The following is a 90979-nucleotide window of genomic DNA, read 5'->3' as shown; positions in this document are numbered from 1 at the left end:
CCACTTCACAACCGGAGGCCTTCACCTGTCACACAGGCTCACCGATACCAAACCGGACAACGTCCCTGGACATCACAGCTAGAACGTGTCCGCGCGGGCGGCCCTGCGCAACACCGACGGCAGCACCCGGGAAAGCCCGTACACCGCATAGGATTCCGGGGTGACGGGGCGAACAGCCTTGTCGGCCTTGACCGCTGCCAGGATCGCCGATGCCACCTTCTCGGGTCCGTACCGGCGCTGGCGGAAGACCCGCTGGGCCTGAGCCCGGGCGCGGTCGGCGGTTTCGGGGGCCACTCCGGATGCCAGGTGGAATCGCGTGGTGCGGACGATGTCGGTGTCGACAACGCCGGGACAGATCGTGGTGACGCCGATGCCCGCTGCGCTCAGTTCGGCACGCAGGCAGTCGGAGAACATGTACACCGCCGCCTTGGAGGTGCAGTAGGCGTTCATCGACTGCAGGGGCGCGTAGGCGGCCATCGACGCGACGTTGACGATGTGCCCGCTGGTGCCGCGTTGCGCCATTCTGGCCGCGAACGCACGGCACCCGTTGACCACGCCGCCGAGGTTGATGTCGAGCACGCGGTCCCACTCGTGGCCCGGGGTGTCCGGGAAGGCTCCCGTCTGACCGACGCCTGCGTTGTTGACGACGACGTCGGGCACCCCGTGGGCCGCGCAGACGTCATCGGCGAATCGGGCGACCGCGTCGACATCGGCCACATCGAGGGCGTAGGCATGAGCGGTGCCACCGCGGCTCACGATGGTCTTGGCGGTCTGCTTTGCAGCACTCTCGTCGATGTCGCTGACCACGACCTCGGCCCCCTCCGCGGCGAACGCGAGCGCGGTGGCCCGACCGATGCCGCTGCCCGCACCGGTGACCGACACCAGGGTGTGCGCGAAGCCGCTGCGCGCCGGGCCGACCTCGGCGCGCAGCAGTGCCCGTGCGGCGGGCCCGCCCTCGAGGTGGTCGACCAGTTCATGCACCATCTGCGCCAGCGCGTGCGGGTGCGAGAAGGGCGACCAGTGCCCGGCCTTGAGGGTGCGCAGCCACAGCCGTGGTGCCCACGTGGCCTGCTCGCTGAAACCATATGCGCGCACCACGGGATCGCGGTCACCGCAGACAACCTGCACCGGGACGGTGACGTAGTGGTCGCGGCGCCCCCTCGCGGGATTGCGGAAGGCGATGGCGCGGTAGATCTTCAGTGAGTTCGCCGCATCGGCGTCGAAGGTCTCACCGCGAAACTTGGTGCCGCCGGGGGTGTCCCGGTTCTGCAGTCGGCGGGCCAGGCCGCGCCGCATGGCGAGCGGGGTGAGCCCGGGAATCGAGAACGGGTACCAGTACGTCATCCGGCCCAGGAGGCCGACGGCCCGCGCGAACCGGATCGGCCGGTGCGGCCGGGCAAGTTCGGAGCGGATGAACGCGCCGTAGTGGTCGGTGCTCGGGCCGGCGACGGAGGTGAACGACGCGATGCGGTCGGAGGCGCCGGGCCGGCTCAGGTACTCCCAGACGGCGACCGAGCCCCAGTCGTGCGCCAGCACGTGCACGGGTTCGTCGGGGCTCAGTTCGGCGACGACGGCCGCGAAGTCGTCGGCGAAGCGCTCCATGGTGTAGGCCCGCACCGGCTTGGGCACGCTGGACGCGCCCGCGCCGCGGTTGTCGTAGCGGATGATGCGGAACCGGTCGGCCAGCAGCGGCACGGCGCCGTCCCAGAGGACATGCGAATCGGGCCAACCGTGCGCGAGCACCAGGGGCGGCCCGTCCAGGTTGCCCTCCTCATACGTCGCGATCCGAACGCCGTCACCGGTCTCGACCCAGCGCACATCACCCATGCAGGTACCTCATACCGGCGGTACCGGGTTGTCAAGACCCGGGCCGGCTCATCCTTCGAGTTCTTCCCGCAGCGCCCTCTTGCGCTCAATGCGCCTGCGGGCGTCGAAGTCGCGCATGCGCTGCGGATACCCGACTTTCTGCACGTCGTACACCGGGATCTGCAACTGGGCGGACAGTCGGCGCGCACCCGCCTCCCCGCCGACCCGTCGCCGGGTCCACTCACCGTCGTGCGCCACCAGGACGACGGTGACGTCGGTGACGGTGGTCTTGGGCTCCACGAAGGCCTCGACGCCGACGTGCTGCGCGACCCAGTCCCGCATGTACAACAGGTCACCCGCTGACCCCCGGCCACCGCCGCGGAATCTGTCGAACCAGCCCATGGCTCGATAGTGCCAGAGCTCACTGATCACCCGGGTTCGTGGCGAAGGCCTCGCAGTGACAGGATGATCGGGGAACAATCCATCTGGCTTGCCGACTCCGCTCACGAGGCTGTGGTAAGCCAGAGTTCGACCCGTACGAATGATCTTCGAGGAGTCAACAGACATGGCCGTGTCCGTACAGATGCCTGCACTCGGTGAGAGCGTGACCGAGGGGACAGTGACCCGCTGGCTCAAGCAGGAGGGCGACACGGTCGAAGTCGACGAGCCCCTGCTTGAGGTGTCGACCGACAAGGTCGACACCGAGATTCCGTCTCCCGCCGCGGGTGTCCTGACCAAGATCGTCGCGCAGGAGGACGACACGGTCGAGATCGGTGGCGAACTCGCGGTGATCGGTGACGCGGGCGAGTCCGACACGTCCGACGCCCAGCCCGAGCCGGCGGCCGAACCGGAGCCCGAGGCCGAACCGGAGCCCGAGCCCGAGGCCGCCGCCGAGCAGGAGACGGAGACTGAGCCCGAGGCGGCGCCTGCGCAGTCCCCGGGCGGCGGTGAGGGCACCTCGGTCGTGATGCCCGAACTGGGCGAATCCGTCACCGAGGGCACCGTGACGCGCTGGCTCAAGAAGGTCGGCGAGTCCGTCGAGGTCGACGAACCGCTCGTCGAGGTCTCCACCGACAAGGTCGACACCGAGATCCCGTCCCCGGTTGCGGGAACGCTGTTGTCCATCACCGCCGAGGAGGACGACACCGTCGCCGTCGGTGGCGAACTGGGCAAGATCGGCGACGCAGGCGCGGCGGCCGAGGCCAAGCCGGAACCCAAGCCCGAGCCCAAACCCGAACCGAAGCCGGAGCCCAAGCCGGAACCCAAACCCGAACCCACACCGGCCGCCGAGTCCAAGCCGGAGCCCAAGCCCGAGCCCAAGCCGGAACCGAAACCCGAACCCAAGCCGGAACCGGCGTCTGCTCCCGCGGCCGAGTCCTCCTCGGACGCAAGCCCGTACGTCACCCCGCTGGTGCGCAAGCTCGCGACCGAGAACAACGTCGACCTGGCGTCGGTGAAGGGCACGGGCGTCGGCGGCCGCATCCGCAAGCAGGACGTGCTGGCCGCGGCCGAGGCCAAGAAGGCACCGGCACCCGCGGCGGCGCCCGCCGCGGCGGCGAGCACCCCCGCGCCAGCCGCGAGCCAGGCCGAGAGCCCGCTGGCACACCTGCGCGGAACCACGCAGAAGGCCAACCGGATTCGGCAGATCACGGCCAAGAAGACGCGAGAGTCGTTGCAGGCCACCGCACAGTTGACGCAGACGCACGAGGTCGACATGACCCGCATCGTGGCGCTGCGGGCCAGAGCCAAGGCCAGTTTCGCCGAGCGCGAGGGCGTCAATCTGACCTACCTGCCCTTCATCGCCCGCGCGGTGATCGATGCGCTGAAGGCGCATCCGAACATCAACGCGAGCTACAACGAGGAGAGCAAGGAGATCACCTACTACGACGCCGAGCACCTCGGCTTCGCCGTTGACACCGAGCAGGGCCTGCTGTCCCCCGTCGTGCACAACGCCGGGGACCTGTCGCTGGCCGGTCTGGCGCGCGCGATCCATGACATCGCCGACCGCGCCCGCTCGGGCAACCTCAAGCCCGACGAACTGTCCGGCGGCACCTTCACGATCACCAACATCGGCAGCCAGGGCGCGCTGTTCGACACCCCGATCCTGGTTCCGCCGCAGGCGGCCATGCTGGGCACCGGCGCGATCGTCAAGCGCCCCCGAGTGGTCGTCGACGACACCGGAAACGAGTCGATCGGCGTCCGGTCGATCTGCTATCTGCCGCTGACCTACGACCACCGCCTCATCGACGGCGCCGACGCCGGCCGCTTCCTGACCACCGTCAAGAAGCGGCTCGAGGAGGGCGCGTTCGAGGCCGACCTGGGGTTGTGACCCGGTGGCTGACGGCGGCGTGACCACCGTTGCGATCGCCGGGTCGTCGGGCCTGATCGGCTCGGCGCTGACGGCGGCGCTGACGGCGGCCGGACACCAGGTGCGGCGGTTGGTTCGGCGCACGCCGTCGAGCCCCGACGAGCGGTACTGGAACCCCGGCACCGGCGACCTGGATCCCGCCGACCTGGCGGGCGTCGACGCGGTGGTCAACCTGTGCGGGGTGAACGTCGGCGGAGGACGCTGGTCCGGGTCGTTCAAGCAGAGCCTGCGCGACAGCCGCATCGAGCCCACGGAGGTGTTGGCCACCGCCGTCGCCACCACGGGCGTTCCGACGCTCGTCAATGCCAGCGCGGTCGGGTTCTACGGTGACACCCGCGGCCGGCAGGTGGACGAAACCGCTTCTCCCGGAGCAGGTTTCCTGGCTCGACTGTGCGTGGACTGGGAAGCGGCCACCACGCCCGCAGCCGACGCCGGCGCCCGGGTGGTGCTCGCGCGCACCGGCCTGGTGCTCGCGCCGAAGGGCGGTCTGTTGGCCAAGCTGCGGCCGCTGTTCTCGCTTGGACTGGGGGCGCGCCTGGGCAACGGGAAGCAGTACATGCCGTGGATCACCCTCGAGGACGAGGTGCGCGCACTGCTGTTCGCGCTCACCGGTGACGTGTCGGGCCCGGTCAACCTGACCGGGCCGGCGCCCGTCACCAACGCGGAGTTCACCACGGCGCTGGGACGTGCGCTGCACCGTCCCACTCCCCTGCTGGTGCCGGGGTTCGCGGCCCGGATCGCGCTCGGCGACTTCGCCGACGAGGGCCTGCTGGCGGGGCAACGGGCCATCCCGGCAGTGCTCGAGGGCGCCGGGTTCGAGTTCCGCCACCGCACGATCGGCGAGGCGCTGACGTATGCGCTCAACCGGCCCGGCAGCGAGTAGCGTCGCAGCCATGACGCCGTCGATCAGGTCAGCCGACACCCCGGTCGAAGTCCGGGATCTGGGCAGCATCGACTACCAGGCCGCCTGGCAGATGCAGCGTGACCTCGTCGACGCGCGCGTGGCGGGCGGCCCGGACACGCTGCTGCTGCTCGAACACCCCGCCGTCTACACCGCGGGCAAGCGCACCGAACCGCACGAACGTCCCGTCGACGGCACACCGGTGATCGACACCGACCGCGGCGGCAAGATCACCTGGCACGGCCCCGGCCAGCTGGTCGGCTACCCCATCGTCGGCCTGACCGAACCGCTCGATGTGGTGAATTTCGTTCGCCGCCTCGAGGAGTCGTTGATCAGCGTGTGCTCGTCGCTGGGCCTCGACGCGGGGCGCGTGGACGGACGCTCCGGTGTCTGGCTGCCCGCCGACCGTCGACGCCCAGCCCGCAAGATCGCGGCCATCGGCATCCGGGTGTCCCGCGCGGTCACGCTGCACGGGTTCGCACTCAACTGCGACTGCGACCTCAACGCGTTCGGTGCGATCGTGCCGTGCGGCATCTCCGATGCGGGGGTGACGTCGCTGACCGCCGAACTCGGCCGTCGCGTCACAGTCGCCGAGGTGCGAGACCGCGTGACCGACGCGGTGTGCGACGCGCTCGATGGACGCCTGCCCGTCTCGGCTCACGTAGCATCATCGGTGTGACCGTCGACCCCGGCAACCGTAAGCTGCTGCGCCTGGAGGTCCGCAACGCGCAGACCCCCATCGAGCGCAAGCCGCCGTGGATCAAGACGCGGGCCAAGATGGGTCCGGAGTACACCGAGCTCAAGTCGCTGGTGAAGCGCGAAGGCCTGCACACGGTGTGCGAGGAGGCCGGCTGCCCCAACATCTACGAATGCTGGGAGGACCGCGAGGCCACGTTCCTCATCGGCGGCGAGCAGTGCACCCGGCGCTGCGACTTCTGCCAGATCGACACCGGCAAGCCCGCCGAGCTCGACCGTGACGAGCCCCGCCGCGTGGCCGAGAGCGTGCAGGCGATGGGCCTGCGCTATTCCACGGTCACGGGTGTGGCGCGCGACGATCTGCCCGACGGCGGCGCATGGCTCTACGCCGAGACCGTGCGCTACATCAAGCGACTCAACCCCGGCACGGGTGTCGAGCTGCTCGCCCCGGATTTCAACGGCGACCCCGATCTTCTCGAGCAGGTCTTCGAATCACGCCCAGAGGTGTTCGCGCACAACGTCGAAACCGTGCCGCGGATCTTCAAGCGGATCCGTCCCGCGTTCCGCTACCAGCGCAGCCTCGATGTGCTGACCGCCGCACGCGACTACGGGCTGGTGACCAAGTCCAACCTGATCCTCGGTCTCGGTGAGACCAGCGAGGAGGTCCGCACGGCGCTGCACGACCTCCACGACGCGGGCTGCGACCTGATCACCATCACGCAGTACCTGAGGCCCTCGGCCCGGCACCATCCGGTGGAGCGCTGGGTCAAGCCCGAGGAGTTCGTCGAGCACGCGGCCTTCGCCGAGGGGATCGGATTCGCAGGGGTGCTGGCCGGCCCATTGGTGCGGTCCTCCTACCGGGCCGGGCGGTTGTACAACCAGGCGATCCAGGCGCGCACGGGCGCAGGCTCCTAGAAAGGGTCGTGGTCGCGGCGCTGCTCCCTGCGCCTATCCTTACTGCATGGCGAAATCCCGGACCCCCGCCGAAACCAAGGCTCTCAAGGCTGAGGCGAAGGCCGCCCGCAAGGCTGCGTCCAAGCAGCGCCGCACGCAGTTGTGGCAGGCCTTTCAGATGCAGCGCAAAGAGGACAAGCGGCTTCTGCCCTACATGATCTTGGCGTTCGTGCTGATCGTGGGCGTGTCCGTGGCCGTCGGCATCTGGGCCGGCGGTTTCACCATGTTCCTGCTGATCCCGCTCGGTGTGGTGCTGGGCGCGCTCGTCGCCTTCATCATCTTCGGCAGGCGCGCGCAGAAGTCGGTGTACAAGAAGGCCGAGGGGCAGACCGGTGCGGCCGCGTGGGCGCTGGACAATCTGCGCGGCAAGTGGCGGGTCACCCCAGGTGTGGCCGCCACCGGAAACTTCGACGCGGTGCACCGCGTGATCGGCCGCCCCGGTGTGATCTTCGTCGGCGAAGGAGCACCGAACCGGATCAAACCGCTGCTGGCGCAGGAGAAGAAGCGCACGGCGCGCCTTGTCGGCGATGTTCCGATCTATGACATCGTGATCGGCAACGGTGAGGGTGAGGTTCCGCTGTCGAAGCTGGAGCGGCACCTGACCAGGCTCCCCGCCAACATCTCGGTCAAGCAGATGGACTCCCTGGAGTCCAAGCTGGTCGCGTTGGGCACCAAGGTCGGTCCGGGCGCACTGCCCAAGGGCCCGCTGCCCCCGCAGGCCAAGATGCGCGGCGTCGGTCGCACCGTCCGGAGGCGATGACGACAGCCGGTGCACTCACTGGCTTGAGGAGGCCAGATGTGCACCGCGTGCGAATGGGCACCACATTTCGCGGCGTTCGGGCAGCGCATGTCGCGCCGCACGGTTCTGCGCACCGCGGTGACGACCGCCGCGGTGACGACGGCGGCGGTGCTGGCCAGTGCATGCTCGCCCCAGGACGGTCCGGATCCGGCACCGACCGGCGGCGGCAGCGGCGGCGACGCTGACTTCGTCTTCCGCAACGGCCCGGTGTACACGGTCTCCCCCGACACACCCTGGGCCGAGGCGGTGGCCGTCACGGGCAACACCATCACCTACGTCGGCGATGAGGCCGGTGCGATGGCACTGGCCGGGCCGGCGACGAAAGTCGTCGACCTCCAGGGCCGTCTGCTGATGCCCGGTTTCGTCGAGGGCCACACCCACCCCTTCCTGGGCGCTTTCCTGACCTCCGGCGTCGACCTGCAGGTGCCGACCCTGGCCGACGCGCTGAAGGTCATCGAGACCTACGCGAAGGACCACCCCGACGGCCCGATCCGGGGTTTCGGCTGGCGCGTCGACATGTTCGGGCCCGAGGGACCCAACCGGGCCGAACTGGATCGCATCGTCCCCGATCGCCCGGCGTTCTTCTTCGCGATCGACGGACACAGCCTGTGGGCCAACTCCCGTGCGCTGGAGATGGCCGGCGTCGACCGGAACACCCCGGACCCGATCCCCGAGTTCAGCTACTACGCCCGCGACCAGTCCGGTGACCCGACCGGATATGTCCTCGAGGTCAACGCCGTCCTGGGCGTCGTCAACGCCGTCGAACCGATCTCCACCGCGGCCATGGGCGCGCTCATGGAGGGCTGGTTGCCCAAGGCCAGCGCCGCCGGCATCACCACCGTGTTCGACGCGGGCGTGCCACCGATCGGCGAGGATCAGGGTGCGCTGCTCGCGCTGTACGCCGACGTGGAACGGCGGGGCGAGCTGCCGTTCCGCGTCGTGGCCTCCTACAGCGTGAAGTCACCACCGATCGATGACGCGGTGGCCAAGCTCGAGGACATCCGCGGACGCGTCTCGGGCGAGCTCGTGCAGGTCAACGTCGTCAAGGTGATCGGCGACGGGACGCAGGAGGGCTACACCGCCTGGCTGTTGGAGCCCTATGCCGACAAGCCGGACTCCACGGGCGGCTCGCCGTTCACCGACGATCAGTGGCATCAGCTCGTGGCGGCCGTGGACGCCGCCGGTGTCGACGTGCACGTGCACGCCTGCGGCGAGCGGACGGTGCGCACGGCGCTGGACTCGATCGAGCGGGCCATCGCGGCGAATCCGCCGCGGGACCGCAGGCACACCATCGCGCACCTGGTCTACGTCGAGGATCCCGACAACGAGCGGTTCGCCGAACTGGGTGTCACCGCCCAGTTCTCGGCGAACTGGATGTCGGCTGACCCCGACACCATGCAGAACCTCGCGGCACGGTACGGCGCACCCCGCAACCGCCTGATGTACCGCCCTCAGCGCATCCTGAAGGCGGGCGGGCGCATCTCGCTGGGCACCGACTGGCCGGCCGCCGGCTACTTCTCGACGTACAAGCCGCTGGACTCCATCCAGATCGGCGTCACCCGTCAGCTGATCGGTGAGCCGGACGCCGCGGTGCTCGAGCCGGCCGACGAGCGCCTGTCCGTCGCGGAGGCGATCCACGCCAACACGATGGGCGCGGCCCACCAGCTGCGCCTCGAGGACAGAGTCGGGTCGATCGAGGCCGGGAAACTCGCCGACCTGATCGTGCTGGACCGCAACATCCTCGAGGTCGACCCGCTCGAGATCCACGCCGCGACGGTCACCATGACGATGATGAACGGCCAGATCCGGCATCAGGTCTAACGTCGCACGACTGCGGTCTTGGTCGCCAGGTCCTGCAGGCCGCGGATGTCGGAGTCGGTGAACAGCGCCGGGATGACCAGGGCGACCAGCACGCCGCGGGCCAGCGCGCGGCCGACGCCGACGCCCACCCGGCCGTCGACCGAGATGACCTTGAGGCCCAGCACCAGCTGACCCGGGGTGAACCCGAACAGCCGGACCGACACCACACCGAGAATCAGCCAGATGACCAGCACCGCGGTCGACAGCGTCGACAGCGGGATGAGGCCGAACGACATGGCCAGAGCGGCCAGGCCGTAGCTGATCAGCCAGTCCACGAGCAGCGCGCCGAGCCGCCGCCCGAACCGCGCGATGGACCCCGGTCCCTCCTCGGGAAGCCCGAGGCGCTGGCCCGGATACTCGTCGCCGGAGTCGGATGCCGGACTGGACAACCAGGAGGAGATCTCGCGCGCCATGACATTCAGCATAGGGTTCGCGCCATTGCGTAACGTCGGCGCAACATTTGGTTGACTGCCACGCAACATCGGCTCCCTAGCGTCAGGCGCGGGTTAACACGGGACGGGAACACCGTGCCCAGACACGCGCCTGAAGGAGTACTAGTGGCAGAAACGAACCAAGACGACATCTTCAAACTGATCAAGGACGAGAACGTCGAGTACGTCGACATTCGGTTCTGCGATCTCCCGGGTGTGGTCCAGCACTTCTCGATTCCGGCCTCCGCTTTCGACGAAAGCGTCTTCGAGGACGGTCTGGCGTTCGACGGATCGTCGGTGCGCGGGTTCCAGTCGATTCACGAATCCGACATGATGCTTCTGCCGGATCCCGCGACCGCCCGGATCGACCCGTTCCGCGCGGCCAAGACGCTGAACATGAACTTCTTCGTGCATGACCCGTTCACCCGTGAGGCCTACTCGCGTGACCCGCGCAACGTGGCCCGCAAGGCCGAGAACTACCTGGCCAGCACCGGCATCGCGGACACCTGCTACTTCGGTGCCGAGGCCGAGTTCTACATCTTCGACTCGGTGACCTTCGACTCGAAGATCAACGGCACCTTCTACGAGATCGACTCCGAGTCGGGCTGGTGGAACACCGGTGAGCCCTTCGAGGCCGACGGCAGCGCCAACCGCGGCTACAAGGTGCGCCCCAAGGGCGGCTACTTCCCCGTCGCACCGTATGACCACTACGTCGACCTGCGCGACGAGATGTCGACCAACCTGATCAACGCCGGCTTCACCCTCGAGCGCGGGCACCACGAGGTGGGCACCGCCGGGCAGGCTGAGATCAACTACAAGTTCAACACGCTGCTGCACGCGGCCGACGACGTGCTGCTGTTCAAATACATCATCAAGAACACCGCCTGGGCCAACGGCAAGACCGTCACCTTCATGCCCAAGCCGCTGTTCGGCGACAACGGTTCGGGTATGCACGCCCACCAGTCGCTGTGGAAGGACGGCAAGCCGCTGTTCCACGACGAGTCGGGCTACGCCGGCCTGTCGGACCTCGCGCGCCACTACATCGGCGGCATCCTGCACCACGCGCCGTCGCTGCTGGCGTTCACCAACCCGACGGTGAACTCCTACAAGCGTCTGGTGCCGGGCTATGAGGCGCCGATCAACCTGGTCTACAGCCAGCGCAACCGTTCGGCCTGTGTCCGCATCCCGATCACGGGCAACAACCCGAAGGCCAAGCGCCTCGAGTTCCGCTGCCCCGACAGCTCGGGCAACCCGTACCTGGCGTTCGCGGCCATGTTGATGGCGGGCATCGACGGCATCAAGAACAAGATCGAGCCGTTGGCCCCGGTCGACAAGGACCTCTACGAGCTGCCGCCGGACGAGGCCGCCGACATCCCGCAGGCGCCCACCTCGCTGGCCGCGGTGATCGACCGTCTCGAAGAGGACCACGAGTACCTCACCGAGGGCGGCGTGTTCACCGAGGACCTGATCGAGACGTGGATCTCCTACAAGCGGGAGAACGAGATCATGCCGGTGCAGATCCGTCCTCACCCGTACGAGTTCGCGCTGTACTACGACGTGTAAGTCGGCTGTTCACGACGAGGCCGGGTGGCGCACTGCGCCGCCCGGCCTTTCTCATACCGCGAGATCGACACCAGGGCTGCGCTGGCGCACGGATCACGACCCCCATGTCGATCTGGACGCCGGATATCGTGGCTTCCATGCGGGTACTGGTGCAGCGGGTGACGGCGGCGAGTGTGACGGTCGACGGCGCCGTCGTGGGTGAAATCCGGCCCGCCACACAGGGTCTGCTGGCCCTGGTCGGCGTCACGCATGACGACGACGCCGCGAAGGCCGCCAGGATGGCCGAAAAACTCTGGCAGTTGCGCATTCTCGACGACGAACGCAGCGCGGCGGACGTCGGCGCGCCGGTCCTGGTGATCAGCCAGTTCACGTTGTACGCCAACACCGTCAAGGGTCGCCGCCCGTCGTGGAACGCCGCGGCGCCCGGGCCGGTGGCCGAACCGTTGGTGGATGCCTTCGCGGATGCGCTGCGGCGGTTGGGCGCCAAGGTGGCCACCGGCAGCTTCGGAGCCCACATGGAGGTGGCGTCGGTCAACGACGGACCGGTCACCCTGCTGCTCGAATTGTGACCAGACCGTGCCTGCGATCGACACCACGGCTGCCTACGGTCGTGGCATGGCCACAAGACTGGACGAACGCGTCACCTCCCATTCCGCGACCATGCTGAGCATCTTCCGAATCGTGATCGGTCTGCTTTTCGCCTGCCACGGCACCGCCAAGCTGTTCGGCTGGCCGGGCGGGACGGCGGCGGAGACCTTCGTCTGGCCGTACTGGTGGGCCGGAGTCGTCGAACTCGTCGTCGGCGTGCTCGTCGCGATCGGCCTGTTCACCCGCGAGGCCGCGTTCGTCGGCTCGGGGCAGATGGCCGTGGCCTACTTCTGGCAGCACTTCCCGGAGAACTTCTGGCCCATCAACAACGGCGGTGAGCCGGCGGTCCTGTTCTGTTTCGCGCTGCTGCTTCTGGTGTTCACCGGTCCCGGCGCATGGGCGGTCTCCCGCAGGTAATACCCTCGGCTGCATGGTCGCCAAGCATGTTCCGTCCTGGTACGACGACGAGGTCTCCGCGCTCTTCGATCTGGCCAAGGGCTTCTTCGAACGTGAGGTCGTCGCCCACGTCGAGAAATGGGACAGCCAACGCCGGATCGACCGTTCGGTGTGGCTCGAGGCCGGCAAGCTGGGCCTACTGCTGTGTTCGATCCCCACTGAATACGGCGGCGGAGGGGGAACATTCGCCCATGACCTGGCGGTGTTCGACGCCCAGGGTTACGCCGGCGACCTGTCGCTGGGCATCGGCGTGCACAGCGGCATCGTGCCGCACTACATCCTGGCCTACGGCACCGAACAGCAGAAGAAGACCTGGCTGCCGCCGATGGCCACCGGTGAGGTGCTGTCCGCGATCGCCATGACCGAGCCGGGCGCGGGATCCGACCTCAAAGCCATCCGCGCCACCGCGGTCCGCGACGGTGACGAGTACGTGCTCAACGGCTCCAAGACGTTCATCACCAACGGCAGTTCCGCGGACCTGGTGCTGCTGGCGGCCAAGACCGACCCCAAGGCCGGCGCGCGCGGCATCTCGATGATCCTGGTCGACGTCCGGGACGCCCCCGGCTACCAGGTCACCCGGGTGCTCGACAAGGTCGGCATCCACGGCGCCGACACCGCCGAGATCTCGTTCACCAACGTGAGGGTTCCGGTGACAAACCTGCTGGGCGCCGACGAGGGTGCGGGTTTCGGCCAGATGATCGCCCAACTGCCGCAGGAGCGTCTGATCGTCAGCGCCCAGGCCGTCGGTGGCATGGAGCGCGCGGTCGACGAGACCGTCGCCTACACCAAGGACCGGGAGGCCTTCGGCCACAACCTGTTCAAGTTCCAGAACACGGCCTTCGAACTCGCCGAGTGCATGACCATCGCGCGGACCTCCCGAGTCTTCCTGGACCACTGCGTCCAGTCGCATCTCGACGGCAGACTCGACGGCACCGAGGCCGCGATGGCCAAGTACTGGCTCACCGACAAGCAGTGTGAGGTGGTGGACCGCTGCGTGCAGTTGCACGGCGGCTACGGCTACATGCGGGAGTACCTGATCGCCAGGATGTATGAGGACGCCCGCGTGCAGCGCATCTACGCCGGCGCGAACGAGGTCATGAAGGAGATCATCGCGCGTTCGCTCTGAATCGGCGCATGCCGTCGATCTTCTCTGCGGTGCTCGCCTGCGGCCCCACGAAGAACATCCAGGGCTGGGTGACGATGCCGGTGATGCCACCGGCCTCCGCTCGGGCGTAGTGCTCGGGGGTGAAGGCGTCGGTCAGGGGTGTCAGCACGGCGAAGTCGTCCATGGTCAAGCCCTGCTCGGCCCGCAGATCGCGCAGCCTGGCCACGCGCTCCAGAGCCTGATCGGTGCTGATCAGATCACCGATCCAGCCGTCGTGGCGAGCCGCGCGGCGCAGAGCGATGTCCGACAGTCCGCCGACATAGATCGGGATGGGCGGCGGGCTGGGCTCCATCTCCAGCTTGGGCGTGGTGTAGAACTCGCCCGAGAACTCGGTCCAGCCCGGCGCCCAGAGCTCCTTCATGAGTTCCAGCATCTCGTCGGTCCGCCTGCCGCGGCGGTCGAACCGCTGACCCAGCAGTTCGAACTCCTCACGGCACCAGCCCACCCCGACGCCGAGCTGCAGCCGACCCTCGGCCAGACAGGCCGCGGTGCCGATCGCCTTCGCGGCCGAGTACGGATCGCGCATGGCGGGCAGATAGACCGTGGTGACGAACTGCAGCCGCGACGTGGCCAGCGCGATCGCGCCGATCATCACCCACGGGTCGGGCCAGTCGGTGAACGACTCCCACCTGCGTCGGCCGTCCTTGGTGTAGGGGTATGGCGTCGTCAGCGTCTCGAGGTTGACGACGTGGTCGGGTATCGCGATCCCGTCGTAGCCGAGATCGTCCGCGGCCCTGGCGATCTCGACGGCCTCCCGCATGTCCAGGAACGCGGTGCTGACATAGAACTTCACTGCGGGTCCCGGGCCCACGCCGGGGTGATGAACACGCCATCGGCCTCCACCGTCGGGCCGTCGGCGTCCGAGATGAAGCCGCGCGCATAGGTTTTGACACCTTCCACCCGTTCGACCCAGGCCTCGGACCGCAGCGCTCCCAACGGGGTGCCGCGCAGATACTTGAGCGTGATCGTCCCGGTGAACAGCGGGCGGTTTCCGCCGTCACTGGCCGCCTCCCCGAGAATGTGATCGAGGATCAGCGCCGAGATGCCGCCGTGCACATGGTTGGGCGGCCCCTCATAGGCCGCGCCCAACTCGAAGTCCGTCCAGCAGCGTCCCTCGCCGCGTTTGATCTCCAGCGGCGGCGCCATGGGGTTGCGCACGCCGATCACGGGATTTCCCCATGACATGCCCTCGCCCTCGGTGGTGAACCGAATCCCGAACGGCCCGTCGATCTGTGAGGTCCGCAGGCCCGCCGTGACCGACTGGATCAGGCGGGTCGCCTCGGCGATGTCGTCGGGGCCCGCCTGTGTGCGGATCGTGGCGTCGAGCAGCTCCCGAACGGCTTGGGTGAACGGCTCGTAGATCGCCCGCTGTCGATTGGCCTCGTCGGCGTCGACCGGGTCGTAGTTGAACTGCACTCAAGCTTCATAGCAGAGTCAGCCGCCGAATCCCACGGTCAGCCTCCGAACACCTTGCGCACGACGGCCTTCGCGCGCCGCGTCACCCTCAGGTAGTTGTCCAGGAACGCCCCGCCGTCGTCTTCGGGCCACCCGGCGGCGACGGCCACGGCGTTGAGCAGCCGTCCTGGGCCGGGCAGCTGATCGGTGGGTTTGCCCTTGACCAGCACCAGCGCGTTGCGGGCCCGCGTGGCGGTCAGCCAGGCCTGGCGCAGCAGGTCGACGTCGCCCTCGGCGATGAGTTCGGCCGCACCGATCGCGTCGAGGGCCTCGAGCGTCGAGGTGTTGTGCAGTGCGGGAATCTTGTGCGCGAAGCGCAACTGCAGCAGCTGCACCGTCCACTCGACGTCGGCCAGGCCACCGCGGCCGAGTTTGGTGTGCGTGTTGGGATCGGCGCCGCGCGGCAGACGTTCGGCGTCGACACGGGCCTTGATCCGGCGGATCTCCTGCACCGCCTCAGCCGACACCCCGCCCGACGGGTACCGGGTCTCGTCGACCATCAGCAGGAACCGGTGGCCCAGTTCCAGGTCGCCGGCCACCCGGTGGGCGCGCAGCAGCGCCTGGATCTCCCACGGCTGTGCCCACTGCCGGTAGTACGCCTCATAGGAGGCCAGGGTCCGCACCAGGGGTCCGTTGCGTCCCTCGGGCCGAAGATTCGCATCGACCTCCAGTGGCGGGTCCGCGCTGGGCGTCCCGAGCAGGGCGCGGACCTGCTCGGCCACCAGCATCGCCCACTTGACGGCTTTGGCGTCCTCGACGCCGGATGCCGGGTCGCACACGAACATCACGTCGGCGTCGGATCCGTAGCCGAGTTCGCCGCCGCCGAGGCGTCCCATCCCGATCACGGCGATCGAGGCGGGCGCGGTACCGCCCTCAGGGGTGTTCGCCCGGATCACCGCGTCCAGCGCGGCCTGCAGCACCGCGACCCACACCGAGGTCAGCGCGTGGCAGACATCGCGCACCTCAAGCATGCCGAGCAGGTCGGCCGAGGCGATGCGGGCCAGCTCCCGGCGGCGCAGCGTGCGCGCCGATGCGATCGCCTTGACGGGATCGGACTGCCGGCCGGCGGCGGCCACCAGTGCGCGGGCCACCCCGTCGGGGTCGACGTCGAGCAGCTTGGGTCCGGTGGGACCATCGGCATACGCCTGGATCACCTCGGGCGCACGCATCAACAGATCCGGCACGTAGGCCGAGGTGCCCAGCACGTGCATCAGACGTTTGGCCACCGCGCTCTCGTCGCGCAGAGTGCCCAGATACCAGCGCTGTTCGGCCATGGCCTCCGACAGCCTGCGGTACTGCAGCAGGCCCGCGTCGGGGTCGGGTGTGTCCGAGAGCCAGTCCAACAGGGTCGGCAGCAGCACCGACTGGACGCGTCCGCGGCGGCTGCCCGTATTGGCCAGTGCGGCAAGGTGAGTCAGCGCGCTGGCAGGCGCCTGGTAGCCCAGCGCGGCGAGCTGGCGTTCGGCGGCCTCGGCGCTCATGCCGTCGCTGAAGTCGACCGCCACCCCGGTGGACTCCAGCAGCGGCTGGTAGAACAGCTTCGCGTGCAGGCGGGAGACCCGCACGCTCTGACGCTTGAGCTCCTCGCGCAGCACGCCGAGTGCGTCGTGCTGACCGTCGGGCCGGATGTGGGCGGCGCGGGCCAGCCAGCGCAGCGCCTCATCATCGTCGGGCGGCGGCAGCATATGGGTGCGTTTGAGCCGCTGTAACTGCAGGCGGTGCTCGAGCAGGCGCAGGAACTCATAGGACGCCGTCATGTTCGCCGCGTCGTCGCGTCCGATGTAGCCGGCCGTCCCGAGCGCCGCCAGTGCGTCGACGGTCGAGGCGACGTGCAGGGCTTCGTCGTTGCGTCCGTGCACCAACTGCAGCAGCTGCACGGCGAATTCGACGTCACGCAGGCCGCCGGTGCCGAGCTTGATCTCCCTGCCGCGCACGTCGGCGGGGACGAGTTCCTCGACCCGTCGGCGCATGGCCTGCACGTCGACCACGAAATCCTCGCGCTCGCTGGCCGTCCACACCATCGGCATCAGCGCCTCGACATACTGCTTGCCGAGTTCGGCGTCACCGGCGGCGGGCCGCGCCTTCAGCAGCGCCTGGAACTCCCACGTCTTGGCCCACCGCTGGTAGTACGCGACGTGCGAATCCAGGGTCCGCACCAACTGACCGCGTTTGCCCTCGGGGCGCAGCGCGGCGTCGACTTCGAAGAACGTCTCCGAGGCCATCCGCATCATCTCGCCGGCCACCCGGGTCTCGGTGGAGTCGGCGTTGGCACCGACGAAGATGACGTCGACGTCGCTGACATAGTTCAGCTCCCGCGCGCCGCACTTGCCCATCGCGATGACCGCCAGCGTGGGCGGTTCGTCGCCCGCGTGACACACCGTGCGCACGGCGTACTGCAGCGCCGAGGCCAGCGCCGCATCGGCGAGATCGGACAGGTGCGCGCCGACCGTCGTGAAGGCCAGCACGGGCTCGTTCTCCACGGTGGGCGCGAGGTCCAGCGCCGCGAGCACGAGCAGCCGATCACGGTAGTGCACGCGCAATGCGGGAATGGCTGTGGCGCCGGAGTTTTCGGTGACGAGTTGGCTGAAGGCCGCCTTCAGTTCATCGACGGGGGGTAGGGTGAGCGCCCCCTGAAGCAGGCGCCATGAACGCGGGTTGGCGACGAGGTGGTCACCGAGCGCCAGCGAGGCACCCAGGACACCGAACAGCCGACCACGCAGGGCCTTGTCCTTGGTCAACGCGACGGACAGTTCACTCCAGCCGGACTCCAGCGCGTCGGCGAGGCGCACCATGGCCCGCAGCGCGGCGTCGGCATCGGCGGCCCGGGACAGCGACCACAGCAGTTCGATGTGGTCCTCGTTGTCCCAGCCCAGCCGCGCGAGGTCGGCTGGGGCGGTGCGCTCAACGAGCCCGAGCCTGCCCACACCGGGGATCTTGGGACGCTGCGTCACGGGTTTGGACACGGACGCAACGGTAACGCACCCCCGCCGTCGAGCGGGAATTCCGGCTAAAGAGAGAGGTACTGCTTGAGTTCGTAGGGCGTGACGCTGCTGCGGTAGGTCTCCCATTCGGCGCGCTTGTTGCGCAGGAAGAAGTCGAAGACGTGCTCCCCCAACGCTTCCGCGACCAGTTCGGAGTTCTCCATGGCGGCCAGGGCGTTGCCGAGGCTGCTGGGCAGCTCGCGGTAGCCCATCGCGCGCCGCTCCTCGCTGGTCAGGCTCCAGACGTCGTCCTCGGCCTGGGGACCCAGCACGTACCCCTTCTCGACGCCGCGAAGGCCGGCGGCCAGCAGCACCGCGAAGGTCAGATACGGGTTGCATGCCGAATCCGGGCTGCGCACCTCGACGCGACGCGACGACGACTTGTTCGGCGTGTACATCGGGACCCGCACGAGGGCCGACCGGTTGGCCGCGCCCCAGGACGCGGCGGTGGGGGCCTCGCCGCCGTGCACCAGACGCTTGTAGGAGTTCACCCACTGGTTGGTGACGGCGCTGATCTCGCTGGCGTGTTCGAGGATGCCGGCGATGAAGGACTTGCCGACGTCGGAGAGCTGAAGCGGATCATCGGGGCTGTGGAAGGCGTTGGTCTCGCCCTCGAACAGGCTCATGTGGGTGTGCATGGCCGAACCCGGATACTCACCGAACGGCTTGGGCATGAACGACGCCCGCACGCCCTCTCCGAGCGCGACCTCCTTGACCACATACCGGAAGGTCATGACGTTGTCGGCCATCGACAGCGCGTCGGCGTAGCGCAGGTCGATCTCCTGCTGGCCCGGCGCGCCCTCGTGATGGCTGAACTCGACCGAGATGCCCATCGACTCGAGCGCGTCGATGGCGTGCCGACGGAAGTTGGGCGCCGAGTCGTGCACGGCCTGGTCGAAGTAGCCGCCGTTGTCGGCCGGCACGGGCACACTGCCGTCGTACGGTCCGGGCTCGAGCAGGAAGAACTCGATCTCGGGGTGCACATAGCAGGAGAAACCGAGGTCGCCCGCCTTGGCGAGCTGGCGGCGCAGGACGTGCCGGGAGTCGGCCCACGACGGGGACCCGTCGGGCATGGTGATGTCGCAGAACATCCGGGCCGAGTGATGGTCTCCGCCACTGGTGGTCCAGGGCAGGATCTGGAAGGTGGACGGATCGGGTCGGGCGACGGTGTCGGACTCCGACACGCGCGCGAAGCCCTCGATCGACGAGCCGTCGAAGCCGATGCCCTCTTCGAAGGCCCCCTCGAGTTCGGCGGGTGCGATCGCGACACTCTTGAGGAAACCGAGCACATCGGTGAACCACAGCCGGACGAAGCGGATGTCCCGTTCTTCCAGCGTACGGAGCACGAACTCCTTCTGACGATCCATGTCCGCGAGCGTATGCAGTACCTGTTAAATCTGTGTTACAGGCGTGTCGCTGTTGGCGGCGAAAGCCTGTGAGAATGAAGTGTGTCCGTGATCCCGCAGCCCGAGCCACCGGCCCCGCCTCCGCACACCGCCCCGACCGACGCGACCACCGATGCGCCGGCGGCGTTGGCCGCAGTGCAGGAGCTGCGCACCCTCGCCGATGTGGTGCGAAACGTCGACGCCGCCGCGGCGGCCGCCGAATGGGATGACCACGGGCAGCTTTCCGCTCTGGCCGCCCAGGCTGACGCCGACCTGCTGACGCTGTACCAGACCGAGGACATCGCGACGTCCGGGGCGTCGCCGCTGTGGCAGGCACGGCTGGAGGATCAGGCCCGGGCGTCGGCCGCGGCGCGCACCCTGACCGCCACGCCGCGGGAGGCCGCCGCCAACGCCGTCGCCGCGGTCGCGCTGGCCCGTGCGGCGGTTGCCGAGGCCGTCCGGACCACGGCCCAGGCGCGCGGTGTCGCGCTCGGCGACGCCGGACCCGCGACCGTCGCACGCCGCGACGCCGCGCGGGCCTTCCCCGCGCTGCTGGACCGTCTCGGCCGGATGGTGGCCGACGAGCTGCGCCACATCGTCGCCGACCGGCCCCGCGCGATCGCGCTGCGCATCGCGATCACCCTCGGCCTCGCCCTGTCCCTGGTCGCCTTCTACCACCTCACCGGCTTCTCCCGGTACGACGCGGGACGGTTGACGCTGTATCTGTTCTCGGCGGTGGTCGGCAGCGTGGTGTGCACCAACGCGCTGTGCTTCGAGGCGCAGCGGGTGCGCGATGCGCTGGTCTCGGGGGAATCGCTGTGGCGGATCCTGGTGGCGAAGAACCTCGCGATGGCCGCGCTGGTGGTGCTGGCGGGCCTGCCGGTGATCGCGCTGCTCACCATCATCGGCGACGGCAACGCGATCGCGATGGTCGACCAGCTGCTGACCATGGTCTTCATCTGGCTGGGCGTGGGCAACGTGCTGTCGGTGCTGTATCCGCTGCGCCACGAACCGATTTCGGCGCGCCTGCGGGACGGCACCTGGAAGCCCTACCTGTTGTCCTTCGCGGTGTCCTACGGCGTCGGGCTCACCGTCAACCTGATGATCTACTGGCGCCTGTGGTCCAAGCAGACCGCATCCCAGCACCTCGCCGGCGGGGCGTGGGCGGCCTTCGTCCTGGTGCTTGCCAGCGCGCTGGTCAGTTGGCTGCTGTTGACGGTCCTGGCTGTGGCGTGCAGTCGCGAACACCGCCAGCGCAGGCTGCTCTCCCGGGAGATGGTCGCCTATCGGCGGTGATCACGCCGCGCACTGCAGGTTGCCCGGCACCACTCCGTCGACGAGGTAGTCCACGATCGCGCTGTCGATGCACTCAAAACCGTTGAACACCACGGTGTGCTGCGTGCCCTCGAAGGAGATCAGCGGCGCCTGCAGTTGGCGCGCCAGGCTCACACCTGCTTCGTACGGGGTGGCGGGGTCGTGCGTCGTCGACACCACGACGACCGACCCCGGCGGGGCGGGCGGCGCCTCGTGCGGGGCCGACGTGGCGGGGACCGGCCAGAACGCGCAGATGTCGCGTGGGGCGTAGCCGGTGAACTCGCCGTAGGCCGCGAACGGGGCGACCTCGCGGATGCGCTGGTCGGCCGCGGCCCACACGGCCGGGTCCGTCGGCGAGGGTGCGTCCACGCAGCGCACCGCATGGAAGGTGTCCTGGACGTTGCGGTAGTGCCCGCTGCTGTCGCGGCCCTGGTACTCGTCGGCCAGCAGCAGCAGATCCCCCGCGTCGGTGCCGCGCGCCAGGCCGAGCAGTCCGCTGGTCAGGTACTTCCACAGGTGCTGGGTGTAGAGGGCGTTGAACGTCCCGGTGATGGCGTCGGCGTAGCTCAGACCGCGCGGGTCCGATGTGTAGGCGGGCTTGGCCACCAGCGGGTTGATCAGCTGGTGGTAGCGGTCGATCCACTGGGACGGGTCCTGCCCCAGTGGACATCCCGCGGTCTGAGCACAGTCGGCGGCGTAGTCGGTGAACGCCCGCTGGAACGCCCCCATCTGGTTGATGCTCTTGGTGACGGGATCGATGCTGGGGTCGACCGCGCCGTCGAGGACCATGGCGCGCACATGCTGGCCGTACCGCGACACGTAGGCCGTGCCGATCTCTGTGCCGTAGGAGAAACCCAGGTAGTTGATCTTCTCGTCGCCGAGCACCCGACGGATGGTCTCCATGTCGTGCGCGGCTTCCCGGGTGCCCATCGCGGAGAGGAAGTCCGTGCCCATCCGGGTCGCGCACTGCTGCGCGAACTGCTGGTAGAGCGACTCGATGTGGGCCACGCCCGCCGGACTGAAGTCGACCATCGGTTCGCGACGCCAGGCGTCGAATTCGGCATCGGTGCGGCAGCGCAGTTCCGGGGTCGAGTGGCCGACACCGCGCGGATCGAAGCCGACGAAGTCGAAGTGCTCGTTGATGGGCGAGCCCACCAGCGCCGCGGCCATGCCGGCGACGGTGTCCACCGCGGAGGCTCCGGGACCACCCGGGTTGACGAACAGCGCACCGATCCGCTCGCCCGCGGCAGGGACGCGGATCACCGCGAGATCCACCGTCGCGCCGTCGGGATCGTCGTAGCTTCGCGGGACCGCGAGCATGGTGCACTGCGCCGTCAGCAAGCCGACGTCACCGCCGAAGAACTGATCGCACGAGCCCCAATTTGCCTGCGGCACAGGAGGTTCCGGCTCCGCCATGGCCACTGACGCTGGCGCCGCAAACCACAGCACGGCGGTGAGCAGCGCACAGCCCCATCGTTTTGAACGCTGCATGCCGCCCATCGTTGCATGCCGGTCTCGGCCGTGCGGACCGCGGGTGGTCACGCTCCGGTATCGGTACGGTCAAGCTCCCGGAACCGCCGCGTCAGCACTTGGCGTCCTGGGGCGGCAGGGTCCCGTCGATCAGGTAGGCGGCGGCCATGTCGTCGACACAGGACTCGCCCTGGAACACCACGGTGTGCTGCGTGCCCTCGAACGTGATCAGGCCCCCGCCAAGCTGCCTGGCCAGATCGACGCCGGCCTGATACGGCGTGGCGGGGTCACCCGTGGTGGACACGACGAGGGTGGGCGCCAGGTCCGGCACCGACACCTCATGCGGCTCACTGGTCGGCGGCACAGGCCAGAACGAGCAGGTCGACATCGGCGCGTCACCCGTGAACTCGCCGTAGTTCATGAACGGTGCGACCTCACGCATCCTGCGGTCCTGCTCGATGACGACGGCGCGGTCCATGATCGCGGGCTGATCGACGCAGTTGATGGCGATCCGGGCATCGGTGGCGTTGGTGTAATGGCCCTCGCGGTCGCGGCGCATGTACATGTCGGCCAACACCAGCAGTGTGTCTCCCCTGCCGTTGCGCAGTTCGGTCAGACCCTGGGTCAGGTGCCGCCACAACGCCGGCGAGTAGAGCGACATGATGGTGCCCACCACGGCGTCGCTGTAGGACAGCCCCCGCGGATCCTTGGTGGGCGCCGATTTGGTGCCCAGGGCCCCGACCATGTCGCGGTAGACGTCGACGGCCTTGGCCGGGTCGGTGCCCAAGGGGCAGGTCGGATCCTTGGCGCAGTCGGCCGCGTAGTCGTTGAACGCCTCCTGGAACGCCGCGGCCTGGTCGATGTCGGCCTGCACAGGATCGGCGTTGGGATCGACGGCGCCGTCGAGGATCATCGCGCGCACGTTCTGCGGGAACTGCTCGGCGTAGGCCGACCCGATGCGCGTGCCGTAGGAGTAGCCCAGGTAGGTCAGCTTGTCGTCACCGAGCGCCTCGCGGATCTGGTCGAGGTCCTTGGCGACGTTGTCGGTGCCGACGTTGGCCAGGAACTCCTTGCCCATCTTGTCGACGCAGCGCTGGATGAACTGTTTGGTCTCGTTCTCGAGCCACGCCACCCCCTCCGGGGTGTACTCCACCTGGGGCTCGGCGCGCAGTCGGTCGTTGTCCTCGTCGGAGTTGCACCACAGCGCCGGAGTCGACGACGCGACGCCACGCGGGTCGAAGCCCACGAAGTCGAACTTCTCCCGCACCGCCGGCGGCAGCAGTTCGACCATGCCGATCGCGGCCTCGATGCCGGACTCACCGGGCCCGCCCGGGTTGACCACGAGGGAACCGATCTTCTGCCCCGTGGCGGGGAACCGGATCATCGCCAGCTGCGCGACCGGCGCATCAGGGTCGTCCTTCTTGGAGTAGTCCACCGGCACCGCGATGCGACCGCATTCGGCACCGGGCGGCAGCTTCACGTCGCCGCCACCGGTGAACTTGCACTCCTCCCACCGCACGGGCTCGCCGATGCGGGGTTCGGCCATGGCGGCCTGCCCGTCCACCACTCTGGCGCAGCCGACACCGCCGAGCGCGACCGATGTCACCGCCGTAACGATCGCTGTGGCGCGCAGCATACGGCCACGCGGGATCGAAACAGGGCGAATCAGGCTCATGGCAGTCCATGCTGCCATGAAGCCCGCGCAACTCCTGTCAGCGCGCCGCCGCGAGCAGCTCCTCCATGCTCACAGCGAAATCGTCGGCCATGTTCCACAGGTCGGGCAGCAGTTCGGGACAGGAGATCAGCCCGATGTTGAGCTTGCCGCTCAAGGACATCACGGTGATGTTCAACCCCGACCCGTGGAAGATCGGACCGAGCGGGTACATCGCCTTGACTTCGGCACCGAGGAAGTAGAGCGGTTCCTGTGGTCCCGGAACGTTGGACAGCACCACGTTGTGCACGGGCCTGGCCTCGGTCAGCCGGGTGCCGGCGTAGACGCGCATCGCGACGCCGAACACTGCGGGCGCGGCGAACTGGGACCAGTCCTGCAGCAGCGTGGCCGCGATCGCCGAGCTGTGTTCCTTGGCAACCGATGTCGCCTCCGCGATGGCCTTGATGCGATGTGCCGGGTCCTCGATCTCGGTGTGCAGGCTCGCGAACATCCCGGACACCTTGTTGCGGCCCGGCCTGTCCGACCGGCCGTGCACCGACACCGGCACCATGGCCACCAGCGAACTCTCGGGCAGCTCGCCGCGGTCGATCAGGAACTGGCGCAGCACCCCCGACACCAGCGCCATCACGACGTCGTTGACCTTGACGTTGAAGTGGTTCTTGACGCGCTTGACGTCCTCGAGGTCGAGTTGGGCGTAGGCGATGTTGCGGTGCCCGGTGATGCTGGCGTTGAACGCCGTCTGCGGGGCCCGGAACGGGCTGGCCATCGCCGATCCGTTCACCGCACGACGAACGGTGTCGACGACCGTGCTGACGGTGTTCGGAATCACCCGGGTGGCCAGGTTCACCGGCCGCGTCGCGAACCGCGCCAGTCCGCGCACCGCGATCTCCAACTGCCCCGCACCTCCGGGGGCTTCGACGAGTTCAGGCGCCGGCGCGTCGGGTTCAGTGCTGCACAACTGCGACATCAGGTTCGCGCCGGTCACACCGTCGACCGCGGCGTGGTGGACCTTCGTCATCACCGCGATTCGCCCACCCTTGTGCGCATCTGTGCCCGCGATGTTCTCGATGACCCACATCTCCCACAGGGGTCTGGTGCGGTCCAGCTGCAGTGACGCGATGTGCCCGCAGATCTCCGCCAACTCGGTCCGCCCGCCCGGCGACGGCAGGCCTATCCGATGCAGATGACGGTCGACGTCGAAGTCTTTGTCCTCCACCCAGACTGGATGGTCGAGGTTGAGAAACGAGTCGGTGATCTTCTCGCGGAACTCCGGCAGGGCCCGCAACCGCACCGCGAGTGCGTCCCTGAGCTTGTCGAACGTGTATCCGCCCGGGATGGAGGCCGTGTCGAGTTCGAGCAGTGAGCACACATGCAGCGGCTGACTCGCCGTCTCCAGGTACAGAAAGCTTGCGTCGAGGCCGCTCAGCCTCTGGTATCCCGGCATGGAAGCTGATGGTAGGCGGGTTGCCCCGCCATTGTGAGGAAGTCCACTCATCCGCCACTTCACGTGGCGCCGCCGCGGTGGCAGACTGGCGTGGTCAGACGACCCGGGGACCCGGATGGGCCACGAGGATCGACCCGACAACAACACTTTGAGGACAAAGATGTCTGTATACGGCGCTGCCCAGGAATCCAGCAGACCCCGCACCAAGGTGCGCACCCATCACCTGCAGCAATGGAAGAGCGAAGGCCACAAGTGGGCCATGCTCACCGCATACGACTACTCGACCGCCCGCGTGTTCGACGACGCCGAGATCCCGGTCCTGCTCGTCGGCGATTCGGCGGCCAACGTGGTCTACGGCTACGACACCACCGTGCCGATCTCGATCGACGAGTTGATCCCGCTGGTGCGTGGGGTGGTCCGAGGCGCTCCGCACGCACTCGTCATCGCCGACCTGCCGTTCGGCAGCTACGAGGCGGGCCCCGAGCAGGCGCTGGCCACCGCCACCCGGTTCCTCAAGGAGACCGGTGCGCACGCGGTCAAGCTCGAGGGCGGTGAACGCGTGGCCGCTCAGATCGCCACCCTGACACAGGCCGGCATCCCGGTCATCGCACACATCGGGTTCACGCCGCAGAGCGTCAACGGCCTCGGCGGGTTCCGCGTCCAGGGCCGGGGCGACGCCGGTGAGCAGACCATCCACGACGCGATCGCGGTCGCCGAGGCCGGCGCCGTGGCCGTCGTGCTCGAGATGGTGCCCGCCGAACTGGCAACCCAGATCACCGGCAAACTGACGATCCCGACCGTGGGCATCGGTGCGGGCCCCAACTGTGACGCGCAGGTGCTGGTGTGGCAGGACATGGCCGGCATGACCGCGGGCCGGACCGCGAAGTTCGTCAAGCGATTCGGCGATGTCGGTGCCGAATTGGGCCGTGCGGCAAAGCAGTACGCCGACGAGGTCGCCAGCGGGGCCTTCCCCGCCGACGAGCACTCGTTCTAGCCGGACTCAGTCGAACTGCGGCGCACGCTTGTTCAGGAACGCGTCGATACCTTCCCGGCCACCCGGTCCGTCGGCGTTGGCCGCGATGAACCGGCTCTCGAGTTCCATCTGCGATTCGATGCCGTTGCCGAACGACACCGCGAGCAGCTTCTTGACGGCGGCCGCGGACTGCGCTGAGCCCGAGGCGATCTCGGCGGCGAGGCCGTCGACCCGCGCGGTGAACTCGGCGTCGTCGACCACATAGTTCACCAGGCCCCAGTCCTGGGCCTCGTCGGCCGACAGCCGCCGGTTGGTGAGCATCAGATCGGCCGCCCGTCGCGCGCCGACAAGGCGCGGCAGGTAGTAGGACGCCGACCCGTCGGGACTCAGACCCACCTTGGTGTAGGCCATGGTGAACGAGGCCGACTTCGCGGCCACCACCAGATCACCGCTGATGCCCAGCGAGAACCCCGCCCCCGCGGCGGTGCCGTTGACCGCGGTGATCAGCACAGCGTCCATGCGGGCGAACGTCGCAATGGCCCGATGCAGGTCGTTGGCGATGCCCCGGACGAAGCGGCCCGGGCCCAGGGGTGAGGCCGCCATCGCCTTGAGATCCCCTCCCGCGCAGAAGAATCGACCGGCACCGGTCAGCACGACGACCTTGGTGCCCGGCGCGTCGACCTCGGCGGCCACCTGGGCGAGTTCGCGCGTCATGACGTCGTTCATGCCGTTGGCCGCCTCTGGCCGGTTCAGGGTGATGCGGGCGATCGAGCCGGACTGCTCGAAGTGCAGGGTCTCGTAAGTCATACGGTGACGTTATCGTCAGCGATGCGCAGCCTCTCGGCCGTCCCCCTGCGCAGGGTGGCGAGGTCACCCTGATACCCCACACAGCGCAGTGCGCCGTCGGCGATCCCCCAGGGCGCCTCGGGCGAGCACTCACCGTGGTCGGACCGCCGGTTGATGACGGATTCCACCAGCCGGAAGGGCAATTCGGCCGCGTCGGGCGGACCGTCGCATTCTCCGATGACGAGTCCGGCGAGCTGCCGATAGGCGTCCCGCAGCCGATCGCGGCGTGCACGGAACTCCGCGAACCGTTCGACCCGCAGTTCGGGCAGAAGGTAGAGCGCGCCCAGATTCCATCTACTGGAGGCCAGTTGGCGCGCGTCGCCGAAGGTCAGGGTGTGCAGGCGCTGCGGCGCCGGACCGGGATCCGCCAGGAGTTCCTCGGCGAATCTGAGCGGTTCGTCGATGGTGCCGGCCAACAGTGCGTCGAGGATGTCGTCCTTGGTCGCGAAGTGGTGATACAGCGACGCCTGGCGCATCCCCACGGCGCTGGCCACAGCGCGCGTCGAGGTGGCCGCGTAGCCGCGGGTGGTGAACAGTTCGGCGGCCGCGTCGAGGATCTCCTCACGCGCGGTTCTGCCTGGGCGACGGGACGGCGCGAGCCGTGGACGCCCTCTGCCGTCGTCGGACATGGCGTCATTGTTGCACCCCGGCTCCCGCTCGCACTGCAGGATTACCTGTCGGGTGATAGAAACACCGCATGAGCACTGCCTCCACCGACGGCGCCCGGACCCACGCCCGGGCCCAGGCCGACCACGCCCACCTGCCGATTCCCGCCCTCCCCGACGGCGTCGCCGACACCGCCGTGCGGTGGGCCGAGTCCGTCCCCGCAGGCTCGTACGCATCGCGTGTCGTGGGTCGCGGCACCCGGTTACGCCTGGCCGACCCCGACGGCGGCGCCTGCGCACACGTGCTGCTCTTCCGCAGCGACGCACCGTGGGAGCGACTCAACGTCGCCGACACCCTCAAGGTGCCCTGGCAGGCGTACCTGACCGCCGGCCATCCCCTGCTGTCCGACCAGGGCCGCGTGCTGGCCACGGTGGTGTCCGACACCTCCGTCCACCACGACGCGCTGTGCGGGATGACCGTCGCGGGCCGCGACGCGATGCTGCTGGCCCTCCACAAACACGGCCTGGACATCCGCGACCTCGCGCCGTCGGTGTCGTTCTTCAAGGGCGCACGGGTGGCCGATGACGGCGCGGTGACCTTCACGGGGACGTCGGGCCCCGGCGGGGCCGTCGAACTCCTGATCCACCTGCCGGTCGTGGTGGCGGTGGTCAACACCCCGCATCCGCTCGACCCCGCCCCCGCACCGACCGCACTCGAGGTTCTCGCCTGGCGCGCCGACGAGGAGCTGACGGTGCCCGGCAGCACCGACCCCGAGTACCTGCGCGCGCTGTTCAACACCGAAAGCACCTGGGCCGCAGCTCAGAACACCACAGAGGGGGCATGATGACCGTCGTACTCGACCAGACCGTGGAGGCCAGGGCGCCGTGGTCGGCGATCCTGCGGGCCGGCCAGCGCCTGCAGATCATCGACCTGCACGGCAATCAGGCCGTCGACACGCTGTTCTACGGCATCGGCGTCGGTGACCGCCCCGACGCGGCGCTGAGATACTGCGCGCAGGCCACCGTGGCCGCACAGCGAAACATCTTCCTGACCACCGGTTCGGTGCTGCGCGCGGGCGACGGAACGGCGTTGGTGCGCATCGTGGCCGACGACGTCGGCAACCACGACACCATCGCCGGTGCGTGCTCCAAGGAGTCCAACACACTGCGGTACGGCCACCACACCGTCCACCAGCACGCCTGCGCCGAGAACTTCCTGGCCGAGGCGATCCGATGGGGCATGAGCAAGCGGGATCTGGTGTCGAACGTCAACTTCTTCATGAACGTCCCGGTCGAATCGGACGGCACACTCGGCATCGTGGACGGCTTGTCCGCCCCCGGCAAGTCGCTGACCCTGCAGGCCGAGATCGACACGCTGGTGCTGGTGTCCAACTGCCCGCAGATCAACAACCCGTGCAACGGCTTTGACCCCACGCCGGTGCAGATGGTGATCACCGGATCATGACCACGGTCGAGATCGCGGCGCCCGGGCTGCTGACCACGGTCCAGGACTGGCCAGGCCGAACCGGGTACTGGCACGTCGGCGTGCCGCCGTCGGGGCCGATGGATGATCTGTCCTTCCGCATCGGCAACCGGGTGCTGGGCAATCCGGAGGGTGCCGCGGGACTGGAGTGCACCAAAGGCGGCCTGGCACTGCACTTCCCCACCGGAGGCCGGGTCTGCGTCGCGGGCGCACCGGTGCCGGTCACCGTCGATGATGCCCCCGCCCCGCAATGGCGTTCGCTCACCGTGCCGCCAGGAGGCATGCTTCGGGTCGGCCTGGTCTCCGGACCGGGCATGCGCTGCTATGTGCTGATCGCCGGCGGGCTCGTCGAACCCGAGTACCTGGGCAGCGCAGCCACATTCACCTTGGGCGCGTTCGGTGGTCACAATGGCCGACCGTTGCGACCCGGTGATGCGCTGACCGTCGGCGCAGATCCGCACGCCGAGCGCCCGGGACGCGAGGCCCGCGCGGCCATCGAGGAGCAGCCCAGCATCGGTCATCGCTGGGAACTGGCGGTCACCGAAGGTCCACACGGTGCGCCGGAGTTCTTCACCCGCACCGACATCGACACGCTGTTCGACACCGACTACCGGGTGCACTTCAACTCCGACCGCACCGGTATCCGCCTGGAGGGTCCGAGCCCGCAGTGGGCCCGCACCGACGGCGGCGAGGCCGGCCTGCACCCGTCGAACATCCACGACAACGCGTACTGCTTTGGCGCCCTGGACTTCACCGGAGACACCCCGATTCTGCTCGGCCCCGACGGCCCGAGTCTGGGCGGGTTCGTCTGCCCGGTCACCGTGGTCAGCGGCGACCGCTGGAAGCTGGGTCAGATGGCCCCGGGCGACTCGGTCCGATTCGTCGCCGTGCGCGCCGAACGCGCGCCGTCGCTGCGCACCCTCGACATCGGCCGGCGGGCGTCCTTCCCCCTGGTGCTGTCGAGCTCCGGGGACAACGACGACGGCGTGCTTGAGCGGTTCACCTCAGCCGACGGCACCGAGGTGACGCTGCGACGCAGCGGTGACGCGGCCGTGCTCGTCGAATACGGCCCCATGGCACTGGATCTGGCGATGCGCGCCCGCGTCCACGTCCTCGACGAACGGCTGAGCGCACTCGGTGCGCCCGGGGTCACCGAGCGGACGCCCGGCGTGCGGTCCCTGCAGGTGCAGTTCGACCCGGCGGCCGTGTCGGTCGCCGAGGTCACGGAGTTGGTCACCCGGCTCGACGCGGACCTGCCTCCGTCGGAGGAACTCGTCGTCCCCAGTCGCACCGTCCGGTTGCCGCTGTCGTGGGACGACCCCGCCACACACGAGGCCATCCAGCGTTATATGCACGGCGTGCGTCCCGATGCCCCGTGGTGCCCGGACAACATCGAGTTCATCAGGCGCGTCAACGGCCTGGCCGACACCGGAGCGGTCTACGACACGGTGTTCGCGGCGCAGTACCTGGTGCTCGGCCTCGGCGACGTGTACCTCGGCGCCCCCGTGGCCACTCCCCTGGACCCGCGCCACCGCCTGGTCACCACGAAGTACAACCCGGCGCGGACGTGGACGCCGGAGAACGCCGTCGGCATCGGCGGGGCCTACCTGTGCATCTATGGCATGGAAGGCCCGGGCGGCTACCAGTTCGTCGGACGCACCACGCAGGTGTGGAACCACCGCCATCCGCACTCGTCGAGCTCCTTCGAACCGGGCACGCCGTGGCTGCTGCGCTGTTTCGACCGGATCAGCTTCCACCCCGTCAGCGCCGAGGAACTGCTCGACCTGCGCGCCGACATGGCCGCGGGGCGGGGTGAGGTGGAGATCACGGACGGAGTGTTCTCGCTGGCGCAGTATCAGCAGTTCCTCGCCGACAACGCGGGGTCGATCGCGGCGTTCGGCACTCACCAGGCCGCGGCGTTCAACGCCGAGCGCCAGGCCTGGGCGCAGGCGGGCGAGTTCCGCGGGCAACGGGCGAGCTAGCTGTGGCAGGCTGGGTGGGTGGCTAAGCGGAAGTCGGAACCCACCAGACACACCGAGGTCGAGTTGAAGTTCGACGCCCAGAACGCCGAAGTCGCACCATCCTTCGACGGTCTGAGCTCGATCAGCCATGTGGAGTTCGCGCCGACGCAGGACCTCGACGCGGTGTACTTCGACACCGCCGAACACGACCTCGCGCGCCGACGGATCACTCTGCGCAGGCGCACGGGCGGCGAGGACGCGGGCTGGCACCTCAAGCTGCCCGCCGGACCGGACGCGCGCACCGAGGTGCGGCTGCCGCTGGGTGAGGAGACCGACGAGGTGCCCGAGCAGCTGCGCGATGTGGTGCTTGCGGTGGTCCGCGACCGGCCCCTGCAACCGGTGGCGCGGATCGCGACCACGCGCGGTGTGCAGCTGCTTCGCGGCGCCGACGGTGCCGTGCTCGCGGAGTTCTGCGACGACGAAGTGGTGGCGAGCGCCGGCGACGCCGAGCAGCGGTGGCGCGAGTGGGAGCTCGAACTGGTCGAGTCAGACGACCGCGAACTGCTGGACCGACTCAGCCGCCGCCTTCTCGACGCGGGTGCGACGCCGGCCGGTCACGGCTCGAAACTGGCCCGGGTGCTCAACGCGCCCAGTCCCGAGAGCGTTGAGTCCGACGATCCGATCCACCGCGCGGTGACGGAGCTGATCGAGGAGCTGATCAGCTGGGATCGCGCGGTCCGCGCGGACACCGACGACGCCGTCCACCAGATGCGCGTCACCACGCGCAAACTGCGCAGCCTGCTCAAGGAGGACTCCGACACCGACGAGTGGATCCTCGACGAACTGCGCCAGCTCGCCGCGCTTCTCGGGGTGGCCCGCGACGCTGAGGTGCTCGCCGAGAAGTACGACGAGGCCTTGAATGACCTGCCCGCAGACCTTGTCCGGGGCCCGGTCCGGGCGCGCCTCGTCGAGGGTGCCCGGAGACGTTACGAGACCGGGCTGCGACGTTCCCTTGCCGCGATGCGCACGCCGCGGTACTTCCGGCTGCTCGACGCGCTGGAACACGTGGTCACCACACCACCCGCCGATGGCGAGACCGTGAGCCTGGATTCGGCGTACAAGCGGGTGCGAAAGGCCGCCAAGACCGCGAAGGCGCAGGCGGAATCCCCGGATCGGGATGAAGCCCTGCACCGGATCCGCAAGGGCGCCAAGCGATTGCGGTACACCGCAGCCGCCACCGGCGATCGCAGGGTTTCGGAGGCCGCCAAAGCCATCCAGAGCCTGCTCGGCGACCACCAGGACGCCACCGTGAGCCGCACTCACCTGCTGGCCCAAGCCGAGGCCGCGCACCTCGCGGGCGAGGACACCTTCACCTACGGCCTGCTGCACCAGCGCGAAGAGGAACTCGCCCAACGGTGCCGGGACCAACTCGACTCCGCGCTCAAGGCGCTGCGGAAGGCCATGAAGTAGGGGCGAACGAGTTGGCCTGTAAGCCGGATTCTGTTCTGAGCTCTCCGTTGCGGAGGAGCCTCAGCGGCGACCATCCATCTGGGCACACCGTCGCCGGGTACCTCAAGCGGCCTACCCGCAGGCTCGGGCGAGCAGCCCTCGAGCGCCTGCGCAGTCGTGCTGGGCACGACCTCTTGGCCTTGCTTCGGGTGGGGTTTGCCTAGCCACTCCGGTCACCCGGAGTGCTGGTGCGCTCTTACCGCACCGTTTCACCCTTACCATTTCTGGCGGTCTGTTCTCTGTGGCACTTTCCCGCGAGTCACCTCGGATTGCCGTTAGCAATCACCCTGCTCTGTGAAGTCCGGACTTTCCTCGAATTTCTCCGCGGCCGCCCAGCCAACTCGTTCGCGAGGAATAAACTACCCTGCCACCCCCTGCCAGGCCATAATTGCTGCATGCTGCCGCCCGCGCGCTACCTGATGCGCGCCAAGGACTTCGTCGACGCGCGCTACAGCGAGCCCATCACCGTGACCGACCTCGCCGCCGCGGCCGGGTTGTCGCGGGCGCATTTCAGCCGCATGTTCACCCGCACGTTCGGCGAGTCCCCCAGCGCCTATCTGCAGTCCCGGCGCCTGGAGCGCGCCTCGGCCCTGCTGCGCTACACCGACCGTTCCGTGGCCGACATCTGCACCATGGTCGGGTTCTCCAGCGTCGGGTCCTTCACGAGCACCTTCGCGCGGGTGTACGGGAAACCGCCGGCGGCCTACCGGGCCAGCATGCCGCCGGCGTCGATGTATGCCCGCGTCCCCAACTGCGTGCTGCGCCTGCACACCCGGCCGAACACAGCACATCAGGAGAAGACGAGCCGCCCCAGCACGTCATAGGTTCTCGATCATGATGAAGATCGCAAGTGCCGCCCTGTGGGTGCACGACCAGGAAGTCGCATGCAGGTTCTGGACCGAGAAGATCGGTTTCGAAGTGCGCCAAGACATCTCACTGCCGGAGATGGAGGGATTCCGGTGGCTCACCGTAGGCCCGCCGGGTCAGGACGACGTGAGCATCGTGCTGATGGCGCTGCCCGGCCCGCCGATGATGGACGACAGCGTGCAGCGCCAGGTCCTCGACCTGGTGGCCATGGGATTCGCCGGCACGGTCTTCCTGACCACCGACGACTGCCACAAGTCGTACGCCGAACTGTCGGCCCGCGGCGTGGAGTTCACCGAGGCTCCGTTCGATGCGCCCTACGGAATCGACGCCGGGTTCCGCGACCCGTCCGGAAACAGCATCCGACTCACGCAACTTGCCGAACTGCCCGTCCCCTGACCTCAGGCGGCATGCCGCGGGGTCAGCTGGGCGCGGAGGCGTTCCTCGACCACGCTGACCGGCCGCGGCGTGGGCACCACCGGCGGGGCCGCCGACCGGTAGCGTGCGCCGGTCGGTGTGACGAACTCCGCCGTGTGTGTGCCGGAGCGGTCCAGCCAGGTGTGCACCAGCCACCCGTCGGCCTGTTTCGCGTAGTTGCAGGCCTCCCACAACCCTTCACCGTTGAGGGCCGAGGTGGCGCCAGTGGTCGCGGCCCCCTGGGCATGGTCGATATGGCGGATGGGTGCGTCGCAGAAGGGTGTGCGGCACCGTTGGTCACGCAACCGGATCAGGCGGGCCAGCCCCTTGGGGAAGATCCGGGAGCGTGACTCCACGGCGACCAGCGCGCCCGAGGCCGGGCGTGCGTACAACCGCCGCAGCGTCGCACCCGACTCCGCGTCCCCGGCCGCGGCATCGATCAACCGGCACGCGACCTCCGACGGAACCGGGCCGTAGTCGGAGATCACCGCCGGCGTGGTCCCACCGATCAGCGCGTCCTCGGGCAACACCAGGTTGACCGCGACCGGGGTCGGGGTGGCCGCCGAGCGTCCGGTGACGCGTTCGACCAGGGTGTCGGCCATGATCTGGCCGCGCGAGCGACCGTCACCGGTGGTGTCGGCCTCCCGTTTCAGGGCGGCGTAGACCGACACGCCCTGGTCCACCGGCAGCAGCGCGGTCAGGTACGTCATGGTGTCCGGCGCGGGCCGGATGGTCACGCGGCGGTCCTCTCGGGCACGGGCAGCCCGTTCCACGACCGCGTGCGGGTCCAGGCGGTAGGCGATCGACTTGGCCTCGGCGGCCACCCGCCCGTCACCCCAGCCCGCAAGCTCGCCCTGGTCGGCGCACAGTTCGGTGTCCAGGGCTCGGCGGTCCTCGACGCTCAGGCAGGCCGACTCCCGCACGATCAGCGTGGCCCGCCACTCCGTCAGCACCCCGGACTCCAGCGCGGCCAGGGTGTGCGGCATCTCCTCCACCAGCGCGGTGGCCATCCCGATATGCCGCCCGCCGCGGACGGGTGCGTCACGCCGGGCCAGCGCAACCTCGGTGGCCAACCCGCGCCCACGCCGCGCCACAGGCACCCCACGCGCCGCCTCAGCAGCATGCCGCATCTGCACCAACTGAGCCGTCGCACGAGCCTGCGCCGCCGCTGCCTGCGCCTTCAACGTCTCCAACGCACCGATGTGCGCCACCAACGCCGCCTCATCGGCGTCGGGCCCCACCACCGGCAGTTCGAACATACTTTCGACACTACGCCGGGCCCCCGACAAATATGGAGGGCCGCGCGCAGCGGACTTGCGGCAAGGCGGGGGTCATGCCGGACAATCGCTGGCCGAGGTTGTCGACGTAGGGAAATCAGGGACACATACGTGCGCGGATACGAAGAAGAACTGCAGTCCGAACAGGACTACGTCGACGACCTGTACGCGCGCCTGGACGCCGAACGCACCCGGGTCCGGGACCGATACCGCGCGACCCTGCGGGACAACGACCGCGAACTGGTCGACCGCGACGCCGAGGTGCGGGCGCTGGCCAAACAGGCGGCCCGCCTCGACGTGGCCGACAACGGCCTGTGCTTCGGCCGCCTCGACGCCGTCACCGGTGAAGCGAGCTACATCGGCCGCATCGGGGTGTTCGACGAGGACGACGACTATGAACCGCTGCTGCTGGACTGGCGCGCCCCCGCCGCACGGCCCTTCTACACCGCCACCGCGGCCCACCCGGAGGGCATGCGGCGCCGCCGTCAGTTCCACAGCCGTGGCCGCACCCTGCGTGAGTTCACCGACGAGGTGCTCGGCCGCCCGGAGATCGACACCGATGACACCGCCGCTCCGTCGACCGACCAGGCGCTGCTCGCCGCGGTCAACGCTCCACGCGGCGAAGGAATGCGCGACATCGTCGCCACCATTCAGGCCGAGCAGGACGAGATCATCCGCCACGATCACCCCGGCGTCCTGGTGATCGAGGGCGGGCCCGGGACCGGCAAGACGGTCGTCGCCCTGCACCGCGTCGCCTACCTGCTCTACACGCAGCGCGAGCGCGTCGAGAGCCACGGCGTCCTGGTGGTCGGGCCCAACGCCGCATTCCTCGACCACATCGGCCGCGTGCTGCCGTCCCTGGGTGAGTCCAACGTGGTGTTCATGACGCCGGGTGATCTGGTTCCGGGTCTGCACGTCGCGGCCGAGGACACTCCAGAGGTGGCCCGGATCAAGGGATCCCTGGAGATGCTCGACGTCCTCGCGGCGGCCGTCGCCGACCGCCAACAGCTTCCCGAAGAGTCGCTGCCCATCGAACTGTCGGATGTCGCGGTGCGCATCGACGCCGAGACCGCGCAGTGGGCCCGCGAGGAGGCCCGCTCCAGCGGACACCCCCACAACGAGGCCCGAGCGGTCTTCACCGACATCGTGACCTACGTGCTCACCGAACGGGCCATCGCCCGCATCGGCCGTGGCTGGCTGACCCGCGCTGACAAGGACGCCTGGGAGCAGCTGCGCACGGACCTGATCGACGAACTCGCTGACAACGATGCTTTCCAGGCCGCGCTGGATCAGCTGTGGCCCAAGCTCACTCCGGAAGATGTGCTCGCCCAGCTCTATTCGTCACCGGAACGCCTGATGGCCGCCGGCGCGGACCCCATGCTGCTGCGTGCCGACGGCCGAGCCTGGACCGTGTCGGACGTCCCTCTCCTCGACGAACTCGTCGATCTGCTGGGCGGGGTCAGCACCGAGGCCGAACTGGCCGCCGAACGGCAGCGTCAGGCCGAGGCCGACTACGCCGCCGAGGTGCTGGAAGGGCTCATCAGCCGCGAGGATCTGATGGACGACGAGGATCACCTCATCGCCCAAGACCTCCTGTACGCCGAGGATCTGGCGGACCGGTTCACCGAACGCGACAACCGCGAACTCGCCGAACGGGCTGCCGCAGATCGGGACTGGACCTACCGCCACGTCGTGGTCGACGAGGCGCAGGAGCTGTCCGCGATGGACTGGCGCGTGCTGATGCGGCGCTGCCCCGGCAAGTCGTTCACGATCGTGGGCGACCTGGCGCAGCGTCGCTCCATGGCCGGGGCCACCTCATGGTCGGAGATGCTCGAGCCGTATGTGCCGGGCCGCTGGGTCTATCGGTCGCTGTCGGTGAACTACCGCACGCCAGCCGAGATCATGGCCGTCGCAGCGGGTGTGCTGGCCGAGTTCGCTCCGCAGGTCCAGCCGCCCGAGTCGGTGCGCGCATGCGGGGTGGCGCCATGGTCGCGACGCGTCGGTCCGGACGAGATCACTTCCGCCATCGACGAGTTCGTCGCCGACGAGGCCGAGCGCGACGGCACGAGCGTGGTGATCGGGCCGCCCGGAGTCCCTGGTGCCGTCCCGGCGTCGGAGACCAAGGGACTGGAGTTCGACGCCGTCCTCGTCGTCGAACCGGAGCGCATCCTGGCCGACGGTCCGCGCGGGGCCGCCGAACTCTACGTCGCCCTCACCCGTGCCACCCAACGCCTCGGGGTACTGCATCGGGATCCGCTGCCGCAGAGCCTGTCCGCGCTGGAACCCGTCAGCGGCGCCGCAGGACGATCACGTTGTCGATGAGGGTGCCGGGTTGACCGGCCGGGCCGACCGCCTCCCGGGAGGCCCGCTCGGCCCGCACCCGCTCCCACTGCGACTCGTCGAGTCCCAGTCCGTCGAGAACCTCTGTGACGCTGGGGAATCGGTGGTCGTGCACACCCTGAGCCCACGGCGGCGCCTCGCCGTGGTCGACGATCAGCAGCGTGCCACCGGGGGCCACCGCGTCGGCGGCCCGGCGCAGCAGCGCGTTGCGGTCCCAGTCCCACGGGGAGTGCAGGAAGTGCGCCGACACCAGGTCGAAGCTCCCCTGCGGAAACGTCTCGGTCAGGTTGTGCTGTTCAAACTCGATGCGATCCAACACATTGCGCGATGCGGCCAGTTCCGCGGCCCGGGCCAGTGCCGCGTCGGCGATGTCGACCGCCACCACATGCCAGCCGTGCTCGGCCAGCCACACGGCGTCGCCGCCCTCGCCGCATCCGAGATCGAGTGCGCGCCCGGGTGTCAGGCCCGGGACCACCTCCACCAGGCGGGCGTTCGGCCGTCCACTCCAGATGCGCTCCGATTCGGCGTAACGCTCTTCCCAGCGCTGCTTTGCGTCCAGCTCCTCCATGCCCACGAGCTTGCCGTCACCACATCGCCAATGGCAACCTGGTTTGCCATGACGGCAAAAGACGACGTCGACCAACGCGTGCGCCGACGTCTGCGCGAACTGCGCACCCGCCAGAACATGACGCTGGAGGACGTGGCGACCCGCGCACGGATCGACGTCTCGACGCTGAGTCGCCTCGAGTCCGGCAAGCGCCGCCTGGCCCTGGACCATCTGCCGCGCCTGGCCACCGCACTCGGGGTGAGCACCGACGACCTCCTGCGGGAGGACGAGCAGGCCGATCCGCGGGTGCGCGGCGCCTCACACACCGCGCACGGCATCACGTTCTGGCCGCTGACCCGGCACGGCCCGGCCGCAGGCCTGCACGCGTTCAAGATCCGGATCAGTGCCGAGCGCAACACCCCGCCCGCCGAGTTCCGTGTGCACGACGGGCACGACTGGCTCTACGTGCTCTCCGGACGGATGCGACTGATCCTCGGCGACCGTGACTTCACCATCGATCCCGGCGAGGCCGTCGAGTTCAGCACCTGGACCCCGCATTGGTTCGGCGTGGTCGACGGACCCGTCGAGGCGCTGGCGATCCTGGGCCCGCACGGCGAGCGGATGCACCTGCAGGACAAGTAGATCCAGCGTCCCTCAGTGATACGACGTGTCGTTCACCAAGCGCACCGACGCCAGGCCGTCCGAGTAGAACTCGGCGATCGACAACGACGCGAGATCCAGGTGCAGCCGGTACAGGATGCCCGGACCGGCGTCGAGAGCCATCCGCAGCAGCGTCTTGATCGGCGTCACGTGGGAGACCACCAACACCGTGGACTCCCCATGTTCGGCGATGATCCGGTTCCTGGCGCGGCGCACCCGGGTGTGCACGTCGTCGAAACTCTCCCCGCCGGGCGGGGTGACGCTGGTGTCCCGCAGCCAGCGGGTGTGCACGTCGGGATCGGCCTCGTGCGCCTCGGCGAAGGTCTTTCCCTCCCAGCTGCCGAAGTCGGTCTCGATCAGATCGTCGTCGACGGCGACGGTGAGGCCCAAGGCCTTGGCGGCGGCCGTGGCGGTGTCGTGAGCCCGTTGCAGCGGTGAGGAGATCACCGCCGAAATGCCGCCCCGCCGTGCCAGATACGCCGCGGCGGCCTCTGCCTGCCTGCGCCCGAGGTCGGTCAGTTCCGGGTTGCCGCGGCCGGAGTAGCGACGCTCGACCGACAGTTCGGTCTGACCGTGCCGCAGCAGCAGAAAGCGCGTCGGGGCACCGCGCGCGCCGGTCCACCCAGGCGCCGACGGCTTCTCGGTCTCGACGGGCTTCTGCGTGGCGGGGGTGCTGGTCACCGCCGCGGCGGCGTCCATCGCCTCGTTCGCCAACCGGTCGGCGTGGCTGTTCTGTGCGCGCGGAATCCAGCGGTAGTCGATCCGGTCGAACTGTGCGGCCAGCGCCTTGGCCTTCTGGTTGAGCTCCAGCAGATCCGGGTGTTTGACCTTCCAGCGCCCCGACATCTGTTCGACGATCAGCTTGGAGTCCATCGCCACCGACACCTCGGCGGCACCGAGGTCCACCGCGGCCTCCAGTCCGGCGATCAGCCCGCGGTACTCCGCGACGTTGTTGGTCGCAATGCCGATGGCCTCCTTGCGCTCGGCGAGCACCGCGGCACGGTCGGACGACCACACCACCGCGCCGTACCCGGCCGGGCCGGGATTGCCGCGCGACCCGCCGTCGGCCTCGACCGCAACTCTCATACAGTCACCCGAAGCAGGATCGCCCCGCACTCCGGGCAGCGCAGCACATCGTCGTCGGCGGCGGCGGCGACACGGGCCAGCTCACCACGGTCGATCTCGATGCGGCAGGCGCCACACCGTCTGCCCTGCAGGGCCCCGGCGCCGATCCCGCCCGAGGCGCGCTGCCGCTCGTAGAGCGCGAGGAGTTCGGAATCGATGCTCGCCGTGAGTGTTTCGCGTCGTTCGTTCTTCTGCGTCCGGAGGTCCTCGATCTCGGCCAGCGCGGCGTCGCGGTCCCGCCTCGCGGTGTCGAGGTCGACGTCGAGACGCTCGATGTCGGCGGTGATCTCGGCCTGCTGGGTGGCCAACTCCTCACGCCGCTCCATGATCTCCAGCAGCGAGTCCTCCAGCGAAGACTGCCGACGCTGCAGCGTCTCGAGTTCATGCTGCAACTCGGTGAGCTGTTTGGCATTTGTGGTCGCGGAGTCCAGCAGGGCTCGGTCACGATCCTCGCGTTGGCGCACTCCGTCGATCTCGGACTCCAACCGCGACACCTGCTCGTCGATGTCGTCGGCGGTGATCCGCAGCACCGCAAGCCGATCGACCGCGGCCTGATGTTCGGTGGTCAACTCGTCGATCCGCTGCTGCTCGGCGAGATTCTTCGCGCGGTGTGCGATGCGGCTCAGCTCGGCGTCCAGCGCGGAGATCTCGAGCAGCGAACGCTGTTGCCAGAGGTCGGCTTTCATCAATTCACTCCCAGGTTCCATGGATCGGTGCGGGTCTCGCTGACCCGCACCGGCAACTCGTCACCGAACTGCGCCCGCAGCACGCCGGCGGCCTGTGCGCACCAGGGGTGCTCACTGGCCCAGTGCGCGACGTCGATCAGCGCGACGTCACTGGCACGTCGATGCTCGTCGGCGGGGTGGTGCCGCAGATCGGCGGTCACGTAGGCGTCCACCCCAGCGCGGGCGACGCGGTCCAGCAGTGAGTCCCCCGCGCCGCCGCACAACGCGACCCGCGACACCTCACGGTCGGGATCGCCGGTGGCCCGCACTCCCCACACCGTGGCGGGCAATCGCTCGCCCACCCGCGCCACGAACTCGCGCAAGGTGACGGGCTCGGCCAGGGCCGCGATCCGTCCGATGCCCACGCCCGAGGGCAGCGGCGCCAGCGGGAGCACGTCGAAGGCGGGTTCCTCGTAGGGGTGCGCGGCGCGCATCGCCTCCAGCACCCGCGACCGCGCGGACGCGGGTGCGATCGCCTCGACCCGGTCCTCAGGCAGCCGTTCCACCGTGCCCACGGTGCCGATGGCCGGCGCCGCGCCCTCGTGTGGCAGGAACTGGCCGGTGCCCGTGACCGACCAGCTGCAGCACGAGTAGTCGCCGATCTGCCCGGCACCGGCGTCGAACACCGCGGTGCGCACGGCCTCGGCGAACTCCGGCGGAACGAAGATCACCCACTTGTCGTAGTCCGGACCGCCGCGTCCCGGCTCGAGCACGTCCTCGACGGTCAGGCCCAGCCTCTGCGCCAACGCGTCCGACACCCCGGGCGCGGCCGCATCGGCGTTGGTGTGGGCCGTGAACAGGGCCGCACCCCGGCGGATGAGCCGGTGCAGCAGCGCCCCCTTGGGGGTGCTGGCGGCCACGGTGTCCACGCCGCGCAGCAGCAGCGGATGGTGGGCCAGCAGCAGGCCGCGCTCACCCACCTCGTCGACGACCGCCGCCGTCGCGTCGACGGCGACCGTCACCGACTCGATCCGCTCGTCGGGATCGCCACACACCAGCCCCACCGAATCCCACGACTGCGCGAGCCGCGGCGGGTAGGCGGCGTCGAGGACGTCGATCACGTCGGCCAGGCGCACACTCACGCCTGCAAACAGTAGTGGCCGAAACATCAGGGACAATGGCTGCGTGACCGAACTGTCCCCGATCCTCTCGCCCACCGCCGCGCCGCAGCTCGTCCTGTTCGACCTCGACGGCACTCTGACGGACTCCGCCGAGGGCATCGTGGCCAGCTTCTGCCACGCATTGGGCCAGGTCGGAGCCGAGATTCCGGACGGTGACCTGGCGGGACGGATCGTCGGGCCGCCCATGCACCACACGCTGGCCCGGATGGGACTGGGTGAGCGTGCCGACGAGGCCATCGCGGCCTACCGCGCCGACTACACCACCCGCGGGTGGGCCATGAACGCACCGTTCGCCGGGATCGAGGATCTGCTGACTGACCTGCGCGCCGCCGGCGTGCGCATGGCGGTGGCGACGTCCAAGGCCGAACCCACCGCGCGCCGCATCCTCGAGCATTTCGGGCTGGCCGACCACTTCGACGTCATCGCCGGCGCGAGCCCCGACGGCACCCGCGCCGCCAAGGCGGACGTGGTCGCGCACGCGCTCGCCCAACTGCAGCCCCTGCCCGAACGCGTGCTGATGGTCGGTGACCGCCGCCACGACGTCGAGGGTGCCGCCGCGCACGGCATCGACACCGTGGTGGTCGCGTGGGGGTACGGCGGCGACGACTTCCGTGACGTCACCGACGACGCCTCGGCACCCACCCACGTCGCCGACGTGGCCGCCCTGCGGGAGGTGCTCGGTGTCTGATCGACTGCATGTCACGTTCGTGTGCTCGGGCAACATCTGCCGGTCCCCGATGGCCGAGAAGATGTTCGCCCATCAGATCGCCGAGCGCGGTCTGGCCGAGCACGTCCGCGTCACCAGCGGGGGCACGGGCGGCTGGCACGCGGGCGACGGCGCCGACCACCGCGCCAATCGGGTCCTGGCCGCTCACGGCTATCCCCACGAGCATGTCGCGGCGCAGGTCGACGACGACCACCTGTCGGCCGACCTGGTGGTCGCGTTGGGCCGCAACCACGTCCGCATCCTGACCCAGCTGGGGGTCGAACCGGACCGCGTCCGGATGCTGCGCTCATTCGATCCCCGCTCGGGCGCCCATGCGCTCGACGTCGAGGACCCGTATTACGGCGACCTCGCCGACTTCGAGGACGTCTTCACCGTGATCGCCGCGGCCCTGCCCGGTCTGCACGACTGGGTCGACGCCCAACTCGACGGACAGGCTCACACGTCGTGAAGTGGTTCAAGCCCGGATGGATCGCGTTGGCCGCGGTGGCCGCGGCGTTCGCCTATCTGTGCTTCACAGTGCTCGCACCCTGGCAGCTCGGCAAGAACACCAAGACCTCACGGGAGAACGACCAGATCGCGGCGTCCCTGTCCGCCGATCCAGTGCCGTTGACCAGTGTTCTGCCGCAGCAGGATTCGTCGGCACCCGACGCGCAGTGGCGACGCGTCACCGCCACTGGGCACTACCTGGCCGACAAGCAGATCCTGGCGCGGCTGCGGATCGTCGACGGTGAACCCGCGTTCGAGGTGCTCGCCCCGTTCGCGGTGCAGGATGGCCCCATCGTCCTGGTCGACCGAGGCTACGTCCGCCCCGAACAGGGCACCCAGATGCCGCCGATCGAACCACCTCCCGCGGGCACGGTGACCATCACCGCGCGCCTTCGCGACAGTGAGACCGCACCGCCGGACAAGGCGCCGATCATCGAGAACGGTCGCCCGCAGGTCTACGCGATCGACACCCGCCAATTGGCCGAACTGTTCGACGTCCCGCTGGCCGGCTCCTACCTCCAGTTGACGGCTAACCAACCGGGCGGACTCGGCGAGATCGGCCTGCCGCACCTCGACGCCGGACCGTTCCTGTCCTACGGCATCCAGTGGATCGCGTTCGGCATTCTGGCCCCGGTCGGGCTGGGATATTTCGTCTACACCGAGGTCAAGGCCCGTCGCCGCGAGCGCGAGGAGTCCCAGGCTCAGGCCGGCACGCAACCGCAGACCGTCGAGCAGAAACTGGCCGACCGCTACGGCCGTCGGCGCTGAATCCGGCCCAGCGCCAGCGCCGCCAGACACGTCACCACCGCCGCCCCACCCTGCACGCACCGCGACAGCGTCACGGCCCTGCGCAGGTCGGCGGCGGTGGGCGCATGACCGTCGCCGAGCGTCGGCCTGATCTGCAGTTCGTGGTGGTACTGCGTGGGGCCGCCCAGCCGGACTCCGAGGGCTCCCGCGAACGACGCCTCCACGACGCCCGCGTTGGGGCTCGGATGCCGACGGGCATCGCGACGCCAGGCCCGCCACGCGGCCCGCGGCGATCCGCCGACCAGCGGGGCGCACAGCACCACCAGCACACCGGCCAGGCGCGCTCCCAGATAGTTGGCGACGTCGTCGGTGCGCGCGGCGGCCCACCCGAACCGCGCGTACCGCGGTGACCGGTGGCCCACCATGGCGTCGAGCGTGTTGATTCCGCGGTACACCAGCACCGCGGGCGCTCCCCCGGCCGCGGCCCACACCAGCGGGGCCACCTGCGCGTCGGAGGTGTTCTCGGCGATCGACTCGAGCGCCGCGCGCGCCACGCCATCGGCGTCGAGGTAGGCGGGATCGCGGCCACACAGCGACGGCAGCAGCTCGCGAGCCCCGTCGAGGTCGCCCGCGTCCAGCAGGTCGGCCATCGCGGTTCCGGTGCGCGCCAGCGTCGTACCGCCCAGGCACGCCCACGTCGCGGCGGCCACCGTGGCGACCGTCCCGGCGGCGCCTGCGCGTCGGCCCACCGCGCAAGACAGCAGTGTCGCGGCTCCGCCCAGCGCACCGAGCAGCGCGGCGGCGTGCAGCGCCCCAGCGAGGCGGTCGTCGCGGTACACCACGTGTTCCCAACGGGCCGCCAGACTCCCGAAGCCCGCGACCGGGTGGCCACGTTGTGGGTCGCCGAGCGCGACGTCGGCCAGGTAGCCCATGAGCACCCCCGCAGCGCGCGGGGCGGTTCTCGCCGGAATCATCATCAGCAGCGTCTCACAAGTGATCTACTGCCCTTTGTGGCACCTGTGCAGCAACCGACGCGGGTGGCCGACCTGCTGAATCCGGCCGCGGCGCTGCTGCCCGCCGCCAACGTCATCATGCAGCTGGCGCTTCCCGGAGTGGGGTACGGCGTCCTGGAGAGTCCGGTCGACTCCGGCAACGTCTACAAGCACCCGTTCAAGCGTGCCCGCACCACCGGCACCTACCTGGCGGCCGCGACCATCGGCTCCGACGCCGACCGGGCCCTGATCCGCACCGCGGTCGACACCGCACACGCCCGGGTGCGTTCCACCAAATCAAGTCCGGTGCGCTACAACGCGTTCGATCCGCGGCTGCAGTTGTGGGTGGCGGCCTGCCTGTACCGCTACTACGTCGACCAGCACGAGTTCCTGTACGGCCCCCTCGACGACGCGGCCGCCGACGCCGTCTACCGGGATGCCCGCAGGCTCGGCACCACCCTGCAGGTGCGCGAGGACATGTGGCCCGCCGACCGAGTCGCGTTCGAGGACTACTGGAAGCGGTCCCTGGAGGACCTGGTCATCGACCCGCCGGTCCGTGAGCACCTCAAGGGCGTGGCGACCATGGTGTTCCTGCCCAAGCCCGTCTCGGCGACGCTGGGGCGGTTCAACCTGTTCGCGACGACGGGGTTCCTGCCCGCGGAGTTCCGCAGCAAGATGGGGCTGCCGTGGAGCGCCGCCCAGCAGCAGCGGTTCGAATGGCTGCTGGCTGCCCTTCGGTTGGCCGACCGGCTCATCCCGCACCAGACGTGGGTGCTGGGCTATCAGCTGTACCTGTGGGACATGCGGTCCCGCGCGCGCCGTGGTCGGCGCATCGTGTGAGTCTGCCGGGTCCGACCTGAGTTCCCGCGACTCCGACGGCATTGCGTTGGAGCTTTTCGCGCCACCCGGATGACACACTGTCGCGATGGGCGACTCGATACTCACCGCGGCAACGGTCATCACGATGGACGAGGACACTCCTCGGGCCGAGGCCGTCGCGGTGTCGGACGGTCGCATCGTGGCCGTCGGGACGTTGGCTCAGTGCCGGGCCGCACTGCCCGACGCCGAGGTCATCGACACCGGCGCAGCCGCTCTGGCGCCGGGATTCGTCGAGCCGCACAGCCATCCATTGATCAGTGGCGTCGCGACGCAGGCCCCGGCCCGCTCGATCGCGCCGTGGGACTGTCCGTCATGGGCTGATGTGCAGGCGGTCTTCGCCGATGCACTGGCCACCGCCGACCCCGAGGTCCCGCTGTGGTTCGCCGGGTATGACGCGCTGCTGCACGGGCATCCCTCACCCAAGGCCGAGGAGTTGGACGGCATCTTCGGTGACCGGGTGGCTGTCGTGACCGACAACTCCGGGCACGGCGTCTATTTCAACACCGCACTGATTCGGCGCTACGGCTGGGACACCGCGCCGCCGGCCGACCCGGTGGCCTCGCGCTACGGCCGCAACGCCGACGGCAGCCTCAACGGGCAGGGTTTTGAGCTTCCGGTCGTGACCGCCGTGACCGGCCCACTGCTGGCCGAGATGGGCGATCCGTTGACCTCGGGTGCGCTGTACTACGCGCTGATGTCCCGTGGTGGGTACACCTCGGCCTCGGACATGACTTTCGACCCGAAGTTCGCGGCCGGCTACGAGGCGTTGGCCGCGGCACCGTCGTGCCCGCTGCGCGTGAGCATGTGGGAGATGTCGGTCACCGACACCTATGCCGAGCCCATCAGTTTCGCCGCCGGCGAGGAGATGCTGACCAAGTCCGGGGTCAAGCTGTGGACCGACGGCTCGCCCTGGGTCGGCAACATCGCGATCTCGTTCCCGTACCTCGACTCCCCCGCGACCCGGACCGCGGGCATCGACCCGGCGACGGCAGGCGGGGCCGACTCGATGAACTACAGCCGCGAGCAGCTCGACGCGATTCTGGACCGCGCGGTCCCGGCTGGATGGCAGATGTCCTTCCACGCCAACGGCGACCTCGCGCTGGACCGGGCGTTGGACGCCTACGAGGACGCCCTGACCCGGCACGGGCTGGTCGGCACCGACCATCGGTGGCGCCTTGAGCACGCCGGCGCAGGCACCCGCGCGCACTTCGACCGCGCGGCGCGCCTGGGCGTCCACGTCTCGATGGCTCCGTTCCAGTACTACTACTGGGGCGATCTGCTGGCCGGTCAGATGTTCGACGAGGCGCACGGCGCGCAGTGGGGCGCGTGCGCCGATGCCGTCGCCTCGGGGGCGTGTGTGTCGCTGCACAACGACGGTTCGGTGTCGCCGCCCACGCCCGTCGTCAACATCGCCACCGCGGTGACCCGGCGGACCCGCGCGGGCGGGGTGTACGGCCCCGAGCAGGCCATCTCGCTGGATCAGGCCTGGCGTGCGCAGACGATCAACGCCGCCCGCACGCTGCGCCGCGAGCATCTGGTGGGCTCCGTCAGCGTGGGCAAGCTCGCCGACTTCGTGGAGCTCAGCGCTGACCCGTGGACCGTCGATCCGCAGCGGCTGATCGACGAGGTCGCGGTGCTGGGCACCTGGGTCGGCGGGCGACGGGTGGATCTGAGCGAGTTCCTGGCCGCGATCGGCGGCGCGGACAATGCCGAGCACGCCCACCTGGCGCAGCGCGAACACGCCGGCGGGTGTTGCTGACGGCGACTTGGGGTATCCCGGCTGCCATGTTGTCTCGCATCATCTCCGGCGCCGTGCAGTTCGTCGAGGGACTCGGCGGCATCGTCGGGATCCGGGTCGGCACCGAAGAGCCGCTGTATGTGGCCGAACCGCTGGGGTCCGGTGTGGAGATCCGGAGGTACGGACCCCGGATCGCGGCGGAGACGACGGTCCTCGAGGACGAGGACCAGGCCCGCAACACCGGCTTCCGCCGACTGGCCGGCTACATCTTCGGCGGCAACAGCAGGCAGACCTCTATCGCGATGACCGCACCCGTGGCGCAGTCGAGCGAGAAGATCGCGATGACCGCACCCGTGGCGCAGGCCCGCGATCCGCAGGGTGGATCGGTGATTCGGTTCTTCATGCCGGCCAAATGGTCCCTGCAGACGCTGCCGACGCCGAACGACGACCAGGTGCGCCTGGTCGAGGTGCCCGCCGAGACGTACGCGGTTCTGCGTTACACCGGTGACCGCAGCCCGGCCGCGGTCACCGAGCGCACCGACGAATTGTTGAACATCCTGCGCAACAAGGGGATCAAAACCACCGGCGAAGCGGTGTCCTGGTTCTACGACCCACCGTGGACCATCCCGTGGCGCCGCCGCAACGAGGTTGCGGTACCGGTCGCCGGATAGCCCGAGACATCGGAGAAGACATGAGCTACGCACTGTCCACGACGTTGCACACCACCTTTGAGGATGCCGTGGAGCGGACGCGAAAAGCCTTGGCGGATCAGGGGTTCGGGATCCTCACCGAGATCGACATGAAGGCCACCCTCAAGGCGAAGCTCGGTGAGGACATGGAGGACTACCTGATCCTCGGCGCCTGCAACCCACCCCTGGCGCACCGCGCGGTCAACGCCGACCGCCAGATCGGACTGCTGCTGCCCTGCAACGTGGCCGTCCGCGCCGATCCGCACGGAGACGCGGTGATCGTCGACGCGATGGACCCGCAGATCATGGTCCAGGTCTCCGATCAGCCGGGCCTGCGCGAGGTCGCCGACGAGGCCGCGGCCAGACTGCGCGCGGCCATCGACACCATCGGGGCGTGATTCCGCCCCGCTGGCGAGCCATCGGGTCAACCCTGCGGAGGCACCACCACCGTGCCGGTTGCGGACGCAATCGGCAGCGGTTCGACCAGCACCTCTCCGCGCGAAGAGGAACCATCGCCACCGGCGCGGACCAACACATTCGCCACGAAAGAGACGGTGCGGCTGCGCGTTCCGACGCGGGTCAGGGTCGCGGTGATCTCGAGGACATCGCCGGCTCGAAGGGGTGCGTGGAAGTCGACCCTCGAGTACGAGGCGAGCAGCCCCTCGTCACCGTCGGTGTGCAGGCTCAGATCGGTGGCGACGTCACTGAACAGTCCCATGACGTAGCCGCCGTCGACCAGGCCCCCGCCGTAGTGGGCGCGGCTGTGGTCCACGTAGCGCCGGTGGGTGACCGTCGTGCCCGCGGTCGGCGGCGTCTGAAGGTGGGCTTGTGTCATGTCATTCTCCTTGAAGTGTCATGCTCGGCTCAGTTCTCCAGGTCGGCATCGAGTCGTTCAAAGGCTTCTGGACGGGCAGCGCGCAGCCCGAGGGACCACCCCATGCCGATGACGAACGACACGACCAGAACGCTGCCCAACAGCCAGGCCATCCATTGGCTGCCCACAAGTGTGGCAAAGTTACCCACGATCAAGGCGATGGCGATGAGCAGACCCAGCAACGCGGCGGCCGGAGCGACGAACTTCTTCCAGATCGACTGGGGCCGTGCGTTCCTGGCGAAGAAGACGATCACCGCCAGCGACGTCAGCGCCATGAGCGAAACCACACCGAGCGTCGCCGCGCCGGACAGCCACGCGTAGATCTGCACCACGGGGTCGAGGCCCGGGACCGCCATGATGGCCAACAGCACTGTCACCACCGTCACGACAAGCGCGGACGCGACGTATGGTGACCGGTGCCGCTCGTGGACGTCGCCGAGACGATTCGGCAGAGCGCCGAGCCGCCCGAGGGTGTACACGTATCGACCGGCGACGTTGTGGAACGTCAGCGTGCAGGCGTAGAAGCTGGTGACGAGCAGGACCTGCATGAGGTCGTGCGCGAAACGTCCGGCAAAGCGGTCACCGAGATCGAGCACGAGGTTGACCGGGTCATCGGTGGCAGCGGCAACCGCATTGTCGACGCCCGCGCCGACGATCACGGCCCAGGCAGAGATCGTGTAGAACACGGTGATCACGCCGACCGCGGTGAAGGTGGCCCGCGGAATCGTCCGATCAGGATCCTTAGCCTCGGACCGGAACGCGGCGGTGGCTTCGAAGCCGACGTAGCCGAAGATCGCGAACATCACGCCCGTGCCGACGGCCCCGTCGAGTAGGTGAGCGGGAGCGAACGGTGCAGCGCTGAGCCCGGCATCTCCTCCGGCGACCACGATGCACAGGTCCACCACAGCGACGATGGCGATCTCCGCGATCAACACCACGCCAAGGACTTTCGCACTCAATTCGACGTTTCGATGCCCCAGGAAGGCTATCGAGGCGAGCGCGATCACCGTCCACAACCACCATGGTGTCTGGGTGTCGGTGTAGCTCGCGATCGCGTTGCTCACCGCGGCGCCGAGGTAGGCGACCACGGCGACGAGGACGAACAGATACGTCATCATGGCCAGCGATGCAGCGCCCAGGCCCGGGATGCGGCCCAAGCCCTTCTGGATGTAGGCGTAGAACGCGCCCGCGTTCTTCACCTCGCCGCTCATGGTCGCAAAGCCAACGGCGAACAGCAGCAGAATTGCGCCGGCGACCAGGTAGTCCAGTGGCGCGCCGATGCCGTTGCCCATGGACATCATCAGCGGAACGATTCCGACGACGACGGTCAGGGGTGCAGCGCCCGCGATGACCATGAACACGATCTGACGGACGCCGAGCGTACGCGCCAATGTGTGTTGGCCAGCCGGGGCTGTGGATGAATCTACTTGAGGGTTAGTACTGGTCATGGCGTGACGCCTCGCTTGGAAGTGTTGTTGGGCAACGGGTATGGGACAGGGCCGGCTAGTACTCGATCACCGACCGAATGCCCTCCCCGCGCTGCATTGCGGCGAAGGCGTCGTTGACCTGGTCCAGACCGATGCGGTCGGTGACCAGCGAGTCCAAGTCGACGGCACCGGCAAGGTAGAGATCGATGATCTTCGGGAAGTCGATGGGCGGCCGGCTCGATCCGTAGTTGGAGCCGATGACCTTCTTCTCCTGATCGGACATGATGAACGGGTCGAGACTGATCTTGACGCCCTCAGCGACCTGGCCGGCGACCACCACGGTGCCGCCGCGCGCAATCGCCTCGTAGCACAGCTCAATCGTCGGGGCCAGCCCGATCGCCTCGAACGCATAGTCCACGCCCGCCCCGCCAGTGAGGTCGTTGACCACCTCAAGAACATCCGTGTCGGTGGAGTCGACGGTGGCGGTGGCGCCGAATTTCCTGGCCGCCTCCAGCTTGGCCGGGGCCCGATCGACCGCGATGATCTGACTGGCACCGGCCAGCCGAGCCCCCTGCACGATGTTCAGACCCACACCGCCGCAGCCGATCACCAGAGCGGTGCTGCCGGGTTCGAGCTTCGCCGTGTTGGTGACGGCACCGATGCCGGTGGTGACGGCACAGCCCACGAGGGCGGCCTGCGCGAAGGGAGCGTCGTTGCTGATCCTGATGGCGCCGGACTCCGGCGCCATGACGTACTGACCGAAGGTGCCGAGCGCGACGAAGCTGAACATCTCCTCGCCGGTGCTTCGCGTCAGCCGGGTGGTGCCGTCGAACGACAAGTGCTGCCCGGACATCTGGTTCACCAGATCGCAGAGCACCGGTCGCCCAGAGATGCAGAACTTGCAGCGGCGGCACGACGGCGTCCACGACAGGACGACGTGGTCGCCGACGGTGAGATCACGCACCCCTTCGCCGACCGCCTCGACGACGCCGGCGCCCTCGTGTCCGAGGACCATGGGCATGGGAGCGGCCCACTCGCCGAGCGCAACGTGGTAATCGCTGTGGCAGACGCCGCTGGCCTCGAGGCGAACGAGGACCTCACCGGGCGGCGGAACGCTGGGGAGGGTGACCGTTTCCACGGTCAGTGGTTCTCCGGCCTTTCCGAGTACGGCTGCGGGGAATTCGATGGTCATGTCATTACTTTCGCGTAGGTCGTCGTGCAGAAGTCAGTCGTTGTAGGTGAAGATGGCGCGATGCCAGGGCTTGTGAGCGACGCCGGTGTTGTCGAACATGACGTGGCGGACCACCGTGTACTCGTCGAACGCATAGGCGCTCATGTCCTTGCCGAAGCCAGACGACTTGACGCCCCCGTGCGGCATCTCCGTGGCCATCGGAATGTGGTCGTTGACCCAGACGCAGCCCGCCTGAATCTCGCGGGTGGCGCGGTTGGCGCGGAACACATTCGTGGTCCAGACCGAGGCGGCCAGGCCGTAGCGGGTGTCGTTGGCCAGTGCGATGGCCTCGTCGTCGTCATCGAACGGCAGGCAGACCAGGACCGGCCCGAAGACTTCGTCCTGCACGATCGACGAGTCCTGGCGAGCCCCGGTGATCAATGTCGGCCGGTAGTAACTGCCCTGCGCGAGTTCACCCCCGGGCGCCTCCCCGCCGGTCACCACGGTCGCCCCCTCGGCGCGAGCACGGTCGACGGCCGCCGACACTGTCTCCTGCTGGCGCCGCGAGACCAGCGGACCGAGGTCCGTTGCGGGATCGTCAGTGGGTCCGAGCCGCACTCCCTCCATCAATTCAGCCACCCGCGTGACGAATTCGTCGTAGCGGGAGCGGTGCACATACGCCCGGGTGGCGGCGGTGCAGTCCTGTCCGACGTTGCTGAGCGCACCGGCCACGGCGCCGTGGCAGGCCGCCTCCAAATCGGCGTCGTCATGGACGACGAAGGGCGCTTTGCCGCCGAGTTCGAGGTGAACGCGGGCATTGCGCTGTGATGCCGCCTGCATGACGTTGCGGCCCACGCCGGTGGATCCGGTGAAGCAGACCATGTCCACGTCGGGATGGTTGGACAGGGCGTCACCCGCTTCGGCGCCCGTCCCGACGACGACGTTGAACACGCCCGGCGGGAGGCCGGCGTCGGCGAAGGCCTGCGCCAGCATCAGCGTGGTTCCAGGTGTCATCTCGGAAGGCTTGAGCACCAGCGAGTTACCGGCCGCGATGATCGGGAACGCCTTCCAGGCCGCCATCAGCATCGGAAAGTTCCACGGCGTGATCGCTCCCACCACGCCCACCGGGTCACGCCGGACGTAGGAGGTGTGGTCGCCGCTGTACTCGGCGGCGGCCTTGCCCTCGAGGTGGCGGGCCGCGCCGGCGAAGAACATCCCCGTGTCGACCACACCGGGCAGGTCGCCCTCGCTGGCCAGACGGATGGGCTTACCGGATTCTCGCGACTCGACAGCGGCGAACTCCTCGAGATGGTCCTGAACGTAGGTGGCGACCCGGTAGACGAGTTCGGCGCGGGCCGCCGGCGCCGTGTCAGCCCAACCGCGCTGCGCCGCTCTCGCCGCGCGAACCGCCGCGTCGACGTCATCCGCGTTGGCCAGGTCGAGGGTTTCGATCACCTCGCCAGTGGCGGGATTGATGTTGTCCAGGGTCGTCGAGGAGCTGCCCACGCAGCGCCGACCGTTGATGAACTGGTGCATCAGATGCCACCTTCCGTAGTGGTTGTCAGGGTTTTGCCGGTGTTGAAGGGGCTTTCGACCCAGGTGGCTTCGGCTCGGTCGTAGACCACCGGTCCCGGTCCCAGCCCGGATGCCAGGTGTCGCCGTTCCACGCGTTCCGAAGCAGTGCGCGGGAACGAGTCGACGAAGGTCCAGAACCGAGGGACCTTGAACTTCGCCAACCTGGTCCCCGCGTGCTGCGCCAGAGCCTCCGGATCTGCAGCGACGCCGTCGCGCATGCGGAGGAATGCGATGACCTCCTCGCCACGCAACGCATCCGGCACCGGAACGCAGGCCGCTTCGATGACGTCGGAGTGGGCAACGAGCGCCTCTTCCACTTGAGCGGCCGAGATGTTCTCCCCCGCTCGCCGGATCATGTGCTTGGCACGGCCGACGAAGTAGATGCGCCCCTGCTCGTCCATGCGAGCCAGATCACCGGTCCGCAGCCAGCCGTCGACCCGTACCCGATCCGTCGCCTCCGGGTCACGGAAGTAGCCGTCCATCATCCAGGGACCGCGCAGCGCGAGTTCTCCCAGCGAGTCGGGCGGAAGCGGCCTGCCTTCGTCGTTCAGGATTCCCGCCTCGCGATCGAGTGCCGGCCGCCCGATGCATGCGGTGCCGAGCAGCTCGTCGTGTTCGGCAGCGCGGACGCGGATGTCGACACCCGTCTCAGTCATCCCGTACAGCTCGAACCACGGTGCGCCCCAGCGTCGTTCCAATTCTGAGTGAAGTTCCGGGGGGATCGCCGAGCACAGGATCGCGCGCACGAGGTGGTTGTGATCGTCTGCATGGGCCGGCATTTTCAGCAGCAGCGTCGGCATCGCACCGAGACAGTAGAAGATGGTGACCCGGTGCTCGCGGATGGCATCCCAGAAGGTGCTCGGGTGGAAGCCGTCCAGGATGACCAGCGTCGCTCCGGCCATGAGAGCAGAGGCGATGTGCCACTGCGGGTCCATGTAGTGCATGGGCTGCGCGATGAGAAAGCGGTCATGATGGCCGATGCTCACCGTCGAGCGACCATCGGGATCCGGCAGCGTCATCTCTTTCGCAATGCGTATCCAATAGCCCTGCGGCAGAAGGCAACCCTTGGGCTTGGCGGTTGTTCCCGAGGTGTACTGGATGTTCAGCAGCGTGGCGGCATCCACGTGGTGCGCGCGCTCCAGAGCACCGCGTTCCACCTCCTCCGCCGCCGGTACGACGAACTCCCGGCAGTCGAGCACGGGGATGGGGCACTCGGTGACCAGTGACGCGAGATCGTCCTCGGTGACCAGCAATGCCGCACCCGAATGTTCGACTACGTATCGCACCTCCGATTCTGTGAAGCGCGTGTTGATCGGGACCATCACGGCGCCGAGCTTGGCCGCGGCCAGCCAGACGCCGGCGAACTCCGGACGGTTGTGCAGCAGAACAGCGACCGCAGCGCCACTGCCGATCCCGTGCCGCGCCAAGACGTCGGCGAAGTTGTTGGCCATCTGGTTGATCTGGCCGAAGGTGAGATCGGTTGCAAGATGCGGGAATATGAGCCCGACCTTGTCCGGCCACATTCTGGCCGCGCGTTCGACGAGCCCATGCACGTCATCGGGCACGATCGCGCGTTCCGTCGCGGTCGACATTCGCCTCCTCAGGTGATCTGCGCCACTGGCGGGCGCCGAATGACGATCAGCGTAAGCCGCCGGACGGACGCGACACCGCTACAAAAATGTAGGATCACGGCCGATGTTTGACGTTTCTGCAACTCCCTCGGACGCGATCCTGCCGACCGTCGCGGATATCTTGAACCTGCCCGCGGTGCTCGACGGTCAACCCCGGCTGTTGGTCTCCGAACGATGGACGACGCGGCCGGTACGGTGGGTGCACGTGTGCGAGCAGCCGGACCTCGCGCAGTTCATCAACGCCGGCGATTTGGTCCTGACCAGCGGAATGGGCCTGCAGAACCGTCCCGAGGACTGGCTGCCGGTGCTGGAAGTGTTGACGCAGCGTGGGGCGGCCGGCCTGCTCCTCGAACTCGGACTGTTCTTCGACGAATTCCCGCCCGCCGCGGTGGCTCGCGCCGAGGAACTCGGCCTCGCCCTCGGCGTACTGGGCCGCTCGACACGGTTCGTCGACGTCACCCACAGCGTGCACCGGCTGATCCTGTCCAGGCACACCCAGGAGCTGGAGCGGATCGCGTCAATGCAGGCCTCGTTCAATCGGCTCAGCTTGACCGACCCCTCTCCCGACGAGATCCTGCAGCACGCCTACGGTCTCCTACAGCGCCCCGTACTGCTCGAGGACCTCGCCCACCGGCTCATCGGGTTCGCTCCGTCCGGCGACACCTCACCCGCAGTCGTGACGCAGTGGCGTGAGCGGTCACTCAAGTGGCAGTCGGCAGAGGACAGTGCCTTCGACTCCCTGACGGGCACGTTGCTGATCAGTGTTGGCACGCGGGACGAACGGTGGGGCCGCCTGGTCGTCCAACTCGACCGGGAACCCACCACCTCCGATCGGCTGATTGCCGATCGCACCTCGGATGCGCTTGCCCTGCAACGGCTTCTAGCAGCGGACGACCACGATTTCGAGTGGCGCGCACGCGAGACACTGCTGGACGTCCTCTACGAACAGCGCTACCTCAGCGAGGAGGACGCGGTCGCCCGCTGCCAGGCGTATGGCCTCAAAGTCGAGAATCAGGTGTTCGCTGGGGGTTGCGTGAAGTTTGTCAGGCAGCCGGAGACCCGCGGCAAGAGTCCCAGTGGGGATGCCCGCGAGGTCCTCGCCTGGGTCAATCGGGTCGCGCGCGACTGCAACGTGACGATGTTGGCGGGGCCAATGATGTCCCACCAGATCCGCCTGTTGCTGTTCGCATCGTCGGAGCGCGCCCTGGAAGCCGCGATGGGCAGGTTCGCTGAGCGCGCCCGAGGCGCGACGAGACCGAAGAAGCTGCCCGTCCCGACCATCTGCTTCGGCACCACGGTCACACGTTTCTCCGAGGTGCGCCGTTCCTGCAACGAAGCCGCCGAGGTGGCCGCCGCCGCCGACGGCGCCGAGACACTTCCCTACTACCGCATGCGGGACGTGGGCGTGCACGGCCTGCTTCGCCTGCTGCAGGACGACAGCTCGCTGCAGAGTTACACCGAACGGCAACTGGCGCCGCTGCTGCGCCTGCCGCACGAGGACCGCGACCAGCTGCTCGACGTGTTGCGCGCCTACCTCGACCAGGGCCGCAACAAGGCCGCCACCGCTCGACATCTCCTGATGAGCCGGCCCACCCTCTACGGACACCTGAATCGGCTGCACCGCATTCTCGGAGTCGAACTCGAAGAACCCAGAACCGCGCTGTCACTCCAGTTCGCCCTGCACGCACTCGACGTCCTGAACAGTTGACCCGGCGGGCCAACGGTTTCGGACGAAGTCGGGCCGCAATACACCTGCGCCGCAGTGGTTTCCCAGTAGGCTCTCGGCCTGACTTTACCCACAGTCGAACGTGTGTTCTACTGATTCGCGTGACGATGACTGCAGACACCCTGGCACCGGAAGCTGGGTCCACCGAGTTCACACCCCCCTCCGCGGAGGCGCAGCCCCAGAAGGCCCCCGCAAAGAAGGCGGCCGGCCGCAAAGCCAAGACGCTCGAGTTGACCCTGACCGTCATCGGTACCGCCGACGGCGAATGGCGCGCGGAACTCAAGCAGGGCAGCACCTTCCTGGCCCGCGACGTCGCGGTCGCTGCCGCCGCCGTCTCGCGTGCGGCCAGGGAACTCCATGAGGACCTCTCCACCCCGATCGACGCGATCATCGACGAGGCACGCTCCCAGCAGGCCGCCAAAGTCGCAGCACTGGAAGCCGAACTCGAGGCCGCCCGAAAGGCTCTCGCCGGCTTGAATTAATCCGCGCCGAGGCGGACGTCCACAGTGACGCGTCCACGCCCGTCCCGGTGGGCCACAGCGTGTCCGGCGCGGTCGACTCCGTCGAGCTTGACGGAGATCGGCGCACCGCCATCGAGGAAGTTGCGCCACCAGGTCTTGGCATCGGGCAGGTTAGCCGCGATCTGCAGGCCGTCGCTGGTCCGGCGGTAGGCCACCGGCGTACTGAACGTACGGCGGGACCGTCGTCCCGTGTACGTGATGACGGTGACGTTGCGGCCGATGATCCGGCCGAAGAGCCGTGAGTTCGACAAAGCCGTGACCGGTGCGTTGAACAGCGGCGCGGCCCGCATGATCCGTCGGACGACAGTCTTGTTCGTCATTTCCAGCTCCTTCACTCAGAGCACCAGGGCCACACACAGTGCGGTGACTGCCATACCCTGAATCGTGGCTCGGGCGTTGATGATTCGATCCCATTCACGTTGAAGTTCACGCGCATTCGCGGGCGCGCCACCGGCATTGGTGGCCGCGGTGAGTTGCCGGTTGATCGGCGCGCTGATCCGCAGGTACAGGACCAGCCAGATCAGCAGCATCGCGACGGCGATGGCCAGGCTGGCCGCTGCGTCTGCCATGTTCACCGCTCCGATCGGCTGGTGTTAGCAACGCTAACCCTGGCCGCGCGTTGCGTCAATAGCATCGCTAGCATTCCTAGCGCTGATACGCTCCGACCGTGCCCATCGAGGACCGCCGCGCCCGCGACCGCGCCGCACGCCATCGATTGATCCTGGACACCGCCCGCACGCTGGCGGAGTCGGAGGGGTGGGACGCGGTCACCACGCGCCGCCTCGCCGCGGAGATCGAGTACAGCCAGCCCGTGATCTACAAACACTTCTCCGGCATGGAGGCCATCGCCGAGGCACTCGCCGTCGACGGATTCCGGGAGCTGGCCCAGGCACTGCGGGAGGCACGCACCACCTCCGGCGAGACACCGTTGATCCCCACGGCCCAGGCCTACCTGTCCTTCGCGCGGGACAACCCAGCCCTCTACGACGCGATGTTCCTGCGCGCCACCGGGTTGCGGTTCGCCGCCGAGGACACCCCGGCCCCACTCAAGGAGGCGTTCGCCGAGTTGCGCGCCGCCGTCGCAGCGATCTCACGGGAGCGGGACCCCGACACCCTGACAGAGGTGGTCTGGTCAGCGCTGCACGGGATGGTCACGCTCGACCGCGGTGGGCGACTGCGGACAGACCTCGACGACGAGCGCGTCGAACTGCTGGCCGCGAAGCTCTCAGCTTGACTCCGGCACCGTCTGAAATCAATCGCAGCGCAACCTTTGTAAATTGCGTATCCTGCGTAGGGGAGGTTGTTATGTTGACGGAGATCTTCGTGCTTGAGCCGGTCGCAACCGACGACATAGCCGACCGGGTCCCAGACGATCTCCCCCTGGCAGGACCCGAGCGCGGCGTCCTTGAGCGCGCCCTTCGCGAAACCGGCCTTGCCATCGTTGCCGTCGACGCGGTCGTAGAACCACGGGTGACGGACGCCGAAGACATCGATCGCCGTCAGTTACGCGCATCCGTCGCCGCCGTCGTCAGGGCAGCCACCGACGCCGAGAGTGACCGTCTGGAGTCGGCAGCCACCGCAGACCGTGACGACGGGCTCGACGAGAAGTTCTGGGGACCTGCTCCAGACTCGGTCACGGCATCGCATGCAGTGTTCACTGACCTCAAAGAACAGTTCGCGCAGCGACACACACTCGCCGCCGAGAGCATCAGCCGCGACGAAGCCGCCGAACTCCTCGCCGTCACGCCACAGAGCATCACCGCCAAGCTCAGCGCAGGAAAACTCGTCGGACTCAAAGTCGGCCGAGAGTGGCGCCTGCCCCGGTGGCAATTCGATCCAGACGACCCAGCCGGGGTGTTGCCTGACCTCGACACTCTGCAGGCCGTCTTTCCCGGCGGGGTGGTCAGTCTGTCGCGGTGGATGACTGGGTCGCAGCCCGGGCTCGACGGACGCTCACCTCGGGTCGAGATGGCCTTGAATGGCAGCGCGTCCGTGATCGCACTCGCGCAGGGTCTGACTGCCGCCGGATGGTGAGGCGGCTCGACCCGCCACTGCGTCCGCTGCCAAAGGCGCGCTTCCGATGGCAGTGGACACCACAGCCCGATGCGTCACGATGGCGGTGGTGTCGGGTCTACCACCGCAGCACGCACACTCCCGACGGAGCTACGTTTCGGCTGTTCGGTCCGCTCTATCGGCTGGACCACCACCACGAGGCCAGCCCGCCGCAGCTCGATCCGACGGGACGTCGGGTGCTCTATGTCGGTGAAGATTTGGCCACCTCCGCCAGTGAGGTGTTCGGCGAAGCCGGCGTCGCGGCGATCTGCCCGATGTATCGGGTCTCGATTGTCACTCCGACGCGTCCACTGCCCTTGTTTGACCTGACCAAGAAGGGTGCCGCCTTGGCGATCGGGGCGCTGCCCACGCTCGCCGACGGCAACGAACCGCGTTCCCTCACACAGCAGTGGGCCCGTGGCATCTTCGAGGATCAACCGGCCGGCACTGACATTTGCGGCGTGCGTTACCGCACCGCATACAACTTCGGATACTCACTGGCGCTGTGGGATTGCGACGACAGTGTCGAGATCGTGCAGGACGCCGCAAGCCGCATCCAGGATCTGCCTCTCGATGATCCCCGCGTGCTGAACCGGCTGCAGGTACAGATGCGTAAGCGCCGAATCGAGGTCACGACAATCCCGGAAAGCCAATGCTCGGTATGCAAGCACGCATGACGCACCACCTCCGCGGCCTCACCACCGGATGTGGCCCGTGCCATCCCAGTAGTCGGCTCCGGTTGGCAGCCTCACCGACCAGGTTGGACATGACTCGCGGTCTGAGCACCGCGCCGATGCTGCTGCCGAGAGCACGGCTTCGAACGACAAGATCCAGAAGTGGGCGCGGAGGGTTTCGAACCCCCGACCGCTGGTGTGTAAAACCAGAGCTCTACCACTGAGCTACACGCCCGTGCCGTGGCAGGCTACCCAATACCCGCGCCGAGAAGCCAATTTCTCGACGCAGGCACCCTCAGAGCGCCGCCAGCGCCTCAGTCCACACCGACTGATCCCGCGCCTCACCGGGCTGCTTGCACTCGGCGAACCGGATCACGCCGGACTTGTCCACCAGGAACGTCCCGCGGTTGGACACCCCGGCGACGTCGTTGAACACGCCGTAGGACTGCGCGACGGCACCGTGCGGCCAGAAGTCCGACAGCACGGGGAACAGGAACCCGTTCTGGGTGGCCCACACCTTGTGCGTCGGCGGCGGACCGACCGAGACGGCCACCGTGGCGACGTCGTCGTTCTCGTAGCGCGGCAGGTTGTCGCGGATCTCGTCGAGTTCGCCCTGGCAGATTCCGGTGAAGGCGAGCGGGAAGAACACGATCAACAGGTTCTTGGAGCCCTCATAGCCCGAACGTGAGACGGGCTGTCCGTTCTGGTCCTTGAGGGTGAAGTCTGGCGCGTGCGCGCCGACCGCGAGCATCAGCTGTGCCGTCCCGCGGCCTTCGACTTCGGCTGCACCAGCCTGCTGCCCGTCCAGTCACCGAGGTTGGCCGACGAGGTCTGCATCAACCCCGCGGTCGGCGCGGCCTCAGCGATGTCGGCCGGCGCCACGTGGCCGGTACGGCCCGTCTTGGGCGTCAGGACCCAGATCACGCCGTCGTCGGCGAGGGGGGTGATGGCGTCCATCAACGCGTCGACCAGGTCTCCGTCGTCGTCGCGCCACCACATCAGGACGACGTCGATGACCTCGTCTGCGTCCTCGTCGAGAAGTTCGCTGCCGCAGGCCTCTTCGACGTCGGCACGGATGTCGTCGTCGGTGTCCTCATCCCAGCCCAACTCCTGTACGGCCTGATCTCGTTGGATGCCCAGCTTTCGGGCGTAGTTCGAGGCGCCGTCCGCCGCGACCAAGGTGTGACCTCCTGAAGATGAACTGGATAGATGACCGATGGCACTTATCGTCGCACAGGCGAATCGGCTGTTCACGACCAACGCGTCAGGATCTCGCAAATCGTCGGGTTCAGTAGGTCGAATCGCACAGATCCAACGCCCGCTCGCGGGCGGTGTTGACCCGGTCCACCTCGGTGTTGAACTCCGCGGCCGGACCGTTGGCGGCCAGTACGGCACCCGCGGCGCGCGAGGCCTCGGCCCAGGCGGCCAGCGCGTCCCGCAGTTCGACCGGCAGAGTGTCGGTGACCTGCGCCGACACCTGGTCAGCGCTGCCGGTCAACGCATCACGCGCCGGGCCGAGCGTGCCTTCGATGTCTCCCCCGGTGTTCACCGCCGCGACGTAGGCGTTGACGGTCTGGATGGCCTGCGCACTGGTGGTGCTCATCGTCTCGCAGACCCTGTGCGCGGCCTCGGTCGTCAGCGACGCCTGCCGCGCGGCCTCCTTCTCGCTCGAGGTCACCGACGCAGCCGAGCGCGACACCGACACCGAGGTGCGGTATTCGGGCACGTCGGCGGCGTCCACCGTGGCGTCCCCCGCAGTCAGTGCGGTGCATCCGACGACCCCCAGCGCAACGGCGGCGGCCACGCCCGCCGCCAGCGGTGCCGTATGCCTGATTCGGGTCAGCACAGCCGATGACGTTACCGGTCCAGGCACCGCTTTGAGGGCGCCAGGGGGATCCGATCACCGTGAATGCGCCCGAGAAGGCAGGATAGGCATTGAGCGCGGGAAATCCCCGCGCCACCTACTGAGGAGTAGCGTTGACTACCGAGTTCGTGCGCCATGACCTGGCCCAAAACTCAGGCGCCGCAGCAGAACCTGACCGGGTTCGTGTCATTCGTGAAGGCGTGGCGTCCTACCTGCCCGACATCGACCCCGACGAGACGGGCGAATGGCTGGAGTCCTTCGACGATCTGCTGGCGCGGTCGGGTCCGGCCCGGGCCCGTTACCTGATGCTGCGACTGTTGGAGCGGGCCGGCGAGCAGCGGGTGGCCATCCCTTCGTTGACGTCCACCGACTACGTCAACACCATCCCCACCGAACTCGAGCCGTGGTTCCCCGGCGACGAGGAGGTTGAGCGCCGCTACCGCGCGTGGATCCGGTGGAACGCCGCGATCATGGTGCACCGGGCCCAGCGCCCGGGCGTGGGCGTCGGCGGACACATCTCCACCTACGCGTCGTCGGCGGCGCTCTACGAAGTCGGGTTCAACCACTTCTTCCGCGGCAAGGGCCATGCCGGCGGCGGCGACCAGATCTTCATCCAGGGCCACGCCTCCCCCGGCATCTACGCCCGCGCATTCCTCGAGGGCCGACTGACGGCCGACCAGCTCGACGGCTTCCGCCAGGAGCACAGCCATCCCGGCGGCGGCATCCCGTCGTATCCGCATCCGCGCCTGATGCCGGACTTCTGGGAGTTCCCGACGGTGTCGATGGGTCTGGGCCCCATGAACGCCATCTACCAGGCCCGGTTCAACCACTACCTGCACGACCGCGGCCTCAAGGACACCTCCGATCAGCATGTGTGGGCGTTCCTCGGCGACGGCGAGATGGACGAACCGGAGTCGCGCGGCCTGATCCAGGTCGCCGCCAACGAGGGCCTGGACAACCTGACCTTCGTCGTCAACTGCAACCTGCAGCGCCTCGACGGCCCCGTCCGCGGCAACGGGAAGATCATCCAGGAACTCGAGTCGTTCTTCCGCGGTGCGGGCTGGAACGTCATCAAGGTGGTGTGGGGCCGCGAGTGGGACGCGCTGCTGCACGCCGACCGCGACGGCGCGCTGGTCAACCTGATGAACTCGACGCCCGACGGCGACTACCAGACCTACAAGGCCAACGACGGCGCCTACGTCCGTGACCACTTCTTCGGCCGCGACCCCCGCACCAAGGCCCTGGTGCAGAACATGACCGACGCCGAGATCTGGAATCTCAAGCGCGGCGGCCACGACTACCGCAAGGTGTACGCCGCCTACCGGGCCGCCATGGAGCACAAGGGCCAGCCCACGGTGATCCTGGCCAAGACCATCAAGGGCTACACCCTGGGCAAGCACTTCGAGGGCCGCAACGCCACGCACCAGATGAAAAAGCTTGCGCTGCAGGACCTCAAGGACTTCCGCGACGCTCAGCGGATCCCGATCAGCGACGCTCAACTCGAGGACAACCCGTACCTGCCGCCGTACTACCACCCCGGGCCGGACGCGCCGGAGATCAGCTACATGCTCGACCGCAGGCACTCGCTCGGCGGATTCCTGCCGGAGCGCCGCACCAAGTCCACGGCGCTGACGCTGCCGGGCCGGGACGTGTACAAGCCGCTGAAGAAGGGGTCCGGCAACCAGGAGGTCGCCACCACCATGGCGACCGTGCGGACGTTCAAGGAACTGTTGCGGGACAAGAACATCGGGCCCCGCCTGGTGCCGATCATCCCCGATGAGGCCCGCACGTTCGGGATGGACTCGTGGTTCCCCAGCCTCAAGATCTACAACCGCAACGGGCAGCTGTACACCGCGGTGGACGCCGAACTGATGCTGGCCTACAAGGAGAGCGAAGTCGGCCAGATCCTGCACGAGGGCATCAACGAGGCCGGGTCGACGTCGTCGTTCACCGCGGTCGGGACCTCGTATGCCACGCACAACGAGCCGATGATCCCGATCTACATCTTCTATTCGATGTTCGGATTCCAGCGCACCGGCGACGGGTTCTGGGCCGCGGCCGATCAGATGGCCCGGGGATTCGTGCTCGGCGCGACCGCCGGCCGCACCACCCTGACAGGTGAGGGCCTGCAGCATGCCGATGGGCATTCGCTTCTGCTGGCCTCCACCAATCCCGCTGTGGTGGCCTACGATCCGGCGTTCGCCTACGAGATCGCCCACATCGTCGAAAGCGGTCTGGAGCGCATGTACGGCGAGGACCCGGAGAACGTCTTCTTCTACATGACGATCTACAACGAGCCCTATGTTCAGCCGGCCGAGCCCGAGAATTTCGATCCCGAGGGTGTGCTGCGGGGCATGTACCGGTTCCGGGCGGCGACGGAGAAGCGCACCAACACCGCACAGATCCTGGCCTCCGGGGTGGCCATGCCGGAGGCGCTGCGGGCCGCCGACATGCTTGCCGACAAGTGGGATGTGGCCGCCGACGTCTGGTCGGTGACCAGCTGGGGTGAACTCAACCGTGACGGTGTGACCCTGGAGAAGGAGCGCCTGCGCCACCCCGACCGGCCCGCCGGCGAGGCCTATGTCACCAAGGTGCTCAAGGACACCCGCGGCCCGGCCGTCGCCGTGTCCGACTGGATGCGCGCGGTCCCGGAGCAGATCCGGCCGTGGGTGCCCGGCACCTACGTCACCCTCGGCACCGACGGGTTCGGCTTCTCCGACACCCGACCGGCCGCACGCCGCTACTTCAACACCGATGCCGAGTCGGTGGTGGTCGCGGTGCTCGAGGCGCTGGCCCGGGACGGCGAGATCGATCCGTCGGTGGCCGTCGCCGCGGCCAAGGAGTACCGGATCGACGACGTGTACGCCGCAGGCGTGTCGTTCAAGGACACCGGCAGCGCCTAGCGTTCACATCTTCTGCAGAGACTGCGGTGAGTGCGCCCCGAACCGGGATTTCTCGCACTCACCGCAGCCTCGCGGGTCCTGCGGCACCCCCACAGCGCAGGGACTGTGGGCTTCTGCCAGAAAAAGCGCGTAGCTTTTAGGGATGCCCGACAATCCGTTCGCGACATCGCGTGCGCCGCTGGAGGTGCTCGACAACGTTCCCGAGTCGCTGCGCAGGCGCGTCAAGCAGTATTCGGGCCGAATGGCGACCGACGCGGTGCAGGCGATGCAGGAACGCCTGCCGTTCTTCGCCGAACTGGAGGCCTCGCAGCGCGCCAGCGTCCAGTTGGTGGTGCAGACCGCGGTGGTGAACTTCGCCGAGTGGCTCAACGACCCGGACAGCGACGTCGGCTACACCGCCGAGGCCTTCGCGCTGGTCCCCCAGGACCTGGCCCGCAGGATCGCGCTGCGCCAGACCGTCGACATGGTGCGGGTGGCCATGGAGCACTTCGAGCAGGTGATGCCCCTTCTGGCGCGCAACGACGAGCAGACGACCGCGCTGACCATCGGCATCCTGCGGTACAGCCGCAACCTGGCCTTCGCCGCGGCCAAGGCCTATGCCGACGCCGCCGAGGCGCGCGGCGCCTGGGACACGCGTATGGAGGCCACCGTCGTCGACGCCGTGGTCCGCGGCGACACAGGCCCCGAACTGCTGTCGCGGTCGGCCGCCCTCAACTGGGACACCACGGCCCCGGCGACCGTCGTCGTCGGCACCCCGCCGGCCGATCGCGCGCAGATGGCCGCAAACGACGTCCGCGACGCCGCAAACCGCCATGGCCGCGCAGCCCTGGTCGATGTGCACGGCACCTGGCTCGTCGCGATCGTGTCGGGTCAGCTGTCGCCGACTGACAAATTCCTCACCGAACTCCTGAACGCGTTCTCCGACGGCCCAGTGGTCGTCGGTCCCACGGCGCCGTCCCTGGCGGCCGCGTATCACAGTGCCAGCGAAGCGATTTCCGGCATGAACGCCGTCGCGGGATGGTCCGGTGCGCCACGGCCGGTGTCGGCGCGCGAACTCCTTCCCGAGCGCGCGCTGATGGGCGATCAGTCCGCCATCGCCGCGCTGCACTCGGACGTGATGCGGCCTCTCGCCGACGCCGGTCCGGCCCTGACGGAGACCCTCGATGCGTACCTGGACTCCGGCGGAGCAATTGAGGCATGCGCACGCACATTGTTCGTTCATCCAAATACGGTTCGCTACCGACTCAAGCGCATCGCCGATTTCACCGGCCGTGATCCGACCCTGCCGCGGGACGCGTACGTGCTTCGGGTGGCCTCCACGGTGGGCCGCCTTCCTTATCAGTCACCGCGTCCCCGCACGTCAAACGGCACTGTGAAGTACCTCACCGGCCCCACCGCGGGGGCCGATGAGATCCTTAGCGGAACGTAACAGATTGCGCTTACGTATCAATGACGTCGCATGACAGGCGCTTTTGTGGGCTCTCCACAAAAACCTAAGACGAGGTTCATAATCTCTTACACCCCGCAAAACGGCTCTCACAATGTTTTCTTAATGAGTGCCTGAACCGACACCTGTGATTGCGCTGCTCGCTCCCGGGCAGGGTTCGCAGACCCCGGGGATGTTGTCCCCGTGGCTGGAACTCCCCGGCGCCGCCGATCAGCTCGCGACCTGGTCGCAGATCAGCGGCCTCGATCTCGTCACGCTGGGCACCACCGCCACGGCCGAGGAGATCACCGACACCGCGGTGACGCAGCCCCTCGTGGTGGCTGCCACCCTGCTGGCCCACCAGGAGCTCACCAGGCGCGGCCTGCTGCAGTCCGCTGACCTCATCGTCGCCGGACACTCTGTCGGCGAGATCGCGGCCTACGCGATCGCCGGCGTGATCAGCGCCGACGACGCGGTCAAGCTCGCCGCCACCCGCGGCGCCGAGATGGCCAAGGCGTGCAACGTCGAGGCCACCGGGATGTCGGCCGTGCTCGGCGGTGACGAGGCTGAGGTCCTGTCGGCACTGTCCGACCTGGACCTGGTGCCCGCCAACCGCAACGCCGCCGGTCAGATCGTGGCCGCGGGCCGCCTCGACGCCCTGGCCAAGCTCGCCGAGAACCCGCCGGCCAAGGCGCGGGTGCGTCAGCTCGCGACCGCCGGCGCCTTCCACACGCACTTCATGGCCTCGGCCACCGACGGCTACTCCGCCGCGGCCGACGCCGTCACCACCAGTGAGCCGACGGCCACCCTGCTGTCCAACGCCGACGGCCAGGCTGTCACCTCGGCCGCCGACGCGATGGAGAAGCTCGTCGCTCAGCTGACCCGTCCGGTCCGATGGGATCTGTGCACCGCCTCGCTGCGGGACGCCCAGGTCAAGGCCGTCGTTGAGTTTCCGCCCGCGGGGACCCTGGTCGGCATCGCCAAGCGCGAGCTCAAGGGCACCCCGACCTACGCCATCAAGGCACCCGCCGACCTGGACGGACTCGCCGAGCTCTGAGCTCGGGCCCGTCCCCCGCGTCCCCGCAGCACAACCACATAACGAGCACGACCCCGGATCGCACACGCTTTCGGGCCATCAAGAAAGAAATGAAGGGAGCCACATCGTGGCCGCCAGCCAGGAAGAAATCATCGCCGGTCTCGCCGAGATCATCGAAGAGGTGACCGGTATCGAGCCGTCCGAGGTCACCCCCGAGAAGTCCTTCGTTGACGACCTGGACATCGACTCCCTGTCGATGGTCGAGATCGCTGTGCAGACCGAGGACAAGTACGGCGTGAAGATCCCCGACGAGGACCTCGCCGGTCTGCGCACCGTCGGTGACGTCGTCGCCTACATCCAGAAGCTCGAAGAAGAGAACCCCGAGGCTGCCGCTGCCCTGCGCGAGAAGTTTGGCTCGGAATGACCAGACCTTCCACTGCTAACGGCGGATTCCCGAACGTCGTGGTGACCGCCGTCGAGGCCACCACCGCGCTCGCCGCGGACATCGAGAGCACGTGGAAGGGCCTGCTGGCCGGCGAAAGCGGCATCCGCGTCCTTGAGGACGACTTCGTCACCAAGTGGGACCTTCCGGTGCGTATCGGTGGTCATCTCGTCGACAACGTCGACGACCACATGACCCGCATCGACCTGCGTCGCATGTCCTACGTGCAGCGCATGTCGAAGCTGATCGCGGGTCGGCTCTGGGAGACCGCGGGGAAGCCTGAGGTCGATCCGGACCGGTTCGCGGTGGTCATCGGCACCGGACTCGGTGGCGGCGAGAAGATCGTCGAAACCTATGACCTGATGAACGAGGGCGGGCCCCGCAAGGTGTCCCCGCTGGCCGTTCAGATGATCATGCCCAACGGTGCGGCCGCGGTCGCCGGACTCGAACTGGGTGCGCGTGCCGGGGTCATCACCCCGGTGTCGGCCTGTTCGTCGGGTTCGGAGGCCATCGCCCACGCGTGGCGCCAGATCGTCATGGGTGACGCCGATTTCGCCGTCTGCGGCGGTGTGGAAGGCGGCATCGAGGCACTGCCCATCGCGGCGTTCTCGATGATGCGCGCCATGTCGACCCGCAACGACGATCCGGCCGGCGCCTCGCGTCCGTTCGACAAGGACCGCGACGGCTTCGTGTTCGGTGAGGCCGGGGCGATGATGATCATCGAGACCGAAGAGCATGCGTTGGCTCGCGGCGCCAAGCCGTTGGCCCGACTCATGGGTGCGGGCATCACGTCGGACGCCTACCACATGGTGGCGCCGGCGCCGGACGGCCAGCGGGCCGGTAAGGCGATGCTGCGGGCGATGGAGACGGCGGGCCTGTCCGCCAAGGACATCAGCCACGTGAACGCACACGCCACTGCGACTCCGATCGGTGACACCGCCGAGGCCAACGCGCTGCGCGTGGCCGGCGTGGGTGAAGCCGCGGTCTATGCGCCGAAGTCGGCGCTGGGCCACTCGATCGGTGCCGTGGGTGCTCTGGAGTCGATCCTGACCGTTCTCGCACTGCGCGACGGCGTCATCCCGCCGACGCTCAACTACGAGACGCCGGATCCGGAGATCGATCTCGATGTCGTGGCTGGGGAGCCGCGATATGGGGACTACCAATACGCCATCAACAACTCGTTCGGCTTCGGCGGACACAACGTGGCATTGGCATTTGGCAAGTACTGAGTCGGGGGGAAGGACTTAACCGCAGAATGGCACCGCTGACAACAGGCAACGGTTTGCCCGACGTGGTCGTCACTGGCATCGCCATGACGACCGCGTTGGCCACCGATGCCGACAACACCTGGAAGAACCTCCTCGACGGACAGTCTGGGATCCGCAAGCTCGAGGATCCGTTCATCGAGCAGTACGACCTGCCGGTGCGTATCGGCGGCCATCTGTTGGAGGAGTTCGACGGCGAGCTCAACAAGGTCGAAAACCGCCGGATGTCCTATCTGCAGAAGATGGCGACGGTGCTCGGCCGCCGGGTCTGGCAGAACGCCGGATCCCCGGAGGTCGACACCCGCCGTCTTGCGGTCTCGATCGGCACCGGCCTCGGGTCCACCGAGGAGCTCGTGTTCGCCTATGACGGCATGCGCGAGCGTGGCCTGCGGGCGGTGTCCCCCCTGGTCGTTCAGATGTACATGCCCAACGGCCCTGCGGCGGTGGTGGGTCTCGAACGCGGCGCCAAGGCCGGGGTCAGCACCTCGATCTCGGCCTGCGCGTCGGGTTCGGAGGCCATCGCCAACGCCTGGCGCAACATCGTCTACGGCGAGGCGGACATCGCCATCTGTGGCGGCGTCGAGACCAAGATCGAAGCGGTCCCGATCGCCGGCTTCGCCCAGATGCGGATCGTGCTGTCCAACACCAATGACAACCCGGCCGGCGCCTGCCGGCCGTTCGACCGCGACCGCAACGGCTTCGTGTTCGGCGAGGGCGGTGCACTGCTCGTCATCGAGACCGAGGAGCACGCCAAGGCCCGCGGCGCGAACATCCTGGCGCGCATCATGGGTGCATCCGTCACCTCCGATGGGTTCCACATGGTCGCCCCGGATCCCAACGGGGAGCGCGCCGGGCACGCCATCTCCCGCGCTGTCGAGCTGGCCGGCCTGCAGCCGTCCGACATCGACCACATCAACGCCCACGCCACCGGCACCAACGTCGGTGACGTGGCCGAGGGCAAGGCGATCAACAACGCCATGGGCGCCCACCGCCCCGCGGTCTACGCGCCCAAGTCAGCCCTGGGGCACTCCGTCGGCGCCGTCGGCGCCGTGGAGTCGATCCTCACGGTGCTCGCGCTGCGAGACGGCGTCATCCCGCCGACACTGAATCTGGAGAATCTCGACCCCGAGATCGATCTGGATGTCGTCGCGGGAACTCCGCGCACCGGTGACTACCGGTACGCGATCAACAATTCGTTCGGATTCGGCGGGCATAACGTCGCACTCGCCTTCGGTAAGTACTAAGAGACGCGAAACGGTAGGAGACGGTATGACGACGATGGCCCCCGAATCGGTGAATGAGTCACTTGATCCCCGCGACCCGCTGCTGCGGCTGTCGACGTTCTTCGATGACGGCAGTGTCGAACTGCTGCACGAGCGGGATCGCTCCGGCGTCCTGGCGGCCGCCGGCACCGTCAACGGGGTCCGCACCGTCGCGTTCTGCACCGACGGCACCGTCATGGGCGGCGCCATGGGTGTCGACGGTTGCAAGCACATCGTCGACGCATACGACACCGCGATCGAGGAGCAGAGCCCGATCGTCGGCATCTGGCATTCGGGTGGTGCTCGTCTGGCCGAGGGCGTGCGGGCACTGCACGCCGTGGGCCTGGTCTTCGAGGCGATGATCCGGGCCTCGGGTTACATCCCGCAGATCTCGGTGGTGGTCGGCTTCGCGGCCGGCGGCGCGGCCTACGGCCCCGCCTTGACCGACGTCATCGTGATGGCCCCCGAGAGCAAGGTGTTCGTCACCGGACCCGACGTCGTGCGCAGCGTGACCGGCGAGGACGTCGACATGGTGTCGCTGGGCGGCCCGGAGGCCCACCACAAGAAGTCCGGTGTCTGCCACATCGTCGCCGACGACGAACTCGACGCCTACGAGCGCGGCCGTCGCCTGGTCGGATTGTTCTGCCAGCAGGGGCATTTCGATCGTTCGAAGGCCGAGGCCGGCGACTCCGACCTCAAGGCCCTGCTTCCCGAGTCGGCGCGCCGCGCCTACGACGTGCACCCGCTGGTCGAGGCTTTGCTCGACGAGGGCGTGCCGTTCGAGGAGTTCCAGTCCCGGTGGGCCCCGTCCATCGTGGTCGGCCTGGGCCGGCTGGCGGGGCGCACCGTCGGCGTGATCGCCAACAACCCGCTGCGTCTGGGTGGCTGCCTGAACTCCGAAAGCGCCGAGAAGTCAGCGCGTTTCGTCCGCCTCTGCGATGCGTTCGGCATCCCGCTGGTGGTCATCGTCGACGTGCCGGGCTACCTGCCCGGTGTGGACCAGGAGTGGGGCGGTGTCGTGCGCCGCGGCGCCAAGCTGCTGCACGCGTTCGGCGAGTCCTCGGTCCCCCGCGTCACGCTGGTCACCCGCAAGATCTACGGTGGCGCCTACATCGCGATGAACTCGCGGTCGCTGAACGCCACCAAGGTGTTCGCCTGGCCCGACGCCGAGGTCGCCGTCATGGGCGCCAAGGCCGCGGTCGGCATCCTGCACAAGAAGAAGCTCGCCGCCGCACCGGATGACGAGCGCGAGGCCCTGCACGACGAGCTGGCGCTCGAGCACGAGCGGATCGCCGGCGGTGTCGACAGCGCGATCGAGATCGGTGTCGTCGACGCCAAGATCGATCCGTCTCAGACCCGCAGCGTGCTGACCCAGGCGTTGGCCGAGGCGCCCGCGCGCCGCGGCCGGCACAAGAACATCCCGCTGTAACCGCTCGTCCACTCACCGCGAGCAGACGCAGAATCGCCCCAATTCCTCCGGAATCGGGCGATTCTGCGTCAGCTGGGCCCCTCCCGCTTGCAGGGTGCGTGACTACGGGGCAGCCACGAACTCCTCAGCCGCGGCGACGGCACGGTCTCGATCGGCGGCCACCAGCCCTATGCGGGTGCGCCGGTCCAGGATGTCGCCCACGTCCAGCGCGCCCTCATGCGTGACGGCGTACTCGAATTCGGCGCGGATCACGTCAATCCCCTCGGCCACCGGGTCGGTGGGCCGGTCACAGGTGGCGCGCGCGATCACGTTCGGCGCCTCGGCGCCGAAGCGCGCCACCAGCGACGACGGCAGGTCATGATCCGATCTGAGCGTGGAGACCGGATTCGCGGGAGCGCCGACGAGTGGCAGGTTGGGGGTCCGGCACGGCCCGGCGGTCAGTCCGCGCAGCGCGATGGTGTGGTCGAGCACGTCCTGGGCCATGTGGCGGTACTCGGTGAGCTTGCCGCCCACGATGTTCACCGCCCCTGAGGGCGCCTCGATGACAGCGTGGTCCCGGGAGATGTCGGCGGTGCGGCCCTCCCCCGCGTCGATCAGCGGACGCAGGCCGGCGTAGGAGCCGACGACGTCGTCGGCGGTCACAGCGACGCCCAGCGCGGTGTTGACGGTGTCGAGCAGGAACCCCACCTCGGCTGGGGTCGGCTGCGGCACATCGGGAATGGGGCCCGGTGCGTCCTCGTCGGTCAGCCCGAGGTACACCCGGCCCAGCTGTTCGGGCATCGCGAAGACGAATCGGTTGAGTTCGCCCGGAATCGGAATGGTCAGCGCGGCAACGGGATTGCCGAAGGTTGCGGCATCGAACACCAGATGGGTGCCCCGGCTTGGCCGCAGCCGCAGCGACGGGTCGAGTTCGCCTGCCCACACCCCGGTGGCATTGATGACCGCGCGGGCTGTCACGTCCAGGGTTTCGCCGGTGAGTTCATCGGTGAGCCGCGCCGAGGTGCCGGCGACGTCGACAGCCGAGACCCGGGTCAGGATCCGGGCGCCGTGCTGCGCGGCGGTGCGGGCCACGGCGACCACCAGGCGGGCATCGTCGATGAGCTGACCGTCATAGGCCAGCAGGGCGCCCTCGAGACCGTCGCGGCGGACGGTGGGCGCCAACTCGGCCGCGCGCCGAGGGTCGACACGGCGCGACCGCGGCAGCGTCGAAGCCGGCGTTCCGGCCATCCGGCGCAGACCGTCGCCCGCCAGGAATCCGACCCGGACCAGCGCCCGCTCGGCGCGCCCCATCGCCGGCAGCAGCGGCACAAGCTGCGGCATGGCACGCACCAGGTGAGGTGCGTTGCGGGTCATCAGGATTCCGCGCTCCGCGGCGCTGCGCCGTGCGATGCCGATGTTGCCGGTGGCCAGATATCGCAGGCCGCCGTGCACCAGCTTCGAACTCCATCGGCTGGTCCCGAACGCCAGGTCGTGACGTTCGACCAGCACGACGTTCAGACCACGCGCCGCGGCGTCCAGGGCGATGCCCGCACCGGTGATGCCGCCACCGATGACCAGGACGTCGGGCACGTCGCCGTCGGCGAGGATCGAAAGTTCGGCACCGCGGCGCGCGGCGTTCAGCGCACTCGACTCAGCCATGGAGGTATCCGTTCAACGCATGGGTGAGTTCCTCGGCCAGTGCGTCGGGAGGCAGGAGCGGCTCGACGATCTGTGCGGACTGGATCGTGGACTGCACGATGAGCAGCACCATCGTGGCGAGGCGGCGCGGGTCGCCCGCCCGCACGCTGCCATCGGCCTGTGCGGCCTCGATGTCGTCGGCGAGCACATCGATCAGCAGTCGCTGGCTGGTGCCGAGGCGTTCGGCGATGTAGACCATCGCGAATTCGGGCGCCGAGTGCAGGACCGCCGAGAGCAGGTCGTCGTGACGCAGACGCGCCGCGACCGCCACGATCCGGTCGACGATCGCGGCGCGACCAGGACCGGCCAGCGGAACGTCGCGGGCCACGTCGGTGATTCGGCGCGTCAGCAGCGCCGCCAGGATCGCCTCGGTGTCGGGCCAGCGCCGGTAGACGGTGGGCCGGCTGACCTTGGCACGGCGGGCGATCTCGGCCAGCGTGACCCGATCGATCCCGTAGTCGCGCACGCACGTGGCGGCCGCGGTGAGAATCCGCTCACCGATGTCCTCATCGTTACCGATTGACAGCATGTGTAATACTGTAACGCATGCTTGAGCCTCCGATGAAGTGGAACGCCTGGGGAGACCCGGCGGCGGCCAAACCACTGTCCGACGGGATCCGCGCGCTGCTGACCCAGGCCCTGGGCGTCGCGGAACAGACCGTCCCGGCGGTGACGCCCGATGAGGTCCGGGTACGCCCCTGTGCCCTGCCGGAGGCCGACCGGGTGGCCCTGTCGGCCATCGTCGGAGCCGAGAACGTCTCGGTCGACGACCATCTGCGCCTGCTGCACGCCGGCGGCAAGTCCACCCTGGACCTGCTGCGTCGCGCCGACCGCGGCGAGCAGGACGCGCCCGACGCGGTGCTGACCCCGGGCACCGAGGACGAGATCGCGGCCATCCTGCGGCACTGCTCCGACCACGGCATCGCGGTGGTGCCCTTCGGCGGCGGCACCAGCGTGGTCGGTGGCTTGGACCCGATCCGCGGGCCGTTCAGCAGCGCCCTCACACTGGACCTGCGCCGGTTCGATCAACTGCACAGCCTCGATCCGATCTCCGGGGAGGCCGAACTCGGCGCGGGGGTCACCGGTCCTGATGCCGAAAGACTGCTTGGCGCACAGGGCTTCTCACTCGGACACTTCCCGCAGAGCTTCCAGTTCGCCACCATCGGCGGCTTCGCGGCCACTCGGTCGTCGGGGCAGAACTCGGCCGGCTACGGACGGTTCGACGACATGATCCGAGGCCTCGCCGTCGTCACCCCAGCCGGGATTCTCGACCTCGGCCGTGCTCCCGCGTCGGCCGCCGGACCCGATCTGCGCCAGGTCATCATCGGCTCCGAGGGGGTGTTCGGGATCATCACGCGGGTGCGAGTGCGGGTGCACCCCGTGCCGGAGAGCACCCGCTACGAGGCATGGTCATTCCCCGACTTCGCCACGGGCGCTTCGGCACTGCGGACGGTGGTGCAGACCGGCACCGGTCCCACGGTGTTGCGCCTGTCCGACGAGGCCGAGACCGGGGTCAACCTGGCCACCACCGAGCAGATCGGTGAGCAGCAGATCACCGGTGGGTGCCTGGGCATCACCCTGTTCGAGGGGACGGCGGCCCACACGGCCAGCCGGCACGCCGAGACCCGCGCCCTGATCGAGGCGCACGGCGGAGTGTCCCTGGGCGAGGCACCCGCACGCGCCTGGGAGCACGGTCGATTCGCCGCACCCTACCTGCGCGATTCTCTGCTGGCCTCCGGTGCGCTGTGCGAGACGCTGGAGACGGCCACGTCATGGTCGAACCTGCACACCCTGAAGTCCGCAGTCACCGAGGCACTGACCTCGGCACTGACCGAATCCGGTACGCCGGCACTGGTTCTGTGCCACATTTCGCATGTGTATCCGACCGGCGCCTCGCTGTACTTCACAGTGGTCGCGGGTCAGCGCGGCAATCCGATCGACCAGTGGCGCGCCGCGAAGACGGCCGCGTCGACGGCCATCGTGCGCGCCGGCGGCACGATCACCCATCACCACGCCGTGGGCGCCGACCATCGACCGTGGATGACCGATGAGGTCGGCCCTCTCGGGGTGCAGGTGCTGCGCGCCGTCAAGGCTTCGCTGGATCCCGCGGGAATCCTCAACCCGGGCAAGCTGATTCCATGACACTCGGGCATGTGACGGTGCTGACCAACCCCGCATCGGGGCACGGCAACGCCCCGCATGCCGCCGAACGCGCGATCACCCGCCTGCAGGAGCGCGGTGTCGATGTCTGCGCGATCGTCGGCCGCGACGCCGCCCACGCGAGTGAGCTTGTCCGCGATCAACTGGACCGCGGCACCGACGCCCTGGTCGTGGTGGGCGGCGACGGCGTCATCGGGCTCGCGCTGCAGGAGTTGGCGGGCACCGCTGTCCCGCTGGGCGTCATTCCGGCAGGCACCGGCAATGACCACGCCCGCGAGTACCGCATCCCCACCGGCGACCCGGTCGCGGCCGCCGACGTCGTCGCCGACGGGCACGTGCACACCGCCGACCTCGGCCGTATCGACGGGGCCGATGGGACGCGGCGGTGGTTCGGCACCGTGGTGGCGACGGGATTCGACTCGCTGGTCAGTGACCGCGCCAATCGGATGCGGTGGCCGCACGGCCGGATGCGGTACAACCTCGCGATGGTCGCGGAACTGTCGAAGCTGCGACTGCTGCCGTTTCGACTGACGTTCGACGACGGTGAACGCGTCGAGCTGCCGCTGACCATGGCCGCGGTCGGCAACACCCGCAGTTACGGTGGCGGCATGCTGATCTGTCCCGGGGCGGATCCGACCGACGGCCTGCTCGACGTCACGATGATCGCCTCGGCGTCGCGATCCCGGCTGATCCGGTTGTTTCCCACGGTGTTCAAGGGCACGCACGTCAACCTCGACACCGTCACCACCCGGCGCGCGGCCAGCGTCACCGTCGAGTGCCCCGGCATCAACGCCTACGCCGACGGCGATTACGCCTGCGCTCTTCCCGCCCGGATCACGGCGGTGCCCGGCGCCCTGCGGATTCTGGTGCCCGCCTGACTTGTCACACCCCGCGTGCATGCTGACAGCAACCACGACAGAAAGGTCAGCTGCCATGTGTTGGATGTGCGACCACCCCGACGCCAGCGACGAGGACGTCCTCGACGAGGTCCGGATGAGAATCGGCGCCCATGGCTGGGCGATTCAGTACATCGAAAGTGACCGTGCGCCCTACGCGTACACGGTCGGGCTCCACGCGTTCGGACTCCCCGAACTGTTGGTCACCGGACTGGACCCGCAGCGGGCCGGTTGGCTGCTGAACCGACTGGCCCGGCAGGCGCGGGTGCAGGGAATGCACGAGGCTGGCGCCCAACTGCGCCTGCCATCCGGCACTAAGGTCGAGTTCGTCGACATCCCCCATCCCCACGCGCACCTGAACGTCGCCATCGCGATCGGAGGCCCGACAATACGTGCGCGGCAGGTGGTGTGGGCCGACGACCGCGGCCGGTGGCCGTGGGGTCCGGGGTTCGACGGCGGCTGCGTGGCGCAGCCGGTGCTGGGCCCGCGTGAGCTGAAGGCGAGCTAGCCGACGCCCCGATTCAGCCACGTGACCTCGGCCCCGTCACCGCCGTTGCGGTAGGGCTCCAACGCGTCGTCCCAGGCGATGCCCAGAACGGAGTCCAACTCGGCGGCCAGGGTGTCGGCGCCCGCGGCCATCAGCGCACGCAGTCGCATCTCGCCCACCATGGTGTCGCCGTTGGCGCTCATCGTTCCGCTCCACAGCCCCAACTGCGGGGTGTGGCAGAACCGCTGCCCGTCGACGCCCTCACTCGGGTCCTCGGTGATCTCGAAGCGCAGCACCGTCCACGACCGCAGCGCGTTCGCCAACTGGGCGCCGGTACCCACCGGGCCCACCCAGTTGGTGACGGCACGCAGCTGCCCTGGCATCGCCGGCTGGGGCGTCCAGGTCAGCTTCGCCCTGGCGTTCAGGGTCGAAGAAAGGGCCCATTCGACATGTGGGCACACCGCCGCGGGTGAGGCATGGATGTAGACCACACCTGTAGTCGCGTCGGCAAATTGGTTCGACGCACGCATCGGCTGCTCCTTCAGTTAGACGAGGGACGTCTTCCCCAACGGCCTCAGTCTTCTGACGAGCATCACAAATTGTGTGTCGCGCGTGTCTATTGTGCCCTGTGAGGCGCCTGTTGCGCTAGTGTGCGCCGAATTCTCTCAGGATGCCGTCAGAAATTGACGGCCACAGTGGGTGCGCCCACTCCCCGAAGTCCCGGTCCGTCAGGACCACGGCGGCCAGTCCCGCGTCGGGATCGGCCCAGATGAAGGTGCCTGACTGGCCGAAATGGCCGAACGTCGACGCCGAGTTGTCCGCCCCCGTCCAGTGCGGTTTCTTGCCGTCGCGCAGTTCGAAGCCCAGGCCCCAGTCGTTCGGACGTTGCGACCCGTACCCGGGCAGCACCCCGCCCAGACCCGGGAACTGCACGGTCACCGCCTCGGCGTGCATCTGCGGGGACACGGTGGTGGGGGTCAACAGGTCACCAGCGAACGCCGCGAGGTCGGCCACCGTGGACACCGCACCGAACCCGGCCTCCGCGGCCCCACCGGGCAGTTCCGAATCCGACATCGCCAGCGGATGGAAGATGGCCTCGATCAGGTAGTCGCCGAAGGGCATCTCGGTCGCCGCCTCAAGCGCCTCGGCCAGCACCCGGAAGCCGTAGTTCGAGTAGATGCGACGAGTCCCGGGCTTGGCCAGCACCGCATCGTCGAGCATCGCCAGCCCGGAGGCGTGCGCCAGCAGATGCCGCACGGTCGAGCCCTCGGGACCGGCGGGCGTCTCGAGGTCGAGCGCGCCCTCCTCGATCCCCACCTGCACCGCCCGCGCGACCAGCGGCTTGGTCACCGACGCCAGGCGAAAACGCGCGGTCGTGTCACCGAACGTGGCCACCACACCCGAGGTGCTCACCACCGCCGCGGCGGCGTTGGTGACGGGCCAGTCGGCGAGGACGTCGAGCGCGCTCATGGCGCCGACACTACCGAGCACCCTCACCGCGCCCGGCCCGCGGACCAGGCACTAGGTTGTCAGGCATGAGTCAGACAGTGCGCGGGGTCATTTCCCGGTCCAAGAAGCAGCCCGTGGAGTTGGTGGACATCGTGATCCCGGATCCGGGTCCCGGTGAGGTCGTCGTCGACATCACCGCGTGCGGGGTGTGCCACACCGATCTGACCTATCGCGAGGGTGGGATCAACGACGAGTACCCGTTCCTTCTTGGTCATGAGGCCGCCGGCACCGTGGAGTCGGTCGGCGAGGGTGTGACCAATGTCGAACCCGGTGACTTCGTGATCCTGAACTGGCGGGCGGTGTGCGGGCAGTGCCGGGCCTGTAAGCGGGGCCGGCCGCACCTGTGCTTCGACACCTTCAACGCCACCCAGAAGATGACGCTGACCGATGGCACCGAGTTGACCCCCGCGCTGGGAATCGGCGCGTTCGCCGACAAGACCCTGGTGCATGAAGGACAGTGCACCAAGGTCGATTCCGAGGCCGATCCCGCGGTCGCGGGTCTGCTGGGCTGCGGGGTGATGGCCGGCATCGGCGCGGCGATCAACACCGGCGCGGTGACCCGCGACGACACCGTGGCGGTGATCGGCTGCGGCGGGGTCGGTGATGCCGCGATCGCCGGTGCGGCCCTGGTCGGTGCGAAGAAGATCATCGCCGTCGACACCGACGCCCAGAAACTGCACTGGGCCCGCGAGTTCGGCGCCACCCACACCATCAACGCCCGCGAGCTCGACCCGGTCACGACCATCCAGGACCTCACCGACGGGTTCGGCGCCGACGTCGTCATCGACGCGGTCGGTCGGCCCGAGACCTGGAAGCAGGCGTTCTACGCGCGTGATCTGGCCGGCACCGTGGTGCTCGTCGGTGTGCCGACCCCGGAGATGACCCTGGAGATGCCGCTGGTCGACTTCTTCTCCCGCGGTGGGGCGTTGAAGTCCTCCTGGTACGGCGACTGCCTGCCCGAACGCGACTTCCCCACCCTGATCTCGCTGTACCTGCAGGGACGCCTGCCGCTGGAGAAGTTCGTCTCCGAACGCATCGGTCTGGACGCCATCGAGGACGCCTTCCACAAGATGCACGCCGGTGAGGTCCTGCGCTCGGTGGTGGTCCTCAAATGAGCATCACCCGCGTGGTCACCAGCGGCACCTTCAGCCTCGACGGCGGCACCTGGGACGTCGACAACAACATCTGGATCGTCGGTGACGACAACGAGGTCATCGTCTTCGACGCCGCCCACACCGCTGACCCCATCGTCGAGGCGGTCGCCGGCCGCAACGTCGTCGCGGTGATCTGCACCCACGGTCACAACGACCACATCACCGTGGCCCCCGAACTGGCCAGCACCCTGGACGCACCCATCCTGCTGCACCCCGCCGATGACATGCTGTGGCGAATGACCCATCCGGACAAGGACTTCCACACCGTCGATGACGGGGTCCGGCTGCAGGCCGGAGGCGTCGAACTGCACGCCATCCACACCCCGGGCCACTCCCCGGGATCGGTGTGCTGGTACGCGCCCGACCTGGGTGCGGTGTTCTCGGGCGACACCCTGTTCCAGGGCGGCCCCGGCGCCACCGGACGGTCATTCTCCGACTTCCCCACCATCCTCGATTCGATCAAGGACAGGCTGGGGGCGCTGCCCGCCGACACGGTGGTCTACACCGGGCACGGGGACACCACCCGAATCGGCGACGAACTGGTGAACTACGACGACTGGGTGAAACGCGGCCACTGACGAACCACCAGCCGGGCACCGACGCAGCACCGCGAGGAACGAGCGGGGCGAAGGAGATGGCCTGAAAGGCCCGGAACGAGCGGGGCGAAGGAGGTGGCCTGAATGGCCCAGGGACGAGCGGTGGTGAGGAAGGGGCCCAACAGGCCAGCAGAAGCGCCGGGGACTCACATCCCGTCGAGCACCCGACGCTTCTCGGCCTGAAACTCATCCTCGGTCAGTGCACCCGAATCACGCAGTGCCGCCAGGTTTCTGAGCGCCTCGATGCGGACTCCGTCATCGGTGGGCGTGTAGGACTGCGCGGGCGTCGCCGACACCGCATCCTGCGCCGGTGACGGGTTGAACGCCGCCAGCTGTTCACGGCGCCTGATCCGCGACAGCCACACCCCCGCGATCACAAGATCGATCATGCCGTTGGCGAAGATGGCGACGAACACCCACGGCAACCAACCACGGCCGCCGTCGCTGCCGAACGCCAGCGTCGGGCGGACGAACGCGCCCACCTCACCGTCGGTCTCGACTTCGTAGACCCCTTCGGCGGGGATGTGCGCCACCCACACGCGACGCCGCATGTCGTTGTTCACGGTGGTCGTCGACCCGATGTTCTCGGTGACCTCAGGATCCTGGCCGCCGGGCCCGCGCAGGTTCATCCGCAGATCCGGGATCGGCAGCGCGCCCGACGGACTGCCGATCGCCACGGTGTGGAAGGAGATCGTGACATCGCCCGCGGGCAGGTGCAGCGCGGCACTGCCGGGGATCGGCACCTCCCCGTAGGCGTCGTAGTCGTCGAACACGAACGCGTTCAGCAGCAGCGACGCGACGAACCCGATGAACGACACCACGATCGACACGAAACCGGCAATCATCAGACCCCGTGGGGCGCGGCGATTCACGCCCGAAGTGTGTCACGGCTGGGCTGCGGGGACTACCGTTGCGTTCAGGACGGCACAACCAGCTGAGGAGACGGACGTGGCCTCGCACAGCACGGATCTGAACGCGCCCACCGGCGGTACGGTTCGCCGGGTCGCACTGCGCTACTGGGTGGCGCTCATCCTGCTGGTCCTGGCGGCGATCTTCATCGCGCAGAACCGCGACGCGGTCGGCGTCCACATTCTGTGGATCACGGTGTCCGCACCCATGTGGTTGTTCTCCACGGCCCTGCTCGTGGTCGGCGTCCTGGTCGGGCTTCTGCTGCGGCGCCGCCGACGGAGCTGAGCATGCCCGAGTCCAGCATCGTCGTCCGGCCGGAATCCCCCGACAGCCCCACCTACACCGCTGCCTCGCGGCTGCAGGCTTCCGGTCTGCAGCCAGCGGTCGAACTGTTCATCGACGCAGCCAAGACCGTTCCCCTGCCCCAACCGCCGACCCCGCTTCTCCTTGCGGACTATGGCGCGGGCACGGGTCACAATGCGCTGCTGCCGATCTCTCACGCGATCCAGGCCCTGCGGGCCCGGACGCCGCGCGAGCAGCCCGTGCTGGTGGCACACACCGACGCCCACGACAACGACTTCTCCGCCCTCTTCGACACCCTGGAGAACGATCCGGACAGTTACCTGACCCGTGACGGGGCGGTGTACGCCTCTGCCATCGGGCGGTCGTTCTACCAGCAGGTCCTGCCGTCGTACAGCGTCTCACTGGGCTGGTCGTCGTGGGCGATCCAATGGTTGTCCCGCATTCCGACGGCCATCCCCGATCATGTGCTTCCCGCCTACAGCCGCGACGAGAGGGTGCGGGCCGCGTGCGCGCGCCAGGCCGCCCACGACTGGCATGAGTTCATCGCGTTCCGGGGTCGGGAGCTGACTCATCACGGCCGGCTCGTGGTGCTGACGATGGGCCTCGACCAGGACGGCCAGCTCGGCCTCAAGCCCCTGGTCGACAGTCTGTATGCGGGCCTGCAGGAACTGTCGGGTTCAGGACTCATCAGTGCCGAGGAACTGCACGGCATGATCATTCCGCTCGCGGGCCGCAGCGAGAAGGACTTCCTCGCACCATTCGCGCCGAAGGACCGGTTCGAGGGGCTGTCGATCGAGCATCTGGAGACCTTCGACGCCCACGACAGGTACTTCCAGCAGTTCCGGGTCGACAAGGACGCGCAAGCCTTTGGCAGACAATGGGGTTCGTTCATCCGGGACTCGACGTTCAGCTGCCTGGTGGCGGGCCTCGAGGGTGGCCGGACCGATCCACGGGCCGACGAGTTCTGTGACCGGCTCGAACGCAGCGTCGCCGAGCAGATGGCGGCCGCGCCGCAGGAGATGCACATGCCGATGGTGAAGCTGACGCTGCTCAAGCACAGCCGGCCGAACTAGCTGCCTCAGCCCTGCGTGCCGGGCGGTTGCAGCGCCGGCGGCAGTCCCGGGATGGTCGGGATCGGCGGGATGGTCGGAATCCACTGTTGTACAGGACGTTCCGCGGTGGGCGCCGGGGAACTGGGTTCGGGTTCAGGATTCGACGACGGCGGCGGTGGCGCCGGCGTTGGCGAGGGCGCCGGCGTGGGACTGGGCGTCACCGTCTCGGTGACGGTCGAGGTCACCGGGGCGGCGGGTTCGGGCGCCGGCGCAGGCGCCTCCGCCGGTGCGGGCGCCGGGGCGCTCTGCACCTGATGCGTGACCGGCGCCGGTGTGACGACGACGGTGCGCGGCGGGGCGACGTCCGCGGGCGCCGGTGCGGGTTCCGGCGGCGCGGCGACGACCGGCGCAGGTGCCGGCGGGGTGGTGCTGATGCTGGGCGTCGGGTCCGACACCTGATGCACCACCCCGGCGTCGTTGACCAGCACCACAGCGGTGGCCGAGACGGCCGCGATCAGCACCGCGGCGGCTGCCACCATGACCGTCGTCGGACGCCGATACCAGCGGGTCCGCCGGGACTCGGGTTCTTCGTCGGGGGCGTCGAACTCGATCATCGGGCGCGCGCTCGTCAGGCCCGTGACGGGCGCCATCTCCTCGGCGGGGTCGATCTCGCCCGCGAGATCATCGTCGGGCACCTCGGACCACGCCAACGACTGCGCCGCCGTCGAGGCGGCCGAGGGCGGCGCGACGGCGGCAGGCCCACCGGACGCCACAGGAGGCTCAGCCACAGCGGCGGGCACCGCCGTGGCCATCGCGGTCGCCGTCGCATCGGCCGGGCCGCGCAGGGCCCGCAGTGCCGCACCGGTTGCCGCGACAAGATCGGGCCGCGGCCGGGTGATGACGGGCACCCGCAGGTGCTCCGACAGCGTCGTGGTGATGGTGGACATCGCCGCCCCGCCGCCGACCGTCACCACCGCGCTGAGGTCGGCCGGGAGGATACCGTTGCGGCGCAACGTGTCATCGAGCAGGCCCAGGAAGTCGTCGAGCGGTCCGCGCACCAAGGCGTCGAGTTCGGCGCGGGTGATCCGGATGTCGCCGCGGAACTCCGGCAACTCGACCGGCAGCGCGGTCACCGCACTCGCCGACAGGCGCTCTTTGGCGGCCCGGCACTGGGCCCGCAGCCGCCACAGTGAGCCGATCGCCGAGGTGCTGTTGAGGTCCACCGAGCCCGCGCCGGCCAACTCCCCGATGACGTGGGTCAGCAGCGCCTGGTCCACGGTGTCGCCGGCCAGGTCGGAGTGGCGCACGGTCGCCCCGATGGGCGCGGCGCTGTGCGCGGCGTCGACGAGCGTGAGGCTCGTTCCGCTGCCACCGAAATCGCACACCGCCAGCACACCCCGCAACGGCAGCCCGGGATCGGCCTGCATGGCGGCGACCGCCGCGTCGACGTCGGGCAGCACCACGGGTGGGCGCCGTGACCACTCCGGCACCCGCGTCAACGCGCGGGTGAGGGCATCCACCGAGGCGCGCCGCCAGTGCGCGGGGGTCGAGACGGCGACCAGGTCCGGCAGAGGGGCACCGCGTGTCGCGTCGTAGGCCGCGGCCCGCAGGGCCTCTGCCAGCAGACGCTCGGCGCGGTGGCTGGATCCGTCGGCGGCCAGGATGCCCACCGGGTCGCCGACTCGGTCGACGAAATCGCTGATCGGGCGTCCGGCCACGGTCACCGACGGGGGCCTGCGGACAGCATTGTCCGAGGTGACGGCGGCCAGCGTGGTGGTGCCGACCGACAGTCCAACCGCGCGCAACGTACCGCCCCTCATGTGCTCACCCCGAGTCCTCTTACCCGGATTCTCGGGACAGCCGAGCAATTCGTTACGCCTGCGCGATTTCAGCGAACTTTCGTCAGCGGATCGTGCCGGCCCCGGCGATCAGCGGAAGGTCCAGCGGGGTCACCCACCCCGGCGGCAGGTCGTTGACGGCCGGGACGGCGTTGAGCGCCCGCATCCCGGTGGCCAGACATCCCGCGGCGGCCGCGTCGCGCCCAGAGCCGTCGGTGAATCGGAACGCGGTCTCCTGGAAGATGCTGGGCGTGCCCTCGATGTCGACGCGGTAGACGTCGTCGTCGTTGCCCGACGGCCAGTCCGGTGCGGCGTCGCGCCCGATCCGGTTGACGTGCTCGAGCTGGATCCGGGTCTCGCCCCGATAGATGCCGTTGATCGTGAATCGGACGGCCGCGACGTGCCCGGCGGGGATCACACCCTTGGCCGAGGTCCGCTCGGTCGGCGTGACCCATTTGTCCCAGGTGGTGGTGATCTCATCGAGTTCGATGCCGACCGCGTGCGCGATCATCGGCACGGTCGCCCCCCAGGCGAAGATCAGGATCTCCGGGTTCTCCAGCAGTGGCCGAAACTCGGGTTCGCGGCCGATGCCCATCTCGAACTCGTAGTCGCCCTCGTAGTTGGTGTAGTCCAGCAGCTCCGAGGCCCGCACCCGCCTGACCTGCGAACACAATCCCATCAGTGTCATCGGGAACAGATCGTTGGCAAAACCCGGGTCGATGCCGGTGGTGAAGCACGAAGCACCACCTTCGGCGCACGCCTGCTCGACGGGCCTGATCCAGTTCGGCGGATTGCTCTTCATGGCCGGCCACACCCAGGGCGTCATCGCCGTCGAGCACACGTCCACACCGGCCCGCAGGAACCTCGTCATCAGCCGGATGTTGTCCTCGGCGTGCGCCGCGGTGGGTCCGTAGTGCACGAGCGCATCAGGTTGCAGTGCAATGAGTGCATCGACGTCGTCGGTGGCGGTCACGCCCGTGGGCGCGGGAAGACCGCAGATGTCGGCGATGTCGCGGCCCACCTTCTTCGGGTCGTTGACGCCGACGCCCACCAGTTCGAAGTTCGGGTGCGAGATCACCTCGGTGATCACCATCTTCCCGACGAACCCGGTCCCCCAGATCACGATTCTCTTGCGCGTCATCGACCGCCTTCCTGCCGTGTGGACGACCCACACCCTAGGTCGGTGGGCGTGCTCGCGGCCGACATCGGAAGAAATCGCCATCGGGGCTGGTTATCGCCGTACGATAGGCACAACGCCAGGAGACATCAGATGCTCAGATCCGCGTTCGGTTCGGCGCTCTTCGCAGCGGTCACGGTCACGCTCGGCATCCTGCTGGCCGGTCCGGCGTCCGCCTCCCCCACCCCGACCTGCGGTCAACACGGCACCGTGAGCACCGAGTGCTCACTGACGGAGTGTTCCGATCAGAACTCCTGTGGGCAGGGGTCCGCGGCGGTGCTCCCAGTGCCGGGCGGGGTGCCCGCGATCGTCTGAACCCGCCTGAACGGGCGCGTCCAGCAAAGACATGCCGTAGGATTCGGCCGGTTGGACGCACAGCTACAGGGCGGGAAAATCGGTGGGCACATCTCAGGGGCGGCACCGCGCAGCGAAGACGAAAACGAAGAGAACACCGACGGTGGGGGCTGTCGGTGTGGCCGGGGTCGCCGTCGGCGTCGCGGCCGTCCTCGGGATTACGCCGACGCTGTCGGCCACTCCCGAATTGGCGGGCACCACGTGGTATCTGCGTGGCACCAACATCGGCGACGAACCCACCGATGCCCAGTTCCGCACGTTCATGGGCCGCGTCTTCGACGGCACCGGCACGGCACGACCGGAGAACACCACCGAGGTGGCCTACAACGCCGGCCTGTGGCCCTTCTCCCGCAACGGATTCGACGATCTCACGTGGAACGCGTCGGTGCAGCAGGGCGTGGACAACCTCAAAGACAAGAACCCCGGTCAGGACGACGTGATCTTCGCGTTCTCCCAGGGTGCCGTCGTGGCCTCGAAGTTCAAGGCCGACAACCCCGACACGGGTGCCGTCTACATTCTGGTCGAGAACCCGAGCCGCCCCAACGGCGGTGTGATGCAGCGCTTCAACGGCCTGACCATCCCGATCCTCGACATCACCTTCAGCGGCGCGACTCCCGACAACGGCGACAAGACGATCGACGTCGCGCGGCAGTACTCGGGGTGGTCGGATTTCCCGACGTATCCGCTGAATCTGCTGGCCACGGTGAACGCGATCGCGGGCATCTACTACCTGCACGGCCGCACCCAGCGCGTCGAAGACCTCGACGCGCAACTCGCCGCGATCGACAAGACCAACCCGGACTACTACCAGGAACACGGCAACACCGAGTACTACCTGATTCCCACCGATCGCCTGCCGATCCTGATGCCGTTCACCGGCATCATTCCGGAGAACATCCTCGACGCTGTCGACAAACCACTTCGGGTGATCATCGAAGCCGGTTACGACAGAAGCGATTACAGCAAGCCCACGGGCGCGCAGCTTTTCCCCAAGCTCAAGCCGTTGGATCTGGACAAGGACCTGTCGGACCCGACCGCGACGAGCGTCGCGCAGGAGCTCAAGGCGCAGTCCAGCCCAGGCAACGACGTCCTCGGCGCCGAACCGACCCCCACCGTGGCCACGCCCACGCCGCCGAAACTGACGCTGCCCGACGTCAAGCAGTCCAGACTCGAACTGCGCGAACGCATCAGCGCCCGGCAGGCCGCCCGGCACGCTGAGAAGGACGCCGCCACGTCACGCAGCCGACCGGACCGTCCCGGTGCCGCGATCCGCACCGCCCTCACGTCATTGACACCCAAGGCCAAGCCCAAGGCCGAGCCCAGAACTGAGGCCTCCTCAGCCGCCCAGGATTGATTCGCCGCCAAAGCGGGTACAGGGCCTCACGGCATACGTGGACTTCGACCCGATGAGGCCGGGTGATGATGGGGATGGCGCGACGAGTCGCCGCGTTGACTGCCGCGCTGACCCTGCTGCTCACGGCCTGCTCGACGGGAAATCGGGTGGATCTCGGCGACAGCGCGTCGGACAATCTGATCGCCGCCATCTCCGGTGAACCCGACCAGCTCGACCCGCAGCGCTCCACTGCGTACTTCTCGTTCGAGGTGCTCGAGAACGTCTTCGACACCCTCGTCGAACCGGACGCCGACCTGCGGATGCGCCCAGCCCTGGCGGAGTCCTGGGAGACCAGCCCCGACCAGCGCACCTGGACCTTTCATCTGCGGCCCGACGTGGTGTTCCACGACGGCCGCCCCCTGACGGCCGAGGACGTGGTGTTCTCCTATCGGCGCATCATCGACGAGAAGCTGGCCAACTCCGACAAGTTCAGTGCGGTCACCGCGGTCACCGCACCGGATCCGGACACCGTGGTCCTCACGTTGAGCCGTCCCACACCGAATCTGCTGACGAACCTCGGTGGCTTCAAGGGTATGGCCATCGTGCAACGGGAGAACGTCGAAAGCGGCGCCATCGCCACCCATCCCGTCGGCACGGGTCCGTTCGCATTCGCGGCGGCCACGAGCGGCGATTCGATCACGCTGAAGGCCAACCCCGACTTCTGGGGTGGGGCGCCGCGCATCGCCGGGGTGACCTACCGGTTCATCTCCGAACCGTCGACGGCGTTGTCGGCACTGCAGGCCGGAGAGATCGACTGGACGGATTCGGTGCCCACGCAACGGGTCACACAGTTGAAAGATGACGACTCGATCGTCCTGCAGGTCACCGCGAGCAACGACTACTGGTATCTGGCGCTCAATCAGGCCCGCCAGCCGTGGGACGACGTGCGGGTCCGGCAGGCCATCGCCTACGGCATCGACCGGGACGCCATCGTCGCGGCCACCAGTTACGGCACCGCCACCGTCAATCAGCTCGCGATCCCGGCGGGCAATCCGTGGTACACACCCTATGACCGGTACCGATTCGACACCGAACGAGCGCGGGAGCTGCTGCGCGAGGCCGGAGCGGCACCGCGCGACCTCGACATGCTGGTGACCACCGAGTACCCGGAGACGGTCACGGCCGCCCAGATCATCGCCGACAACCTTGCGCCACTGGGGATCACGGTCCACATCCGCACGGTGGACTTCGCCACCTGGCTCGACGAACAGAACTCCGGAAACTTCGACATGCTGATGATGGGGTGGCTGGGCAACATCGACCCCGACGACTTCTACTACGCCCAGCACCACACGGACGGTTCGAGCAACGCCCAGAAGTTCTCCGACCCACAGGTGGACAGACTGCTCGACGCGGGCCGCGTCGAGGTCGACACCGCGCGCCGCGCAGGCGATTACGCCGACGCAGCTACCCGGATCGCCGACGAGGTCAGCTACATCTACCTGTACAACCCCTCTGTCATCCAGGCGTGGAATCCCGCCCTGCGAGGCTACGAGGCCCGACGTGACGGCGCCATCCGATTCCGCGATGCGCACGTGGACCGGGACGGTGCCGCATGAGTCCCCTGCTCCGGTTCCTGCTGCGGCGGCTGCTGTACTCGCTGGTCGTCATGTTCGGGGTGCTGATCCTGGTGTTCGCACTGGTGCAGGTCGTGCCCGGCGACCCGGTCCGCATCGCGCTGGGCACCCGATACACCCCGGAGGCCTATGACGCGCTGCGCTCGGCCAGCGGGCTGGACCGTCCACTGCTGCAGCAGTTCTTCGGATATGTGGGGTCGGCTCTGCGCGGTGACCTCGGCGTCAGCTTCCGCAACGGCGAACCCGTCACGGTGACCTTGATGGAACGCCTACCCGCGACGGTGTCGCTGGCACTCGTGGGCATCGTGATCGCGCTGCTCATCGCGATCCCCGCGGGTCTGTGGTCCGCCCTGCACGAGGGCCGCCTGTCGGACGGAATCATCCGCGTCACCAGCCAATTCGGTGTCTCGGTGCCGGACTTCTGGATGGGCATCCTGCTCATCGGTCTGTTCTCCACGACGCTGGGGTGGCTGCCGACCTCCGGGTATCGCCCGCTGTTCGACGATCCGGCGGGATGGCTGCGGCACATCGTGCTGCCCGGTCTGACCGTGGGTCTGGTCGCCGGCGCGATCATGACCCGCTACGTGCGCTCGGCCGTGCTCGACGTCGCTTCGGCGGGCTACGTGCGCACCGCCCGGTCGAAGGGGCTGGCCCCGGCCACCGTCACCTCACGTCACATCATGCGCAACGCGCTGGTGCCCATTCTGACCATCACGGGCATCCAGTTGGCCACCATCCTCGGCGGTGTCATCGTGGTCGAGGTGGTGTTCGCCTGGCCCGGCCTGGGCCGGCTGGTGTTCAATGCCGTTGCCGCCCGTGACTATCCGTTGATCCAAGGCGCGGTGCTGTTGATCGCCGCGCTGTTCCTGCTGATCAACCTGATCGTGGATGTGCTGTACGCGGTCGTCGACCCGAGGATCCGGCTGTCATGACCGACCGTGTCTCGTCCTGGCGCCTGCTGGCCGGCAACCCGGTCACCGTCATCAGCGCCGTCGTGCTGGCCGCGGTCGCCGTCATCGCGGTCGGCGCGCACTGGCTGGCTCCGCACGGCGTCAACGACATCGACGTGCCCAATGCTCTGCAGGCCCCCAGCGGCGACCACTGGTTCGGCACCGACGAACTGGGGCGCGACGTGGCCTCGCGGGTGCTGGTCGCCATCGCGGCCTCGATGCGGGTCGCGGTGGTCAGTGTGGCGTTCGCGGCGGTCGTCGGCGTCACGATCGGCCTGCTCGCGGGCTACCGCGGCGGCTGGCTGGACACGGTGCTGATGCGCGTCGTGGACGTGATGTTCGCATTCCCGGTGCTGCTGCTCGCGCTGGCGGTGGTGGCCGTCCTGGGTCCCGGCGTCACGACGACGACCCTGGCCATCGGCATCGTCTACACCCCGATCTTCGCCCGCGTCGCCCGCGCCAGCACACTGAGTGTGCGCGCCGAACCGTATGTGGCGGTGTCCAAGACCATGGGCACCGGCGACGGGTACATCCTGAGTCGGCATGTGCTGCCCAACATCTCGGGACCGTTGATCGTGCAGACCTCGCTGTCACTGGCGTTCGCGACGCTGTCGGAGGCCGCGCTGTCGTTCCTCGGATTGGGCATCCAGCCTCCGCAGCCGTCCCTGGGCCGGATGATCTTCGACTCGCAGGGCTTCGTCACGCTGGCGTGGTGGATGGCGGTGTTCCCCGGTGTGGCGATCTTCGTGATCGTGCTGGCGTTCAACCTGCTCGGTGACGGGTTGCGGGACGTGCTGGATCCCAAGCAGCGCACCATGATCGAAGCGCGGCGGACGGGGGCGCGGCGATGAGCACACCGGTTCTGACCGTGGCCGATCTCGGGGTGCGCATCGGCGACCGGAAGATCGTCAGCGGCATCGGATTCGGGGTGGCCCGCGAGCAGACCCACGCCATCGTCGGCGAATCCGGGTCAGGTAAGTCGATGACGGTGCTGGCCGCCACGGGCCTGCTCGACGCGCCGGGCGCGGTCGTCACCGGCAGCAGCACTTTGGCGGGCGCTCCCGAGCAGCAGTTGGTGGGCGCATCGCCCCGCACACTGCGGGCCGTGCACGGTGGCCGGATCGGATTCGTGTTCCAGGACCCCGGCACCTCCCTGAACCCGCTGCTCACGCTCGAGCGTCAGATCACCGAATCGCTGGAGGCCCATCGGCATTCGACCCGCCGCGCGGCGAGGACTCGGGCGCTGGAACTCTTGGATGCGGTCGGCCTGCCGGATCCCGAGGCGCGGCTGCGGTCCTATCCGCACCAGTTGTCGGGTGGTCAGCGTCAGCGCGTGATGATCGCGGTCGCGCTGGCATGCGATCCCGAGCTGCTGATCGCCGACGAACCCACGACCGCACTCGATGTGACCACCCAGGCTCAGATCATCGACCTGGTCCGGGATCTGCAGCGCGATTTCGGGACGGCGGTGGTGTGGATCAGCCATGACCTCGGCGTCATCGGCCAGGTCGCCGACGACGTCACGGTGCTGCGGGACGGCATCATCGTCGAACAGGCACCGGTCACCGACATCTTCGACGACCCGCAGCAGCCGTATACGCGTGAGCTTCTCGAGGCGCGTCCACGCCTCGGCGACGCCGGTCCCCCACC

At 68.5% G+C, this 90979-nt stretch carries 87 protein-coding genes, 1 tRNA gene and 1 other RNA gene; 52 read left to right on the top strand and 37 right to left on the bottom strand.

Translation table 11 applies throughout. The features are described 5' to 3' along the window. Positions 1–78 precede the first annotated feature (78 nt). Together A5727_RS16765 and A5727_RS16760 are read right to left on the bottom strand one after the other, a co-directional pair. Entirely contained in the window at positions 79–1827 is a 1749-nt protein-coding gene (locus tag A5727_RS16765) for an SDR family oxidoreductase (protein ID WP_068251696.1), read from the bottom strand. Between the two features lie 48 nt (positions 1828–1875). Continuing rightward, positions 1876–2208: an oxidoreductase gene (locus A5727_RS16760; protein ID WP_068251751.1), complete on the bottom strand. Its 333-nt coding sequence runs from the start codon at positions 2206–2208 to the stop codon at positions 1876–1878. 163 nt (positions 2209–2371) lie between these two features. On the opposite strand from A5727_RS16760, the gene sucB reads away from it, so the two are divergent. Genes sucB through A5727_RS16730 form a run of 6 tightly spaced genes read left to right on the top strand, consistent with a single transcriptional unit; the run spans position 2372 to position 9345 of the window. Next, positions 2372–4135, top strand: coding sequence for a 2-oxoglutarate dehydrogenase, E2 component, dihydrolipoamide succinyltransferase (sucB, locus tag A5727_RS16755; protein ID WP_068251748.1), 1764 nt, complete (start codon positions 2372–2374; stop codon positions 4133–4135). A 19-nt stretch (positions 4136–4154) separates the two neighbouring features. Then, positions 4155–5057 (top strand): TIGR01777 family oxidoreductase, encoded by a 903-nt coding sequence (locus A5727_RS16750; RefSeq protein ID WP_231992111.1) that lies wholly within the window; start codon positions 4155–4157, stop codon positions 5055–5057. Positions 5058–5067: 10 nt separating this feature from the next. Continuing rightward, entirely contained in the window at positions 5068–5754 is a 687-nt protein-coding gene (gene lipB / locus A5727_RS16745) for a lipoyl(octanoyl) transferase LipB (protein WP_068251688.1), read from the top strand. Continuing rightward, positions 5751–6686 (top strand): lipoyl synthase, encoded by a 936-nt coding sequence (gene lipA, locus A5727_RS16740; RefSeq protein WP_068251685.1) that lies wholly within the window; start codon positions 5751–5753, stop codon positions 6684–6686. Before lipB ends, lipA begins: the two co-directional genes overlap by 4 nt. Positions 6687–6732: 46 nt before the next feature. After that, positions 6733–7485 carry a DUF4191 domain-containing protein gene (locus A5727_RS16735; RefSeq protein WP_068251682.1) on the top strand — a complete coding sequence of 251 codons (753 nt, stop codon included), beginning with the start codon at positions 6733–6735 and terminating at the stop codon, positions 7483–7485. Positions 7486–7521: 36 nt separating this feature from the next. Continuing rightward, positions 7522–9345, top strand: coding sequence for an amidohydrolase (locus tag A5727_RS16730; RefSeq protein WP_082949847.1), 1824 nt, complete (start codon positions 7522–7524; stop codon positions 9343–9345). Here the strand turns inward: A5727_RS16730 and A5727_RS16725 are convergent. Then, the gene (locus A5727_RS16725; RefSeq protein WP_068251742.1) at positions 9342–9797 is read right to left on the bottom strand and encodes an RDD family protein; all 456 of its coding nucleotides are present in this window, start codon (positions 9795–9797) and stop codon (positions 9342–9344) included. The two genes, A5727_RS16730 and A5727_RS16725, sit on opposite strands and share 4 nt — an antisense overlap. A gap of 144 nt (positions 9798–9941) precedes the next feature. Between A5727_RS16725 and glnA (A5727_RS16720) the strand changes: the two genes are divergently transcribed. The 4 genes from glnA (A5727_RS16720) (at position 9942) to A5727_RS16705 (ending at position 13548) form a co-directional block, all read left to right on the top strand. Beyond that, the gene (gene glnA / locus A5727_RS16720) at positions 9942–11378 is read left to right on the top strand and encodes a type I glutamate--ammonia ligase (protein ID WP_068251679.1); all 1437 of its coding nucleotides are present in this window, start codon (positions 9942–9944) and stop codon (positions 11376–11378) included. 137 nt (positions 11379–11515) lie between these two features. Continuing rightward, complete coding sequence (gene dtd / locus A5727_RS16715) at positions 11516–11947, top strand: D-aminoacyl-tRNA deacylase (RefSeq protein ID WP_068251676.1); 432 nt, start codon at positions 11516–11518, stop codon at positions 11945–11947. A 46-nt stretch (positions 11948–11993) separates the two neighbouring features. Further along, the gene (locus A5727_RS16710; protein WP_068251739.1) at positions 11994–12383 is read left to right on the top strand and encodes a DoxX family protein; all 390 of its coding nucleotides are present in this window, start codon (positions 11994–11996) and stop codon (positions 12381–12383) included. Between the two features lie 13 nt (positions 12384–12396). Next, on the top strand, positions 12397–13548 hold the full coding sequence (locus tag A5727_RS16705; protein ID WP_068251672.1) for an acyl-CoA dehydrogenase family protein: 1152 nt from the start codon (positions 12397–12399) through the stop codon (positions 13546–13548). Here A5727_RS16705 and A5727_RS16700 read toward each other — a convergent pair. Genes A5727_RS16700 through glnA (A5727_RS16685) form a run of 4 tightly spaced genes read right to left on the bottom strand, consistent with a single transcriptional unit; the run spans position 13529 to position 19390 of the window. Then, positions 13529–14380 carry a TIGR03619 family F420-dependent LLM class oxidoreductase gene (locus A5727_RS16700; RefSeq protein ID WP_068251736.1) on the bottom strand — a complete coding sequence of 284 codons (852 nt, stop codon included), beginning with the start codon at positions 14378–14380 and terminating at the stop codon, positions 13529–13531. The genes A5727_RS16705 and A5727_RS16700 overlap by 20 nt on opposite strands. Then, the gene (locus A5727_RS16695; RefSeq protein WP_068251669.1) at positions 14377–15003 is read right to left on the bottom strand and encodes a PaaI family thioesterase; all 627 of its coding nucleotides are present in this window, start codon (positions 15001–15003) and stop codon (positions 14377–14379) included. The genes A5727_RS16700 and A5727_RS16695 overlap by 4 nt, the downstream gene beginning before the upstream one ends. A 38-nt stretch (positions 15004–15041) precedes the next feature. After that, positions 15042–18005, bottom strand: a complete 2964-nt coding sequence (locus A5727_RS16690) for a bifunctional [glutamine synthetase] adenylyltransferase/[glutamine synthetase]-adenylyl-L-tyrosine phosphorylase (RefSeq protein ID WP_068251667.1) — start codon at positions 18003–18005, stop codon at positions 15042–15044. Between the two features lie 44 nt (positions 18006–18049). Next, positions 18050–19390, bottom strand: coding sequence for a type I glutamate--ammonia ligase (gene glnA, locus A5727_RS16685; RefSeq protein WP_068251664.1), 1341 nt, complete (start codon positions 19388–19390; stop codon positions 18050–18052). 87 nt (positions 19391–19477) lie between these two features. Here glnA (A5727_RS16685) and A5727_RS16680 point away from each other — a divergent pair, with 87 nt between their 5' ends. Continuing rightward, complete coding sequence (locus A5727_RS16680) at positions 19478–20704, top strand: ABC transporter permease (protein WP_231992110.1); 1227 nt, start codon at positions 19478–19480, stop codon at positions 20702–20704. On the opposite strand, the gene A5727_RS16675 is transcribed toward A5727_RS16680, so the two are convergent. The 3 genes from A5727_RS16675 to A5727_RS16665 form a co-directional block, all read right to left on the bottom strand. Next, positions 20705–22213 carry an alpha/beta hydrolase gene (locus tag A5727_RS16675; protein ID WP_068251730.1) on the bottom strand — a complete coding sequence of 503 codons (1509 nt, stop codon included), beginning with the start codon at positions 22211–22213 and terminating at the stop codon, positions 20705–20707. A 91-nt stretch (positions 22214–22304) separates the two neighbouring features. After that, positions 22305–23828: an alpha/beta hydrolase gene (locus A5727_RS16670; RefSeq protein WP_231992114.1), complete on the bottom strand. Its 1524-nt coding sequence runs from the start codon at positions 23826–23828 to the stop codon at positions 22305–22307. 76 nt (positions 23829–23904) lie between these two features. Then, positions 23905–25308 (bottom strand): WS/DGAT/MGAT family O-acyltransferase, encoded by a 1404-nt coding sequence (locus tag A5727_RS16665; RefSeq protein WP_068251658.1) that lies wholly within the window; start codon positions 25306–25308, stop codon positions 23905–23907. Positions 25309–25468: 160 nt separating this feature from the next. On the opposite strand from A5727_RS16665, the gene panB reads away from it, so the two are divergent. After that, the gene (gene panB / locus A5727_RS16660) at positions 25469–26302 is read left to right on the top strand and encodes a 3-methyl-2-oxobutanoate hydroxymethyltransferase (RefSeq protein ID WP_197507682.1); all 834 of its coding nucleotides are present in this window, start codon (positions 25469–25471) and stop codon (positions 26300–26302) included. A 6-nt stretch (positions 26303–26308) separates the two neighbouring features. On the opposite strand, the gene A5727_RS16655 is transcribed toward panB, so the two are convergent. Both A5727_RS16655 and A5727_RS16650 read right to left on the bottom strand, forming a co-directional pair. Next, complete coding sequence (locus A5727_RS16655; RefSeq protein ID WP_068251646.1) at positions 26309–27088, bottom strand: enoyl-CoA hydratase/isomerase family protein; 780 nt, start codon at positions 27086–27088, stop codon at positions 26309–26311. Further along, positions 27085–27756, bottom strand: a complete 672-nt coding sequence (locus A5727_RS16650) for a TetR/AcrR family transcriptional regulator (protein ID WP_068251642.1) — start codon at positions 27754–27756, stop codon at positions 27085–27087. The genes A5727_RS16655 and A5727_RS16650 overlap by 4 nt, the downstream gene beginning before the upstream one ends. A 68-nt stretch (positions 27757–27824) precedes the next feature. Here A5727_RS16650 and A5727_RS16645 point away from each other — a divergent pair, with 68 nt between their 5' ends. Genes A5727_RS16645 through A5727_RS16630 form a run of 4 tightly spaced genes read left to right on the top strand, consistent with a single transcriptional unit; the run spans position 27825 to position 32646 of the window. Further along, positions 27825–28577, top strand: coding sequence for a DUF1989 domain-containing protein (locus tag A5727_RS16645; protein WP_068251640.1), 753 nt, complete (start codon positions 27825–27827; stop codon positions 28575–28577). Then, the gene (locus A5727_RS16640) at positions 28574–29197 is read left to right on the top strand and encodes an urea amidolyase associated protein UAAP2 (protein WP_068251637.1); all 624 of its coding nucleotides are present in this window, start codon (positions 28574–28576) and stop codon (positions 29195–29197) included. The genes A5727_RS16645 and A5727_RS16640 overlap by 4 nt, the downstream gene beginning before the upstream one ends. After that, positions 29191–31197, top strand: coding sequence for a 5-oxoprolinase/urea amidolyase family protein (locus A5727_RS16635; RefSeq protein WP_068251634.1), 2007 nt, complete (start codon positions 29191–29193; stop codon positions 31195–31197). Before A5727_RS16640 ends, A5727_RS16635 begins: the two co-directional genes overlap by 7 nt. Positions 31198–31215: 18 nt before the next feature. Continuing rightward, the gene (locus A5727_RS16630) at positions 31216–32646 is read left to right on the top strand and encodes a CYTH and CHAD domain-containing protein (protein WP_068251631.1); all 1431 of its coding nucleotides are present in this window, start codon (positions 31216–31218) and stop codon (positions 32644–32646) included. 3 nt (positions 32647–32649) lie between these two features. Here the strand turns inward: A5727_RS16630 and rnpB are convergent. Further along, positions 32650–33029, bottom strand: an RNA gene (gene rnpB / locus A5727_RS16625) — RNase P RNA component class A. Between the two features lie 51 nt (positions 33030–33080). Between rnpB and A5727_RS16620 the strand changes: the two genes are divergently transcribed. Beyond that, positions 33081–33509 (top strand): helix-turn-helix domain-containing protein, encoded by a 429-nt coding sequence (locus A5727_RS16620; RefSeq protein ID WP_068251628.1) that lies wholly within the window; start codon positions 33081–33083, stop codon positions 33507–33509. A gap of 10 nt (positions 33510–33519) precedes the next feature. Beyond that, complete coding sequence (locus A5727_RS16615) at positions 33520–33948, top strand: VOC family protein (protein WP_068251626.1); 429 nt, start codon at positions 33520–33522, stop codon at positions 33946–33948. A gap of 2 nt (positions 33949–33950) precedes the next feature. Here the strand turns inward: A5727_RS16615 and A5727_RS16610 are convergent, their stop codons facing one another. Next, on the bottom strand, positions 33951–35225 hold the full coding sequence (locus tag A5727_RS16610; protein ID WP_068251622.1) for a 13E12 repeat family protein: 1275 nt from the start codon (positions 35223–35225) through the stop codon (positions 33951–33953). Positions 35226–35354: 129 nt separating this feature from the next. Here A5727_RS16610 and helR point away from each other — a divergent pair, with 129 nt between their 5' ends. After that, positions 35355–37565: an RNA polymerase recycling motor ATPase HelR gene (helR, locus tag A5727_RS16605; protein WP_197507681.1), complete on the top strand. Its 2211-nt coding sequence runs from the start codon at positions 35355–35357 to the stop codon at positions 37563–37565. On the opposite strand, the gene A5727_RS16600 is transcribed toward helR, so the two are convergent. Continuing rightward, a complete protein-coding gene (locus A5727_RS16600) occupies positions 37531–38151 on the bottom strand; it encodes an SAM-dependent methyltransferase (protein ID WP_068251619.1) in 621 nt (206 codons plus the stop codon). The genes helR and A5727_RS16600 overlap by 35 nt on opposite strands. Before the next feature lie 48 nt (positions 38152–38199). On the opposite strand from A5727_RS16600, the gene A5727_RS16595 reads away from it, so the two are divergent. Next, positions 38200–38772, top strand: coding sequence for a helix-turn-helix domain-containing protein (locus A5727_RS16595; RefSeq protein ID WP_068251616.1), 573 nt, complete (start codon positions 38200–38202; stop codon positions 38770–38772). Between the two features lie 12 nt (positions 38773–38784). Here the strand turns inward: A5727_RS16595 and A5727_RS16590 are convergent, their stop codons facing one another. Genes A5727_RS16590 through A5727_RS16580 form a run of 3 tightly spaced genes read right to left on the bottom strand, consistent with a single transcriptional unit; the run spans position 38785 to position 41722 of the window. Continuing rightward, positions 38785–39876, bottom strand: coding sequence for a bifunctional RNase H/acid phosphatase (locus A5727_RS16590; protein ID WP_068251613.1), 1092 nt, complete (start codon positions 39874–39876; stop codon positions 38785–38787). Then, the gene (locus A5727_RS16585) at positions 39873–40601 is read right to left on the bottom strand and encodes a zinc ribbon domain-containing protein (RefSeq protein ID WP_068251610.1); all 729 of its coding nucleotides are present in this window, start codon (positions 40599–40601) and stop codon (positions 39873–39875) included. Before A5727_RS16585 ends, A5727_RS16590 begins: the two co-directional genes overlap by 4 nt. Next, positions 40601–41722, bottom strand: coding sequence for a Nif3-like dinuclear metal center hexameric protein (locus A5727_RS16580; protein ID WP_068251607.1), 1122 nt, complete (start codon positions 41720–41722; stop codon positions 40601–40603). The genes A5727_RS16585 and A5727_RS16580 overlap by 1 nt, the downstream gene beginning before the upstream one ends. A 43-nt stretch (positions 41723–41765) precedes the next feature. Between A5727_RS16580 and A5727_RS16575 the strand changes: the two genes are divergently transcribed. Genes A5727_RS16575 through A5727_RS16565 form a run of 3 tightly spaced genes read left to right on the top strand, consistent with a single transcriptional unit; the run spans position 41766 to position 43742 of the window. Beyond that, positions 41766–42449, top strand: a complete 684-nt coding sequence (locus A5727_RS16575) for an HAD-IA family hydrolase (protein ID WP_502687688.1) — start codon at positions 41766–41768, stop codon at positions 42447–42449. Beyond that, positions 42442–42936, top strand: coding sequence for a low molecular weight protein-tyrosine-phosphatase (locus A5727_RS16570; protein ID WP_068251604.1), 495 nt, complete (start codon positions 42442–42444; stop codon positions 42934–42936). Before A5727_RS16575 ends, A5727_RS16570 begins: the two co-directional genes overlap by 8 nt. Further along, positions 42933–43742, top strand: a complete 810-nt coding sequence (locus tag A5727_RS16565) for an SURF1 family cytochrome oxidase biogenesis protein (RefSeq protein ID WP_068251601.1) — start codon at positions 42933–42935, stop codon at positions 43740–43742. Before A5727_RS16570 ends, A5727_RS16565 begins: the two co-directional genes overlap by 4 nt. Here A5727_RS16565 and A5727_RS16560 read toward each other — a convergent pair. Continuing rightward, positions 43724–44695, bottom strand: coding sequence for a cobalamin biosynthesis protein (locus A5727_RS16560; RefSeq protein ID WP_502687687.1), 972 nt, complete (start codon positions 44693–44695; stop codon positions 43724–43726). The two genes, A5727_RS16565 and A5727_RS16560, sit on opposite strands and share 19 nt — an antisense overlap. 45 nt (positions 44696–44740) lie before the next feature. Here A5727_RS16560 and A5727_RS16555 point away from each other — a divergent pair, with 45 nt between their 5' ends. From A5727_RS16555 to A5727_RS16540, 4 genes are all read left to right on the top strand, one after another. Beyond that, positions 44741–45553 (top strand): oxygenase MpaB family protein, encoded by an 813-nt coding sequence (locus A5727_RS16555; protein WP_068251595.1) that lies wholly within the window; start codon positions 44741–44743, stop codon positions 45551–45553. 85 nt (positions 45554–45638) lie between these two features. Beyond that, positions 45639–47351, top strand: a complete 1713-nt coding sequence (locus A5727_RS16550) for an amidohydrolase (protein WP_068251592.1) — start codon at positions 45639–45641, stop codon at positions 47349–47351. Positions 47352–47377: 26 nt separating this feature from the next. Beyond that, the gene (locus A5727_RS16545; protein ID WP_068251589.1) at positions 47378–48001 is read left to right on the top strand and encodes an SOUL family heme-binding protein; all 624 of its coding nucleotides are present in this window, start codon (positions 47378–47380) and stop codon (positions 47999–48001) included. Between the two features lie 20 nt (positions 48002–48021). Next, positions 48022–48417: a DUF302 domain-containing protein gene (locus tag A5727_RS16540; protein WP_068251586.1), complete on the top strand. Its 396-nt coding sequence runs from the start codon at positions 48022–48024 to the stop codon at positions 48415–48417. Positions 48418–48443: 26 nt separating this feature from the next. Here the strand turns inward: A5727_RS16540 and A5727_RS16535 are convergent, their stop codons facing one another. From A5727_RS16535 to A5727_RS16515, 5 genes are all read right to left on the bottom strand, one after another. Next, positions 48444–48854, bottom strand: a complete 411-nt coding sequence (locus tag A5727_RS16535; protein ID WP_068251583.1) for a hotdog domain-containing protein — start codon at positions 48852–48854, stop codon at positions 48444–48446. Between the two features lie 29 nt (positions 48855–48883). Beyond that, positions 48884–50284, bottom strand: coding sequence for an APC family permease (locus tag A5727_RS16530; protein WP_231992107.1), 1401 nt, complete (start codon positions 50282–50284; stop codon positions 48884–48886). A 112-nt stretch (positions 50285–50396) separates the two neighbouring features. After that, complete coding sequence (locus tag A5727_RS16525) at positions 50397–51512, bottom strand: Zn-dependent alcohol dehydrogenase (RefSeq protein WP_068251577.1); 1116 nt, start codon at positions 51510–51512, stop codon at positions 50397–50399. 33 nt (positions 51513–51545) lie between these two features. Further along, positions 51546–53027 (bottom strand): aminobutyraldehyde dehydrogenase, encoded by a 1482-nt coding sequence (locus tag A5727_RS16520; protein ID WP_068251572.1) that lies wholly within the window; start codon positions 53025–53027, stop codon positions 51546–51548. Next, positions 53027–54658, bottom strand: coding sequence for an AMP-binding protein (locus tag A5727_RS16515; RefSeq protein WP_197507680.1), 1632 nt, complete (start codon positions 54656–54658; stop codon positions 53027–53029). The genes A5727_RS16520 and A5727_RS16515 overlap by 1 nt, the downstream gene beginning before the upstream one ends. 103 nt (positions 54659–54761) lie before the next feature. Here A5727_RS16515 and A5727_RS16510 point away from each other — a divergent pair, with 103 nt between their 5' ends. Together A5727_RS16510 and A5727_RS16505 are read left to right on the top strand one after the other, a co-directional pair. Further along, positions 54762–56405 (top strand): PucR family transcriptional regulator, encoded by a 1644-nt coding sequence (locus tag A5727_RS16510; RefSeq protein WP_068251569.1) that lies wholly within the window; start codon positions 54762–54764, stop codon positions 56403–56405. Between the two features lie 119 nt (positions 56406–56524). Continuing rightward, positions 56525–56905, top strand: a complete 381-nt coding sequence (locus A5727_RS16505; RefSeq protein WP_502687686.1) for a DUF6319 family protein — start codon at positions 56525–56527, stop codon at positions 56903–56905. Here A5727_RS16505 and A5727_RS16500 read toward each other — a convergent pair. Together A5727_RS16500 and A5727_RS16495 are read right to left on the bottom strand one after the other, a co-directional pair. Continuing rightward, positions 56902–57264, bottom strand: a complete 363-nt coding sequence (locus A5727_RS16500) for a hypothetical protein (protein WP_068251717.1) — start codon at positions 57262–57264, stop codon at positions 56902–56904. The genes A5727_RS16505 and A5727_RS16500 overlap by 4 nt on opposite strands. A 15-nt stretch (positions 57265–57279) precedes the next feature. Next, positions 57280–57513, bottom strand: coding sequence for a hypothetical protein (locus A5727_RS16495; RefSeq protein ID WP_068251563.1), 234 nt, complete (start codon positions 57511–57513; stop codon positions 57280–57282). A 98-nt stretch (positions 57514–57611) separates the two neighbouring features. Here A5727_RS16495 and A5727_RS16490 point away from each other — a divergent pair, with 98 nt between their 5' ends. The 3 genes from A5727_RS16490 (at position 57612) to A5727_RS16480 (ending at position 59673) form a co-directional block, all read left to right on the top strand. Then, on the top strand, positions 57612–58178 hold the full coding sequence (locus A5727_RS16490; protein ID WP_068251560.1) for a TetR/AcrR family transcriptional regulator: 567 nt from the start codon (positions 57612–57614) through the stop codon (positions 58176–58178). Further along, the gene (locus A5727_RS16485) at positions 58175–58978 is read left to right on the top strand and encodes a helix-turn-helix domain-containing protein (RefSeq protein ID WP_231992105.1); all 804 of its coding nucleotides are present in this window, start codon (positions 58175–58177) and stop codon (positions 58976–58978) included. Before A5727_RS16490 ends, A5727_RS16485 begins: the two co-directional genes overlap by 4 nt. Before the next feature lie 140 nt (positions 58979–59118). Next, complete coding sequence (locus A5727_RS16480; protein ID WP_231992113.1) at positions 59119–59673, top strand: RES family NAD+ phosphorylase; 555 nt, start codon at positions 59119–59121, stop codon at positions 59671–59673. 160 nt (positions 59674–59833) lie between these two features. Here A5727_RS16480 and A5727_RS16475 read toward each other — a convergent pair. The 4 genes from A5727_RS16475 to A5727_RS16460 form a co-directional block, all read right to left on the bottom strand. Beyond that, a tRNA-Val gene (locus tag A5727_RS16475) sits at positions 59834–59905 on the bottom strand. A 60-nt stretch (positions 59906–59965) separates the two neighbouring features. Further along, a complete protein-coding gene (locus A5727_RS16470; RefSeq protein WP_068251554.1) occupies positions 59966–60421 on the bottom strand; it encodes a peroxiredoxin in 456 nt (151 codons plus the stop codon). Beyond that, the gene (locus A5727_RS16465; RefSeq protein ID WP_068251552.1) at positions 60421–60849 is read right to left on the bottom strand and encodes a DUF3052 domain-containing protein; all 429 of its coding nucleotides are present in this window, start codon (positions 60847–60849) and stop codon (positions 60421–60423) included. Before A5727_RS16465 ends, A5727_RS16470 begins: the two co-directional genes overlap by 1 nt. Before the next feature lie 109 nt (positions 60850–60958). Beyond that, positions 60959–61516: an Rv2240c family protein gene (locus A5727_RS16460; RefSeq protein ID WP_157521417.1), complete on the bottom strand. Its 558-nt coding sequence runs from the start codon at positions 61514–61516 to the stop codon at positions 60959–60961. 131 nt (positions 61517–61647) lie between these two features. Here A5727_RS16460 and aceE point away from each other — a divergent pair, with 131 nt between their 5' ends. From aceE to A5727_RS16425, 7 genes are all read left to right on the top strand, one after another. Next, a complete protein-coding gene (gene aceE / locus A5727_RS16455; RefSeq protein WP_068251549.1) occupies positions 61648–64437 on the top strand; it encodes a pyruvate dehydrogenase (acetyl-transferring), homodimeric type in 2790 nt (929 codons plus the stop codon). A 142-nt stretch (positions 64438–64579) separates the two neighbouring features. Beyond that, positions 64580–65866, top strand: a complete 1287-nt coding sequence (locus tag A5727_RS16450; protein WP_068251546.1) for a PucR family transcriptional regulator — start codon at positions 64580–64582, stop codon at positions 65864–65866. A 145-nt stretch (positions 65867–66011) separates the two neighbouring features. Continuing rightward, positions 66012–66920, top strand: coding sequence for an ACP S-malonyltransferase (locus A5727_RS16445; RefSeq protein WP_068251543.1), 909 nt, complete (start codon positions 66012–66014; stop codon positions 66918–66920). 106 nt (positions 66921–67026) lie between these two features. Beyond that, the gene (acpM, locus tag A5727_RS16440; RefSeq protein ID WP_066897787.1) at positions 67027–67323 is read left to right on the top strand and encodes a meromycolate extension acyl carrier protein AcpM; all 297 of its coding nucleotides are present in this window, start codon (positions 67027–67029) and stop codon (positions 67321–67323) included. Then, on the top strand, positions 67320–68570 hold the full coding sequence (gene kasA, locus A5727_RS16435) for a 3-oxoacyl-ACP synthase KasA (protein WP_068251540.1): 1251 nt from the start codon (positions 67320–67322) through the stop codon (positions 68568–68570). The genes acpM and kasA overlap by 4 nt, the downstream gene beginning before the upstream one ends. Positions 68571–68596: 26 nt before the next feature. After that, positions 68597–69850, top strand: a complete 1254-nt coding sequence (kasB, locus tag A5727_RS16430; RefSeq protein WP_068251537.1) for a 3-oxoacyl-ACP synthase KasB — start codon at positions 68597–68599, stop codon at positions 69848–69850. A 25-nt stretch (positions 69851–69875) separates the two neighbouring features. Beyond that, positions 69876–71297, top strand: coding sequence for an acyl-CoA carboxylase subunit beta (locus A5727_RS16425; RefSeq protein ID WP_068251534.1), 1422 nt, complete (start codon positions 69876–69878; stop codon positions 71295–71297). A 102-nt stretch (positions 71298–71399) separates the two neighbouring features. Here the strand turns inward: A5727_RS16425 and A5727_RS16420 are convergent, their stop codons facing one another. Both A5727_RS16420 and A5727_RS16415 read right to left on the bottom strand, forming a co-directional pair. Beyond that, positions 71400–72935 (bottom strand): glycerol-3-phosphate dehydrogenase/oxidase, encoded by a 1536-nt coding sequence (locus tag A5727_RS16420; protein WP_068251531.1) that lies wholly within the window; start codon positions 72933–72935, stop codon positions 71400–71402. Further along, the gene (locus tag A5727_RS16415) at positions 72928–73503 is read right to left on the bottom strand and encodes a TetR/AcrR family transcriptional regulator (protein WP_068251528.1); all 576 of its coding nucleotides are present in this window, start codon (positions 73501–73503) and stop codon (positions 72928–72930) included. The genes A5727_RS16420 and A5727_RS16415 overlap by 8 nt, the downstream gene beginning before the upstream one ends. 32 nt (positions 73504–73535) lie before the next feature. Between A5727_RS16415 and A5727_RS16410 the strand changes: the two genes are divergently transcribed. The 3 genes from A5727_RS16410 (at position 73536) to A5727_RS16400 (ending at position 76538) form a co-directional block, all read left to right on the top strand. Next, positions 73536–75116, top strand: coding sequence for an FAD-binding oxidoreductase (locus tag A5727_RS16410; RefSeq protein ID WP_068251708.1), 1581 nt, complete (start codon positions 73536–73538; stop codon positions 75114–75116). Beyond that, a complete protein-coding gene (locus A5727_RS16405) occupies positions 75113–76012 on the top strand; it encodes a diacylglycerol kinase (RefSeq protein WP_068251526.1) in 900 nt (299 codons plus the stop codon). The genes A5727_RS16410 and A5727_RS16405 overlap by 4 nt, the downstream gene beginning before the upstream one ends. Before the next feature lie 64 nt (positions 76013–76076). Continuing rightward, positions 76077–76538 (top strand): DUF4262 domain-containing protein, encoded by a 462-nt coding sequence (locus tag A5727_RS16400; RefSeq protein WP_157521416.1) that lies wholly within the window; start codon positions 76077–76079, stop codon positions 76536–76538. Here A5727_RS16400 and A5727_RS16395 read toward each other — a convergent pair. Next, positions 76535–77047: a DUF3145 domain-containing protein gene (locus A5727_RS16395; protein WP_068251520.1), complete on the bottom strand. Its 513-nt coding sequence runs from the start codon at positions 77045–77047 to the stop codon at positions 76535–76537. The two genes, A5727_RS16400 and A5727_RS16395, sit on opposite strands and share 4 nt — an antisense overlap. A gap of 115 nt (positions 77048–77162) precedes the next feature. Further along, entirely contained in the window at positions 77163–77987 is an 825-nt protein-coding gene (locus tag A5727_RS16390; protein ID WP_068251705.1) for a serine hydrolase domain-containing protein, read from the bottom strand. 65 nt (positions 77988–78052) lie between these two features. Here A5727_RS16390 and A5727_RS16385 point away from each other — a divergent pair, with 65 nt between their 5' ends. Then, positions 78053–79141, top strand: a complete 1089-nt coding sequence (locus tag A5727_RS16385) for an S-(hydroxymethyl)mycothiol dehydrogenase (protein ID WP_068251517.1) — start codon at positions 78053–78055, stop codon at positions 79139–79141. Continuing rightward, a complete protein-coding gene (locus A5727_RS16380) occupies positions 79138–79758 on the top strand; it encodes an MBL fold metallo-hydrolase (RefSeq protein ID WP_068251514.1) in 621 nt (206 codons plus the stop codon). Before A5727_RS16385 ends, A5727_RS16380 begins: the two co-directional genes overlap by 4 nt. A gap of 164 nt (positions 79759–79922) precedes the next feature. On the opposite strand, the gene A5727_RS16375 is transcribed toward A5727_RS16380, so the two are convergent. Further along, positions 79923–80648 carry an SHOCT domain-containing protein gene (locus A5727_RS16375; RefSeq protein ID WP_502687685.1) on the bottom strand — a complete coding sequence of 242 codons (726 nt, stop codon included), beginning with the start codon at positions 80646–80648 and terminating at the stop codon, positions 79923–79925. Positions 80649–80724: 76 nt separating this feature from the next. On the opposite strand from A5727_RS16375, the gene A5727_RS16370 reads away from it, so the two are divergent. Both A5727_RS16370 and A5727_RS16365 read left to right on the top strand, forming a co-directional pair. Further along, positions 80725–80970: a LapA family protein gene (locus A5727_RS16370; protein ID WP_231992103.1), complete on the top strand. Its 246-nt coding sequence runs from the start codon at positions 80725–80727 to the stop codon at positions 80968–80970. A 2-nt stretch (positions 80971–80972) separates the two neighbouring features. Next, on the top strand, positions 80973–82061 hold the full coding sequence (locus tag A5727_RS16365; RefSeq protein ID WP_068251509.1) for a class I SAM-dependent methyltransferase: 1089 nt from the start codon (positions 80973–80975) through the stop codon (positions 82059–82061). 5 nt (positions 82062–82066) lie between these two features. Here the strand turns inward: A5727_RS16365 and A5727_RS28395 are convergent, their stop codons facing one another. Together A5727_RS28395 and A5727_RS16355 are read right to left on the bottom strand one after the other, a co-directional pair. Next, positions 82067–83860 carry an Hsp70 family protein gene (locus A5727_RS28395; protein ID WP_068251505.1) on the bottom strand — a complete coding sequence of 598 codons (1794 nt, stop codon included), beginning with the start codon at positions 83858–83860 and terminating at the stop codon, positions 82067–82069. Between the two features lie 82 nt (positions 83861–83942). Beyond that, positions 83943–85019, bottom strand: coding sequence for an NAD(P)H-dependent amine dehydrogenase family protein (locus A5727_RS16355; protein WP_068251502.1), 1077 nt, complete (start codon positions 85017–85019; stop codon positions 83943–83945). A 129-nt stretch (positions 85020–85148) separates the two neighbouring features. Between A5727_RS16355 and A5727_RS16350 the strand changes: the two genes are divergently transcribed. The 6 genes from A5727_RS16350 to A5727_RS16325 form a co-directional block, all read left to right on the top strand. Further along, entirely contained in the window at positions 85149–85370 is a 222-nt protein-coding gene (locus tag A5727_RS16350; RefSeq protein ID WP_068251499.1) for a hypothetical protein, read from the top strand. Between the two features lie 142 nt (positions 85371–85512). Then, positions 85513–86763 carry a PE-PPE domain-containing protein gene (locus A5727_RS16345; RefSeq protein WP_157521415.1) on the top strand — a complete coding sequence of 417 codons (1251 nt, stop codon included), beginning with the start codon at positions 85513–85515 and terminating at the stop codon, positions 86761–86763. A gap of 74 nt (positions 86764–86837) precedes the next feature. Further along, entirely contained in the window at positions 86838–88361 is a 1524-nt protein-coding gene (locus tag A5727_RS16340; RefSeq protein WP_068251699.1) for an ABC transporter substrate-binding protein, read from the top strand. Further along, positions 88358–89311: an ABC transporter permease gene (locus tag A5727_RS16335; protein WP_068251492.1), complete on the top strand. Its 954-nt coding sequence runs from the start codon at positions 88358–88360 to the stop codon at positions 89309–89311. The genes A5727_RS16340 and A5727_RS16335 overlap by 4 nt, the downstream gene beginning before the upstream one ends. After that, positions 89308–90180 (top strand): ABC transporter permease, encoded by an 873-nt coding sequence (locus tag A5727_RS16330; RefSeq protein ID WP_068251489.1) that lies wholly within the window; start codon positions 89308–89310, stop codon positions 90178–90180. Before A5727_RS16335 ends, A5727_RS16330 begins: the two co-directional genes overlap by 4 nt. Next, on the top strand, positions 90177–90979 hold an 803-nt coding region (locus A5727_RS16325), incomplete at its 3' end, for an ATP-binding cassette domain-containing protein (RefSeq protein ID WP_157521414.1). The genes A5727_RS16330 and A5727_RS16325, both read left to right, overlap by 4 nt.

The organism is Mycobacterium sp. ACS4331 (genome assembly GCF_001667265.1).
Taxonomy (GTDB): domain Bacteria; phylum Actinomycetota; class Actinomycetes; order Mycobacteriales; family Mycobacteriaceae; genus Mycobacterium.
This window is presented reverse-complemented; position numbering and strand designations above follow the sequence as displayed.

What these genes read in the sequence shown, in the direction of transcription:
- A5727_RS16515 (WP_197507680.1), bottom strand. Translation starts at nt 54,658, where the DNA reads ATGTCGACCGCGACGGAACGCGCGATCGTGCCCGATGACGTGCATGGG.
- A5727_RS16410 (WP_068251708.1), top strand. Translation starts at nt 73,536, where the DNA reads ATGAAGTGGAACGCCTGGGGAGACCCGGCGGCGGCCAAACCACTGTCC.
- A5727_RS16615 (WP_068251626.1), top strand. Translation starts at nt 33,520, where the DNA reads ATGATGAAGATCGCAAGTGCCGCCCTGTGGGTGCACGACCAGGAAGTC.
- A5727_RS16510 (WP_068251569.1), top strand. Translation starts at nt 54,762, where the DNA reads ATGTTTGACGTTTCTGCAACTCCCTCGGACGCGATCCTGCCGACCGTC.
- A5727_RS16735 (WP_068251682.1), top strand. Translation starts at nt 6,733, where the DNA reads ATGGCGAAATCCCGGACCCCCGCCGAAACCAAGGCTCTCAAGGCTGAG.
- A5727_RS16665 (WP_068251658.1), bottom strand. Translation starts at nt 25,308, where the DNA reads ATGCCGGGATACCAGAGGCTGAGCGGCCTCGACGCAAGCTTTCTGTAC.
- lipB (WP_068251688.1), top strand. Translation starts at nt 5,068, where the DNA reads ATGACGCCGTCGATCAGGTCAGCCGACACCCCGGTCGAAGTCCGGGAT.
- A5727_RS16585 (WP_068251610.1), bottom strand. Translation starts at nt 40,601, where the DNA reads ATGAAAGCCGACCTCTGGCAACAGCGTTCGCTGCTCGAGATCTCCGCG.
- A5727_RS16520 (WP_068251572.1), bottom strand. Translation starts at nt 53,027, where the DNA reads ATGCACCAGTTCATCAACGGTCGGCGCTGCGTGGGCAGCTCCTCGACG.
- A5727_RS16350 (WP_068251499.1), top strand. Translation starts at nt 85,149, where the DNA reads ATGCTCAGATCCGCGTTCGGTTCGGCGCTCTTCGCAGCGGTCACGGTC.
- A5727_RS16395 (WP_068251520.1), bottom strand. Translation starts at nt 77,047, where the DNA reads ATGCGTGCGTCGAACCAATTTGCCGACGCGACTACAGGTGTGGTCTAC.
- A5727_RS16705 (WP_068251672.1), top strand. Translation starts at nt 12,397, where the DNA reads ATGGTCGCCAAGCATGTTCCGTCCTGGTACGACGACGAGGTCTCCGCG.
- A5727_RS16650 (WP_068251642.1), bottom strand. Translation starts at nt 27,756, where the DNA reads ATGTCCGACGACGGCAGAGGGCGTCCACGGCTCGCGCCGTCCCGTCGC.
- glnA (WP_068251664.1), bottom strand. Translation starts at nt 19,390, where the DNA reads ATGGATCGTCAGAAGGAGTTCGTGCTCCGTACGCTGGAAGAACGGGAC.
- A5727_RS16645 (WP_068251640.1), top strand. Translation starts at nt 27,825, where the DNA reads ATGAGCACTGCCTCCACCGACGGCGCCCGGACCCACGCCCGGGCCCAG.
- A5727_RS16760 (WP_068251751.1), bottom strand. Translation starts at nt 2,208, where the DNA reads ATGGGCTGGTTCGACAGATTCCGCGGCGGTGGCCGGGGGTCAGCGGGT.
- A5727_RS16385 (WP_068251517.1), top strand. Translation starts at nt 78,053, where the DNA reads ATGAGTCAGACAGTGCGCGGGGTCATTTCCCGGTCCAAGAAGCAGCCC.
- A5727_RS28395 (WP_068251505.1), bottom strand. Translation starts at nt 83,860, where the DNA reads ATGAGGGGCGGTACGTTGCGCGCGGTTGGACTGTCGGTCGGCACCACC.
- kasB (WP_068251537.1), top strand. Translation starts at nt 68,597, where the DNA reads ATGGCACCGCTGACAACAGGCAACGGTTTGCCCGACGTGGTCGTCACT.
- A5727_RS16500 (WP_068251717.1), bottom strand. Translation starts at nt 57,264, where the DNA reads ATGACGAACAAGACTGTCGTCCGACGGATCATGCGGGCCGCGCCGCTG.
- A5727_RS16670 (WP_231992114.1), bottom strand. Translation starts at nt 23,828, where the DNA reads ATGCTGCGCGCCACAGCGATCGTTACGGCGGTGACATCGGTCGCGCTC.
- A5727_RS16400 (WP_157521416.1), top strand. Translation starts at nt 76,077, where the DNA reads ATGTGCGACCACCCCGACGCCAGCGACGAGGACGTCCTCGACGAGGTC.
- panB (WP_197507682.1), top strand. Translation starts at nt 25,469, where the DNA reads ATGTCTGTATACGGCGCTGCCCAGGAATCCAGCAGACCCCGCACCAAG.
- A5727_RS16765 (WP_068251696.1), bottom strand. Translation starts at nt 1,827, where the DNA reads ATGGGTGATGTGCGCTGGGTCGAGACCGGTGACGGCGTTCGGATCGCG.
- A5727_RS16595 (WP_068251616.1), top strand. Translation starts at nt 38,200, where the DNA reads ATGACGGCAAAAGACGACGTCGACCAACGCGTGCGCCGACGTCTGCGC.
- A5727_RS16495 (WP_068251563.1), bottom strand. Translation starts at nt 57,513, where the DNA reads ATGGCAGACGCAGCGGCCAGCCTGGCCATCGCCGTCGCGATGCTGCTG.
- A5727_RS16620 (WP_068251628.1), top strand. Translation starts at nt 33,081, where the DNA reads ATGCTGCCGCCCGCGCGCTACCTGATGCGCGCCAAGGACTTCGTCGAC.
- A5727_RS16560 (WP_502687687.1), bottom strand. Translation starts at nt 44,695, where the DNA reads ATGATTCCGGCGAGAACCGCCCCGCGCGCTGCGGGGGTGCTCATGGGC.
- A5727_RS16355 (WP_068251502.1), bottom strand. Translation starts at nt 85,019, where the DNA reads ATGACGCGCAAGAGAATCGTGATCTGGGGGACCGGGTTCGTCGGGAAG.
- A5727_RS16610 (WP_068251622.1), bottom strand. Translation starts at nt 35,225, where the DNA reads ATGTTCGAACTGCCGGTGGTGGGGCCCGACGCCGATGAGGCGGCGTTG.
- A5727_RS16330 (WP_068251489.1), top strand. Translation starts at nt 89,308, where the DNA reads ATGACCGACCGTGTCTCGTCCTGGCGCCTGCTGGCCGGCAACCCGGTC.
- A5727_RS16535 (WP_068251583.1), bottom strand. Translation starts at nt 48,854, where the DNA reads ATGACACAAGCCCACCTTCAGACGCCGCCGACCGCGGGCACGACGGTC.
- A5727_RS16725 (WP_068251742.1), bottom strand. Translation starts at nt 9,797, where the DNA reads ATGGCGCGCGAGATCTCCTCCTGGTTGTCCAGTCCGGCATCCGACTCC.
- A5727_RS16675 (WP_068251730.1), bottom strand. Translation starts at nt 22,213, where the DNA reads ATGCAGCGTTCAAAACGATGGGGCTGTGCGCTGCTCACCGCCGTGCTG.
- A5727_RS16640 (WP_068251637.1), top strand. Translation starts at nt 28,574, where the DNA reads ATGATGACCGTCGTACTCGACCAGACCGTGGAGGCCAGGGCGCCGTGG.
- A5727_RS16365 (WP_068251509.1), top strand. Translation starts at nt 80,973, where the DNA reads ATGCCCGAGTCCAGCATCGTCGTCCGGCCGGAATCCCCCGACAGCCCC.
- A5727_RS16420 (WP_068251531.1), bottom strand. Translation starts at nt 72,935, where the DNA reads ATGGCTGAGTCGAGTGCGCTGAACGCCGCGCGCCGCGGTGCCGAACTT.
- A5727_RS16730 (WP_082949847.1), top strand. Translation starts at nt 7,522, where the DNA reads ATGTGCACCGCGTGCGAATGGGCACCACATTTCGCGGCGTTCGGGCAG.
- A5727_RS16550 (WP_068251592.1), top strand. Translation starts at nt 45,639, where the DNA reads ATGGGCGACTCGATACTCACCGCGGCAACGGTCATCACGATGGACGAG.
- A5727_RS16335 (WP_068251492.1), top strand. Translation starts at nt 88,358, where the DNA reads ATGAGTCCCCTGCTCCGGTTCCTGCTGCGGCGGCTGCTGTACTCGCTG.
- A5727_RS16540 (WP_068251586.1), top strand. Translation starts at nt 48,022, where the DNA reads ATGAGCTACGCACTGTCCACGACGTTGCACACCACCTTTGAGGATGCC.
- A5727_RS16655 (WP_068251646.1), bottom strand. Translation starts at nt 27,088, where the DNA reads ATGACTTACGAGACCCTGCACTTCGAGCAGTCCGGCTCGATCGCCCGC.
- sucB (WP_068251748.1), top strand. Translation starts at nt 2,372, where the DNA reads ATGGCCGTGTCCGTACAGATGCCTGCACTCGGTGAGAGCGTGACCGAG.
- dtd (WP_068251676.1), top strand. Translation starts at nt 11,516, where the DNA reads ATGCGGGTACTGGTGCAGCGGGTGACGGCGGCGAGTGTGACGGTCGAC.
- A5727_RS16405 (WP_068251526.1), top strand. Translation starts at nt 75,113, where the DNA reads ATGACACTCGGGCATGTGACGGTGCTGACCAACCCCGCATCGGGGCAC.
- A5727_RS16710 (WP_068251739.1), top strand. Translation starts at nt 11,994, where the DNA reads ATGGCCACAAGACTGGACGAACGCGTCACCTCCCATTCCGCGACCATG.
- A5727_RS16340 (WP_068251699.1), top strand. Translation starts at nt 86,838, where the DNA reads ATGGCGCGACGAGTCGCCGCGTTGACTGCCGCGCTGACCCTGCTGCTC.
- A5727_RS16545 (WP_068251589.1), top strand. Translation starts at nt 47,378, where the DNA reads ATGTTGTCTCGCATCATCTCCGGCGCCGTGCAGTTCGTCGAGGGACTC.
- A5727_RS16590 (WP_068251613.1), bottom strand. Translation starts at nt 39,876, where the DNA reads ATGAGAGTTGCGGTCGAGGCCGACGGCGGGTCGCGCGGCAATCCCGGC.
- A5727_RS16380 (WP_068251514.1), top strand. Translation starts at nt 79,138, where the DNA reads ATGAGCATCACCCGCGTGGTCACCAGCGGCACCTTCAGCCTCGACGGC.
- A5727_RS16525 (WP_068251577.1), bottom strand. Translation starts at nt 51,512, where the DNA reads ATGACCATCGAATTCCCCGCAGCCGTACTCGGAAAGGCCGGAGAACCA.
- A5727_RS16470 (WP_068251554.1), bottom strand. Translation starts at nt 60,421, where the DNA reads ATGCTCGCGGTCGGCGCGCACGCGCCAGACTTCACCCTCAAGGACCAG.
- A5727_RS16450 (WP_068251546.1), top strand. Translation starts at nt 64,580, where the DNA reads ATGCCCGACAATCCGTTCGCGACATCGCGTGCGCCGCTGGAGGTGCTC.
- A5727_RS16425 (WP_068251534.1), top strand. Translation starts at nt 69,876, where the DNA reads ATGACGACGATGGCCCCCGAATCGGTGAATGAGTCACTTGATCCCCGC.
- kasA (WP_068251540.1), top strand. Translation starts at nt 67,320, where the DNA reads ATGACCAGACCTTCCACTGCTAACGGCGGATTCCCGAACGTCGTGGTG.
- A5727_RS16415 (WP_068251528.1), bottom strand. Translation starts at nt 73,503, where the DNA reads ATGCTGTCAATCGGTAACGATGAGGACATCGGTGAGCGGATTCTCACC.
- A5727_RS16390 (WP_068251705.1), bottom strand. Translation starts at nt 77,987, where the DNA reads ATGAGCGCGCTCGACGTCCTCGCCGACTGGCCCGTCACCAACGCCGCC.
- A5727_RS16600 (WP_068251619.1), bottom strand. Translation starts at nt 38,151, where the DNA reads ATGGAGGAGCTGGACGCAAAGCAGCGCTGGGAAGAGCGTTACGCCGAA.